This window comes from Hydrogenophaga sp., assembly GCF_050182545.1.
Taxonomy (GTDB): Bacteria; Pseudomonadota; Gammaproteobacteria; order Burkholderiales; family Burkholderiaceae_C; genus Hydrogenophaga.
Genome location: NZ_JBFXCD010000008.1, coordinates 1 through 112,757 on the forward strand (window position 1 = coordinate 1; position 112,757 = coordinate 112,757).

General features: G+C 66.0%; 107 protein-coding genes (1 of these 107 running past the window's edge). 40 read left to right on the top strand and 67 right to left on the bottom strand.

The genetic code is table 11. From position 1 onward, the window contains the following. The first annotated feature begins 35 nt into the window (after positions 1-35). Genes AB7P10_RS10245 through AB7P10_RS10255 form a run of 3 tightly spaced genes read left to right on the top strand, consistent with a single transcriptional unit; the run spans position 36 to position 4,243 of the window. On the top strand, positions 36-2,282 hold the full coding sequence (locus AB7P10_RS10245; protein WP_428293748.1) for a MupA/Atu3671 family FMN-dependent luciferase-like monooxygenase: 2,247 nt from the start codon (positions 36-38) through the stop codon (positions 2,280-2,282). Then, entirely contained in the window at positions 2,282-2,977 is a 696-nt protein-coding gene (locus AB7P10_RS10250) for a 4'-phosphopantetheinyl transferase family protein (protein ID WP_428293749.1), read from the top strand. Before AB7P10_RS10245 ends, AB7P10_RS10250 begins: the two co-directional genes overlap by 1 nt. A gap of 42 nt (positions 2,978-3,019) precedes the next feature. Continuing rightward, a complete protein-coding gene (locus tag AB7P10_RS10255; RefSeq protein WP_428293750.1) occupies positions 3,020-4,243 on the top strand; it encodes a glycosyltransferase in 1,224 nt (407 codons plus the stop codon). Positions 4,244-4,353: 110 nt separating this feature from the next. Here AB7P10_RS10255 and AB7P10_RS10260 read toward each other — a convergent pair whose 3' ends face one another. Both AB7P10_RS10260 and AB7P10_RS10265 read right to left on the bottom strand, forming a co-directional pair. Then, complete coding sequence (locus AB7P10_RS10260; RefSeq protein WP_428293751.1) at positions 4,354-5,235, bottom strand: rhamnan synthesis F family protein; 882 nt, start codon at positions 5,233-5,235, stop codon at positions 4,354-4,356. Further along, positions 5,225-6,679, bottom strand: coding sequence for an undecaprenyl-phosphate glucose phosphotransferase (locus AB7P10_RS10265; RefSeq protein ID WP_428293752.1), 1,455 nt, complete (start codon positions 6,677-6,679; stop codon positions 5,225-5,227). Before AB7P10_RS10265 ends, AB7P10_RS10260 begins: the two co-directional genes overlap by 11 nt. Before the next feature lie 203 nt (positions 6,680-6,882). On the opposite strand from AB7P10_RS10265, the gene AB7P10_RS10270 reads away from it, so the two are divergent. Further along, positions 6,883-7,689 (top strand): 2OG-Fe(II) oxygenase, encoded by an 807-nt coding sequence (locus tag AB7P10_RS10270; protein ID WP_428293753.1) that lies wholly within the window; start codon positions 6,883-6,885, stop codon positions 7,687-7,689. Between the two features lie 29 nt (positions 7,690-7,718). Here AB7P10_RS10270 and AB7P10_RS10275 read toward each other — a convergent pair whose 3' ends face one another. Both AB7P10_RS10275 and AB7P10_RS10280 read right to left on the bottom strand, forming a co-directional pair. Beyond that, complete coding sequence (locus AB7P10_RS10275) at positions 7,719-8,684, bottom strand: hypothetical protein (protein WP_428293754.1); 966 nt, start codon at positions 8,682-8,684, stop codon at positions 7,719-7,721. 92 nt (positions 8,685-8,776) lie between these two features. Continuing rightward, a complete protein-coding gene (locus tag AB7P10_RS10280; RefSeq protein WP_428293755.1) occupies positions 8,777-10,099 on the bottom strand; it encodes a UDP-glucose dehydrogenase family protein in 1,323 nt (440 codons plus the stop codon). Positions 10,100-10,319: 220 nt separating this feature from the next. Here AB7P10_RS10280 and AB7P10_RS10285 point away from each other — a divergent pair, with 220 nt between their 5' ends. Then, the gene (locus tag AB7P10_RS10285; RefSeq protein ID WP_428293756.1) at positions 10,320-11,516 is read left to right on the top strand and encodes an amino acid aminotransferase; all 1,197 of its coding nucleotides are present in this window, start codon (positions 10,320-10,322) and stop codon (positions 11,514-11,516) included. A gap of 55 nt (positions 11,517-11,571) precedes the next feature. Here the strand turns inward: AB7P10_RS10285 and ygiD are convergent, their stop codons facing one another. Continuing rightward, positions 11,572-12,456 carry a 4,5-DOPA dioxygenase extradiol gene (gene ygiD / locus AB7P10_RS10290; RefSeq protein ID WP_428293757.1) on the bottom strand — a complete coding sequence of 295 codons (885 nt, stop codon included), beginning with the start codon at positions 12,454-12,456 and terminating at the stop codon, positions 11,572-11,574. A 229-nt stretch (positions 12,457-12,685) separates the two neighbouring features. On the opposite strand from ygiD, the gene AB7P10_RS10295 reads away from it, so the two are divergent. Then, positions 12,686-14,062 (top strand): polyhydroxyalkanoate depolymerase, encoded by a 1,377-nt coding sequence (locus AB7P10_RS10295; RefSeq protein ID WP_428293758.1) that lies wholly within the window; start codon positions 12,686-12,688, stop codon positions 14,060-14,062. 44 nt (positions 14,063-14,106) lie between these two features. Next, the gene (gene rsxB / locus AB7P10_RS10300) at positions 14,107-14,769 is read left to right on the top strand and encodes an electron transport complex subunit RsxB (RefSeq protein ID WP_428293759.1); all 663 of its coding nucleotides are present in this window, start codon (positions 14,107-14,109) and stop codon (positions 14,767-14,769) included. Between the two features lie 9 nt (positions 14,770-14,778). On the opposite strand, the gene AB7P10_RS10305 is transcribed toward rsxB, so the two are convergent. The 8 genes from AB7P10_RS10305 to scpA all read right to left on the bottom strand — a co-directional run bounded on the left by AB7P10_RS10305 (position 14,779) and on the right by scpA (position 24,800). Beyond that, a complete protein-coding gene (locus tag AB7P10_RS10305) occupies positions 14,779-16,299 on the bottom strand; it encodes a methyl-accepting chemotaxis protein (protein ID WP_428293760.1) in 1,521 nt (506 codons plus the stop codon). 75 nt (positions 16,300-16,374) lie between these two features. After that, entirely contained in the window at positions 16,375-16,662 is a 288-nt protein-coding gene (locus AB7P10_RS10310) for a hypothetical protein (RefSeq protein WP_428293761.1), read from the bottom strand. Positions 16,663-16,811: 149 nt separating this feature from the next. Next, positions 16,812-17,303, bottom strand: coding sequence for a VOC family protein (locus AB7P10_RS10315; protein ID WP_428293762.1), 492 nt, complete (start codon positions 17,301-17,303; stop codon positions 16,812-16,814). Positions 17,304-17,305: 2 nt separating this feature from the next. Next, positions 17,306-17,914: a class I SAM-dependent methyltransferase gene (locus AB7P10_RS10320; RefSeq protein WP_428293763.1), complete on the bottom strand. Its 609-nt coding sequence runs from the start codon at positions 17,912-17,914 to the stop codon at positions 17,306-17,308. Between the two features lie 98 nt (positions 17,915-18,012). Further along, the gene (locus tag AB7P10_RS10325) at positions 18,013-20,061 is read right to left on the bottom strand and encodes an acetyl-CoA carboxylase biotin carboxylase subunit (RefSeq protein WP_428293764.1); all 2,049 of its coding nucleotides are present in this window, start codon (positions 20,059-20,061) and stop codon (positions 18,013-18,015) included. A 20-nt stretch (positions 20,062-20,081) separates the two neighbouring features. Next, positions 20,082-21,614 (bottom strand): acyl-CoA carboxylase subunit beta, encoded by a 1,533-nt coding sequence (locus tag AB7P10_RS10330; RefSeq protein WP_428293765.1) that lies wholly within the window; start codon positions 21,612-21,614, stop codon positions 20,082-20,084. A 28-nt stretch (positions 21,615-21,642) separates the two neighbouring features. Next, positions 21,643-22,647 carry a methylmalonyl Co-A mutase-associated GTPase MeaB gene (meaB, locus tag AB7P10_RS10335; RefSeq protein WP_428293766.1) on the bottom strand — a complete coding sequence of 335 codons (1,005 nt, stop codon included), beginning with the start codon at positions 22,645-22,647 and terminating at the stop codon, positions 21,643-21,645. Continuing rightward, a complete protein-coding gene (gene scpA, locus AB7P10_RS10340; RefSeq protein ID WP_428293767.1) occupies positions 22,644-24,800 on the bottom strand; it encodes a methylmalonyl-CoA mutase in 2,157 nt (718 codons plus the stop codon). Before scpA ends, meaB begins: the two co-directional genes overlap by 4 nt. 130 nt (positions 24,801-24,930) lie before the next feature. Between scpA and AB7P10_RS10345 the strand changes: the two genes are divergently transcribed. Continuing rightward, positions 24,931-25,566 (top strand): GntR family transcriptional regulator, encoded by a 636-nt coding sequence (locus tag AB7P10_RS10345; RefSeq protein WP_428293768.1) that lies wholly within the window; start codon positions 24,931-24,933, stop codon positions 25,564-25,566. Positions 25,567-25,684: 118 nt separating this feature from the next. Here the strand turns inward: AB7P10_RS10345 and dusA are convergent, their stop codons facing one another. The 4 genes from dusA to AB7P10_RS10365 form a co-directional block, all read right to left on the bottom strand. Beyond that, positions 25,685-26,689, bottom strand: a complete 1,005-nt coding sequence (gene dusA, locus AB7P10_RS10350; protein ID WP_428293769.1) for a tRNA dihydrouridine(20/20a) synthase DusA — start codon at positions 26,687-26,689, stop codon at positions 25,685-25,687. Between the two features lie 81 nt (positions 26,690-26,770). Continuing rightward, entirely contained in the window at positions 26,771-27,508 is a 738-nt protein-coding gene (phbB, locus tag AB7P10_RS10355) for an acetoacetyl-CoA reductase (protein WP_428293770.1), read from the bottom strand. A gap of 84 nt (positions 27,509-27,592) precedes the next feature. After that, positions 27,593-28,771: an acetyl-CoA C-acetyltransferase gene (locus AB7P10_RS10360; RefSeq protein WP_428293771.1), complete on the bottom strand. Its 1,179-nt coding sequence runs from the start codon at positions 28,769-28,771 to the stop codon at positions 27,593-27,595. Positions 28,772-28,802: 31 nt separating this feature from the next. Further along, entirely contained in the window at positions 28,803-30,644 is a 1,842-nt protein-coding gene (locus AB7P10_RS10365) for a PHA/PHB synthase family protein (protein ID WP_428293772.1), read from the bottom strand. A 128-nt stretch (positions 30,645-30,772) separates the two neighbouring features. Here AB7P10_RS10365 and AB7P10_RS10370 point away from each other — a divergent pair, with 128 nt between their 5' ends. Then, positions 30,773-31,075 carry a hypothetical protein gene (locus AB7P10_RS10370; RefSeq protein ID WP_428293773.1) on the top strand — a complete coding sequence of 101 codons (303 nt, stop codon included), beginning with the start codon at positions 30,773-30,775 and terminating at the stop codon, positions 31,073-31,075. Here the strand turns inward: AB7P10_RS10370 and pgeF are convergent. The 6 genes from pgeF to AB7P10_RS10400 all read right to left on the bottom strand — a co-directional run bounded on the left by pgeF (position 30,995) and on the right by AB7P10_RS10400 (position 36,787). After that, entirely contained in the window at positions 30,995-31,765 is a 771-nt protein-coding gene (gene pgeF, locus AB7P10_RS10375; RefSeq protein ID WP_428293774.1) for a peptidoglycan editing factor PgeF, read from the bottom strand. The genes AB7P10_RS10370 and pgeF overlap by 81 nt on opposite strands. Next, positions 31,765-32,406 carry a maleylacetoacetate isomerase gene (gene maiA, locus AB7P10_RS10380; RefSeq protein WP_428293775.1) on the bottom strand — a complete coding sequence of 214 codons (642 nt, stop codon included), beginning with the start codon at positions 32,404-32,406 and terminating at the stop codon, positions 31,765-31,767. The genes pgeF and maiA overlap by 1 nt, the downstream gene beginning before the upstream one ends. Before the next feature lie 48 nt (positions 32,407-32,454). After that, the gene (locus AB7P10_RS10385) at positions 32,455-33,231 is read right to left on the bottom strand and encodes a slipin family protein (protein WP_428293923.1); all 777 of its coding nucleotides are present in this window, start codon (positions 33,229-33,231) and stop codon (positions 32,455-32,457) included. Next, positions 33,224-34,720 carry an NfeD family protein gene (locus AB7P10_RS10390; RefSeq protein WP_428293776.1) on the bottom strand — a complete coding sequence of 499 codons (1,497 nt, stop codon included), beginning with the start codon at positions 34,718-34,720 and terminating at the stop codon, positions 33,224-33,226. Before AB7P10_RS10390 ends, AB7P10_RS10385 begins: the two co-directional genes overlap by 8 nt. 96 nt (positions 34,721-34,816) lie before the next feature. Then, positions 34,817-35,920, bottom strand: a complete 1,104-nt coding sequence (locus AB7P10_RS10395; protein ID WP_428293924.1) for an alkene reductase — start codon at positions 35,918-35,920, stop codon at positions 34,817-34,819. Positions 35,921-36,067: 147 nt separating this feature from the next. After that, entirely contained in the window at positions 36,068-36,787 is a 720-nt protein-coding gene (locus AB7P10_RS10400; protein ID WP_428293777.1) for a GntR family transcriptional regulator, read from the bottom strand. A gap of 78 nt (positions 36,788-36,865) precedes the next feature. Between AB7P10_RS10400 and AB7P10_RS10405 the strand changes: the two genes are divergently transcribed. From AB7P10_RS10405 to AB7P10_RS10435, 7 genes are all read left to right on the top strand, one after another. After that, positions 36,866-38,248, top strand: a complete 1,383-nt coding sequence (locus AB7P10_RS10405; protein ID WP_428293778.1) for a Rieske 2Fe-2S domain-containing protein — start codon at positions 36,866-36,868, stop codon at positions 38,246-38,248. After that, on the top strand, positions 38,245-39,723 hold the full coding sequence (locus AB7P10_RS10410) for a glutamine synthetase family protein (protein WP_428293779.1): 1,479 nt from the start codon (positions 38,245-38,247) through the stop codon (positions 39,721-39,723). Before AB7P10_RS10405 ends, AB7P10_RS10410 begins: the two co-directional genes overlap by 4 nt. Positions 39,724-39,737: 14 nt before the next feature. Then, complete coding sequence (locus AB7P10_RS10415; protein ID WP_428293780.1) at positions 39,738-40,061, top strand: 2Fe-2S iron-sulfur cluster-binding protein; 324 nt, start codon at positions 39,738-39,740, stop codon at positions 40,059-40,061. 79 nt (positions 40,062-40,140) lie between these two features. Next, a complete protein-coding gene (locus AB7P10_RS10420) occupies positions 40,141-40,845 on the top strand; it encodes a fumarylacetoacetate hydrolase family protein (RefSeq protein WP_428293781.1) in 705 nt (234 codons plus the stop codon). A 107-nt stretch (positions 40,846-40,952) separates the two neighbouring features. Further along, positions 40,953-41,999 (top strand): TRAP transporter substrate-binding protein, encoded by a 1,047-nt coding sequence (locus AB7P10_RS10425; protein ID WP_428293782.1) that lies wholly within the window; start codon positions 40,953-40,955, stop codon positions 41,997-41,999. Positions 42,000-42,167: 168 nt separating this feature from the next. Further along, positions 42,168-42,722: an NUDIX hydrolase gene (locus AB7P10_RS10430; protein WP_428293783.1), complete on the top strand. Its 555-nt coding sequence runs from the start codon at positions 42,168-42,170 to the stop codon at positions 42,720-42,722. Positions 42,723-42,730: 8 nt separating this feature from the next. Further along, entirely contained in the window at positions 42,731-43,912 is a 1,182-nt protein-coding gene (locus AB7P10_RS10435; RefSeq protein ID WP_428293784.1) for an MFS transporter, read from the top strand. Positions 43,913-43,916: 4 nt separating this feature from the next. Here AB7P10_RS10435 and AB7P10_RS10440 read toward each other — a convergent pair whose 3' ends face one another. Together AB7P10_RS10440 and AB7P10_RS10445 are read right to left on the bottom strand one after the other, a co-directional pair. After that, positions 43,917-44,234, bottom strand: coding sequence for an ATPase with chaperone activity (locus AB7P10_RS10440; protein WP_428293785.1), 318 nt, complete (start codon positions 44,232-44,234; stop codon positions 43,917-43,919). Positions 44,235-44,390: 156 nt separating this feature from the next. Continuing rightward, positions 44,391-44,735 carry a TA system antitoxin ParD family protein gene (locus tag AB7P10_RS10445; protein ID WP_428293786.1) on the bottom strand — a complete coding sequence of 115 codons (345 nt, stop codon included), beginning with the start codon at positions 44,733-44,735 and terminating at the stop codon, positions 44,391-44,393. Positions 44,736-44,825: 90 nt separating this feature from the next. On the opposite strand from AB7P10_RS10445, the gene AB7P10_RS10450 reads away from it, so the two are divergent. Next, a complete protein-coding gene (locus tag AB7P10_RS10450; RefSeq protein WP_428293787.1) occupies positions 44,826-45,500 on the top strand; it encodes a DUF1294 domain-containing protein in 675 nt (224 codons plus the stop codon). 30 nt (positions 45,501-45,530) lie between these two features. On the opposite strand, the gene AB7P10_RS10455 is transcribed toward AB7P10_RS10450, so the two are convergent. The 5 genes from AB7P10_RS10455 to AB7P10_RS10475 form a co-directional block, all read right to left on the bottom strand. Further along, the gene (locus AB7P10_RS10455) at positions 45,531-47,864 is read right to left on the bottom strand and encodes a YgiQ family radical SAM protein (protein ID WP_428293788.1); all 2,334 of its coding nucleotides are present in this window, start codon (positions 47,862-47,864) and stop codon (positions 45,531-45,533) included. A gap of 103 nt (positions 47,865-47,967) precedes the next feature. Next, complete coding sequence (locus AB7P10_RS10460; protein WP_428293789.1) at positions 47,968-48,546, bottom strand: GAF domain-containing protein; 579 nt, start codon at positions 48,544-48,546, stop codon at positions 47,968-47,970. A 24-nt stretch (positions 48,547-48,570) separates the two neighbouring features. Continuing rightward, positions 48,571-49,014 carry a MarR family winged helix-turn-helix transcriptional regulator gene (locus AB7P10_RS10465; RefSeq protein ID WP_428293925.1) on the bottom strand — a complete coding sequence of 148 codons (444 nt, stop codon included), beginning with the start codon at positions 49,012-49,014 and terminating at the stop codon, positions 48,571-48,573. 1 nt (position 49,015) lies between these two features. Beyond that, on the bottom strand, positions 49,016-49,213 hold the full coding sequence (locus tag AB7P10_RS10470) for a hypothetical protein (protein ID WP_428293790.1): 198 nt from the start codon (positions 49,211-49,213) through the stop codon (positions 49,016-49,018). After that, complete coding sequence (locus AB7P10_RS10475; RefSeq protein ID WP_428293791.1) at positions 49,210-50,778, bottom strand: FAD-dependent monooxygenase; 1,569 nt, start codon at positions 50,776-50,778, stop codon at positions 49,210-49,212. The genes AB7P10_RS10470 and AB7P10_RS10475 overlap by 4 nt, the downstream gene beginning before the upstream one ends. 144 nt (positions 50,779-50,922) lie before the next feature. On the opposite strand from AB7P10_RS10475, the gene AB7P10_RS10480 reads away from it, so the two are divergent. From AB7P10_RS10480 to AB7P10_RS10505, 6 genes are all read left to right on the top strand, one after another. Further along, a complete protein-coding gene (locus AB7P10_RS10480) occupies positions 50,923-51,840 on the top strand; it encodes a crotonase/enoyl-CoA hydratase family protein (protein WP_428293792.1) in 918 nt (305 codons plus the stop codon). Between the two features lie 102 nt (positions 51,841-51,942). After that, positions 51,943-52,503 (top strand): bactofilin family protein, encoded by a 561-nt coding sequence (locus AB7P10_RS10485; protein ID WP_428293793.1) that lies wholly within the window; start codon positions 51,943-51,945, stop codon positions 52,501-52,503. 85 nt (positions 52,504-52,588) lie between these two features. Beyond that, positions 52,589-54,313 (top strand): ExeA family protein, encoded by a 1,725-nt coding sequence (locus AB7P10_RS10490; protein ID WP_428293794.1) that lies wholly within the window; start codon positions 52,589-52,591, stop codon positions 54,311-54,313. A 14-nt stretch (positions 54,314-54,327) separates the two neighbouring features. Then, the gene (locus tag AB7P10_RS10495) at positions 54,328-55,017 is read left to right on the top strand and encodes a general secretion pathway protein GspB (RefSeq protein ID WP_428293795.1); all 690 of its coding nucleotides are present in this window, start codon (positions 54,328-54,330) and stop codon (positions 55,015-55,017) included. Positions 55,018-55,025: 8 nt separating this feature from the next. Continuing rightward, a complete protein-coding gene (locus AB7P10_RS10500; RefSeq protein WP_428293796.1) occupies positions 55,026-55,655 on the top strand; it encodes an ABC transporter ATP-binding protein in 630 nt (209 codons plus the stop codon). Between the two features lie 107 nt (positions 55,656-55,762). Then, the gene (locus tag AB7P10_RS10505; protein ID WP_428293797.1) at positions 55,763-56,137 is read left to right on the top strand and encodes a hypothetical protein; all 375 of its coding nucleotides are present in this window, start codon (positions 55,763-55,765) and stop codon (positions 56,135-56,137) included. A gap of 16 nt (positions 56,138-56,153) precedes the next feature. Here the strand turns inward: AB7P10_RS10505 and AB7P10_RS10510 are convergent, their stop codons facing one another. Both AB7P10_RS10510 and AB7P10_RS10515 read right to left on the bottom strand, forming a co-directional pair. Then, positions 56,154-57,107, bottom strand: a complete 954-nt coding sequence (locus AB7P10_RS10510; RefSeq protein ID WP_428293798.1) for a LysR family transcriptional regulator — start codon at positions 57,105-57,107, stop codon at positions 56,154-56,156. 151 nt (positions 57,108-57,258) lie between these two features. After that, the gene (locus AB7P10_RS10515; protein WP_428293799.1) at positions 57,259-58,413 is read right to left on the bottom strand and encodes an acyl-CoA dehydrogenase family protein; all 1,155 of its coding nucleotides are present in this window, start codon (positions 58,411-58,413) and stop codon (positions 57,259-57,261) included. A gap of 98 nt (positions 58,414-58,511) precedes the next feature. Between AB7P10_RS10515 and AB7P10_RS10520 the strand changes: the two genes are divergently transcribed. The 9 genes from AB7P10_RS10520 to AB7P10_RS10560 all read left to right on the top strand — a co-directional run bounded on the left by AB7P10_RS10520 (position 58,512) and on the right by AB7P10_RS10560 (position 67,519). After that, entirely contained in the window at positions 58,512-59,717 is a 1,206-nt protein-coding gene (locus AB7P10_RS10520; RefSeq protein WP_428293800.1) for an acetyl-CoA C-acetyltransferase, read from the top strand. 7 nt (positions 59,718-59,724) lie between these two features. Beyond that, positions 59,725-61,878, top strand: coding sequence for a 3-hydroxyacyl-CoA dehydrogenase NAD-binding domain-containing protein (locus tag AB7P10_RS10525; RefSeq protein ID WP_428293801.1), 2,154 nt, complete (start codon positions 59,725-59,727; stop codon positions 61,876-61,878). A 4-nt stretch (positions 61,879-61,882) separates the two neighbouring features. Beyond that, positions 61,883-62,626, top strand: coding sequence for a 3-oxoacyl-ACP reductase FabG (fabG, locus tag AB7P10_RS10530; RefSeq protein ID WP_428293802.1), 744 nt, complete (start codon positions 61,883-61,885; stop codon positions 62,624-62,626). Between the two features lie 127 nt (positions 62,627-62,753). After that, the gene (locus AB7P10_RS10535; protein ID WP_428293803.1) at positions 62,754-64,376 is read left to right on the top strand and encodes a GAF domain-containing sensor histidine kinase; all 1,623 of its coding nucleotides are present in this window, start codon (positions 62,754-62,756) and stop codon (positions 64,374-64,376) included. 19 nt (positions 64,377-64,395) lie between these two features. After that, positions 64,396-64,782: a response regulator gene (locus AB7P10_RS10540; RefSeq protein ID WP_428293804.1), complete on the top strand. Its 387-nt coding sequence runs from the start codon at positions 64,396-64,398 to the stop codon at positions 64,780-64,782. A 60-nt stretch (positions 64,783-64,842) separates the two neighbouring features. Continuing rightward, positions 64,843-65,784: a bifunctional helix-turn-helix transcriptional regulator/GNAT family N-acetyltransferase gene (locus AB7P10_RS10545; RefSeq protein WP_428293805.1), complete on the top strand. Its 942-nt coding sequence runs from the start codon at positions 64,843-64,845 to the stop codon at positions 65,782-65,784. Between the two features lie 34 nt (positions 65,785-65,818). Continuing rightward, entirely contained in the window at positions 65,819-66,442 is a 624-nt protein-coding gene (locus AB7P10_RS10550; RefSeq protein WP_428293806.1) for a chromate transporter, read from the top strand. Then, positions 66,439-67,038: a chromate transporter gene (locus AB7P10_RS10555; protein ID WP_428293807.1), complete on the top strand. Its 600-nt coding sequence runs from the start codon at positions 66,439-66,441 to the stop codon at positions 67,036-67,038. The genes AB7P10_RS10550 and AB7P10_RS10555 overlap by 4 nt, the downstream gene beginning before the upstream one ends. A gap of 76 nt (positions 67,039-67,114) precedes the next feature. Next, positions 67,115-67,519: a hypothetical protein gene (locus AB7P10_RS10560; RefSeq protein ID WP_428293808.1), complete on the top strand. Its 405-nt coding sequence runs from the start codon at positions 67,115-67,117 to the stop codon at positions 67,517-67,519. Positions 67,520-67,529: 10 nt separating this feature from the next. Here the strand turns inward: AB7P10_RS10560 and rlmB are convergent, their stop codons facing one another. Continuing rightward, positions 67,530-68,273, bottom strand: coding sequence for a 23S rRNA (guanosine(2251)-2'-O)-methyltransferase RlmB (gene rlmB, locus AB7P10_RS10565; protein WP_428293809.1), 744 nt, complete (start codon positions 68,271-68,273; stop codon positions 67,530-67,532). Between the two features lie 26 nt (positions 68,274-68,299). Beyond that, positions 68,300-69,724, bottom strand: a complete 1,425-nt coding sequence (locus tag AB7P10_RS10570; protein ID WP_428293810.1) for a PLP-dependent aminotransferase family protein — start codon at positions 69,722-69,724, stop codon at positions 68,300-68,302. 96 nt (positions 69,725-69,820) lie between these two features. Here AB7P10_RS10570 and AB7P10_RS10575 point away from each other — a divergent pair, with 96 nt between their 5' ends. Together AB7P10_RS10575 and AB7P10_RS10580 are read left to right on the top strand one after the other, a co-directional pair. Beyond that, complete coding sequence (locus tag AB7P10_RS10575; RefSeq protein ID WP_428293811.1) at positions 69,821-70,546, top strand: c-type cytochrome; 726 nt, start codon at positions 69,821-69,823, stop codon at positions 70,544-70,546. Continuing rightward, complete coding sequence (locus tag AB7P10_RS10580) at positions 70,543-71,832, top strand: c-type cytochrome (protein WP_428293812.1); 1,290 nt, start codon at positions 70,543-70,545, stop codon at positions 71,830-71,832. Before AB7P10_RS10575 ends, AB7P10_RS10580 begins: the two co-directional genes overlap by 4 nt. 15 nt (positions 71,833-71,847) lie before the next feature. On the opposite strand, the gene AB7P10_RS10585 is transcribed toward AB7P10_RS10580, so the two are convergent. Beyond that, complete coding sequence (locus tag AB7P10_RS10585; protein WP_428293813.1) at positions 71,848-72,534, bottom strand: ABC transporter ATP-binding protein; 687 nt, start codon at positions 72,532-72,534, stop codon at positions 71,848-71,850. On the opposite strand from AB7P10_RS10585, the gene AB7P10_RS10590 reads away from it, so the two are divergent. After that, the gene (locus AB7P10_RS10590) at positions 72,533-73,198 is read left to right on the top strand and encodes an arylesterase (RefSeq protein ID WP_428293814.1); all 666 of its coding nucleotides are present in this window, start codon (positions 72,533-72,535) and stop codon (positions 73,196-73,198) included. The genes AB7P10_RS10585 and AB7P10_RS10590 overlap by 2 nt on opposite strands. A gap of 6 nt (positions 73,199-73,204) precedes the next feature. Further along, positions 73,205-74,284 carry a tRNA 2-selenouridine(34) synthase MnmH gene (gene mnmH / locus AB7P10_RS10595; RefSeq protein WP_428293815.1) on the top strand — a complete coding sequence of 360 codons (1,080 nt, stop codon included), beginning with the start codon at positions 73,205-73,207 and terminating at the stop codon, positions 74,282-74,284. A 36-nt stretch (positions 74,285-74,320) separates the two neighbouring features. On the opposite strand, the gene AB7P10_RS10600 is transcribed toward mnmH, so the two are convergent. The 22 genes from AB7P10_RS10600 to AB7P10_RS10705 form a co-directional block, all read right to left on the bottom strand. Beyond that, on the bottom strand, positions 74,321-74,509 hold the full coding sequence (locus AB7P10_RS10600) for a hypothetical protein (protein WP_428293816.1): 189 nt from the start codon (positions 74,507-74,509) through the stop codon (positions 74,321-74,323). 9 nt (positions 74,510-74,518) lie between these two features. Then, a complete protein-coding gene (locus AB7P10_RS10605; RefSeq protein WP_428293817.1) occupies positions 74,519-75,751 on the bottom strand; it encodes a PLP-dependent transferase in 1,233 nt (410 codons plus the stop codon). Between the two features lie 5 nt (positions 75,752-75,756). Then, positions 75,757-76,281, bottom strand: coding sequence for a phosphoribosyltransferase (locus tag AB7P10_RS10610; protein ID WP_428293818.1), 525 nt, complete (start codon positions 76,279-76,281; stop codon positions 75,757-75,759). A gap of 66 nt (positions 76,282-76,347) precedes the next feature. Further along, positions 76,348-77,736: an adenylosuccinate synthase gene (locus AB7P10_RS10615; RefSeq protein WP_428293819.1), complete on the bottom strand. Its 1,389-nt coding sequence runs from the start codon at positions 77,734-77,736 to the stop codon at positions 76,348-76,350. Then, positions 77,733-78,926, bottom strand: a complete 1,194-nt coding sequence (locus AB7P10_RS10620; protein ID WP_428293820.1) for an ATP phosphoribosyltransferase regulatory subunit — start codon at positions 78,924-78,926, stop codon at positions 77,733-77,735. The genes AB7P10_RS10615 and AB7P10_RS10620 overlap by 4 nt, the downstream gene beginning before the upstream one ends. Before the next feature lie 65 nt (positions 78,927-78,991). After that, the gene (locus AB7P10_RS10625) at positions 78,992-79,180 is read right to left on the bottom strand and encodes a DUF2065 domain-containing protein (RefSeq protein WP_428293821.1); all 189 of its coding nucleotides are present in this window, start codon (positions 79,178-79,180) and stop codon (positions 78,992-78,994) included. A gap of 30 nt (positions 79,181-79,210) precedes the next feature. Further along, entirely contained in the window at positions 79,211-80,104 is an 894-nt protein-coding gene (gene hflC, locus AB7P10_RS10630) for a protease modulator HflC (protein WP_428293822.1), read from the bottom strand. Positions 80,105-80,133: 29 nt separating this feature from the next. Then, entirely contained in the window at positions 80,134-81,441 is a 1,308-nt protein-coding gene (hflK, locus tag AB7P10_RS10635) for an FtsH protease activity modulator HflK (RefSeq protein ID WP_428293823.1), read from the bottom strand. Positions 81,442-81,579: 138 nt separating this feature from the next. Further along, entirely contained in the window at positions 81,580-82,764 is a 1,185-nt protein-coding gene (gene hflX, locus AB7P10_RS10640) for a GTPase HflX (RefSeq protein WP_428293824.1), read from the bottom strand. A gap of 79 nt (positions 82,765-82,843) precedes the next feature. Then, complete coding sequence (gene hfq / locus AB7P10_RS10645; RefSeq protein ID WP_428293825.1) at positions 82,844-83,113, bottom strand: RNA chaperone Hfq; 270 nt, start codon at positions 83,111-83,113, stop codon at positions 82,844-82,846. A 65-nt stretch (positions 83,114-83,178) separates the two neighbouring features. Next, the gene (gene der, locus AB7P10_RS10650) at positions 83,179-84,513 is read right to left on the bottom strand and encodes a ribosome biogenesis GTPase Der (RefSeq protein ID WP_428293826.1); all 1,335 of its coding nucleotides are present in this window, start codon (positions 84,511-84,513) and stop codon (positions 83,179-83,181) included. A gap of 50 nt (positions 84,514-84,563) precedes the next feature. Then, positions 84,564-85,718: an outer membrane protein assembly factor BamB gene (gene bamB, locus AB7P10_RS10655; RefSeq protein WP_428293827.1), complete on the bottom strand. Its 1,155-nt coding sequence runs from the start codon at positions 85,716-85,718 to the stop codon at positions 84,564-84,566. A 5-nt stretch (positions 85,719-85,723) separates the two neighbouring features. Then, positions 85,724-86,389 (bottom strand): YfgM family protein, encoded by a 666-nt coding sequence (locus tag AB7P10_RS10660; RefSeq protein ID WP_428293828.1) that lies wholly within the window; start codon positions 86,387-86,389, stop codon positions 85,724-85,726. A 92-nt stretch (positions 86,390-86,481) separates the two neighbouring features. Further along, on the bottom strand, positions 86,482-87,786 hold the full coding sequence (gene hisS, locus AB7P10_RS10665; RefSeq protein ID WP_428293829.1) for a histidine--tRNA ligase: 1,305 nt from the start codon (positions 87,784-87,786) through the stop codon (positions 86,482-86,484). A gap of 69 nt (positions 87,787-87,855) precedes the next feature. Then, the gene (gene ispG, locus AB7P10_RS10670) at positions 87,856-89,145 is read right to left on the bottom strand and encodes a flavodoxin-dependent (E)-4-hydroxy-3-methylbut-2-enyl-diphosphate synthase (protein WP_428293830.1); all 1,290 of its coding nucleotides are present in this window, start codon (positions 89,143-89,145) and stop codon (positions 87,856-87,858) included. Positions 89,146-89,147: 2 nt separating this feature from the next. Continuing rightward, positions 89,148-90,092 carry a helix-turn-helix domain-containing protein gene (locus tag AB7P10_RS10675; protein WP_428293831.1) on the bottom strand — a complete coding sequence of 315 codons (945 nt, stop codon included), beginning with the start codon at positions 90,090-90,092 and terminating at the stop codon, positions 89,148-89,150. Beyond that, positions 90,085-90,921: a type IV pilus biogenesis/stability protein PilW gene (pilW, locus tag AB7P10_RS10680; protein ID WP_428293832.1), complete on the bottom strand. Its 837-nt coding sequence runs from the start codon at positions 90,919-90,921 to the stop codon at positions 90,085-90,087. The genes AB7P10_RS10675 and pilW overlap by 8 nt, the downstream gene beginning before the upstream one ends. Further along, entirely contained in the window at positions 90,918-92,063 is a 1,146-nt protein-coding gene (gene rlmN, locus AB7P10_RS10685; protein ID WP_428293833.1) for a 23S rRNA (adenine(2503)-C(2))-methyltransferase RlmN, read from the bottom strand. The genes pilW and rlmN overlap by 4 nt, the downstream gene beginning before the upstream one ends. Before the next feature lie 7 nt (positions 92,064-92,070). Next, complete coding sequence (gene ndk / locus AB7P10_RS10690) at positions 92,071-92,496, bottom strand: nucleoside-diphosphate kinase (RefSeq protein WP_297657631.1); 426 nt, start codon at positions 92,494-92,496, stop codon at positions 92,071-92,073. 117 nt (positions 92,497-92,613) lie between these two features. Beyond that, positions 92,614-94,020: a pseudouridine synthase gene (locus AB7P10_RS10695; protein ID WP_428293834.1), complete on the bottom strand. Its 1,407-nt coding sequence runs from the start codon at positions 94,018-94,020 to the stop codon at positions 92,614-92,616. Continuing rightward, positions 93,929-94,693, bottom strand: coding sequence for an SMC-Scp complex subunit ScpB (gene scpB, locus AB7P10_RS10700; protein ID WP_428293835.1), 765 nt, complete (start codon positions 94,691-94,693; stop codon positions 93,929-93,931). Before scpB ends, AB7P10_RS10695 begins: the two co-directional genes overlap by 92 nt. Positions 94,694-94,892: 199 nt before the next feature. Next, the gene (locus AB7P10_RS10705; RefSeq protein WP_428293836.1) at positions 94,893-95,957 is read right to left on the bottom strand and encodes an RluA family pseudouridine synthase; all 1,065 of its coding nucleotides are present in this window, start codon (positions 95,955-95,957) and stop codon (positions 94,893-94,895) included. Between the two features lie 26 nt (positions 95,958-95,983). On the opposite strand from AB7P10_RS10705, the gene AB7P10_RS10710 reads away from it, so the two are divergent. Continuing rightward, on the top strand, positions 95,984-96,787 hold the full coding sequence (locus AB7P10_RS10710; RefSeq protein ID WP_428293837.1) for an outer membrane protein assembly factor BamD: 804 nt from the start codon (positions 95,984-95,986) through the stop codon (positions 96,785-96,787). On the opposite strand, the gene AB7P10_RS10715 is transcribed toward AB7P10_RS10710, so the two are convergent. Further along, positions 96,750-98,804: an ATP-dependent DNA helicase gene (locus AB7P10_RS10715; protein ID WP_428293838.1), complete on the bottom strand. Its 2,055-nt coding sequence runs from the start codon at positions 98,802-98,804 to the stop codon at positions 96,750-96,752. The genes AB7P10_RS10710 and AB7P10_RS10715 overlap by 38 nt on opposite strands. Positions 98,805-98,980: 176 nt before the next feature. Between AB7P10_RS10715 and AB7P10_RS10720 the strand changes: the two genes are divergently transcribed. Continuing rightward, positions 98,981-99,739 carry a PP2C family protein-serine/threonine phosphatase gene (locus AB7P10_RS10720; protein WP_428293839.1) on the top strand — a complete coding sequence of 253 codons (759 nt, stop codon included), beginning with the start codon at positions 98,981-98,983 and terminating at the stop codon, positions 99,737-99,739. Between the two features lie 8 nt (positions 99,740-99,747). On the opposite strand, the gene zapE is transcribed toward AB7P10_RS10720, so the two are convergent. From zapE to AB7P10_RS10755, 7 genes are all read right to left on the bottom strand, one after another. Further along, positions 99,748-100,845, bottom strand: a complete 1,098-nt coding sequence (gene zapE / locus AB7P10_RS10725; protein WP_428293840.1) for a cell division protein ZapE — start codon at positions 100,843-100,845, stop codon at positions 99,748-99,750. Between the two features lie 13 nt (positions 100,846-100,858). Continuing rightward, a complete protein-coding gene (gene lpdA, locus AB7P10_RS10730) occupies positions 100,859-102,286 on the bottom strand; it encodes a dihydrolipoyl dehydrogenase (protein WP_428293841.1) in 1,428 nt (475 codons plus the stop codon). Positions 102,287-102,349: 63 nt separating this feature from the next. Then, on the bottom strand, positions 102,350-103,609 hold the full coding sequence (odhB, locus tag AB7P10_RS10735; RefSeq protein WP_428293842.1) for a 2-oxoglutarate dehydrogenase complex dihydrolipoyllysine-residue succinyltransferase: 1,260 nt from the start codon (positions 103,607-103,609) through the stop codon (positions 102,350-102,352). Between the two features lie 89 nt (positions 103,610-103,698). Beyond that, a complete protein-coding gene (locus AB7P10_RS10740) occupies positions 103,699-106,590 on the bottom strand; it encodes a 2-oxoglutarate dehydrogenase E1 component (RefSeq protein WP_428293843.1) in 2,892 nt (963 codons plus the stop codon). 180 nt (positions 106,591-106,770) lie between these two features. Continuing rightward, positions 106,771-107,145 carry an ArsR/SmtB family transcription factor gene (locus tag AB7P10_RS10745; RefSeq protein ID WP_428293844.1) on the bottom strand — a complete coding sequence of 125 codons (375 nt, stop codon included), beginning with the start codon at positions 107,143-107,145 and terminating at the stop codon, positions 106,771-106,773. Positions 107,146-107,243: 98 nt separating this feature from the next. Beyond that, entirely contained in the window at positions 107,244-109,178 is a 1,935-nt protein-coding gene (locus tag AB7P10_RS10750) for a propionate--CoA ligase (protein ID WP_428293926.1), read from the bottom strand. Between the two features lie 81 nt (positions 109,179-109,259). Next, a complete protein-coding gene (locus AB7P10_RS10755) occupies positions 109,260-109,865 on the bottom strand; it encodes an isochorismatase family protein (protein ID WP_428293845.1) in 606 nt (201 codons plus the stop codon). A 179-nt stretch (positions 109,866-110,044) separates the two neighbouring features. On the opposite strand from AB7P10_RS10755, the gene AB7P10_RS10760 reads away from it, so the two are divergent. After that, entirely contained in the window at positions 110,045-110,590 is a 546-nt protein-coding gene (locus tag AB7P10_RS10760; RefSeq protein ID WP_428293927.1) for a C40 family peptidase, read from the top strand. 10 nt (positions 110,591-110,600) lie between these two features. On the opposite strand, the gene AB7P10_RS10765 is transcribed toward AB7P10_RS10760, so the two are convergent. After that, on the bottom strand, positions 110,601-111,587 hold the full coding sequence (locus tag AB7P10_RS10765; RefSeq protein ID WP_428293846.1) for a Bug family tripartite tricarboxylate transporter substrate binding protein: 987 nt from the start codon (positions 111,585-111,587) through the stop codon (positions 110,601-110,603). After that, positions 111,584-112,513, bottom strand: coding sequence for a LysR family transcriptional regulator (locus tag AB7P10_RS10770; protein WP_428293847.1), 930 nt, complete (start codon positions 112,511-112,513; stop codon positions 111,584-111,586). The genes AB7P10_RS10765 and AB7P10_RS10770 overlap by 4 nt, the downstream gene beginning before the upstream one ends. 98 nt (positions 112,514-112,611) lie before the next feature. Here AB7P10_RS10770 and AB7P10_RS10775 point away from each other — a divergent pair, with 98 nt between their 5' ends. Further along, on the top strand, positions 112,612-112,757 hold the start of the coding sequence (locus AB7P10_RS10775; RefSeq protein ID WP_428293848.1) for a hypothetical protein. Its footprint extends 1,207 nt past the window's final position; only the first 146 of its 1,353 coding nucleotides appear in the window; it begins with the start codon at positions 112,612-112,614; the stop codon falls past the right edge of the window.

Below are 112,757 nucleotides of genomic sequence, written 5' to 3' on the forward strand. Positions count from 1 at the left end.
GCTACGAAGTTGGCGGGGGGACCTAGTAATTCGATTTGCTCCTGGTTGGCGCTTTGTTCGCGGACCAGCACGGGTTCTGCGCTGTGTGGACGCCCGAACGTCACTTCCACGCGTTCGGGGGCCCGTACCCCAATCCCTCGGTCACCGGTGCGGCGGTGGCCGCCGTCACCCAGAGCATTGGCGTGCGCGCGGGCAGCTGCGTGGGGCCATTGCATCATCCGGCGCGCATCGCCGAAGAATGGGCTGTCATCGACAACCTCACCAATGGCCGCGCCGCACTGGCCATTGCTTCGGGCTGGCAGCCCGACGATTTCGTGCTGCGCCCGCAGAACACGCCGCCGCACAACAAGAAGGCGATGCTCGAGACCATCGAGCACCTACGCAAACTCTGGCGCGGCGAGGCGGTGCCCTTCCCCACCGCCAACGGCGAACCCTTCAACGTCGTCACCCAGCCGCGCCCCGTCTCCAAAGAGCTGCCAATCTGGGTCACCACGGCCGGCAATCCCGAAACCTGGAAAGAAGCCGGCGCCATCGGCGCCAACGTGCTCACCCACCTGCTGGGGCAGACCGTGGACGAGGTCGGCGGCAAGATCAAGATCTACCATCAGGCACTGCGCGACGCTGGCCACGACCCGGCACAGTTCACCGTCACGCTCATGCTGCACACCTACCTCGCCAGCGACCGCGAGCAGGCGCGAGCGGTGGCGCGCGGCCCCATGAAGGACTACCTTCGCAGTGCTGCCGGCCTCATCAAGCAATACGCTTGGGCCTTTCCGGCCTTCAAAAAGCCAGCAGGGGTGAACAACCCGTTCGATCTCGACCTGCGCTCGCTCAACGAAGAGGAGATGGACGCCATCCTTGACTTCGCCTTCCTGCGCTACTTCGAGGACTCCGGCTTGTTCGGCACCGTGGACGATGGCCTCGCTCGTGTCGAAGAACTCAAGCGCATTGGGGTGAGCGAGGTGGCCTGCCTGATCGACTACGGCATTCCCACCGAGCAGGTCTTGCAGAGTCTGGTGCCGCTGGCCGAGGTGCTGCGCCGCACCAACCAGCCCACCACGGTCGCCGAAGACGACTTCTCCATCGCCGCGCAAATCCAGCGCCATGGCGTGACGCACCTGCAGTGCACCCCCAGCATGGCGCGCATGATCGCCATGAACGACGAGGCCCGGGCAGCGCTGTCCCAAGTGCAACACCTCATGATCGGTGGCGAAGCGCTGCCCGGCACGCTGGTGGCCGAATTGGGGCAGGTCACGAAGGCCTCCATTGAAAACATGTATGGCCCGACGGAGACCACCATCTGGTCGTCCACCGAAACCGCCAGCGCCACCGAGCCCGTGGTCAACATTGGCCGGCCGATTGCCAATACGCAGATGTACGTCCTCGATGAACACCAGCAGCCCGTCCCCGTGGGCGTGCCCGGCGAGCTCTACATCGGTGGCGACGGCGTCACACGAGGCTACTGGCAACGCGCGGACCTGACCGCCGAACGCTTCCCTGCCGATCCCTTCGTCAAACCCGAACACACCGCCCCCGCCGGCGCCCGCATGTACCGCACTGGCGACCTCGCACGCTGGCGCCCGGACGGTCGCATCGACTTCCTGGGCCGAGCAGACTTCCAGGTCAAGATCCGCGGCTACCGCATCGAGCTGGGTGAAATCGAGGCGGTGCTGGAGTCGGCCGGCGGCGTGCGCCAGGCCGTGGTGGTGGCCCGCGAGGACCAGCCCGGTGACGTGCGCCTTGTAGCCTACCTGCGGGCCGACCCAGGCCTCTCGGTGGAGCGACTGCGCGACTGGACCACCGAGCGCCTGCCCGAGCACATGATTCCCGCACATTTCATGACCGTGGACGAGTTTCCGCTCACGCCCAATCGCAAGGTCGACCGCAAGGCCCTGCCCGCTCCATCACAGTCCACCCTGCGCGAACGCACCGAAGTCTTCGTGGCGCCCGAGAACGAGATCGAGAGCAAGATTGCGGAAATCTGGTCGCGCGTGCTTGGCGTGCCAAAGATCGGCGCCAAGGACAACTTCTTCGCCCTGGGTGGCCATTCGCTGCTGGCGGTACAGGCGCACCGCGAAATCAAGCAGGCGCTGAACTCCACACGCCTCAGCATTACCGACATCTTCCGCTTCCCCACGCTGTCCGCCCTGGCCACCCACCTGGATGACAGGCCACGCGACGCACCGGAAGGGGTTGCAGAGTCCACCGAACGCGCGCAGATGCGCGCCGACGCCATGTCGCGCCGGCGAGCCATGCGGGCGGGCAAGCAGCCGCAGGAATAATGGAAGCCGCCGCCTGCGCCAAGCCCTCCCTGAATTTCCACCACCTGCGCCAGCGCCTGGCAGCGCGGCTTGGACCGGGTATGGGTGTCGCCTGCGTCAGCGTCGAAGGTGAACCTCAGCGCCTGTATCCCGAGGAATTCGTGTCCGTCAGCCGCGCCGTACCCCGTCGCCAGCGTGAATTCGCGGCCGGACGTGAAGCAGCCCGCCAAGCCATGACGCAGATCGGTTGGCCACCCCTGGCCATTCCCAGCGCCCTGGACAGGTCGCCGGTCTGGCCTGTCGGTCTGGTCGGCTCGATCACTCACTCGGCCCGGGCTTGCGTCGCAGTCGTGTGTCCTCGATCGCTTTGGCAGGCAGTCGGCATCGACCTGGAAGAGGACCACTCTATGGATCCGGCGCTATGGGACACGATCTGTACTCCCGAAGAAGCGGCGTTTGTGAACAAGCACCCCCCCGCAGTGCGAGGCCGCTGGGTTACGCGGCTCTTTTCCGCCAAGGAAGCGTTCTACAAGTGGCAATATCCACAAACCCGCCGCTCGCTCGAATTTCAGGACGTGCACGTCGTGTTGCCGCAGAGCGACCCGCAGGCACGATTTCGCATCATCCCGGGGAAACACTGCGCCACGTCGGGCATCGATGGACACAGCCTGACATGCGAAGGACACCTGTTCACCTGGGTGATCGGCAACACATGACCTCCGCGAACACCATCGACTTCGTCCGAAAGACCTCTTGAAATGATCGAGGAGAACGACACTTTGCTGCTATACGCGCCCGTACCCCTCTACAGCAGCGACAACGGCTACCTTCTTGAAGATCAGGCCTGCAATGGCTTGCGACTGTGGGCCGAGAACTTCAAACATGTGATTGTCATGTTTCCAGTTCAGCATGGAGTGGCGCCGCCGAGCTGGATTCCCCTTCGTTCGGCGCAGGTGGACTTTGAACATGTGGAAGTGGTTGCACTGCCAACTGCCTACCGGATTGACCAGTTTTTGCGGCACCAGGCCGCAATCCGGCGCCAAATCAGGGAACTCATCGACCGGGCACGCTACCTGTCTTTCTCCATTGGCGGATTGATCGGCGATTGGGGCGCAATCGCCGCCATGGAGGCACACAGGAAGAAGCGGCGCTTCGCCGTCTGGACGGATCGGGTTGAGTCCGAAGTGGTTCGGGAACAGGTGCACTCGGGCAAGACGTTCAAAAAAAGGCGTATGGCGGCACTGACGCATTGGCCCATGGCGATGCTCGAGCGCGCATTGATCCGCAGGGCAACCGTGGGGCTCTTCCATGGCGCGGAGACCTATGCGGCCTACGAACCTTACGCCAATGCGGCGGAGATCGTGCACGACATCCATTTGAGCGAAAAGGACCGCATTCCGCCGATGGAGCTCGCGAAAAAAAAATCCGCAGCAACGCAGGGCCCATTGCGCATCTGCTACGTCGGACGCGCAGACGCCATGAAGGGGCCCACTGACTGGGTTCAAGTCATGGTGGAACTGAACAAGAAAGGCGTGGAGTTCCAGGCCACCTGGCTCGGAGATGGAGAAGCGCTTCCCGCCATGCGGGCTGAGGTGACACGCCAGGGAATGGAGGATCGAGTCAAGCTGCCTGGGTTCGTGAAAGACCGTACTGTGTTGCTAGAAACGCTCCGCCGCTCACACATCTTGGTCTTTTGCCACAAAACCCCGGAGTCTCCACGCAACCTCATTGAAGCCTTGGTATCAGGTACACCCATCGTAGGCTACGACAGCCACTTTCCGAGGGACCTCATTGCAAGTCATGGCGGGGGCGTGCTCACCACTCCGAACGATATTGGTGCCCTTGTTGCGACGCTGGAAGCGTTGGCTCATGATCGCGTTCGACTGTGCACCTTAATTGACAGAGCAACCCTGGATGGAGAGCCGTTCAACGACGTCGCGGTCTTCAAACACCGCAGTGAGGTCATCCGGGCCCACCTATGACCGCCAACGCGACGGCGTCTCAGTGTTTGACCCATCGTCATGCCTGAACGCGCTGGAGACAACTTGAACGCCCACCCACAGTTGCCAGCCCGAAGGCCAGAGCGCACCATTCAAGGCAACGGATGTCCCAGCGAGGTCAGCAAGACCTTCATTTCCTCCACTGGTTGGAAACGCATGGCGAACTTTCCGAGCAAGGAGCGTTTCAGGAATGGGAAACCGGCGTCGATCAGCTCCTTGGGGCGGAACAGGCACAGGTCGGCCTTGTCCCGCTGGACGCCACACCAATACGCGCCCACGTCGACATGACGGGCCAGCATGCGCGTGAAACGTGTTTCTTGCTGCAGGATCACTGAGTCGATGTCGTTGTAGGCCCAAGTCGTCGACATGGATGGCTCTGCCGCCTGCAATACGTCCCACTGAAGATTCTTGACGATGAATGCATAGGACTGAACGTGGTTTTCTTCGGTTGCCCGCGTAGCGTTGGCGGTGAATCCGGTGACACGCCAAGGGGCCCCCTCGATAAAAGGGTTCAAGGGCGCGAAGGGCCCGAAGATCGAATCGTTCATGAACAACACATCCGCACCTGGCGACAATCGGGCCAGCTCACTCAGACCAAGCGCATAAGCCGAAAAGTCAAAACCCGGCATGCCCTTCCAGTACAAGGCATCGCAGCGCGCGCGCAGTTCCTCAAGAACTGAATGGCCATGTGGACAGGCGCAGACCACCATCAGGCGGGCAGGCTCGGCGGAAAGGCGGTCGAGCGTAAAGCGGTGCCCAGCCGTCAGTTGCCCGTCGGGCAAGTAGACGAAATATCCAATCCATCGCGCATGGGGCGATGCGGGCACCAGCGTCTTCCAGCCGGGAAAGGCGCCCCGAAAGAGGCGTGCGATCAAGCGGCGCAAGACAATGCTCGCGCGAGCCTGGCTGGGCCTGTAGGTCCACAGGGTTTGTGCCCCATCGACAGGCTTGATCAACAACTCATCAGTAGGCATTGCGCCCAGTCAGCGCACCCAGCGTGCGCAAAAGAACGGTGAAGTCAAGCCATAGGGACCAGTTGTTGATGTATTCGATGTCAGCCTCCACGCGCTGCTGCATCTGCTCGATATCGGTGGTCTCACCCCTCAAGCCACGCACTTGAGCCAGCCCGGTGATGCCTGGCTTGATGTTGTGGCGAGCGAAATAGCTGTTGATGCGCTGGGAATACTCCATGTCGTGTTGCACGGCATGCGGCCTCGGTCCGACGAGCGACATTTCTCCACGGAGAACATTGATCAGTTGCGGCAGCTCGTCCAGACTTGTCCTGCGCAAAATGGACCCCACTCGGGTGACGCGCGGATCGTTGCGGGAAGCCTGTTTGACCACGCCGCCGTCGGTTGTATGGACGTACATGCTGCGAAACTTCCAGATGCTGAACGTCTTGCCGCTCCAGCCGTTGCGCGCCTGCTTGAAGAATACGGGTCCTGGGCTGTCAAGCTTGATTGCCACCGCGATGATCAGCAGCAAGGGCGAAACCGCAAGAAGTATGAGCGCGGAGAGCAGGAAGTCCTCGCATGCTTTGAACAACCGCCGAGTCCCTGTCAATGGAGTTTCAGACAGCGTCAGCACCGGCAGGCCGGCGATTTCGCGCACGCTGTGGTTGACCAGCAGCATCGAATAGATGTCGGGAACCCAATGAACCGCCACGTGCTTGTCCAGCAAGTTGAAGTACATACCCTCAATCAGATCGGACGCATCCAGTGGAATTGCGAAGTACACCGTGTCGATGTCGTATTGATCGATGATCTCGAGCATTTCTTCGAAGGGGCCGATCACACTCGATTCCTGGAGACTACCGAAATCCGAGGGCTCCTGCATTCTGTTCATGGCATCGTCACGAAGCCTTGGCTCGCCTTGCGGCAGAGCCAGACAACCCATCACCCGCTGGCCCAGCCAGGGATTGTTGGATATCTTGTTCTGCAGGTAGCGGGCCAGACGGCCGGTGCCTACGATCAGCACGTTGTCCGGCTCGACAGCACGACGCATGAAACGAACCTGCAGTTCCCGAAAGCCCATGTGCAGGACGATCTGGGCGAAGAAGCCCAACACATATAGCTTGCCCACCATGAGGCGGGAGTAGACATCGGTCTGTTTGGTGGCAAAACCCACCAGCAGAAGAAATGCAAACACCAAGGTCCAGGCCTTGAACAAGTTGATGGCTTTGCGCGTTCGATTGCTATTGCTGCGGTACAGGCCAAACTGGTCGTATGCGACCGCCATGCCCCCCAGCAGCAGCAGTAACAGTACCATGTAGTCGGCGTTGAGCGCCCCCACATGCAGTCGGATCAGGTAATACGCCAGGCCCATGACGGCTGCCGCATCAAATAAGCCCTGTGCGGCAGTCGAGATGCTGCTGCGGCGCTTGAGGATGGAACGGGGCGGCCGGGAAGGTAAAGCCATGGCAGTCAGTATAGAGGCGCTGATCGGGTCATTTTGGGCAATCCCATATGTCCAATCCCATGGCCAGGCAGTCGTTCGCCCGTTCCGTGAAGTTTTACTGGTGCTACCATGATGCACCGTGTTTGTTGCTAGCAACCCAATCTGTCTGCGAGAACAGAATCTGGACCATTGCCGAAATGGTTCCCACATCCGGGAGTTTCATCATGATCAACCCCATTGACCGCGAAGCGCTTCGTGCCCAGGTTCGAATTGCAAAGCCTTTCCCCTTCTTTGCCATTGACAATTTTCTCCAACCCGAGTTCGCGGAGGACGTGCATGCGGCATTTCCAAGCTTCGAGGAGGTGTCGCAGCTTGGACACAAGTTCACCGCAGTGAACGAAAAAAACAAGGTTCAGGTTACGGACTCAAGCCTTTTCCCGGCACCCATACACGCTCTGCACACGCAGTTGGCCGCGCCTGAGTTTCTTGACCTTGTGTCCTACGTAATGGATATTCCCCGCCTCATCGCCGACCCCAAACTCGCAGGCGGTGGCATTCATGAAACAGGCCCCAGGGGACACCTCGATGTCCATGTGGATTTCAACTACATCCCAGAGCGGCAACTCCATAGGCGCTTGAACATTCTCGTGTATTTCAACAAAGACTGGCAAAGCAAATGGGGAGGAGAAATCGAGCTTTGGGACAAGGATGTGAAGATCTGCCATCACGCATTCATGCCGATCTTCAACCGTTGCGTGGTATTCGAGACTTCAGACATCAGTTTTCACGGCGTGGCGGCGGTGCGTTGTCCCGAGGGTTCCGTGCGCAAGAGCTTTGCAGCCTACTACTACACGAAGGAAGCCCCACCCCACTGGACTGGTGATGTGCATTCGACCATTTTTAAAGCACGTCCCGACGAGTACTTCAAAGGCAAGATCGCCATGCCCGTCGAGCAAGCCGCTCGCAGCCTCCAGGACGGCTGGCGCGGTGTCAAGCAGAGCATCAAGGGCGTGCTCGGCAAGAACGGCTGAGCTGTACTCCTCTCCTGACGCTCAAGAATTCAGCGCGCCTGCTTCACGCCGGTCTTGGGATATCGGGTCACCACCTCCCACACCACTTCCTGCATCACTCGTGCCGTTGCTTCGGAGGGGGCATCGGCTTGGGAGCCGTCGGCCCGCAACAATTGGTGCGGCAACCCCAAGGGGCTTCGGTGGTAAAGCACAGCGTAATGGGTCAGAGCAACGAGGTAGCTTCCCAGGTCGCTGGCGTGGATCATGTCCTGCGTGCCATCCGGTGTTCGGTGGAAAAGATCCTCACGTGAACGCAGACCAGGCAATCCTCCAGATTGCTCCACGCGTCTGACAAAAGCAGCCATTACCTGACCGGCAGGAATGACGTACACAGGCCCTCCGGTATCGCCATGGGCCAAGCCCTGGGCCAGCAGCACGCCCTCCCAATAGGCACCCAGATCGCGATCCAGGCGATGCAGCCAGCCTTCGGGGTCATTCAGCGGGTGCCACGTCTCGTACAGATAGACGCGCATGGCCGGATTGGCATTCCGGGCATCGCGTGCCCAGCGGCGGATGTATTCCGGGCTGTCGAAATACTTGATGGCGTCCTTGATCTCGACCGACTCAGTCAAGACGAGAACGTCGAAACTGCCGCTGGCGATGGCAAGCTTTGCGTCCTGGTATCTATCGTGCGCATTCTCCACCTCGGCGCCTTTCACCGGTATGTCAGGCTCCCAATGGGACTGCAAGCTGGCACCCCAGCCGAGTTGGGATCGATGGTCGTGCCCAGCCCCAGCAAGTTGCTCCAGCATGGCCGGTATGTTCTTGCCAACCAGGCTGTGGCCGATATGAAAGACACGCAATGGCTTCTCGGGGGCTGGAAGTGGCTCGGCATAGAGTTGTTCAAGCGCGGCGGGCTCCAGCGTCTTCTGCCATCCGCAGGCGCTCAGAAGCAGCAGCAGGGCGCATTTCAGGACTCGACTCATCGCTTCCTTCCAATACTTCAAATGGATCAATGATTGTTCAGTCAGAGCTGGATATCTTCCCCCAACCTCCTTGACCGTGCATTCACGACGGAGATATCTCCTGGTTTCCCCTTCGGGCTGGCTCAGCGTCCAATGGCCAGATAGTCGATCCCCATGCCGCGGACCAGGGCCGGGTCGTAGAGGTTGCGGCCATCGATGATCAGAGGCTGCTTCAGGCGCTGTTTGATCAGGTCGAAGTCCGGGCTGCGGAACTCCTTCCACTCGGTGACGATGACCAGGGCGTCCGCGTTCTCCAGGGCTTCGTTGGGAGACTTGGCGTAGCGGATGCGCGGCTCGTCGCCGAGCACACGCCGGGCCTCGTGCATGGCCACGGGGTCGTACACCGTGGCTGTGGCGCCGGTGGCCAGCAGATCGGCCAGCAGTTCCAGGCTGGGGGCTTCGCGCATGTCGTCCGTATTGGGTTTGAAGGCAAGGCCCCACACCGCGAAGTGCCGGCCTTCGAGTTCTTCACCGAAGCGCTGCTTGACCTTGCGTCCGAGCACATGCTTTTGCGCATCGTTGGCAGCCTCCACGGCGGTCAACACCTTCAGGTCGAGCCCTCCCTGGTCGGCTGCGGTCTTGATGAGGGCCTTTACGTCCTTCGGAAAACACGAACCGCCGTAGCCTGCGCCCGGGTACAGGAAGTGGTGACCAATGCGGGGGTCGGAGCCCATGCCCTGGCGCACCATTTCAATATCGGCACCCAGTGCCTCCGCCAGGTTGGCCAGCTCGTTCATGAAGCTGATGCGCGTGGCCAGCATCGCGTTGGCCGCGTACTTGGTGAGTTCGGCACTGCGCACATCGGTGACGATGAGGCGTTCCCGGTTGCGCTGGAACGGCGCGTAGATGGCGCGCATGAGGTGGACGGCCTGTTCGTCACTGGCGCCGACGATGATGCGGTCCGGACGCATGAAATCCTCGACCGCGGCGCCCTCTTTCAGGAACTCGGGGTTGGACACCACGGCATACGGTGTCTGCACACCGCGCTGGCGCAGTTCGTCCGCGATCGCTTCCCGCACCCGGTCGGCCGTGCCCACCGGCACCGTGCTTTTGTCGACCACCACCTTGTAGTCGGTCATGAGGCGGCCAATGTTGCGCGCGGCCGCCAGCACGTATTGCATGTCGGCGGAGCCATCTTCATCGGGTGGGGTGCCCACGGCGATGAACTGGATGGTGCCGTGGTGCACCGCGCGCGCCACATCGGTGGTGAAGTGCAGGCGCCCCGCGGCCACGTTGCGCTGGACCATCTCCTTCAAACCCGGTTCGAAGATGGGGATACCGCCCTCCTCGAGGATGCGGATCTTGTCGGGGTTCACGTCGAGACACAACACGTCGTTACCCACCTCTGACAGACAGGCCCCGCTGACCAAACCCACATACCCCGTTCCCACCACTGTGATTTTCATGATGTCGCGTCCGATGGCTGCCTGAGCCTGCTGTGTAAAGCTCGAATCATAGCGGCGGGCCATGCGATTCCAGGGCGCGGACACGAAGCTGGTTCCGCCCCCTCACTGTGTGGCCAACGGCTCCGCATGGCTTCACGGCGGCGCGCTGTCCGTTCCAGCCAGCCCGGAGCGGTCGCTAAAATGCGCCTTGCTCCAGCCCCTCAACCCAGGAACCCCAGCAATGTCCCTCTTCTCCGCCGTCGAAATGGCACCGCGCGACCCAATTCTGGGTTTGAACGAGCAGTTTGCCGCCGACTCCAACCCCAACAAGGTCAACCTCGGCGTCGGCGTCTACTTCGACGACAACGGCAAGCTGCCCCTGCTGCAGTGCGTGCAGGCCGCTGAGAAAACCATGATGGACAAACCCTCGGCCCGCGGCTACTTGCCCATCGACGGCATTGCGGCCTACGACGCCGCCGTCAAGGGGCTTGTCTTTGGCAGCGACAGCGAGCCGGTCAAAAGCAACCGCGTGGCCACGGTACAGGCCATTGGTGGCACCGGTGGTCTGAAGATCGGTGCCGATTTCCTCAAACGCCTCAACCCTGGCGCCACCGTGCTGATCAGCGACCCAAGCTGGGAAAACCACCGCGCGCTGTTCACGAATGCCGGCTTCAAGGTCGACACTTACGCCTACTACGACGCCGGCAAACGCGGCGTCAACTTCGACGGCATGCTGGCCAGCCTGAACGCGGCTTCACCCGGCACCATCGCGGTGCTGCATGCCTGCTGCCACAACCCCACCGGCTACGACATCACCGCCACGCAGTGGGACGAAGTGATCGCCACCGTCAAGGCCCGCGGGCTGACGCCCTTCCTCGACATGGCCTACCAGGGCTTTGGTCACGGCATCTCCGAAGACGGCGCCGTCATCGCCAAGTTCGTCGCAGCCGGCCTCACCTTCTTTGTCTCCACCTCGTTTTCCAAGAGCTTCAGCCTGTACGGCGAGCGCGTGGGTGCGCTGTCGGTGCTGTGCGAGAACGCCGAAGAGGCCTCGCGCGTGCTGTCCCAGCTCAAGATCGTGATCCGCACCAACTACTCCAACCCGCCGATCCACGGCGGCGCGGTGGTCGCTGCTGTGCTGAACAACCCGGAACTGCGTGCCCTGTGGGAAAAGGAGCTGAGCGAAATGCGCGTGCGCATCAAGGCCATGCGCCAGAAGCTCGTGGACGGTCTGAAGGCAGCCGGCGTGAAGCAGGACATGAGCTTCATCACCAGTCAGATTGGTATGTTCAGCTATTCGGGCCTGAGCAAGGACCAGATGGTCCGCCTGCGCACCGAGTTCGGCGTGTACGGCACCGACACCGGCCGCATGTGCGTGGCCGCGCTCAACAGCAAAAACATCGACTACGTCTGCCAAGCCATCGCCAAGGTGGTCTGAGTCGGCCGAGTTCCCTTGCGACAAGCCGGCCCGCGTGGCCGGCTTTTTCATGAGGTCATCCCCACATGACCGAGCGCATGGAAATCGACGCACCCTGAAAGCCCTCGTTGAAGAAGCGAGGTTCTTCGCCGGCATCTGCGGCACCCGCTGCATACAACAGCGGGAGGTAGTGCTCCCAAGTCGGATGGGCCATCTGCGCGACAGCACCGAGTTGCCGGAACGCGTGCAGCGCCTCAAGGTGTCCCTGAGCGATGTGGTTGGCGGTGGTCTCATCGAACTCGATCGCCCAGTCGTAGGCCTGGTTGTCGGCAGCGTCGCGGCGCATGGCTCGCAGGTTGTGGACGATGTTGCCACTGCCCACGATCAGCACGCCGCGCTCGCGCAACCGCGCAAGCTGGCGACCGATGTCGAAGTGCTCCTCGGCCGGCCGGCGGTAGTCCATGCCGAGCTGGATCACTGGAATGTCGGCTTCAGGAAACATCGGTTTGAGCACCGACCAGGCGCCGTGGTCCAGACCCCAGTCACCGGTGTCCAGCTCCAGCGCATCGCCCGAACCAGGCTGCCGCACCGCCACGCTGATGGCGCGTGCCATCTCCGGCGAACCCGGCGCCGGGTACTGCTGGTCGAACAGCGCTTGCGGAAACCCGCCGAAGTCATGGATGGTGCGGGGATGGTGCATGGCAGTCAGTTGCCAGCCGTCGGTCAGCCAGTGCGCCGACACGCAAAGAATCAGGTGCGGTTGCGTACCGCGCGAGCGCAGCTCCTGCCCCAGCGCCTGCCAGCTGCGCCGCCACGGGTTGTCTTCGATGGCGTTCATGGGGCTGCCGTGCCCCAGGAACAGCACCGGCAGTCGCTCCGTGGCTGGCAGCACCCTGACCAGCTCGGCAAGCTGGGGGGCCGTGGCGCTCGACGAGCTTGCAGCGTTGACGATGGCGTTCATGCAGGTTCCTGCCGGAAGTGACGTTGAGGACCCGACGCACCAGCAACAGCGGGCAGGCGACACGGGTGTGGGATGGATGGAAGGTCGGCTGTACCCGACAACCGCGAAAGGCAGTCGACCGATTCTTTCACGAAGGCGACAGATGCGCTGGAATGTTAGGTGTTTTCACCCTGACAACGCCAGGCGCATGCTGCTATATTGCACCGCAACATAACGAAATCGGACGCCCATGCTTTACCAGATTTACGAGACCCAGCGCTCCATCATGGAACCGTTTGCGGACCTGGCCGAAGTGGCTGCCAAGCTCTACAACAACCCCATGCTGCCGCTGGCGCAGTTGCCCGGGGCTCAGCGCATCGCTGCTGGCTACGACCTGATGCACCGCCTGGGCAAGGACTACGAAAAACCCGAGTTCGGCATTCACACCGTCAACGTGGACGGTGTCAACGTGGCCATCCACGAGCGCGTCGAAGTCGACAAACCCTTTTGCGAACTGCGGCGGTTCAAGCGCTTCTCGGACGACACCGACACCCTGGCAAAACTCAAGGGGCAGCCCGTGGTGCTGATCGTGGCGCCACTCTCCGGCCACTACGCCACACTGCTGCGCGACACCGTGCGCACCATGCTCAAGGACCACAAGGTCTACATCACCGACTGGAGAAACGCCCGCCTCGTGCCCTTGTCCGACGGCGAGTTCCACCTGGACGACTACGTCAACTACGTGCAGGAATTCATCCGCTACCTGCAGCAGGGTTATGGCAACTGCCATGTGATCAGCGTGTGCCAGCCCACCGTGCCGGTGCTCGCTGCTGTCTCGCTCATGGCCAGCCGGGGTGAGACCACGCCGCTGTCCATGACCATGATGGGTGGTCCGATCGACGCGCGCAAGTCGCCCACTGCGGTGAACAACCTGGCCACGCAGCGCAGCCACGAGTGGTTCGAAAACAATGTGATCTACCGCGTGCCCGACAACTTCCCCGGCGCGGGCCGGCGCGTTTACCCGGGCTTTCTGCAGCACACAGGCTTCGTGGCCATGAACCCGGACCGCCACGCGTCGAGCCACTACGATTACTTCAAGGACCTGATCAAGGGCGACAACGAAAGCGCCGAGAGCCACCGCAAGTTCTACGACGAGTACAACGCCGTGCTCGACATGGACGCCGACTACTACCTCGAGACCATCGAGACCGTGTTCCAGGCGTTCAAACTGGTCCACGGCGTCTGGCATGTGAAGAACGAAGCCGGCGAACTCGAACTCGTGCGTCCCCAGGACATCAAGCGCACCGCACTGCTCACGATCGAGGGTGAGCTCGACGACATCTCCGGCTCGGGCCAGACCGCCGCCGCGCACGAACTGTGCACCGGTGTGCCCCGAACACACCAGATGCACTACGAGGCGCAGGGAGCCGGCCACTATGGCATCTTCAGCGGCCGGCGCTGGCGCGAGCTGGTGCACCCCGTGGTCAAGTCCTTCATCCGGGCCCATCAGACGGAAGTCAAATCCCCGACAACGGCCAGAAAGGCTGCGGCCAAGGTTTCCCGGACTGCGGCAAAGAGCCCGCGTGCGGCCAGCAAGACGGCGCCCCGCAAACCGGCCCGCAGCTGAGACAGGCGCGCGCCAGCGCGCGCGGCGCCGGTATATTCAGCGGCATGAACGAACTCGCCCGGCGCATCGATGCCGCCTTGCCGCAGACACAGTGCACGCGCTGCGGCTACCCGGATTGCGCAAGCTATGCGCAGGCCGTTGCGGAGGGCGAGGCCGGCATCAACCAATGCCCACCAGGTGGCGCCGAGGGCGTGGCCCGCCTGGCCGCCATCACAGGCCTGCCCCGGCAGCCCCTGGACCCTTCTTGTGGCATCGAAGGCCCTCTGACGGTGGCCGTCATCGACGAAGACTGGTGCATTGGTTGCACGCTTTGCATCAAGGTCTGCCCCACCGACGCCATCGTCGGCATCTCCCGGCGCATGCACACGGTGATCGAACCTTATTGCACCGGCTGTGAACTCTGCCTGCCGGTGTGCCCGGTGGACTGCATCTCGCTGGACATCGTCAGCGGCGAACGCACCGGCTGGCAGGCCTGGAGCGAAGACCAGGCGCGGCAGGGCCGCGAGCGATATGCCGGCCGGCAGCAGCGACTGGCGCGCGAGCAGCTGGAAAATCAGAAACGGCTGGAAGCCAGGGCCAGCGAAAAACTGGCCGATCTGGCCGGGCATTCGCGCATCACCGACGAAGCAGCGCTGGAGAAGAAGCGTGTCGTGATCGAAGCCGCCCTCGCCCGCTCACGGGCCCGGCGCGCCAATTCGGGCGACTGACCCCTACGCTCAGGCGGGCTGGCGCGCCGCCACGGTCTTGTAAACGCCGCAGCCAACGTACAGGTCGTCGACCTTCGCCACGTAGGACATCTTGGCCTGGATCGCGCCGCTGACGGGATTGGCAATGTCGTATTCGACCCAGCCGTCACCCTGCTCAGCCTGCGCGACGATCGCGTCAAGCAGTGCCTGCCCATCCACGCCGGGAATGTCCTGCACCCGGCTGCCGACTTTTTCGGGCTTGCCTCCGAACGCGCGATAGACCCCCGAAGCGTCGAGCGCGAACACGTACATGTCGCGGTCATGAAAGCCGTTCGACGGGTGGGTGATGTCCCGCACGAAGGCGTCGCGACCCCGCTGGCCGCGCATCGCCCGCGCCCGACCCACCAATTCCATGGCCTCTTCGGCCGTGCCTTGCTGCAGTGCGAAAGACGACACCGCCCGCGAAAGATGGGCCGCGCGCTGTTCGAGCTGCTCGGCCTGCGTGACCGCGCGCTCCACCATCTGCGCGTTGCGCTGGGTGATCTGGTCGAGTTGGGTCACAGCCGAGGAAATCTCGCTCAAACCGGTGCTCTGCTCGGCGCTGGAGGCGGAGATGAGGGACATGTTGGCCGCCACGCTGCGCACACCGGAGACGATCTGGCCGATGCTGTTGCCTGCGGTGCGGATCTGGCCCACGCTGGCCTCCACCTGGCTGCGGGATGCCTCGATGAGTTCGCGAATCTCCCGGGCCGAGGCGGCCGAACGTTGCGCCAGCGTGCGGACCTCATTGGCCACCACGGCGAAGCCTCGCCCCTGCTCGCCGGCGCGCGCCGCCTCCACTGCCGCGTTGAGCGCCAGGATGTTGGTCTGGAACGCAATGCTGTCGATCACGCCGATGATGTCGTTCATCTGCTGGGCGCTCTTCTGGATACCCTCGACCGACTCCACGGCGCGCCCCATGGACTGCGCACCCGATTCCGCCACGTCGCGCACCTGCGCGGCCTGCTGGTCCGATTCGCCGGCCGTGTGAGCGTTCTGTCGCACCGTGCCCGAGAGCTCGTGCACGCTGGCCGCCGTCTGCTCGAGGTTGGCCGCCTGCTGCTCGGTGCGATCAGCCAGATCCCGGTTGCCCGCCGCCAGGCTCTTGCCTGCGTGCGCCACCAGCGCCGAGTTGCTGCGCACCTCGGCCACCATGGCCGAAAGCTGGCCGTTGGTGCGGTCCAGCAAGCGCGCCAGGTCGGCCAGTTCGTCGCTCCCCTGAGTCTGCACCATGGACCGCAGATTGCCCGAGGCGGTCTGCTCCATCGCGCCCAGCACCTGGCGGAAATCGCGCTGGAAGCTGGCATAGAAGCACAGCAAGAGGTACGTGAGACAGCCCAGCCCAGCCAGGGTCACCCAGACGGTGCCATTGGCATTGGCCTGCCGCTCAAGAAAACCCCAGGTGATCAGCGGCGGGAGCACGGCAGCGGCCCCCAGAACGCCCAGCTTGGCGCGCAGCCGCAGACGCCGCATCAGCCAGATGCCGGCCGTCAAAGGATGAAATGCGGACATGGCTGAATCGCTCCTGTGAATGGACAACTGCCTATCGGCCTTGCGGCAGGCGCCTTGAGCCGGGAGAACCCTGCCTCAGTGCATGCCGGCGATGCCGGACTGGCTGGCCTCGAAATGCCGGAACAATTGCACGGCCATCAGACGCAAGGTGTCGTCGGCCATGTTGTGGGCATGGGACAGCTGCTCCAGCGCGTAACGCCGGTCGCAAATCATCAGCGCGCGGCTCACGCACATGCCCTGGCTCGACATGCGCAGACAGAAGGGCTCCAGGAGTTCGACAGGCCAGGCGGGTGCCACACGGCGCTCGCGCCAGTCGGTCGCGCTGGGGCGTTCATTCGATGGTTGGCCGGAAAACGGGTTCATGGTGAACTCCTGCAACAAGGGGGCGGGAGCGGTGCCGGCGGGCACAGCCCTCACATGTCACAAGATTAAGTTCACCGCCTTGGCGGCAGTGGGCCGAACAAGGCCGGAAAAAGCGCCCTCCTCCGGTCTTCTGCCCCGGAAGGCGCGGTTCAGGCAGGCGCGCCGGCCAGACGGGAAAAAGCCGAGACCACTTCGGGCGGCGCCTGCACCAGCTCGATCAACACGCCCTCGCCCGCGATCGGGAATTCGTCGTTCGCCTTGGGATGCAGAAAGGTGATATCGAAACCCGCCGCGCCCTGGCGGATGCCACCGGGCGCGAAACGCACGCCACGGGCCGCGAGCCAGTCCACGGCAGCGGGCAGATCATCGATCCACAGTCCGACATGGTTCAGTGGCGTGGCGTGCACCGCGGGTTTTTTCTGCGGGTCCAGCGGCTGCATCAGGTCGACTTCGACCTTGAACGGCCCACTGCCGATGGCACAGATGTCTTCATCCACGTTCTCACGCTCGCTGCGGAAGGTGCCCATCAATTCGAGGCCGAGCATGTCGACCCACAACTTCTGCAGGCGCAGCTTGTCGGAGCCACCAATGGCGATCTGCTGCACGCCGAGCACGCGGAAAGGACGGGAGGAAACGCTCATGTTCAGTGAATGCCCTGGGTGAAGTGGGCCGCCGGCTCGAGCGACCAGACGGTGGCTGGCGGCAGGTTGGCCCAGACGGTGGAGACGCGCCGCCAGCGCCAGCCGGTCGGCAATTGATCAAAGGGCCGCATGTGGCGCGCGGCATAGGTGTACTGCAGCAAACGGGCGTTGGGCATGCGCTCCAGCAGGGTCAGCATGGCCCTGACGCAGTGACGGCCCTCTTCGCGCGGCATGGACATCAGCGGCAGCGAGGACACCAGCATCACCGAGGCCGCCGGCGGCAGTGGCAACTGGTCAAGCCGGCTGGCGCAGGCGTGCAGCACCTCGGCGCTGGAAAAGCGCTCGCGCAGGTGGCGCACCAGCCCCAAGTCGCGTTCGACCACGAAGAAGCGATCAGGAGGCGGCCCTACCTCCGCCAGTGCCTGGGTGATGGCACCCGTGCCCGCACCGACCTCCACCAGCAACTCGGGCCCGACGCGGGCCACTTCGCCGGCAATCGCCTGTGCAAGGGCCCTCGATGCGGGCGCAATGGCCCCCATTCGCCTGGGGTTTCGCACCCAGGCCAGGGCAAATGCCAGACCACTGGGACCCTGACCGCGTTCATCTGCCATGTGCGCCGCTCCGTGAAGCCGTGGAGCCCGCAGGGTAACCGAGTACGGCCACCTTGTCGCGTGAGCGGATGCAACGGCCGGAGCGCCCGGCAACACCTTCATTCGAACTCGACAATGGGCTGGTCGACCACCAGCGATTCGCCCTTGCCGGCGAGCACCTTGGCCACCACACCATCAGCCGCCGCGAACAGCACGTTCTCCATTTTCATGGCTTCGATCACCGCCACGCGCTCGCCCGCCTGCACCTTCTGGCCCACCTGCACCGCCACGTCCACCAGCAAGCCCGGCATGGGCGAGAGCACGTACCGGCTCATGTCCGCCGGCGGCTTGAATGGCATGAGCGCATGCAACTCGGCCATGCGGGGCGACACCACCATGGCCTCGATGCGCGTGCCGTTGTGCTGCACCACGAGCGCCAGCGGGTTGCGCGGCGTGCTGCGCTCGAGCTGGGCGGTGAAGGGCTTCTCGTTGCACAGGCCGGTGATCACCACGTCATTCAGGCGCGAGGGGCTCTGGATGGCATAGCGCTTGCCGCCCACCGTCACCACCGCAGCGCCGAGCTGACCCACGATCTCGTCCACGTGCACCGGCGCCTGGCGGTGCTCTCCGGCCTTGTCAAGCACGATCACGGTGTAGTCGTGGCCCACCTTCACGCCATAGCCGGGCAACTGCCCGGAAAGACCGGCCGCACGCTCGCGGCTCTTGCGGCGCACGAAGGCGGCGAGCGCCACCAGAAAATCGGGGTCGTCGTGAGGCACGTCCTCGGCGCGAAAGCCCTGGCCATAGTGTTCGGCGATGAAGCCGGTATTGAAGTCACCGGAGACAAACTTCGGATGCGCGAGCAGCGCAGCCTGAAAAGGGATGTTGCTCTGCACGCCACGGATCACGAAGCCGTTGAGAGCTTCGCGCATCTTGGCGATGGCGTCGTTGCGATCGGTGCCGTGCACGATGAGCTTGGCGATCATCGAGTCATAGAACATCGGAATCTCGCCGCCATCCTGCACGCCGGTGTCCACACGCACGCCATGGCGGTTGTCGGAGTCAGCCTGCCACATGGTCTGCGACGGCGCGGTGAAGCGCACCAGCCGCCCGGTGCTGGGCAGGAAGCTGCGGAACGGGTCCTCGGCATTGATGCGGCACTCGATGGCCCAGCCCTCGCGCTTCACGTCGGCCTGCTTCAGGGGCAACTTCTCGCCGGCCGCCACGCGGATCATCAGCTCCACCAAGTCCAGCCCGGTGATGCATTCGGTGACCGGATGCTCCACCTGCAAGCGGGTGTTCATCTCAAGGAAGTAGAAGTCCTGGTCCTTGCCGACCACGAACTCCACCGTGCCCGCGCTCTGGTACTTCACGGCTTTGGCCAGGGCCACGGCCTGCTCGCCCATGGCCTTGCGGGTGGCTTCGCTGATGAAAGGGCTCGGCGCTTCCTCAATCACCTTCTGATGCCGGCGCTGGATGGAGCACTCGCGCTCGTTGAGGTAGATCACGTTGCCGTGCGCGTCGCCCAGCACCTGGATCTCGATGTGGCGCGGCTCCTGGACAAACTTCTCCATGAAGACACGGTCGTCGCCGAAGCTGTTGCGTGCCTCGTTGCGGCAACTCGTGAAGCCCTCATGGCACTCCTTGTCGCTGAAGGCCACGCGCAAGCCTTTGCCGCCGCCGCCTGCGCTGGCCTTGATCATCACGGGATAGCCGATCTTCTGCGCGATGGCCACCGCCTCATCGGCGGACTGGATGGGCTCGTTGTGGCCCGGAATGGTGCTGACCTTCGCCTCGTTGGCGAGCTTCTTGGAGGCGATCTTGTCGCCCATGGCAGCGATTGAGTAGTGCTTGGGGCCGATGAACACCAGCCCGGCCTCTTCGACCTTGCGCGCGAAGTCCTCGTTCTCGGACAGGAAGCCGTAACCCGGGTGGATGGCCTGCGCCCCCCTGTCTTTGGCGGCCGCAATGATGGCATCGCCCAGCAGGTAACTTTCGCGCGAGGGCGGTGGACCCAGGCGCACCGCCTCGTCGGCCAGCTGCACGTGGCGCGCTTCCTTGTCGGCATCGGAATACACCGCCACGGTGGCGATGCCCAGCTTCTTCGCGGTGGCGATCACGCGGCAGGCAATCTCGCCGCGGTTGGCAATCAGGATCTTCTTGAACATGTTCTTTTCTCCTCGGCGCGTCACAGCGGAATGTTCCCGTGCTTGCGCCACGGGTTCTCCAGCTTCTTGTCTTTCAGCATCACCAGCGAACGGCAGATGCGCTTGCGCGTCTCGTGCGGCAGGATCACGTCGTCAATGAAGCCGCGCGCGCCAGCCACGAAGGGGTTGGCGAAGCGGGCCTTGTACTCGGCCTCGCGCTGCGCGAGCTTGGCCGGGTCCTTCTTCTCCTCGCGGAAGATGATTTCCACCGCGCCCTTGGCGCCCATCACGGCGATCTCGGCGTTGGGCCAGGCAAAGTTCACGTCGCCGCGCAGGTGCTTGGAGCTCATCACGTCGTAGGCGCCGCCGTAGGCCTTGCGCGTGATCACGGTGATCTTGGGTACGGTGCACTCCGCATAGGCGTAAAGCAGCTTGGCGCCGTGCTTGATGATCCCGCCGTACTCCTGGCTGGTGCCGGGCATGAAGCCGGGCACATCGACAAAGGTGACCACCGGGATGTTGAAGGCATCGCAGAAGCGCACGAAACGCGCGGCCTTGATGCTGCTCTTGATGTCCAGGCAGCCCGCCAGCACCAGCGGCTGGTTGGCCACGATGCCAACCGTTTGGCCGTCCATGCGGGCAAAACCGATCAGGATGTTCTTCGCGTACTCGGGTTGCAGCTCGAAGAAGTCGCCGTCGTCCACGGTCTTGACGATCAGCTCCTTCATGTCGTAAGGCTTGTTCGGGTTCTCGGGCACGAGCGTGTCCAGGCTGAGCTCCATGCGGTCGATCGGGTCGCCGCTGGGCCGCACCGGCGCTTTTTCCCGGTTGCTCAGGGGCAGGTAGTTGTAGAGCCGGCGCAACATCAGCAGTGCTTCGACGTCGTTATCGAACGCGAGGTCGGCCACGCCGCTGCGGGTGGTGTGGGTGATGGCGCCGCCCAGCTCCTCGGACGTCACCTCCTCGTGCGTCACGGTTTTCACCACCTCGGGGCCGGTGACGAACATGTAGCTCGAATCCTTGACCATGAAGATGAAGTCCGTCATCGCAGGCGAGTAGACCGCCCCGCCAGCGCTGGGGCCCATGATCATGCTGATCTGCGGCACCACGCCGCTGGCCATGACGTTGCGCTGGAACACGTCGGCATAGCCGCCGAGCGAGGCCACGCCTTCCTGGATGCGCGCGCCGCCCGAGTCGTTCAAGCCGATCACCGGCGCACCGACCTTCATGGCCTGGTCCATCACCTTGCAGATCTTTTCGGCATGCGCTTCCGAAAGCGCCCCACCGAAGACGGTGAAGTCCTGGCTGAAGACGAACACCAGGCGGCCGTTGATCATGCCGTAGCCGGTGACCACGCCGTCGCCCGGAATCTTGTTGTCCTGCATGCCGAAGTCGGTGCAGCGGTGCTCGACAAACATGTCCCATTCCTCGAAGGTGCCTTCGTCCAGCAGCACCTCCAGCCGTTCGCGCGCGCTCAGCTTGCCCTTGCCATGCTGCGCGGCAATGCGCTTCTCGCCCCCACCCAGGCGGGCAGCGGCGCGCTTCTTCTCCAGTTGTTCCAGGATGTCCTGCATGGTTGTGTGCTCCAGAAAGGAAGTGAATTCAGTCGAAAAGGTCGAGCAGGCGGCGCGCTGCGGTGGAAGCGGGCAACGCACCCGCAAGCACCTGCTGCGTGATGCCGTCGAGGTGGCCGCGCACCTGGGGATGTGATCGGAATCGTTGCTTCAGGCCCGCGTCGATACGCTCCCACATCCAGGCGCGCGCCTGCTGCTGGCGGCGCGCGCCGAGCCGGCCGTTGTCGGTCTGCAGTCGCCGGAACCGTGAAACTTCGGCCCAGAATGCATCCACGCCACGGCCCTGCAGCGCACTGAGCTGGATCACCTGCGGGTGCCATATGGCTTCGTTGTGGTGGGCGTGTTCGGGATGGCCCTGCAAGCCGAGCAGGCGCAATGACGACGTGATCTGCGCGCGCGCGCGGGTGGCGGCGTCGGGGTCGAGATCGGCCTTGTTGATCACCACCAGATCGGCCAGCTCCATCACGCCCTTCTTGATCGCCTGCAGATCGTCGCCCGCATTGGGCAACTGCATCAGCACGAACATGTCGGTCATGCCGCTGACCGCGGTTTCGCTCTGGCCCACGCCCACGGTCTCGACGATCACGACGTCGTAGCCGGCCGCCTCGCACACCAGCATGGCCTCGCGCGTCTTCTCGGCCACGCCGCCCAGCGTGCCGCTGCTCGGGCTGGGCCGGATATAAGCCTGCTCATGCACCGAGAGCTTTTCCATGCGCGTCTTGTCACCCAGGATGGAGCCACCCGAGACCGTGCTGGATGGATCGACCGTGAGCACCGCGACGCGATGGCCCTTGCCGATCAGGTACAGGCCCAGCGCCTCGATGAAGGTGCTCTTGCCCACGCCCGGCACGCCGCTGATGCCCAGGCGGAACGCCTTGCCGGTGTGGGGCAGCAAGGCGGTGAGCAGTTCGTCGCCTTGCGCCCGGTGGTCATCGCGCGTGGATTCGAGCAGCGTGATGGCCTTGGCCATGGCACGGCGCTGCCCGGCGGCATCGCCCTGCAGGATGCTCTCCAGCAGCACCGGAGGCTTCACCCCAGCGCCTTCCTGATCTGCTCCAGCACATCCTTGGCGCTGGCGGGGATCGGCGTCCCCGGGCCATAGATGCCCTTGACACCTGCCTCGTACAGCATCTCGTAGTCCTGCCGCGGAATCACACCACCCACGAACACGATGATGTCGTCGGCGCCCTGCTTCTTCAGCTCGGCAATGATGGCGGGCACCAGGGTCTTGTGGCCAGCAGCCAGGGTGGAAACGCCCACGGCGTGCACATCGTTCTCGATCGCCTGGCGCGCGCACTCCTCCGGCGTCTGGAACAGCGGACCCATGTCGACGTCGAAGCCGAGGTCGGCGAAGGCCGTGGCCACCACCTTCGCGCCGCGGTCGTGGCCGTCCTGGCCGAGCTTGCTGATCATCACCCGCGGGCGGCGGCCCTGCTGTTCGGCGAAGGCGTTGATTTCGGACTTGAGGGCTTCCCAGCCCTCGGCGGAATCGTAGGCAGCAGCGTACACACCGGTCACCTTTTGCGTATCGGCGCGGTGGCGCCCGTAAACCTTTTCCAGCGCATCGCTCACCTCGCCCACCGTGGCGCGCAGCCGGATGGCCTGGATCGACAGATCGAGCAGGTTGCCCTCGCCGCTGTCGGCGGCGTCGGTGAGCGCCTGCAGCGCCGCGGCCACTTTCGCCGCATCGCGCCTGGCGCGAATCTGCTTGAGGCGCGTGATCTGCCCTTCGCGCACGGCCACATTGTCGATGTCGCGCGCTTCGATGGGGTCCTCGCTCGCGAGCCTGTACTTGTTAACAGCGACGATCACGTCCTTGCCCGAATCGATGCGCGCCTGCTTCTCGGCTGCGGCGGCCTCGATCTTGAGCTTGGCCCAGCCGCTGTCCACGGCCTTGGTCATGCCGCCCATGGCTTCGACCTCTTCAATGATCGCCCAGGCCTTGTCGGCCATTTCCTGCGTGAGACTCTCCATCATGTAACTGCCCGCCCAGGGGTCCACCACATTCGTGATGTGGGTCTCTTCCTGGATGATCAGTTGCGTGTTGCGCGCGATGCGGGCGCTGAACTCGGTGGGCAGCGCAATGGCTTCGTCGAAGCTGTTGGTGTGCAGCGACTGCGTGCCACCGAACACCGCCGCCATGGCCTCGATGGCGGTGCGCACCACATTGTTGTAGGGGTCCTGCTCGGTGAGCGACCAGCCCGACGTCTGGCAGTGCGTGCGCAGCATCAGGCTCTTGGGTTTCTTCGCGTCGAAGCCCTTCATGATGCGGCACCACAAGGCGCGAGCGGCCCGCATCTTGGCGATCTCCAGGTAGAAGTTCATGCCGATCGCCCAGAAGAAGCTCAGGCGGCCAGCGAAGTCGTCCACGTCCATGCCCTTGGCAATCGCCGTCTTCACGTACTCCTTGCCGTCGGCCAGGGTGAAGGCGAGTTCCAGCGCCTGATTGGCCCCAGCCTCCTGCATGTGATAGCCGCTGATGCTGATCGAGTTGAACTTCGGCATGTGCTTCGCCGTGTACTCGATGATGTCGCCAATGATCTTCATCGACGGCTCGGGCGGGTAGATGTAGGTGTTGCGGACCATGAACTCCTTGAGGATGTCGTTCTGGATCGTTCCACTGAGCTGGTCTTGCGCCACGCCCTGCTCTTCGGCCGCCACCACATAGCCCGCCAGCACCGGCAACACCGCGCCGTTCATGGTCATGGACACACTCACCTTGTCCAGCGGGATCTGGTCGAAGAGGATCTTCATGTCCTCCACGCTGTCGATGGCCACGCCGGCCTTGCCCACGTCACCCGTGACGCGCGGGTGGTCGCTGTCGTAGCCGCGGTGGGTGGCCAGGTCGAAGGCCACGCTCACGCCCTGCCCGCCCGCGGCCAGGGCCTTGCGGTAGAAGGCGTTGCTTTCCTCGGCGGTGGAGAAGCCCGCGTACTGCCGGATCGTCCACGGCCGCACGGCGTACATGGTGGCCTGCGGGCCCCGGATGAAGGGCTCGAAGCCGGGCAAGGTGTTGGCGTGTGGCAGCGCGGCCGTGTCTTCGGCGGTGTAAAGCGGCTTGACCCGGATGCCGTCGGGGGTGATCCAGTCCAGCGCAGACACATCGCCGCCGGGCGCGGATTTCCTGGCGGCGCGGGCCCAGTCTTCCAGGGTGGCAGGGGCGAATTCGGGCTGTTTCTGGCTCATGGCAGTGAATCGGTTGACGGGTTCTGAAACCCTTGGCATCTTACATCATTCATAATTATTGATGCAAAATATTCCTCCTGCATTACAATCGACCGCGTCCCCGTTCCCTTGGATTGTCCCCATACCGACCATGTCTGCCCAGTCGCTTGCGCCCCGCGCCCTCTACGAAGAAGTGGCCGAACTCCTGCGCCAGCGCATTTTCCGGCGCGAGCTGGAGCCGGGCAGCTGGATCGACGAGCTCAAGATCGCCGAGGAATACGGCATCAGCCGCACGCCCCTGCGCGAGGCGCTCAAGGTGCTGGCCGCCGAGGGGCTGGTGACGATGAAGATGCGCCGCGGCGCCTACGTCACCGAGGTGTCCGAGAAGGACCTGGCCGACGTCTACCACCTGCTCGCCCTGCTCGAAGCCGACGCCGCCGGTGTGGTGGCCGAGCGCGCCACGGCCGATGAAATCGCCGCGCTGCAGGCCTTGCATCAAGAACTGGAGGCCGCCGTCAACGACCGCGACCGGTTCTTCTCGTTGAACGAACAGTTCCACATGCGCGTGCTTGAACTCGCGCGCAATCGCTGGCGCGAGCAGATGGTGGCCGACCTGCGCAAGGTCATGAAGCTCAACCGCCACAACTCGCTGCTCAAGACCGGGCGCATCGAAGAATCGCTGGCCGAACACCGCGCCATCGTGGCCGCGCTGGCGCAGCGCGACCCCGCACTCACGGTGCAACGCATGCGGGAACACTTCCAGAACGGCCTGGAAGCGGCGGCTTGAGGTAGGGGCTCCCCCCTGCGCCGCTTTGCGGCTTCCCCCTCTCTGGCACGCCTGTGGCGCTGGGAGGGGGGACGGCATCTCGGGCCGGCGGAGCCGGACCCTTGATGCCCCTGGATTTTCAGGCGGCTTCTGCTTCCAGACCCACGTGCGCCTGCGCCATGGCCCACACCTCTCGCGGGGGCAGTGGCTTGAGGCGGTGGTCGCTCCAGATCTGGCGCCAGCGCCGCGCACCGCGCAAGCCATGGCGCAGGCCCAGCATGTGGCGGGCAATGGCGTACCAGGGGCAACCGTCTTCTGCGTGGGCGCGTTCCATGTAACGCACCATCTGATCTTCCACCTCTTCGCGCGCGACCTCCGACTGCAGGGCGCCGAAGAACGCCTCGTCCCACGTGGTCAGCAGCCAGGGGTTGTGGTAGGCCTCGCGACCCACCATCACGCCATCGACGTGTTGCAACTGCTCGGCGATCTGCGCGTTGGTGGTGAAGCCGCCGTTGATGGCGAAAGTGAGCGTGGGAAAGTCCTGCTTGAGGCGGTGCGCCAGCTCATAGCGCAGCGGCGGCACCTCGCGGTTCTCCTTCGGGCTCAGGCCGTCCAGCCAGGCATTGCGCGCGTGCACCATGAACACCTTGCAACCGGCCTCGCTCACCGTACCGACGAAGTCGCGCACGAAGTCGTAGCTCTCCACCCGGTCAATGCCGATGCGGTGCTTGACGGTCACTGGAATCGACACCGCGTCCACCATGGCCTTCACGCCATCGGCCACGGTCTGCGGCTCGGCCATCAGGCAGGCGCCAAAGGCACCGCGCTGCACGCGGTCGCTCGGGCAGCCGCAATTCAGGTTGATCTCGTCGTAGCCCCATTGCTCGCCCATGCGCGCGGCCTGTGCAAGTTCGGCGGCATCGCTGCCACCGAGCTGCAGCGCCACGGGATGCTCCTCGGCGTTGAAGCGCAGGTGGCGCTGCACGCTGCCGTGCATGAGCGCGCCGGTGGTCACCATCTCGGTGTACAGCAGCGTGTGTTTCGACAGGAGGCGGTGCAGGTAGCGGCAGTGCCGGTCGGTCCAGTCCATCATCGGCGCGACGGACAGGCGCCAGGGGGACAGGCTGTGTGAAGTCTGGGACATGCCGCGATTATCCCAGCGGCCAACAAAAAACCCGCCGCAGCGGGTTTCCGGAAGGCACAGTGCCCAGGGGCACCCGAGCGCTCACCCCATGTGCAGGCCGCCGTTGACGGAGAAGTCCGCGCCGGTGGCGTAGCCACCCTCCTCGCTGGCGAGCCAGGCGATGATGGAGGCGATTTCGCTGGGCTCGCCCAGGCGCTTGACCGGCACCGTGGCGACGATCTTCTCCAGCACGTCGGGGCGGATCGCCTTGACCATGTCGGTGCCGATGTAGCCGGGGCTCACGGTGTTGACCGTCACGCCCTTGGTGGCCAGTTCCTGCGCCAGCGCCATCGAGAAGCCGTGCATGCCCGCCTTGGCGGCCGAGTAGTTGGTCTGGCCGGCCTGGCCCTTCTCGCCGTTGACCGACGAGATGTTGATGATGCGGCCCCAGCCCTTTTCCACCATGTCGGCCACGACCTGCTTGGTCACGTTGAACATGGAGTTCAGGTTGGTCTCGATGACCGCGTCCCAGTCTTCGCGCGACATCTTCAGGAACATGCGGTCGCGCGTGATGCCGGCGTTGTTCACCAGCACGTCGATCGTGCCGTGCTCGGCCTTGGTCTTGGTGAAGGCCTCCACGGTGGAGTCCCAGTCACCGACATTGCCGACTGAAGCGTGAAAGGTGTAGCCCTGCGCCTTCTGCTCGTCCAGCCACTTCTTGAAGTCCCGCGTGGGGCCGCAGCCCGCGATGACGGTGAAACCTTCCTTGTGCAGCCGCTGGCAGATGGCCGTGCCGATGCCACCCATGCCGCCGGTGACGTAAGCGACTTTCTTGCTCATTTCTTGTGCTCCTTGTGCCTCTTGGGCGATGTGGCGGCCGGAAGGCCCTCCCCTCCGGCAATCCGTTTTGATTTAACCGTGAATTCAGCGTTCGACCGCGAGGGAAACCCCCATGCCGCCGCCGATGCACAGGGCCGCCAGGCCCTTCTTCGCGCCGCTGCGCTGCATCTCGTGCAGCAACGTGACCAGAATGCGGCATCCGGATGCACCGATCGGGTGCCCGATGGCGATCGCGCCGCCATTGACGTTGACCTTGGCCGGGTCGATGTCCAGCGCCTTGTTGACCGCGCAGGCCTGGGCCGCGAAGGCTTCGTTGAGTTCGAACAGGTCCACGTCGCTGGCCTTCCAGCCCGCGCGCGCCAGCGCCTTCCTGGACGCGGGCACCGGGCCCATGCCCATGGTGGCCGGGTCCAGGCCACTGGTGCCGAAGGCGGCGATGCGCGCCAGCGGCGTGAGCCCGAGCGAGGCGGCCTTCTTCGCGGTCATCACGACCACACCGGCGGCGCCATCGTTGATGCCCGAGGCGTTGCCGGCCGTGACCGAACCGGCCTTGTCGAAGGCCGGGCGCAGGCCGGCCAGTGCTTCGGCACTGGTCTTCTTGTTGATGAATTCGTCGGCATCGAACACCACGGGGTCACCCTTGCGCTGCGGGATGCTCACGCCCACGATCTCGTCCTTGAACTTGCCCGCGTCCTGGGCGGCACTGGCCTTCTGCTGGCTGCCCAGGGCGAGCGCGTCCTGCGCGTCGCGGCTGATGCCATGCTCCTTGGCCACGTTTTCGGCGGTGATGCCCATGTGGTACTGGTTGTAGACGTCCCACAGGCCGTCGACGATCATGGTGTCGGTCATCTTCCAGTCGCCCATGCGCTGGCCATCGCGGCTGCCGTTGAGCACGTGCGGTGCAGCGCTCATGTTCTCCTGCCCACCAGCGATCACGATCTCGCTGTCGCCCCAGGCAATCGCCTGCGCGGCCAGCATCACAGCCTTGAGGCCCGAGCCACACACGGCGTTGATGGTGAGCGCCGGCGTTTCCTTGGCCAGGCCGGCCTTCATCATGGCCTGGCGCGCCGGGTTCTGGCCCACGCCCGCGGCCAGCACCTGGCCCATGATCACCTCGCCGATGGCGTCGGCCGGCAGGCCGCTGCGCGCCAGCAGCTCCTTGATGACGATGCTGCCCAGCTCGGTGGCGGGCGTCTTGGCGAGCGAGCCGCCGAACTTGCCCACAGCGGTACGGGCGGCTGCAACGATGACGATGTCTTCCATCTCGGGTCTCCTTGGGTTCAAAAAAATGCGTTCAGGCCTTGGCCTTGACGTAGCGACCGGGTGCTGGCTCGATCGCGCCATAGGTCTTGCCCCTGCCATACGTCTTGGGCGCGGCAATCTGCTTGCCCGCCAGCGGCTTGAGCCAGGCGGACCAGTCGGTCCACCAGCTGCCGGGGTGTTCGGTGGCGCTGGCGATCCAGTCCTTCACGTCGGCAGGGAACTTGCCGGCCGGGCCGATCCAGTGGCTGCGCTTGCCCTTGCTCGCGGGGTTGATCACGCCGGCGATGTGGCCCGAAGCGCCCATGACGAAGCGTTTCTTGCCGGGGAAGATCTGCGTGCTGCCGTAGGCACCGCCAATGGGGACGATGTGATCCTCGCGCGATCCGTAGATGTAGACCGGCAGCTTCACCTTGCGGAAGTCGATCTTCTCGCCGCATACAGTCACCTTGCCTGGTTTGATCAGGTTGTTCTCCAGGTACATCTGGCGCAGGTACCAGGCGTAGTAGGGGCCTGGCAGGTTGGTGCTGTCGGAATTCCAGTACAGCAGGTCGAACGGCGGCGGGGTCTCGCCCTTGAGGTAGTTGCCCACCACGTAGTTCCACACCAGGTCGTTCGGGCGCAGGAAGCTGAAGGTGGTTGCCAGATCGCGCCCGGGCATCAGCCCCCCCCGGGCAAACTGCATCTCGCGGTACTTGACGAAGTTCTCGTCGATGAACACATCCAGGATACCGGTGTCGCTGAAGTCGAGCAGCGTGGTCAGCAGCGTGGCGCTGTGCACAGGCTCCTCGCCGCGCGCGGCCAGCACCGCCAGCGCGGTGCCCAGCATGGTGCCACCGACGCAGAAGCCCAGCGCGTTGATGGTTTCGGCGCCCGTGATGTCCTGCGTGACCGCGATCGCCTTGATCACCGCGTCCTCGATGTACTCGTCCCAGGTCTTGTTCGCCAGCGATTCATCGGGGTTGCGCCAGCTCACCACGAAGGTGCGGTGGCCCTGCTCCAAGCAGTAGCGGATCAGCGAGTTCTCGGGCTGCAGGTCAAGGATGTAGAACTTGTTGATGCAGGGCGGCACCAGCAGAAAGGGGCGCTCGTACACCTTGGCGGTGAGCGGCTTGTACTCGATCAGCTGGAACAGCTCGTTCTCGAACACCACAGCACCTTCGGTCGTGGCCACGTTCCTGCCCACCTCGAACACGCTCTCGTCGGTCATCGACACATGACCCTGCTTGATGTCGTGCAACAGGTTGGCCACGCCCTTGGCGATGCTCTCGCCCTGGGTGTCGATGGCCTTTTGCTGCGCTTCGGCATTGAAGGCCAGGAAGTTGCTCGGGGAGCTCGCGTCGATCCACTGCTGCACCGCGAAGCGCACGCGCGAACGGGTCTTGGCGTCGCCCTGTACCGCGTCCGCCAGCGACATGAGGGTGCGCGCGTTGAGCAAGTAGGCCGCGGCCGCAAAGGCCGCCACGGGGTTGCTGGCCCAGGCGTCCGAGGAAAAACGGCGGTCGCCCCCGGGTTTCACATTCGGCCCCTGGTTCCACAGGCCTGCGATCTCCTTCAGGTAGTTGTTCTGGATTTCCAGCAACTGCGCCGGATCGAAGTTCACCGGCTGGCCGTTGCCGGACTGGTTGAACAATTCCCCCACGGCAGGCAGGCCGGGAAAGGCCGCGGTGCCACCGGGCATGGGCATGCCGAACGGATTCGCGGCGCCGGACTGCGGCATGAAGGCTTTGAAGGCAGCGAAGGGGTCGCTCGCCGCGGGCTGTGCCGCCGCGCCGGGAAAGGCCTGGGCCATCCGGGTCCATTGCTCGATGAGGTTCTGCTGGAGCTGTTGCGCGGTGTCCAGCCATTCGTTTGGGGGGGTCTTTCCCGATGTCATGCTGGTCTCCTGAGGTGCGGCCTGCGCCTTAAACTGGGTATCTCAGGGGAGGGAATCCGGCCCTCCCCGTCTTGGCAGCGCGGTCTCCTGGGCGCGCGCATGCGTTTTCCCGGGTTGCAAGGAATGTCGTGTATCTGGTGGTGATTGGTTGGATGTACGTGGTGCTCATGATGTCGGTGGCCGAAGCAACCAACACCACAGGCTCGGTGCTTGGAGCCATTGTGACCTTTTTTCTTTACGGATTGCTGCCGGTGGCACTGGTGGTTTACCTGATGCGCACGCCGCAACGGCGCAAAGCCATCCAGGCGCGTGAAGCCGCCGAACTGCAGGCGCAGAAGGCCGCCCAGGCCTCAGCCGATCCAGGCGCAAGCGGCCATGCGGCCGGTGCTGCCGAGGATGAGCGCATCGCGCCGGTGCGAAAAGAACCGTAAGCGCTGTGTGACAGTGCACCACGCGGCACTGCCGTCGTTGCCGTGCACGTCGTCGATGCCCGCAGCCCGAAGCCGGCGCCGTGCCAGCGCGGGCAGATCGGCCAGAAATTTGCCTTTGCCCAGCGGCCAGAAATGCGGTGCGGCGCCGTGGTCGTCCGCGACGAATGCCTCGCACACCTCGGCCCCGACCTCGAAGGCGCGTGGCCCGATGCAGGGACCTAGCCAGGCCATGACCTCGCCTTCACCCGCTGCATCGCGCAAGGCGCTGGCGGTGGCTTCGATCACGCCAGCGGCCAGGCCCCGCCAGCCGGCATGGGCCGCCGCCACCGCCGTACCGGATGCATGCGCGAACAGCACCGGCAGGCAGTCGGCCACCATGATGGTCGCGGCCAGGCCAGGCCCCTGCACCACGCAGCCGTCGGCCTCGGTGCCATCGGGGGTGTCGGGCGCCAGCCGCACGACCTGCGTGCCATGCACCTGCCGCAGGAACACCGGGCGCGCGGGCGCCGTGAAGGCGGCCAGGCGCTCGCGGTTGCCCGCCACGGCCAGCGGCTCGTCGCGCACATGGTCACCCAGGTTGAAGCTGTCGAAGGGCGCCACCGACACACCGCCAGTGCGGGTGGTGAACACCGCGCGCACGCCCGGCGGCGCGGGCCAGTCCGGGACGATGCCGTCGGCGGCCAGCAGCATCAGGCTTCCGCGTCGGGGCAGGCCGAGGGTTGCGCCTGCTGGAACGCCGGCAAGGCCATGCAGGCCTCGAAGGCGGCCATGGTGCGCGGCAGGCCGCTGAAATCGGTGTTGAAGCGCTGACCATTGAAGATCTGTGGCACCAGGCAACAGTCGGCCATGGTGGGCGTTTCGCCACAACAGTAGGTCGACGCGGGCTGTTGCGCGAGCTGGCGCTCGAACGCCTCCAGGCCGATGCGCACCCAGTGGCGGTACCAGGTGTTCTTGGCCTCCTCCTCAACCTTGAGTTCGCGCACCAGGTACTTGAGCACGCGCAGGTTGTTGATGGGGTGGATCTCGCAGGACACGATCTGCGACAGGGCGCGAACGCGCGCACGCGCCAGCGCGCCGCCGGGCAGCAGCGCGGGCGCGGGCTGCACCTCGTCGAGGTACTCGATGATCGCCATCGACTGGGTCAGGCGCGTGCCGTCGTCGAGTTCGAGCAGCGGCACCAGGCCCTCGACGGCCATGTCGGTGAAGGCCGGCAGCTTGTGATCACCACGCGCAATGTGCACAGGCACGTAGTCGTAGGCCATGCCTTTGAGCGCCAGCGCAATGCGCACGCGGAACGAGGCCGAGGAGCGGAAATAGTTGTGGAGCTTCATGGGGTCAAGCATAAACCGGCACAGTGCCGGCCAAGGCCCGGCTCGCGCTCAGGTGCGCTCTTTGCCCGCGTCGCCATGCCCCAGCACGCGCCCGAGCAGATCCATGGGCAGGGGAAACACGATGGTCGAGGCGCGGTCGCCGGCCACCTGCGTCAGTGTCTGCAGGTATCGCAACTGCATCGCCTCCGACTGCCGGGCCAGCATCTGCGCGGCTTCCAGCAGCGCGACCGCCGCCTGCTTCTCGCCTTCGGCATGGATCACCTTGGCGCGCCGCTCGCGCTCGGCCTCGGCCTGGCGGGCGATGGCCCTGATCATGGACTCGTTGAGGTCGATGTGCTTGATCTCCACGTTGGTCACCTTCACACCCCATGCGCCGGTTTGCGCATCCAGGATCTGCTGCACGTCCATGTTGAGCCGCTCGCGCTCGGCCAGCATCTCGTCGAGTTCGTGCTTGCCCAGCACCACGCGCAAGGTGGTCTGCGCCAGCTGGCTGGTCGCCATGAGGAAGTTCTCCACCTGAATGATGGCCTTGTCGGGCTCCACGACGCGGAAGAAGATCACCGCGTTGACCTTGACCGAGACGTTGTCGCGCGATATCACGTCCTGCGGCTGCACGTCCATCGTGACCACCCTCAGGTCGACCCGCACCATCTGCTGCAGGCCGGGAATGACGATCACCAGGCCCGGACCCTTGACCTTCCAGAAACGCCCGAGCTGGAACACCACGCCGCGTTCGTACTCGCGCAGGATGCGAAAAGACGCGACGAGAAGAATCAGGATGACCGGCACGATGATGGTGCCGATACCCAGGTTGAAATCAAACATCATGTTGTTCTCCTTCTGAAGGTGCCGTCGGGCGGCCGGGTGGGTCCGCGGTATCCGGCTCCACTTCCAACACCAGGTTGTGCATGACCCGCACGCGCACGCGCTGGCCGGGTTGCAGGGGAGTGGCGCAGCGCACCTGCCAGCGCTCGCCCTGGACCTGAGCCCAGGCCTGCGCGCCCACCACGTGCAGCACCTCGCCGCGCGCGCCCACCAGCATCTCCTGCCCGCTGACCACGGGTGCGCGCCGGGCGCGCAACGCCATGCCGCCACCCAGCAGCACGCCGGCGCCGGCCACGATCGACAACCCGAAGATCAGCGGCAGCGGCACGCCCATGCCGGGCACATCGCGGTCGAACAGCAGCAGGCCGCCGGCCATGAAGGCCACGATGCCGCCCACGCCGAGCACACCAAACGACGGCGACAACAGCTCCGCGGCGAGCAGCGCGAAGCCAAGAAGGATCAGGCCCAGCGCGGCGTAGTTCACGGGCAGGAGCTGCAGCGAGAACAGCGCCATCAGCAGGCAGATCGCTCCGACCGTGCCGGGAATGCCGAAACCCGGCGATGAAAACTCGAACAACAGACCGTAGACACCGATCATGAGCAGGATCAACGCCAGGCTGGGGTTGGCGATCACGCCGAGCAGGCGGTAGCGCCAGTCGGGCGGATGCGATTCGATGGACATGCCCTGGGTGGCCAGCAGCAGCTCACCACTGGCCATGCGCACGCTGCGGCCATGGATCTGCCGCAGCAGGTCGGGAATGTCCGTCGCGACCACGTCCACCACCTTCTGCTTCAAGGCTTCGGCGGCCGTCAGGCTCACCGCCTCGCGCACCGCCAGTTCGGCCCACTGCGCATTGCGCCCGCGTTGCTCGGCCAGGCCCCGGATGAACGCGGCAGCGTCGTTCACCCGCTTGGCGGTCATGGCATCCATGGGCGCGGGCTCGTCCTTGTCGGCCGTGGGCGCCTCCTTGCGCGGCCCGTTCCGCGGTGCTTCGGCCGGCGGGCTCGGCGCGCCCGGCATGCCGATGGCCACCGGCGTGGCCGCCCCCAGTGTCGTGGCGGGCGCCATGGCGGCGATGTGGCTGGCGTAGAGGATGTAGGTACCGGCACTGGCCGCGCGCGCGCCTTGAGGACTGACATAGGTGGCCACGGGCACCGGCGAGGCCAGGATCGCCTGGATGATCTGGCGCATGGCACTGTCCAGACCGCCCGGCGTGTCCAGCACCAGCACCAGCAGGGTGGCGCCGCTGTCCCGCGCCTGGTCGATGCCGCGCACGACGTAGTCGGCGCTGGCCGGGCCGATGGCGCCTTCCACATTGAGCACCCGGGCGGACGGCGCCGCGTGCCCCGGCATCACAAGACCGGCCCAGCCAAGCAGCAGGCACAGCAGCCAGCGTGACCACGGGCGCGGCGGCACACGCAGACCTGTGACGTTGAAGGGCGATCCTCCAGACGCCAGGGCGCACACCGTTGCGCGGCTCGTCCGCATGGCACCTCCGCAGGAGACAGGGAAGGGTCAGTTTAGGCCGATGCACCGGCCCGCACAAACCCTGCACATGCGGCCCTGCCCGCGCCGTGGATGCCCTCAGGTGCTCAGCGCGGGGTAGTCGGTGTAGCCCTTCTCTCCACCGCCATAGAAGGTGGCGCGGTCGGGCGGATTGAAGGGCCCGCCCCGCTTCAGGCGCGCGACCAGATCGGGATTGGCGATGTAGGTCTTTCCGAAGGCCACAAGGTCGGCACCGTCGGCCAGGGCATGCTGGGCCAGCGCCAGGTCGTAGCCGTTGTTGACCATCCAGGCGCCCTGGCCACCGGCAGCCCGGTAGGCTGCGCGCAGGGCCGCGTAGTCGAACGGTCGGTCGTCGATTTCGCGCGGGCCGCCGGTGGCGCCTTCAATGAAATGCACGTAGGCCAACCCCAGCGGAGCCAGCTCGCGCATCACGTGCGCGAACAGCGGCTGCGGGTCGGCGTCGACCACGTCGTTGGCCGGCGTCACCGGTGAGAGGCGAATACCGGTGCGCCCCCCTCCGATGGCGCCGGTCACGGCGCGCACCACCTCCAGCAGCAGGCGCGCGCGGTTCTCGATCGGGCCGCCATAGGCATCGGTGCGCTGGTTGCTGCCGGTCTTGAGGAACTGGTCGATCAGGTAACCATTGGCGGCATGGATTTCCACGCCGTCGAAGCCGGCCTCGATCGCCGCGAGCGCAGCACGGCGGTAGTCGTCCACGATGCCGGGCAGCTCGGTGATGTCCAGCGCGCGCGGCTCCGAGGTCTCGACGAAGGTGGGTACGCCGTCCTTGATGAGCACCGTCTTGGTCTTGGCGCGGATCGCCGATGGCGCCACTGGCGCACCGCCACCGGGTTGCAGCTCGGTGTGCGAGACACGGCCCACATGCCACAACTGAGTGACGATCTTGCCGCCGGCCTGGTGCACGGCCGCGGTCACGCGCTTCCAGCCCTCGATCTGATCAGGCGCGTAGAGTCCGGGCACATCGGCATACCCCTGGCCCTGGTGGCTGATGGCCGTGGCCTCCGTGATCAGCAGCCCGGCGCTGGCACGCTGGGCATAGTAGGTCGCCATGAGCGGCGTGGGCACGGCGTTCGGCGCGCGGTTGCGCGTGAGCGGCGCCATGACGACGCGGTTGGCCAGCGCGATGTCGCCAGCGGTGAAAGGGTCGAACAGGCGGGTCATGTCAGGGCGTGAAGGGGGGTTCAAGGAGCGGACGATTGTGCGCAACCGATCCAGCCAGGCTGCAGGCGGCCGGAAAAAGGCCGCGCCAGCGCAGGGATGTTCGCGGGTCTCGCGCGGCAAGCGCCGTGTTGTGCTGGGCCGCTGCGCTCAGCCGACCACCAGCCGGATGGCGGGCAGCACACGCTCGGATTCGGCGCGGCGCTCCAGCGCCAGGCGCATGTTCATCTGCGCGACTTCGGTGTGCTCGGTGGCCAGCGCCTGCGCACGCGCGCCCTCGCCGCGCCGCAACGCGTCGAACAGCATGTGGTGCTGGCGGTGCGCGTACAGCATCCAGTCGCGGTCCAGCGCCACCGTGCCCTGCATCGGCAGCATGGCCGAGGCGGGTGCGAACGGCAGCTTGTCGTTGAGTTCCACGGCGCGCTGCAGGGCGCGGTTGCCGCTGGCCTCCAGGATCAGCGCGTGGAAACGGTCGTTCATCACCGCGTAGGCGGCGTAGCTCTCGATGGTCAGCGGGTTGTCGGCCAGCAGGCGGTCGCCCTCGTCGAGCACGTTCTGCAACTGGCCCTGCAACTGGCGCGAGACACCGTGCTCGGCCACCAAGCGCGCGGCCATGCCTTCGAGGTGCCCGCGCACCGCGATGGCATCCGTCACCTCCTGCGCGGTGAACTGACGCACCAGGTATTTGCCGGTGTCGTTGGCCTCCACCAGACCTTCCTGCTCCAGGGTCACGAGGGCGGCACGAACGGGTGTGCGCGAGGCCCCCAGGCGTTCGGCCAGTTGCTGCTCGGCCAGCCGCTGCCCGGGCTCGAACTGCCCGCTCAGGATCAGGTCGCGCAGTTGCATCAACACGGTGTCTTGCAGGTTCATGGCGCAAACTGTACACGGAAATGAAAAAACGGGATACCATTTGCACCACACACCCCCTACCCGTATCCGGAGCCCGACATGAAAGCCGAACTCAACCAACGTCTCACCCAGGTCGGCCCCGGCACGCCCGGCGGAGAGCTGCTGCGCCGCTACTGGCAGCCCGTGGCCCTGCTGGACGAGTTCGATCCCGCACTGGACCCGCAGATGGCCGTGCGCCCGGTCAAGGCGGTGCGCGTGCTGGGCCAGAACTTCGTGCTGTTCCGCGACGCGCAGGGTGCGTTCGGACTGCTTGACCGCGACTGCCCGCACCGGGGCGCCGACCTGGCCTACGGCCGCAATGAGGGCGACGGCTTGCGCTGCCCCTTTCACGGCTGGAAGTTCGACACCACCGGCCAGTGCATCGAAACCCCGGCCGAGCCCGCTGGCAGCACGATGTGCACCCGCATCCGCCAGCGCAGCTACCCGCTGCTGCAGAAGAGCGGCGTGCTGTTCGGCTGGTTCGGCCCCGAAGACCAGACGCCGCCGCCCTTTCCCGCGCTCGACTGCTTCAGCGCGCCCGAGAGCCACACCTTTGCCTTCAAGGGCCTGTGGCATTGCAACTGGCTGCAGTCGCTCGAAGTCGGCATCGACCCGGCGCACGCCTCTTACCTGCACCGCTTCTTCAACGACGGTTCACTGGAAGACAGTTACGGCAAGCAGTTCCGCGGCGCCAGCGCCGGCGATGTGGGCGGCGAGCGCTGGCCCATGACGCGCGTGATGCGCGAATTCGGCCAGCCCGTCATCTCGTTCGAGAACAAGCCCTATGGCCTGCAGCTCACCGCGCTGCGGCCCATGACGGACGAACTCACCCATGTGCGCGTGACCAACGCGGTGTTCCCGCAGACCTTCGTGATCCCGCTCTCGGAGACCATGACCATCACCCAGATGCACGTGCCGGTGGACGACACGCACAACTACTGGTACGCCTTCTTCACCAGCTTCACCACCCCGGTCGACAAAGACGCCATGCGCACACCGCGCCTGCAGGCCGTGACGCTGCCCGACTACATCCCCAAGTCCGGTCGGCACAACAACTGGGGCTTCAACGCCGAGGAACAGCAGACCCGCACTTACCTGGGCATGGGCGAGGACGACATCAACGTGCACGACCAGTGGGCCTGCGAGAGCATGGGCGCGATCCAGGACCGCACGCGCGAACACCTGGGCACGACCGACAAGGTCATCGTGACACACCGGCGCATGCTCGCGCAGGCGATCGACACCGTGGAGCAAGGCGGCACGCCGCCCGGCATCGCAGACCCGGCGCTGCACGCCAGCATTGCCGGGCCCGACACGGTCGACGGCATCGCACCGGCCCTGGGCTGGGAAACCTGGTGGCAGGACGCGGTGCGCGAGAAGCGCGAAGGCGCGCCCTGGCACACACACAACGCACCCGTCGCCGAAACGGCGGGCGCGAAATGACCTCGTTCGCCCAGACCTGCGCCATCCACACCGCCCAGCGCGAAGCCGCGTGCGAGCGCGTGGCTCGACTGATCGAATCCAGCGGCATCGAGCTGGTGCGCTTTGGCTGGTGCGACGCTCACGGCATGCTGCGTGGCAAGACCCTCGCCGCCCGCGCGGCGGTGCGCGCGCTGCGCGATGGTGTGGGCATGGTCGGCACGCTGATGCTCAAGGACACAGCCGACCGCACCGCCTGGAAGGTGTTCGAACCCGGCGGCGCGGCCGAACTGCCTGGCTTCGCCGGTGCGGCCAACCTGTTGTTGCTGCCCGACCCGGACAGCTTCACCACCCTGCCCTGGCTGGAACGCACCGGCTGGCTGCGTTGCCAGCCCTGGTTTGCCGATGGCACGCCCGTGCCGCTGGACACGCGGCGCCTGTTGCAGGCCGCGCTTGCACGACTCGGCGAGAAGGGCTACGGGCTCAAGACCGGACTGGAGGTCGAGTTCCACATTTACCGCATCACCGATGCGAGGCCGCAGCTCGACCCCGAACGCGCGGCCTGGCCTGGCCTGCCGCCCGCGGTGGAGATGATCCACCCTGGCTACAACCTCCAGTCCGAGGCCATGGTGGACCTGGCCGACGAGCCGCTGCGCATCGTGCAGCGCACCGCGCAGGCGCTCGGGCTGCCGCTGCAGTCGCTGGAGATCGAACTCGGGCCCAGCCAGGTGGAAGCGGTGTTCGATGCGACCGACGCGCTCACCGCCGCCGACCAGATGGTGCTGTTCCGCAACGGCGTGCGCCAGGCGCTGCGCCGCGCCGGCTTCCACGCCACCTTCATGTGCCGCCCGCCGTTCCCGAACATCATGTCCAGCGGCTGGCACCTGCACCAGTCGCTGGCGGAGCTGAAGACCGGCCGCAACGCCTGCGTGCGTGAGGCGCCCGCGACGGGCACCTCGCGCACGGACGCCACACACACGCTGTCGGACGCGGGCGCGCACTGGCTCGCGGGCCTGCTGGCACACGCGCGCGGCATGACCGTACTGTGCACGCCCACCATCAACGGCTTCGCGCGCTTCCGGCCGAACGCGCTGGCGCCGCAGGCCGTGCTGTGGGGACAGGACAACCGCGGCGCCATGCTGCGCGTGGTGGGCGCGGCCGGCGACGGCGCCACGCGCATCGAGAACCGCGTGGGCGAACCGGCGGCCAACCCTTATCTCTACATGGCCGCGCAGATCCATGCCGGGCTCGACGGCCTGGCGCGCGCCGACCTGCCTCCGCCGGCCAGTGAGTCGCCCTACGCGACGGACCACCAGCAGCTGCCCACCTCGCTCGGCGAAGGCCTGGATGCGCTGCGCGCGGACGAAGCGCTGTGCCAGTCGCTGGGCCAGGACTTCGTGCGCTACTTCTGCCGCATCAAGCAAAGCGAGATCGACCGCCACGCCCAGGCCGAGGACAAGACCGACTTCGAACGCCGCGAGTACTTCGCCAGAACCTGAGCCACGGCTTCCCCATGATCCATATCCGACTCATCCACGCCGACCAGACGGTGCATGACATCCAGGCCGAGCCCGGCCACAGCCTCATGAAGGCCGCTGTGGACGCCAACGTCAAGGGCATCGAGGGCGACTGCGGCGGCAGCCTGACCTGTGCCACCTGCCACGTGATGATCGACCCGCCGTGGCTGGATCGGCTGCCGGCGCCGGTGGCCGATGAAACCGACATGCTCGATTTCGCCGCCAGCCCAGTGGTGCCCCAAAGCCGCCTGAGCTGCCAGGTGCGGCTGACGCCGGAGCTCGACGGCATGGTGGTGCGGCTGCCCGCATCCCAGTATTGAGTTGACCGCCTGCCCCGAACGGACAGACCACGCGCATGGCACACTGATGCCCTTGCCTGCATCCCTAGCTCCCACCACCATGCCAGACACCCGATTCACCTTCGCCCCACCGGCCACCGTCAGCGTGCCGGTGCTGGGCCGGCCCGAGCGCTTTCCGGTTCACCGCATCTACTGCGTGGGTCGCAACTACGAGGAACATGCGAAGGAAATGGGCTTCACCGGCCGCGAGCCGCCGTTCTTCTTTCTCAAGCCGGCCGACGCCATCGTCGTCGCCGAAGCGGGCCAGACGGCCACCATTCCCTACCCCAGCCTCACGGGCAACCTGCACCACGAGATCGAGCTGGTGGTGGCCATCGGCACAGGCGGCCGCAACATCAAGGCCACCGACGCGGCCAGGCACATCTATGGCTACGCAGTGGGCCTGGACATGACGCGGCGCGACCTGCAGAACGACATGAAAAAGCAGGGCCGCCCCTGGTGCATCGGCAAGGGCTTCGACCACTCGGCGCCCATCGGCCCCATCACACCGGCCGCGCAGGCGGGCGAGGTGAATGAAGCCCCGATCTGGCTGCAGGTCAATGGCGCTGATCGCCAGCGCAGCACGGTCGCCAAGCTGATCTGGAATGTGAACGAGACCATCGAACACCTGTCGCAGGCATGGGAACTGCAGGCGGGTGACCTGATCTACACCGGCACGCCCGAGGGTGTGAACGCGGTGGTTCGTGGCGATCTCATGCACGGCGGCGTGGACGGCCTCACGCCCATTTCGGTGCGCGTGGCCTGACATGCCCGTGCAATGGCACAACCGAGGGTAAGACCCCTGCCAGCACCACGATGTGCTGTCGTAAGCTCTTGTCCACTTTTTTTCATCGACCTCAGGAGAACCTTCACATGATCCAACGCAGAACCCTGCTCCAGTCCGGTGCCGCCGTGGCGCTCGGCGCGCCCGCTCTCGCAGGCTTTGCCCAGCAAAGCGTCACGCTCAAGTTCCACACCTTCATGTCGCCGCAATCCAACGTGTGGCTGAACATGCACAAGGCCTGGATGGACAAGGTCGAGAAGGAGTCGGGCGGGCGCATCAAGTTCGAGGCCTATCCCGCGATGCAGCTCGGGGGCTCGCCGGTGCAGCTGTACGACCAGGTGCGCGACGGAGTCGTCGACGTGGTGTGGACGCTGCCGGGCAACACCCCGGGCCGCTTCCCGCGCATCGAGGTGTTCGAGCTTCCGTTCATGATGAACAACGCCGAAGCCACGTCCAAGGCGTACTGGGAGTACGTGCAGACCATGGCGGCGGACGAGTTCAAGGAAGTGCAGCCGATCGCGCTGCAGGTGCACGGCCCCGGCATGTTCCACATGCGCAGCAAGCAGATCAAGACCGCGGAAGACCTGCGCGGCTCCAAGGTGCGCGGCCCGACCCGTCAGATCACCAAGATGCTCGGCTACCTCGGCGCCACGCCCGTGGGCATGCCGCTGCCGCAGATTCCGGACGCCCTCTCCAAGGGCGTGATCGACGGCTGCGTGATTCCCTGGGAAGTGGTGCCCTCGGTGAAGGTGCATGAACTCACCAAGTTCCACAGCGAGTTCGACCCCGCTGGCGGCGCGCTCTACACCACCACCTTCGTGATGGCGATGAACCGCAACAAGTACGCGTCCCTGGCGCCTGACCTCAAGGCCGTCATCGACAAGAATTCCGGCCTGGCCACGTCGGGCTGGCTGGGCAAGACGCAGCAGGCCGGCGACGGCCCTGGCCGCGAGCAGGCGGTCAAGCAGGGCAACAGCATCTACACCATTCCCGCGGCCGAGGCGCAGGAGTTCAAGCGCAAGGCGCGCCTGGTGGAAATCGAGTGGGTGCAGGACATGGACAAGCGCGGCTTCAAGGGCCAGGAACTGCTCGACACCGCGAAGGCATTGATCGCCAAGCACGGCAAGAAGGCCTGAACCAGGCTCCCTCGCTGAATACCGGGCCCAGGCCCGGTATTTTTTTGCGCGCCGGAAACCCGCATCCTCCAGAAGCACCACGGAACCGGCTTTGCCGGGCCGCGGGTGCTGCCCCCTTGAAGGGGGTGGCGCGAAGCGACGCGGGGGGTGAGCCTTTAAACTGCCGCGATGCTGCGCCCACCCGCCAAACACTGCCGCAACTGCGGCACCGCCGTCGAACAACGTCTGCCCGATGACGGCGACACCCGCGTCCGCGCCGTCTGCCCCGCTTGCCACACGGTGCACTACGACAACCCGCTCGTCGTCGTCGGCACGGTGCCAGTGTGGGGTGATGCGGGCCAGTACGTGCTGCTGTGCAAGCGCAACATCGAGCCGCGCTGGGGCAAGTGGACGCTGCCGGCGGGTTTCATGGAGCTCGGTGAAACCACCGCCGAAGGTGCGGCCCGCGAGACCGACGAGGAAGCCGGTGCGAAATACGAGATCGGCGACATCTTCACGCTGATGAACGTGGCGCGCGTGGGCCAGCTGCACATCTACTACCGCGCGCGCCTGCTCAGCGAGCATTTCAACCCGGGCCACGAAACCATCGAGGCGCGCCTGTTCACCGAAGACCAGATTCCCTGGGACGAGATCGCTTTTCGCACCGTCAAGGAAACACTGGAACACTACTTCGCCGACCGGCGCGCCGGCCACTTCGGCTTTCACGCCTTCGACATCGCCTGAGCCCGCGCATGAACACCGCGCGCGCCTGGCCTCTCGTGCTGCGCCTGGGGACCGCGCAGACGCTGGCCTGGGGTTCCACCTATTACCTGCCCGCCATGCTCGCCAAACCCATGGCGCAAGGCCTGGGCTTGCCGGAAATCCACGTGTGGACGGCCTTCAGCGCCGCGATGCTGCTGTCGGCCGCGCTGGGCCCGTTCGCGGGTCGCGCCATCGACCGCTGGGGCGGGCGACCGGTGCTCATGGGCACCAGCCTGCTGCTCGCCGCCGGCCTTGCAACGCTGTCGCAGACCCAGGGCACCGTGGGCCTCGCGCTGGCCTGGCTGCTGATCGGCCTGGCCATGGGTGGCGGACTTTATGAGGCCGCCTTCGCCACGCTGGTGCGTCTGCAGGGCACCGGGGCGCGTGCCTCGATCACCGGCATCACGCTCATCGCGGGCTTTGCCAGCACGGTGAGCTGGCCGCTGAGCGCCTGGCTGGAAGCTGAATTCGGCTGGCGCGGTGCCTGCCTGGGCTGGGCCGGCCTGCACCTGCTGCTGGGCCTGCCGCTCAATGCCAGCATCCCGCGTGCCGCGGCGGTCCTCGCACCGTCGCGCGTCGCGCAGGTCGATCCGGCGCCAGCGAGTGGCGAGGGCACGCCTGCGCCACCGCGCTACACCGCCTGGATCCTGTCCTACGTGTTCGCCTCCACATGGTTCGTCTCCACCGCCATGGCCTCGCACCTGCCGCAACTGCTGGTGGCCAGCGGCGCGACGCTGGCGGGCGCGGTGGCCATCGGGGCGCTGGTCGGGCCGGCGCAGGTGGCCGGGCGGCTGCTGGAATTCGGCTTCCTGCGGCGCCTGCACCCCTTGCTGGCCGCGCGCGCCGCCACACTGGGCCATCCGCTGGGTGTCGCCTGCTGGATGCTTCTGGGCCCGGTGGCGGGGCCGGTGTTCGCGGTGCTGCATGGCGCGGGCAACGGCATCCTGACGATTGCCAAGGGCACGCTGCCGCTGGTGTATTTCGGCCCGAACGGCTATGGGCAGCGCCAGGGCCTGATCATGGCGCCCTCGCGCGTGGCGCAGGCCTTTGCCCCGCTGGTGTTCGGTGCCTGCATCGAACGCTGGGGCGCGAACGCGCTGTGGATCTCCAGCGCACTGGGCCTGAGCGCGCTGGCCTGCCTGCTGTGGCTGCGAACCGGGCCGCGTCGCTAGGGCCTTACAGGGCCGCGGTGTCTGGCGCTGGCCAGTCCAGCAGCTCGGCCAGGCGCCGCACCACCCAGACCGACTCGGCCTCGCTCACCACCACGGGCTCCATCCGAAGGCCCTGCAGGCAACGCTCGAGCACATCGGACTCGGTGATGCCCAGGCTGAACTCCATCTGGCGCGCGGTATCCGTGAGCATCTGCGCCATGTCCTCGCACAGCTCGTAGCGCGCGGTCAGATCGTCGCGCGGCAAGCCGGGTTTCTGGCGTCCGGGCGCGAGGTACAGCGCAATAAACGACGGGGGAATTTCAATCTGAGGTTCGTCGGACATGGCGCATTGTCGTCAGATGGCGCACGACGCCTCGGGCAGGCCATCCAGCGCGCGCTGGCACGCGCACGAGCAGGTGCCGGGGCCCGTCCACGCAGACCACCATCAACACCAGCGCTAAACCAGCGGCCTTCGCGGCACCCAGCGGCACCGGTCGGGTCACGCGGCGCGGCGGGCCGCCGGCGCCTTGCCTCGGTTGTCGAGCACGGTCTGGCGCACCGCCTGGGCCAGGCGGCCGCTGGACTCAGCGGCCAGAAAGCGGGCTTCGATCGCGTCCACCGGGTCCGCCGATTCCGCCTGGCGGGCAACGGCGTCGTAGCGGGCAATGGCCTCGCGCGCTTCCTGTACCGTCAGGCCGGTTTCCTCGGCAATGCGCCCCAGCGTGGCCCAGTATTCGATCTGGCCCGCCACCGAACGGCGCTGTGGCTGCGCCGCCTCACGCGCCTGCCGCACCAGGCCCGCGGGCAACTTGACGGATGAAAATGCGCTGCTGGTGGTTGACATGGCAGTTCTCCTGTATGGCGCATTTTGCGCCATATGGGATAACATGGCAACCGCGCGGCTCTTTCACACGCAGCTTCCTCCCAAGAGATCATGAAAAAACAGGGCACCGTGGTGCGCTGGGACAGCACGAAAGCCTTCGGCTTCATCCGCTGCCCGCAGATCACCGCCGACGTCTTCTTCCACCAGCGCGACTTCAGCGGCCCGGGCATGCCTGCCGAAGGGCTTCAGGTGACGTTCGAGGACATCCACGTCGGCGGCAAGGGGCCACGCGCGCTCTCCGTGGAGCCGGCGCGCAATGCGATCGTCGCTGCCCCCCCCGCGCCGCCGCCGACACCCGTCGCCGCCGAGCTGCTGCCACGCAGCCAGCCAGCGGTGCGTTCGCGCTCGCAGTGGCAGAAGCGGCGCGAAGAACGGCCCCTGTGGATCGGCCTGGGCCTGATCGCCTTCTGGCTGCTGCTGTGGCTGATCGGCATCGGCATGGGGCGCTTCCCCTGGGTCATCCTGACCGCCGTGGTGCTTGTCAACCTGGCCACGTTCTACATGTACTGGCGCGACAAGGACGCCGCCATCCATGAAGTCCAGCGCGTGCCCGAGGACTGGCTGCATGCGCTGGCGGTGGCGGGCGGCTGGCCAGGCGCGTGGTTCGCGCAACAGATCCTGCGCCACAAGACCAGAAAGCAGCCGTTCCGCCTGATTTACTGGGGCACGGTGGCGGTCAACATGCTGGCCCTGCTGGCCTGGATCGTGTGGCCCAGTATTCGGTGACACCCCCGCGCCGACATCGGCGTCTGAATTTCAGCGCGGCTTGCGCTTGCCCGTGCCCACCGGCGAGCCGGGGCGCCCGGCGCCGGTCACGCGCGGCGGCAGGCCGGTGTGCTGCGTGAGCAGGCGGCCCTTGCCCGGTTGCGCGGCCTTGCCCACCGGCGTGCTGTTCTTGCGGCGCGCGCTCTGGTAGCTGCCATCCGTCATCGGCTGGAACGTGGGAATGAGGTGGTGTTTGCCATTGCCGATCAGGTCGGCGCGGCCCAGGGTCTTGAGCGCCTCGCGCAGGAGCGGCCAGTTGTTCGGGTCGTGGTAGCGCAAGAAGGCCTTGTGCAGGCGCCGGCGCTTGTCGCCACGCACGATGTCCACGCGCTCGCCGCGCTCGTCGCGGTGGATGCCCTTGAGCGGGTTCAGGCTGGTGTGGTACATGGCCGTGGCCGTGGCCATGGGGCTGGGGTAGAAGGTCTGCACCTGGTCGGCGCGGAATCCGTTCTTCTTCAACCACACCGCCAGGTTCATCATGTCTTCGTCGCTGGTGCCCGGGTGGGCCGCGATGAAGTACGGGATGAGGTACTGCTTCTTGCCCGCTTCCTCGCTGAACTTCTCGAACAGCTGCTTGAAGCGGTCGTAGCTGCCGATGCCCGGCTTCATCATTTTCGACAGCGGCCCGCCTTCCGTGTGCTCGGGCGCGATCTTCAGGTACCCGCCCACGTGGTGCTGCACCAGCTCCTTCACGTACTCCGGGCTCTGGATGGCGAGGTCGTAGCGCAGGCCGGAGCCGATCAGCACCTTCTTGATGCCGCGCAGTTCTCGCGCGCGGCGGTAAATCTTGATCAGCGGGCCGTGGTCGGTGGTGAGGTTCGAGCAGATGCCGGGGTAGACGCAGCTCGGCTTGCGGCAGGCGGCCTCGATCTCGGGCGTGCGGCAGCCCAGGCGGTACATGTTGGCGGTGGGGCCACCGAGGTCGGACACCACGCCGGTGAATCCTTCGACCTTGTCGCGAATGTCCTCCACCTCCTTGATGATGGATTCTTCCGAGCGGCTCTGGATGATGCGGCCCTCGTGCTCGGTGATCGAGCAGAAGGTGCAGCCGCCGAAGCAGCCGCGCATGATGTTCACGCTGAAGCGGATCATTTCCCAGGCCGGAATCTTGGTCGCGCCGTCGTGCCTGCCGTGCTCGTCGGCGTAGGCCGGGTGCGGGCTGCGCGCGTACGGCAGGTCGAAGACAAAGTCCATCTCGGCCGTGGTCAGCGGGATCGGCGGCGGGTTGATCCACACGTCGCGCGCGGTCGCACCTTCACCATGCGCCTGCACCAGCGCACGGGCGTTGCCGGGGTTGGCCTCGACGTGCAGCACGCGGTTGGCGTGGGCATAGAGCACGGGGTCGCTCCTGACCTGTTCGTAGCTGGGCAGGCGGATCACCGAGCGGTCTCGCGCCGGCGGCTTGCGCTTGCCTGGCAGGTTGGGGTTGGGCACGAACTTCAGTGTCTGGATCGCGGGGTTGGCTTCCGCCGGCGGGGCATCGCCCTCTTCCTTCGCGCAACTCTGCCCCTGGGCCTGCGCCTGCTCGCTGGTGGTCAGGTAGGGGTTGATGTGATCGTCCACCCGGCCCGGCAGGTCCACCTCGCTCGAATCGATCTCGATCCAGCCGGCGGCGGTGGGGTCGCCGGGGCGGCGCACGAACGCGGTGCCGCGCACGTCGGTGATCTGCTCGATGGGTTCACGCGCGGCAATGCGGTGCGCCACTTCCACCAGCGCGCGCTCGGCGTTGCCGTACAGCAGCAGGTCGCATTTGCTGTCGACCACCACGCTGCGACGTACCTTGTCGCTCCAGTAGTCGTAATGCGCGATGCGGCGCAGGCTGCCCTCGATGCCGCCGAGCACGATGGGCACGTCCTTGAAGGCCTCGCGGCAGCGCTGGCTGTAGACGATGGCCGCGCGGTCGGGGCGCTTGCCGCCCACGTCGCCTGGCGTGTAGGCGTCGTCGCTGCGGATCTTGCGGTCCGCCGTGTAGCGGTTGATCATGGAATCCATGTTCCCGGCGGTCACGCCCCAGAACAGGTTGGGCTTGCCCAGGGCCTTGAAGGCCTCGGCGCTGGTCCAGTCGGGCTGGGCGATGATGCCCACGCGAAAGCCCTGCGCCTCCAGCACGCGACCCACCACGGCCATGCCGAAGCTGGGGTGGTCCACATAGGCGTCGCCGGTCACCAGAACGATGTCGCAGCTGTCCCAGCCGAGCTGCTCCATCTCGACGCGGCTCATCGGCAGGAAGGGCGCGACCCCGAACCGCCGGGCCCAGTACGGGCGGTAGCTGGTGATCGGCTTGGCGGCGCGCGCGAAGAAAGAGACGTCGAGGGGAGCGTTCATGGGGCTGGCACAGACCCGGAGCGCGGGTGGGTGGGAAACCCGTGATTTTACGGGGCCACCCTCTTTTCGGGGGACTGCAGGGCTTCTTGGCCGCCCAGCCCCCTCACCTGGGCTTGAGTTGCCAGTCGGGCACCGCCTGGGGTGCCTTGCGCACCACGCGCCGCTGATCGAGTTTCTGGGCAGCGAGCCGGGCCGTGAACTCGAGGTTCTTCAGGTCTTCGATGTTGGGTTGATCCTGCGGGTGAAAGCTGAAGCAGCACAGCGTGCCATAGATGTCGCCGTTCTCCAGCACGATGGGCACGCTGATGTGCGTACCGATGGGAAAAGGCAGTCCCTTGAGCAGGGGCGCGGACGCGGGATGGGCCGTGGCGTCGGCAATGAACCGGGGCAGGCGGCCATCGACCACGCGCTGACACCAGGAGCGCTCCAGTGGCTCCGAGTCTCCTTTGCTGATCACGGGCGAGTCCGGCGCCTGGGACACGTGACGGAACACGCGCTGGCCTTCCGTGAACTCGGAGACGAACACCACATCCATCTTCATGCGCTCGCGCAACAGGCGCAGCACATCGAAGACGGATTGGTCGACGAGTTCGTCAGAGGCATCGGAGGTGGCCACCAGCAACTCGGTGACCTGGACGGTGAGATCGTCGGCCTTGTAGCCGAGGTCGTTCAGGGGGTTCATGGCGTTTTTATAAACCGTGCCCGCTCAATCGGCGAGATCCGATCCGAGGGAATGGGCAATGAGACGGTCAAAAAATGTTTCCAGTTGTCGCTGTTCGTTGGCGGACAGACAGCCAAATATCTCGGCGTTACGCCGTGCGATCAGCCGCATCACGCGCTTCCACAAGGGCCTTCCACTGCGTGTGAGCGTGAGCACCACCGCGCGCGCGTCGGTCTCGCTGGCCGACTTGAGCACCAGGCCGCGGTCCACCAGCATCTGCGCCGCACGGCTGGCCTGTGCCTTGTCCAGGTTGGCACGCGCCGCAAGGTCGTTGATGGACAAGGGCGCGAACTGGCCGATCGCCGCAAGGCAGCGCCCCTCGCCCACCCCGAGCCCGAGTTCCGCGGCATAGGCCTCGCTGCTGTGGCGGTCGCTGAGCTTGTGCAACCGGTGCAGGCGGTACGTCAGGAAGTCCTGCAGCAGCGGCATGTCAGCGTCCACGTGCCGCCTCCTGGTCGCACCGGTCCCTGGCGTTGGCAATCAGTGGCAGCACCTGTTGCGCATGCTCGAAGCGGCTCATGAGGGAGAGACACAGCATCGACAGGAACAGCGGTGCCTGTGCTTCACCCACCTGCGACATCGCCTCGCACACGGCGCTGTAGCTCTGGTCCAGATCGGCATCGGTCATGCGCACACTCCTGTGTCTTTCAGGGCCGCTCGCAGCGGCGAAGGGTCCAGGCCGTGCCAACGGCCCATCACGTAGCCGTCGGGACGCACCAGCACCAGCGCGGGCTCATCCGGCCCTCGAAGCCCATAGCGCTGCCAGGCCTGGCTCTGCGCATCGGTTCCTGGCTGGATGTCGAACGTGGCCACACCGAGCTCGGCCAGATCAGGGCCGACACCGCCAAAAGCCAGGCACACGAAACCCTGCCCGAAGTGGCTGCTGAGGTGGAACGTGCCGTGCCTGCCATGCAGCTGGGCTTCGGGAGCGGGCGCGCCCGGCGCGGCCATGGCGTTCGTCCAGCGGTCGTCCTGCACCGCGTTCAGCGGCGACCCGGTGTAAGTGATGGGAGCGGACTGGCGCGGGTTGATCAGGGAGCGCACCTGCGCGTCGCTCACGGCCAGCCGCAGCGTGGCCTCGCGCATCAGGCGGTAGGCGAAGTCGGGCGGGGCCATGAACTCGGTGCTCTTGGCTCCGTAGGCGATGTTCTCGCGCGTGGCGTGCACGCGCTCGGTGGAGTACGAATCGAGCAGGGCATCGGGCGATTCACCGCGCAGCACCCGGGCCAGCTTCCAGGCCAGGTTGCCCGCGTCGTCCAGGCCCGAGTTGAGGCCCCGCACGCCGAAGATGGGCACCAGGTGGGCGGCATCGCCCGCGAACAGCACACGGCCATGCCGGTAGCTCGGCAAGGTCAGGCACTTGGCGTTGTAGATCGAGATCCACAGCGGCTCCCAGGGCTCGTTCTCGCCGATCATGGCCAGGTGGCTCTGCACGCGGGGCAGCACGTTCTCGGGCTTGACCGCTTCCTCCGGATCTTCGTCATCGCGGATCTGGTAGTCGATGCGCCACACGTCGTCGGGCTGGCGGTGCATGAGGATGGTGGAACCTGGGTTGGACGGCGGGTCGAACCAGGCCAGGCGCTCGACCGCGCGGCGCGTCTTCTGCACGATGTCAACGATCACGTACTTGCCGTCGTACTGCGTGCCTTCGAGCTGCAGGCCGAGCTGTTCGCGCACTGTGCTGCGCCCGCCGTCGCAGGCCACGAGAAATTCCGCATGCACCGTCTGTGCACCCTCAGGCGTCTGTATGCCCACCCGCACGCCGTCCCGCTGGGGATGCACCGCCTCAATGCGGCTTCCCCAATGGACACCGGACACGTTGCCCGCCGCCTGCGCGGCGCGGTGAGCGAACTCTTCCACGTAGAACTGCTGGATGTTGACCATGGGCGCGAAGCGCTGCGTCGGCTCACTCGGCATCTCGAAATGCAGGACCTCGGCATCTCGCCAGTGGCTGCGCCCACCCACCCAGCTCAGGCCCTTGTCCACCAGCGGCGCATCGGCGCCCACCCAGCCCAGGATTTCCTGCGATCGGCGCGAGATGCAGATCGCGCGGCTGCCGCTGCAATAGCCCTCGTCGGCCTCGATCACCACGTTGTGAATGCCCTGCTTCGTCAGCAGTGCCGACAGCGTGAGGCCGACCGGACCGCCACCAGCGATCAGCACTGGAACTGTGGAATTGTTTGTTTGATTCATGGCATCTATTTAGTTGCGTGCGCAACTTTACATCAAACAAGTTGCAAGCACAACTATATGCGCGAGCTTCAAGACCTGTCACTCAGGCAACTGGTGCAAGACCATCCGCTGCCTAAGATGAACGCTCCATACGAGGAGACATCCATGCCCGAATTCACCACCCTGCGCATCGACAAGAACCCGGCACAGCCGCGCGTCGCCCGCCTGCTGCTCAACCGACCGGAGCGCCTCAATGCCATCAACGACCTGATGCCGCGGGAGATCCGCGCCGCTGTGGACTGGGCCAACGCCGACGAGGAGGTGCACGTGATCGTGGTCGAAGGCGCGGGCAAGGGCTTCTGCGGTGGCTACGACCTGTCCCTGTTCGGAGAGGGCGAAATCGACCACCCCTGCCAGCAGGAACGCCACCCCTGGGACCCGATGGACGACTACGCCTTCATGAAGCGCAACACGGAGGACTTCATGGCGCTGTGGCGCAGCCCCAAGCCCACCATTGCGAAAGTGCATGGCGCGGCGGTGGCTGGCGGCAGCGACATTGCCCTGTGCTGCGACCTGCTGGTCATGGCCGAGGACGCGCGCATTGGCTACATGCCCACACGCGTCTGGGGCTGCCCCACCACCGCCATGTGGACCTACCGTCTCGGCGCCACCCGCGCCAAGCAGATGATGTTCACAGGCAACGTGATCGACGGCCGTACCGCGGCTGCCTGGGGGCTGGCCAATGAAGCCGTGCCAGCGGATCGGCTTGATGCGGCAACGATGCAACTGGCTGAGCGCATCGCGGGTGTGCCGCGCTCGCACCTGGCGATGCACAAGATGGTGGTCAACCAGGTCATGCTCACCATGGGCCTGGAACAGACGCAAACGATGGCCACCTTGTTCGACGGCATCACGCGCCACAACCCCGAGGGCCTGTGGTTTCGCCGGCATGCTCAGGCGGCGGGCTTCAAGGACGCCGTGCAGTGGCGCGACAGCGGCCGGGCGATTCCCGAAGGCGATGAAGCCCGCGCGCTCGTGAGCGAAATGGAGAACCGGAAACGGTCGGCGCTGAAAGAAAAATGAAACCGCATGTACGGTTCATCTCGTTACCCCTCTTACGGAACGTCCAGGAATGTAAGGTGCATGGCGCTTAGCATGACCGCTTCACTTTTTGAAGGAGATGGCATGGCACTGCACTTTGGCAAACGCGAAACCGAACAACCCAAGACCCTGAACTCCGGCATGGCGACTCCCCGGTATGGCCAGCCCGCGAGCAGCGCGGCTGCCTCGCAGGCCCAGGCACAGTCCCCCACCACGCCCAGTGCCGCCGCGGATGTGGAAGCCCCATCCCCGGCCAAAGCCACAGGCGCCACGCCCGAGGGCGGCAGCAAGCTCACTGTCGGCCCCAACATCAAGCTCAAGGGTGTCGAAATCACCGATTGCGACACCCTGGTGGTCGAGGGTCTGGTGGAAGCCACGATGGACTCTCGCGTGATCCAGATCGCGCAGCAGGGCGAGTTCAAGGGTTCGGCCGAGATCGACATCGCCGAAATCCGCGGCGTGTTCGACGGCAACCTCACGGTGCGCCAGAAGCTGGTGATCTATGCCACCGGCAAGGTCACGGGCAAGATCAACTACGGCAAGGTCGTGATCGAGGAAGGCGGCCAGCTCTCGGGCGAAATCCAGTGCTCGTCTTCGGCGAGCGCGAAGTACCCGACCCAGCGCACCATGGCCCTGGCGGCCTGATCCCGGCTTGGGCGCACGCCCGGCACGCAGTGGCGGCCGGGCGCCGCCGTTGCCCGCCCCCGGCGGCCCCGTTATGCTCGGGGACATGTACGCCGACTTCTTCGGGTTGAAGCAGGACCCGTTCTCCATCGCGCCCGATCCGCGCTACCTCTTCATGAGCGAGCGCCACAGGGAGGCGCTGGCGCACCTTCTCTACGGCATCCGGGGTGGCGGTGGTTTCGTGCTGCTCAGCGGCGAGATCGGTGCCGGCAAGACCACCATCTGCCGCTGTTTCCTGGAGCAGATTCCCGAACGCTGCCGGGTCGCCTACATCTTCAATCCCAAACTCACGGTCGGTGACCTGCTAAAGACCATCTGCCGCGAGTTCCACGTCGAAGTCCGGCACGAGGGCATCGGCCCGGCCACGATCAAGGACTATCTCGACCCATTCAACGAGTACCTGCTGCGCAGCCATGCCCAGGGCGAGCGCAACGTGCTCATCATCGACGAAGCGCAGAACCTCACGCCCCACGTGCTCGAACAGCTGCGCCTGCTCACCAATCTGGAAACCAGCGAACGCAAGCTGCTGCAGATCATCCTGATCGGTCAGCCCGAGCTGCGCACGGTGCTGGCGCGGCCCGAACTGGAACAGCTCGCGCAGCGCGTGATCGCGCGCTTCCACCTGGGCGCACTCAACGAAGCCGAGACCCGCCAGTACATTCAGCACCGCATGCAGGTGGCCGGCCTGCGCGGGCCCCTGCCGTTCTCGAACCAGGCGATCCAGCGCATCCACGAGATCGCGCGCGGCGTGCCCCGGCGCATCAACTTGCTCTGTGACCGCGCCCTGCTCGGCGCCTACGCCACCAACCAGGCGCGCGTCGAGCGCGCGGTGGTGGAGAAGGCCGCGGGCGAGGTGTTCGAGGCCGACGCGCCAGTGGCCAAGTCGCGGTCGCGGCAGGCGGTCGCCCCCGCCTCGGCATGGACGTCGTCTCTGGGCACCCTGGGGGTGGGCCTGGTGGTGGGCGCGCTCGTGGCGGGCGTGCTGTTCTGGCTCTGGAACCAGGGCGCCAGCCGCCCTGGTGCTGCGGCCCCGCAGAACGACGCGCTGGCCGCAGCGGCCCCCTCCTCCGGTACTGCTGCGGTCGGCGCACCGCCCCCCGCGGCCGAGCTGGCCGCCTCCACGCCCGCGGACGCACCGATCGCAGCCTCCGCGGCCGAACCCGAACCGCTGCCCGGCCCGCCCGAGGTCTCGGCCCTGCTCGGGAGCGAAGATCAGGCCTGGCGCGAACTTGCGCCACTCTGGGGCCTGGCACTGGATGCCGGCGGCGACCCCTGCACGGCGGCGCAACGGGAACAACTTCAGTGCTACCGCACGGACCGCATGACCCTCAACGGGCTGCGCCAGCTCGACCGACCCGGCATCGTCACGCTGCGCCAGGCGCGCGGCGCCGGTCGCGCACTGGTGACGGCGCTCTCCGGCGACACGGCCACGCTGCAGGCCGGTGACCTGCGCTGGCGCATGCCACTGACCGAGCTTGCCGACATGTGGCGCGGTGACTTTGCCACCCTCTGGCGCACCCCGCCAGGCCAGAGCGGCCGACTGGTGGATGGGCGCACCGGCCCCGCGGCCGACTGGCTGGGCGAACGCATCGCGGGGCTGCAGGCCGCCGGCAAGGTGCCGCCGTCGACCACCGGCCTCACGGCGCGCGTTCAGGCGTTTCAACGTTCCCAGGGCATCGACGCGGCAGGCATTGCCGGGCCCATCACCTTCATGCAGGTGAACCTGGCCAGCGGTGTGGAAGAGCCCCGGCTCTCCGCGCCAGGATCCTGAGGGCCTCGACGCCAATGTCCTACATCCTTGACGCCCTGCAGCGAGCCGACGCCGAGCGCGAACGCGGCCATGTGCCTGGCCTGCGCAGCCAGATCGTGCCACCGGCGGGCCGCGCGAAGTCAGCATCCCGGCGTCGCTGGCGGCCTTGGCACGGCGTGGCGCTGATGGTGGCGGTGCTCGCGGCCATCGGTATCTGGTGGTGGTCTGTCCAGGCGCCGCCGGACCTCGCGCCGGCGCCCGTCGCGGCACCGGCATCGACGGCGCCCACGCCCCCGGCGCCCCCTGCCCCGGTAAGCGAAGCCAGCCAGGTTGCAGCGGTGCCCGAACCGGTTCAGCCCATCCTGGCGCCCCCCAGACCAGAGCCGCCCAAACCGGCACCGGTGGCCCAGACCAAGCCTTCGACTGAGAGCGCCGCGCCCACCGCGCCGCCTTCCCCTTCTCCGGCAACAACGACGGCCGCCGACACGGCGACCGTCCCGGTGCCGACTTTCGCCGAACTCTCACCCGAGGCCCGAGCACGCCTGCCCGCAGTCAGCGTCAGCGGCTCCACCTATTCCCGCAACCCGGCGCTGCGCATGCTGATCGTCAACGGCAAGGTGCTGCAGGAGGGCCAGGAGATCGCCCCCGGACTCAAGCTGGAAACCATCGGCCAGCGCAATGCGGTGCTCAACCACCAGGGCCTGCGCTACTCGATAGGCTACTGATTCATCCCATGAATGCCGATCCCGCCGATCCCGTGCTGCACGTCAAGGGCCTGGGTTTCGCGTGGGGCGGGCGCGCCTTGTTCAACGCCCTGAGTTTCGATATCCCACCTGGTGTGAGCCTGGTGCGGGGAGGCGACGGCAGCGGCAAGAGCACGCTGCTGAGCCTGCTCGCGGGCGCTCAGCGGGCCAGCTCCGGCACGCTGGCCATCCATGGCATCGGGCTCGACCAGCAGCACGACGCGTACCGCCACCAGGTGTTCTGGATCGACCCGCAAACCGAGGCGCACGATGCGCTGGCCGCAGGCAGCTACCTCGACAGCCTGAGCCACCACTATCCCCGGTTCAATGGGGAGATGCTGGCCGAACTGGTTCGCGGCTTCGACCTCGGGCCGCACCTGTCCAAGCCCATGTACATGCTGTCGACCGGCAGCCGGCGCAAGGTCTGGCTCGCGGCCGCGTTTGCCGCTGGCACGCCGCTCACCCTCATCGATCAACCCTTTGCCGCACTCGACGGGCCTTCCCGGCGCTTGCTGCGCGAACTGCTGCAAGAGGCCGCCGAGCACCCTGCCCGCGCCTGGCTGCTGGCCGACCACGAGGCACCCGAAGGCGTCCCATTGAAAATAACAATCGAGCTTTAGACCTCATTTAGTCAAGCTGAACTTCCTTCTCCGATTGCGAAATGGACGCACCGCAGCGCCGCTCCTAGAGTCACGCCATCGACAACGTGACATCCAGGAGAAGCACCGTGCACACCAACAACCCCGGCAAAGCCCACGACGCACCCAAACCCTCCGCAGAAAGGGCGCAGGCTCCGGTCCAGAGGATCTGCTTTTCCGGCTGGCTGCACCGGCTGCTGCGCACCGAGGGTGCCGCGCATCGCGAGGTGATGGAAGAAGCGCGGCTCGAGCAGCTCAAGCGCCAGATGGTCAGCGTGCTGGAGCCCTACATGCTGCACATGTCGCGCCGCGACATGCAGCTCTACCTGCGCGTACTGGCCGCCGAACAGCGCGAGGCATTGCGCGAGCTGCGATTCGCGTATTTCGACTTGCTCTGTCGCATGGCCAGCGAGGTGGAAGCCATGGAGCACCTGATCGACCTCGATACGCGGCTGGATCCATGAGCAGCCAGGCTCGCATTCACACGCTGTCTCGAGCCAGGCGCCGCGTAAGGTGTTCTCGAAGTTGCAGTCTCAACCAGCGATGCGGGCGGCTGTTGTGGGTGCGCGGGTGCCACATCATGTTGACCGGAATCTCCGGCCAGGTCAGGCCGGGGGGCAGCGCGATGCTGCGGATCTTCGGATTGCTTTGCCGCAGCATTTCCGCCTGCGGGCGGCTGATGGTGACCAGGCGGTCCGTGCTGGCCAGCAACTCGGCGCAGAGGGCCCAGGAATTGATCACCGTAGCGCGGCGGGCGCCGAAGCCCAGTCGCTCGAGCTCCAGATCGATCGGGCTGCGCTGGCCGCTCTGGCTTTGACGTCGGAGAAAGGTGATCAGCAGGTGTTGCTCCGCGCAGTACTGCTCCAGCGTCAGGCTGTCACCGATGCGCGGGTGATCCACATTCAGGCAGCAGTCGGTGAGCTCGAAGCACTTGACTGTCTCCACGTGCAGGTCGCGAGCGTCTGCCGGAGGTTCGTAATGGCTGCAGACCACGTCCACGCCGCCTTCGCGCAAGTCCTTCACATCGTGCGGCCCGTTGGCGGGTGACAGGATGTCCAGGTTCAGCAGGGGTGCGGCGGACATCACGCTGCGGTACAGATCCGTCAGCCCTCCCTCGCCAAAGGAGTCGTAACACGACAGAACGATGTGGGCTTCGCACCGCTTCGGGTCGAAGTCGCGTTCACTGGAACTCGCGTCGTTCCACAGCTCCAGCATTTCGCGAAAGCTGGCCATGGTGTGTTCGGCGTAGGGCGTGAGCTGGTAGCGCTGGTTCTCACGCACATAGAGAGCGTCGTTGAGCACGCCGCGCAAGCGCGTCAGCGCCTGGCTCGCCGCGGAGGGCGTGACGTTCATGCGCGCGGCCGCTTCGGTCAGGCTCTGGCATTCGATGAGCTCGCAAAACAGCGCAAGCTGCTTGATGTCGACATTCTTCACAGGCAACCCTTGATATATAAAACCAAGATGTTACTAAAGTGAAGTTATTTCCAGACAAACCCAATCAATATAGATACCAATAACTCAATATGGCGTCTCGCAGGGGCTGCGGATTGGCGCAGCGCCTGCTGCATGCCGGGGCATGCGAGCTTCACCGCCCCCCAAGCCCCATGCCACGCGAAATCACCTCCTTCATGATCTCGTTGGTGCCGCCGTAGATGCGTTGCACACGGGCGTCGGCGTAGGCGCGGGTGATCGGGTACTCCCACATGTAGCCGTACCCGCCGTGCAGTTGCAGGCACTCGTCCATCACCTTGCACTGCAGGTCCGAGCACCAGTACTTGGCCATGCTGGCAGTGGCGGTGTCGAGCTTGCCGTCCACGATCAGCTCGCAGCATTTGTCGACGAACACGCGCGCCACCTGCACCTCGGTCTGCAGTTCGGCCAGCGTGTAGCGCGTGTTCTGGAAGGCGGCCACACTCTGGCCGAAGACCTTGCGGTCCTTCGTGTACTGCACCGTCCAGTCGATCGCGGCCTGGGCTGCCGCCACCGCGCCGATGGCGATCTGCAGCCGCTCCCAGGGCAGCTGCTCCATCAGGCAGATGAAGCCCCTGCCCTCGCCTCCCAGCAGGTTCTCCGCCGGTACCGACACGTTGTTGAAGAACAGCTCGGACGTGTCCTGCGCCTTCATGCCCAGCTTCTTCAGGCGCTTGCCTTTCTCGAAACCCGGCATGCCACGCTCCACCAGCAGCAGGCTGGTGCCCTTGGCGCCCGCGCTCGGGTCGGTCTTGGCGACCACGATCACCAGGTCCGCGTGCCAGCCGTTGGTGATGAAGGTCTTGCTGCCATTGAGCAGGTAGCTGCCGTCGGCCTGCCGGATCGCCGTGGACTTCACCCCCTGCAGGTCGCTGCCGGCGGCGGGTTCGCTCATGGCAATCGCGCCCACCATCTCGCCGCTGGCCAGTCTGGGCAGGTACCTCTGCTTCTGCGCCTCGGTGCCGTAGTGCAGGATGTAGGGCGCCACGATCTCGCTGTGCAGTCCGTAGCCGATGCCGGTGAAGCCCGTGCGCGCAATCTCCTCCATCTGCACCACCGAATAAAGCTTGTCGGCCCCGGAGCCACCATAGGCCTCGGGCAAGGTCATGCACAGAAAGCCGTTCTCGCCGGCCTTGCTCCACACCGCGCGGTCCACGCAGCCCTGCTCTTCCCAGGCCTCGTGGTGCGGCGCGATCTCCTTCTCGACAAACCTGCGAAAACTGTCGCGGAATGCTTCGTGGTCGGCATTGAACAGGGTGCGATCGATCATGGTGTCACCTATCAGACTGGGGGCGGGAATTTGACAAAGCAAATGCTTGGCAAAAGTCTATACTGATCCGCGGCACCCGCCTTCCCCGAGGAGACACCATGAGCGAAGCATTCGTATTCGATGCCGTGCGCACGCCGCGCGGCAAGGGCAAGAAAGACGGCAGCCTGCACGAGGTCAAACCCATCGACCTGCTGGCCGGTGTGCTGACCCAACTCCAGCAGCGCAACGGTTTCGATACCGCGGCGGTGGACGACGTGGTGATGGGCGTGGTCTCGCCGATCGGCGAGCAGGGCTCGGTGATTGCCAAGGTCGCCGCGCTCAAGGCCGGCTGGGACTGGCGCTGCTCCGGCGTGCAGCTCAACCGCTTTTGCGCGTCGGGCCTGGAGGCGGTGAACATGGCGGCGATGAAGGTCAAGAGCGGCTGGGAAGACCTGGTCGTGGCCGGCGGCGTGGAGAGCATGAGCCGCGTGCCCATCGGTTCCGACGGAGGCGCCTGGGCACAGGACCCGCAGACCAACAGCGACACGCTGTTCGTCCCGCAGGGCATCGGCGCCGACCTGATCGCCACGCTCGAAGGGTTCAGCCGCGAGGACGTGGACGCCTTTGCCCTCGAATCGCAGAAACGAGCGGCCGCCGCACGCGCTGCGGGTCACTTCAAGGGCTCGGTGGTACCGGTCACCGACTTCCTCGGCCAGACCATCCTGGACGAAGACGAGTTCATCAAACCGCAAACGACGATGGACGGCCTGGCCTCGCTCAAACCGGCGTTCGAGCAGCTCGGTGGCATGGGGTTTGACGCGGTGGCCCTGCAACGCTACCCGCAGGTCGAACGCATCCACCACGTGCACCACGCGGGCAACTCCTCGGGCATCGTCGATGGCGCAACTGCCGTGCTGATCGGCAGCGAAGCCGCCGGCAAGACGCATGGCCTCACGCCGCGCGCGCGCATTGTCTCGGTGGCGCTCTCGGGCGCCGACCCCACCATCATGCTCACCGGCCCGATGCCGGCGGCGCGCAAGGCGCTGGAAAAGGCGGGGCTCACGATCGACCAGATCGACCTGTTCGAGGTGAACGAGGCCTTTGCCGCCGTGCCCATGAAGTTCATGAAAGAAATGGGCGTGCCCCACGAAAAGGTGAACGTGAACGGCGGCGCCATCGCCATGGGCCACCCGCTGGGTGCCACCGGCGCCATGATCCTGGGCACGCTGGTGGACGAGTTGCACCGCCGCCAGCTGCGCTATGGGCTGGCCACGCTGTGCGTGGGCGGCGGCATGGGCATCGCCACCATCGTTGAACGCATCTGAACCTGGTATGAAAACCATCCGCTACGAACTCGCCGACGGCATCGCCACCATCACCTTCGACGAGCAAGGCTCGCCCGTCAACACCATGTGCGCCGACTGGCAGGCGGACCTCACCGAGGTCACCGCGCAGGTCATGCGCGACTGCGCCGACATCAAGGGCATCATCCTGGCCTCGGCCAAGAACACCTTCTTTGCTGGTGCCGATCTCAAGGGCACGATGCGCCTCACGGCGGCCGACGCGCCGCGCGTGTTCGCCGAGATCGAACAGACCAAGAAGAACTTCCGAACACTGGAGACACTGGGCGTGCCGGTGGTGAGCTGCATCAACGGTGCCGCGCTCGGTGGAGGCTGGGAGGTGGCGCTGGTCGGTCACCACCGCATCGTGGTGAACGACGCGAAGATCCAGCTCGGCCTGCCCGAAATCACACTGGGGCTCATCCCGGGCGCCAGTGGCATCACCAAGATGGTCCGCCTGCTCGGCCTGGTGGGCGCGCAGCCCTACATCCTGGAGAGCAAGCTGTTCAACCCGCGCGAGGCACTGGACCTGGGGCTGGTGCATGAGCTGGTGTCGGCCGAAGGCGACGTGGCTGGCGCCCTGCGCACCGCGGCGCTGGCCTGGATAGCGGCCCACCCGCAGTCGCGCCAGCCCTGGGACCTGAAGGACCACAAGATCCCCGGCGGCACGCCGGCCAACCCGAAGGTCGCCGGCATGCTGACCGTGGCGCCGGCCATGCTCAAGCAAAAGACGCGCGGCCTCTACCCCGCGCCCGAAGCCGCTCTGGCGGCCATGGCGGAAGGCGCGCTGGTGGACTTCGACACCGCGCTGCGCATCGAGAGCCGCTACCTTGCCCGGCTGATCGTGAGCCCGGTGGCGAAGAACATGATCAACACCTTCTTCTTCAACCTCAACGCGATCAAGAGCGGGCAATCGCGCCCGAAGGACATCTCGCGCTTCAAGCCGAAGAAGGTCGGCATCCTGGGCGCCGGCATGATGGGCGCGGGCATCGCCTACGCGCAGGCCAGCCGCGGCATCCAGACCGTGCTGGAAGACGTGAGCAAGGACAACGCGGAGCGCGGCAAGTCCTACAGCTACCGGCTCACCCAGGCGCGCGTGGACAAGGGCCGCATGAGCCCGTACGACCAGCGCGCGCTGCTCGACCGCATCCTGCCCACCGACCATCCGGGTGACCTCAAGGGCTGCGAGCTGATCATCGAAGCCGTGTTCGAGAATCGCGAGCTCAAGGCCGCGGTCACCAAGGAAGCCGAGCCCATGCTGGCCGCTGGCGGTTTCTTCGCCAGCAACACCTCCACCCTGCCCATCTCAGGTCTGGCGCAGGCCAGCATCCGGCCGCAGCGCTTCGTGGGCATCCACTTCTTCAGCCCGGTGGACAAGATGAAGCTGGTGGAGATCATCCGCGGCAAGGACACCGACGACGAAACCATCGCCCGCGCCTACGACTACGTGCAGGCGCTGGGCAAGCTGCCCATCGTGGTGAACGATTCGCGCGGTTTCTACACCAGCCGCACCTTCGGCACCTTCGTGATGGAAGGCGCGGCCATGCTGGGCGAAGGCGTTCCGGCGCCGGTGATCGAGAACGCTGCCATGCAGGCCGGCATGCCGGTGGGGCCGCTGGCCGTGCTTGACGAAACCGCGCTCTCGCTCTCGGTGCACGTGCTGGACCAGACCCGCGCCGACTTCGAGAAAGAAGGCAGGCGCTACGCGCCCACGCCCGGCGAGCTGTTGGTCGAACGCATGGTCAAGGAGCTCAAGCGCCCCGGGCGCGCGGCTGGCGGTGGCTTCTACGACTACCGCACGGGGCAGAAAAAACAGCTCTGGCCTGAACTCAAACCGCTGTTCGAGAAAGCCGGCACCACCTGGGACCTGCAGGACATCAAGGACCGCCTGCTCTACCGCCAGTCGGTGGAGACCGCGCGCTGTCTGGCCGAGGGCGTGCTCACCACGGTGCACGACGGCAACATCGGCTCGATCTTCGGCATCGGCTTCCCGGCCTGGACCGGCGGCGCCCTGCAGTTCATCTATGGCATGGGCATCGAGGCCTTCGAGCAGCGCTGTGCCGAACTGGCCGCCCGCCACGGTGCGGGCTTCGCACTCAACGACGCCGCGAAGGCCGCGATCCGCCAGCACCAACCGAGTTACTGAACCCATGAACCGACTCGAAGGAAAGATCAGCCTCATCACCGGCGCCGCACAAGGCATCGGCCTGGCGACCGCGCTCAAGTTCGCGCGCGAAGGCGCCACCGTGATCGTCTGCGACGTGAAACAGGCAGCGGTGGACGACGCCGTGCGCCAGTGCGAGGCGCTGGGCGCAAAGGCCATCGGCTTCATGATGGACGTGACGCAGCGCGAAATGGTCGACGCGGTTGTCGCTCAGGCAAAGGCGCGCTTTGGCCGCATCGATGCACTGGTGAACAACGCGGGCATCACGCAGGACGCGCGGCTGCAGAAGATGACGCTGGAGCAGTTCGACCGCGTGATCGACGTCAACCTGCGCGGCGTGTTCCATTGCGCGCAGGCCGTGGCCGACACCATGGTCGCCCAGGGCAGCGGCGTGATCCTCAACGCTTCCTCGGTCGTGGGCATCTATGGCAACTTCGGCCAGACCAACTACGCCGCGAGCAAGTTCGGCGTGATCGGATTCACCAAGACCTGGAGCCGCGAACTCGGCCCCAAGGGCGTGCGGGTGAACGCGGTGGCGCCCGGCTTCATCGCCACGCCCATCCTGGACACGATCCCGGCCAAGGTCATTGCCGAGATGGAGCACCGCGTGCCGCTGCACCGCCTGGGCCGTCCCGAGGAAATCGCCAATGTCTACGCCTTCCTGGCCAGCGACGAGGCCAGCTACATCAACGGTGCCGTGATCGAAGTCTCGGGCGGCATGTCCGTTTGACGCAATCTCCGCGCACGTGACGGAGTGGCGTGCGGTACTTCCCGGTACCAGCGGACCACCGACCATCGCCACTGCCGCAAACGGGCCCTGTGTGCAATGATGAAAGACTCCGAATTGCCCCGCCCGCATGCAGATCGCCCCCCCACCCGCCAACGAGGAACAGCGCCTGGCCAGGCTGCATGGCCTGGGCATTCTCGACACCCTGCCCCAGAAGGCCTTTGACGACATCTCGGCGCTGGCCCAGCTGATCTGCGGCACGCCGGTGGCGCTGATCACCCTGGTCGACCGTGATCGGCAGTGGTTCAAGTCGCGCATCGGGGTGGATGCGTCGGAGACGCCGCGCGAGGTGGCGTTCTGCTCCCACGCCATCCTCGATGCCGAGCACGTGATGGTGGTGGAAGACATGCACCAGGATCCCCGCTTCCAGGACAACCCCCTGGTGATCGGCGACACCCAGGTGCGCTTCTACGCGGGTGCGCCCATCGTCACCGCCGACGGCTATGCGCTGGGCACGGTGTGCGTGGTCGATCAGCAGGCCCGCCAGTTGCACCCCGTGCAGCTCGACGCCCTGAGCAAGCTCTCTGGCCTGGTGGCCGACCTTCTGGAGCACGAGAAAACGCGTCAGGCGCAGGCCGACAGCACCCGCGTCGCCGAGCAACAGCGGCACCAGGAACTGACCGCCATGGCGTTGCTGAGCGTCGATCTGCAATCCTTCGTCGATGCCTCCGGCGTGTACCGCCACGTCAACGACACCTACCTGGCCTATCACGGCTGCAGGCGCGAGGACGTCGTCGGGCGCCATGTCACCGAGCAGTTGGGGGAAGGCATCTTTCGCGACAAAGTGGAATCCCGCCTGCAACGGGCCCTGGCCGGCGAGACCGTCACCTACCAGCGGGAGGCTCACTTCAAGGCCAGAGGCACACGGCACATGGAAGTGGCCCTGCTGCCCGTGCGCGATGCCCATGGCAAGGTGACCGGCGTGGTCACGCGGGGCCACGACATCCAAGCGCTCAAGGACCGGGAAGCCGAACTCCACCGCACGGTCAAGCTGCTGGAGCAGAAGACGCTGGAACAGGAGCGCTTCATCCACATTCTTTCGCACGACCTGCGCGAGCCCATCAATTCGATCAACAACTTCAGCGCCCTGCTGACCACCGATCACGCGCAGGACCTGCCTCCCATGGCTCAGCGCTACCTGGGCTTCGTGCGCGGCGGCGGGCAGCGCATGAGCGCGCTGCTCGACGATCTCGCCGAGTACGTCCGGCTGGACCGGCGAGCCCCCTCCAGCGGCCCGGTGGACGTGGCGAGCCTGCTGGAGCAGGTGCGCGATGACCTGGCCTCCGCGCTCCAGCTGGCCAATGGCCGGCTTGAATGCGGGCCACTGCCCACGGTGCGGGGCGACGCCTCGCTACTCCGCATCGCGCTGCAGAACCTGGTGGCCAACGGCCTGAAGTTCGCGCAACCGGACACGCCGCCGCTGGTGCGCGTGAGCGCCACGCGCGAAGACGGCTTCGATCTGATCCACGTGGACGACAACGGCATCGGCATCGCGCCCGAGCACCAGCCGGGCATCTTCGACATGTTCACGCGGCTGCATTCGCGCAAGCGCTACGACGGCTCCGGCCTGGGTCTGTCCATCTGTCGACGGATCGTGGAACAGCACGGCGGCCAGATCTCGGTGCGTTCCACGCCCGGCACCGGCAGTTGCTTCACCCTGCACCTGCCTTCTTCGCCGGCACAACGCGCCTGACATTCCCCGAGGAAACACCATGGTTGTCCCGCAACGCTTCATCCTCGTCGACGACAACGAGGCCGACAACGTCTACCACGAAATCATGATCCGCCGCGCGGGCTTCACGGGCGACGTGCTGGTCTTCGAGGGCGGCGCCGAGGCACTGGCCTTCCTGCGCACAGACCCCCTCGACCTGCCCACCTGCCTCTTCCTGGACATCAACATGCCATTGATGGACGGGTTCGAGTTCGCATTGAAAGCCACACCACTGCTGAGCGACAAGCCCACGGTCGTGGTGATGATGCTGACCTCGTCCGACGCGGCCCACGACCGCGAACGGGCCGGCGAAATTCCCCTGATCCAGGACTTCGTCACCAAGCCGCTGACGGTGGAGCGCGTGCGAGAGCTGCTGGGTGCCGGTTGATACATGACTACGTCCACCATTTATTTGACTTAGTCAAATAAATGGTGGACATTCTGGCGCATGAACGACAACGCACCGAAAGAAGTCGACCCCGCCCAGGTCCGCGCCCTGCGCGCCTTCAACCGCTTCTACACGCAGCGCACCGGCCTGCTCGACCCCTACCTGGGCAGCGCGTTCTCGCTCACCGAGGTGCGGGTGCTCTACGAACTGGCGCACCACGCGCCCTGCACCGCGACCGAACTCGGGCGCCGGTTGCTGCTCGATGCCGGTTATCTCAGCCGCATCGTGCGCCGGTTCAGCGACGCGGGCTGGATCACGCGCACCCCGTCGCCCGAGGACGCCCGGCAACTGTCGCTGAGCCTCACGCCCGAGGGCCGTGCCGCCTTCGAGCCGCTGCAACAACGCTCGCGCGAGGCGGCCGCCCGCCTGCTGGAACCACTGGCGCCGGCCCGGCGCGACGCCCTGATCGCGGCACTGGGCAAGGCACGGGCCCTGCTCGACCCCGAGGCCGCCACACCCGCCCGCACCGCCGTGCTGCGCGACGTGCGTCCCGGCGACATGGGCTGGGTGGTGCAGCAGCACGGCGAGATCTACGCGCGCGAGTACGGCTGGAACAGCGATTTCGAGGCCCTGGTGGCCGACATCGTGGCCGGCATGATCCGCCAGCACGACCCGCAGCGGGAACGCGGCTGGATCGCCGAACTGGACGGCGAGCGCGTCGGCTCGGTGTTCGTGGTGCGCAAGAGCGAAACCGAGGCCCAGCTGCGCCTGCTCATCCTCAGTCCCTCCGCGCGCGGCCTGGGCCTGGGCGCGCGCCTCACGGACGAATGCCTGGCCTTCGCGCGCGCCAGGGGCTACCGCAAGATGGTGCTGTGGACCAACAGCATCCTCAGCGCCGCGCGCGCCATTTACGCACAGCGCGGTTTCGCGCTGGTGCACAGCGAACCCCACCACAGCTACGGCCAGGACCTCGTGGGCGAAACCTGGGAACTCGCGCTCTGAGCAAGGCCATGGGCGCGACACGATAATCGCCGCCATGCCCGCCGCCCCCGCCTCCTCAACGTCCGACGACGCGCTCAACCACCCCACGTCGAAAACCGATCTCTTCCTCTCATTCACCTGGCTGGCCCTGCAGGGCTTCGGTGGCGTGCTCGCGGTGGTGCAGCGCGAGCTGGTGGAAAAGAAGCGCTGGATGACACGCGAACAGTTCGTCGAGGACTGGGCGGTGGCGCAGATCATGCCCGGCCCCAACGTGGTCAACCTGTCCATGATGATCGGCGGGCGCTACTTCGGCTTGCCGGGCGCAATGGCCGCGCTGGCCGGCATGCTGGCCGCGCCCATGGTCGTCGTGCTGCTGCTCGCCGTGCTGTACGGCAGTGTGGCCGACAGCGCCGTGGCGCAGAACGCGCTGCGCGGCATGGGCGCTGTCGCCGCCGGCCTGATCACCGCCACCGGCATCAAGCTCATTGCCGCGCTGGATCGCAACGCGATGGGCATGGGCGTGTGCATTGGCCTGGCCACCCTCACCTTCGTGGCCATTGCGCTGCTGCGCTGGCCACTGCTGTGGGTGCTGCTGGGCATCGGTGGCGGCGCCTGCCTGTGGGCCTACCGCGTGCTGTCGGATGTCGACGCCGACCGCCAGAAGGCCGGCGAGGCATGAACACCATGCTGCCCACCGCCGCCAACTGGCTCGACCTCTTCACGCACTTCGCCTCGCTTTCGCTGCTGGGTGTGGGCGGCGCCATCACCACCGCACCCGACATGCACCGCTACCTCGTCTACCAGAACGGCTGGTTGAACGACGCGCAGTTCACATCGTCGATCGCGCTGTCGCAGGCCGCGCCCGGCCCCAACGTGCTGTTTGTCGCGCTGCTCGGCTGGAACGTGGGTCTCAACGCGGGCGGCGGGCCGTCGGCGGGCTGGCTGGCCTGGGCGCTGGCGTTCTTCGGCGTGCTGGTGACCATGGTCGCGATCATGCTGCCCTCATCGGTGCTGACCTACACCGCCACGCGCTGGGCGCACCAGAACCGCGAACTGCGCGCGGTGCGCGCCTTCAAGACGGGCATGGCCCCCATCGTCATCGCGCTGCTGATCGCCACCGGCTGGCTGCTCACCGGCTCGCACGACCACCCCGCGCGCGACTGGCCGCTGTGGCTGCTGACAGCGGCGGCCACGCTGCTGGTGTGGCGCACGAAGATTCACCTTCTCTGGATGATCGGCGCGGGCGCGGTGCTGGGGGCGCTGGGCTGGGTTTGAAGCCCGGAGGCCCGGGGCCGGGGGGCATGCGCTACCCTTGCGCCTTCCACCCGCCCCAACAGAACAGGAGTTCCCGATGGCCCTTGCCACGCTTTCCGGTACCGCTTCGCACATCAAAGGCAGCGTCGTCATCCACGGCAGCAACGCCAATATCGCGCAGGAATCCAGCACACACTTCCGCCTGGGCAACCGCCAGGTGGTGATGAAGAGCGCGATTCAGCTGGCCGAAGGCGACCAGGTCACCGTGGCGGGGGACGACAAGGCCGAGTTCCAGGCGCTGGCGTTGCGCAACGACACCACCAACCTGGTCTACAGCCTGAAGGCCAACGTCGGCGTCATCGGAGCCTGGTTGATCGTTATCGTCTCCGTGCCCATGCTCCCCATCCTCGTGGGCTTCATCACGATGGCGGTCGGCATCTACTTCCTGCGCGCCAACAAGCGCATTGCCAGCGCCGTGCGCATGCTGGGCGGCAAAGGCTGAGGCCTTTCAGTCAGCTGCGCTGGCGCAGCGCCTCGTACAGGCACACACCGCTGGCCACCGACACGTTCAGGCTCTCCACGGCGCCGGCCATGGGAATGCTCACCAGCTCGTCGCAGGTCTTGCGCGTGAGATGGCGCATGCCGGCACCTTCAGCGCCCAGCACCAGGGCCACAGGACCTTTGAGGTCGACCTGGTAGAGCGTCTTCGGCGCGTCGTCGCTGGTGCCGATGACCCAGATATTGCGTTCCTTGAGCTCACCCAGGGTGCGCGCGAGGTTGGTGACCATGAAGTACGGCATGGTCTCGGCCGCGCCGCTGGCGACCTTGGCCACCGTGGCGTTGATGCCGGCGGCGTGGTCCTTGGGAGCTATGACGGCGTGCGCGCCGGCGCCGTCGGCCACCCGAAGGCAGGCGCCCAGGTTGTGCGGGTCGGTGATGCCGTCGAGCACGAGCAGCAGCGGTGGCACGCCGGTGGGTTCGAGCTGTTCCAGCAGGTCGTCGAGCGAGCGCGCCTGTGCGACGGCTTCCACGCGCGCGGCCACGCCCTGGTGGCCATGGCTGCCTGCGAGTTTGGCGATGCGCAGGCCGTCGGCTTCGATCAGGCGCGCATTGGCCTCGCGCGCCCGGTCCAGGAACTGGCGCATGCGCGCATCGCGCCGCGTGGGCTCGTAGTAGATCTCGATGATGGATTGCGGTGCGGTTTTCAGGCGCACGCCCACGGCGTGGAAGCCGAACAGCACTTTGGGGGAAGACATGCGGCAATTATCGGCGCTGCGCGCTTTCAGGCCGCGTGCGCGAGCTCGCCCAGGCGCCGCAACGCGGCGTCGATGCGGGCATCGCCCGGGTGGCCCACGTTCAACCGCAGGTGGTGGGTGAAGCGCCGATCGGCCGAAAACAGGACGCCCGGCGCGGTGCTGATGGACTCGGCCATGGCGCGGTGGTGCAGGTCGAGCGCATCCACCGGCGGGGGCAGTTCCAGCCAGAGAAAATAGCCGCCGAGCGGTCGCGTCACACGCGTGCCGGCCGGAAAGTGCCGTTCCACCAGGCGCAGCGCGCGTTGCTGCTGCACTGCCAGCGCCTCGCGCAGGCGACGCAGGTGGCGATCGTAGCCACCGTGTGCGAGGTAGTCCGCCAGCGCCAGTTGCGAGGGGATCGCCGTGGCCAGCGAGTTCGACATCTTCAGGCGCTCCACCGCAGGCGCATGGCGCCCCGCGGCCGCCCAGCCCACGCGGTAACCCGGCGCCAGACATTTCGAGAACGAGGCGCAGTGCAGCACGCCGCCCTCGCGGTCAAACGCCTTGGCCGGCGGCGGTCGTCGGACTCCCGCGTACAACTCGCCATACACGTCGTCCTCGATCAGCGGCACGCGGTGACGCGCCAGCATTTCCACCAGCGCCTGCTTGCGCGCGGGCGGCATCAGCGCGCCCAACGGGTTCTGGAAGCTCGGCATGAACCAGCAGGCGGCCACCTTCTGGCGCTGGAGCAGCTCGGCCAGCGCGGGCAGATCCACGCCTTCGGCCGGATCGGTCGCCACCTCCACCGCCCGCAGGTGCAGGCGCTCGAGGGCCTGCAGGGCGGCATAGAACGTGGGCGACTCCACCACCACCACATCGCCGGGCTGGGTCACCGCCTGCAGGCAGAGGTTGAGCGCTTCCATGGCACCGTTGGTGATGACGAGTTCGCCTTCGTCCAGCGCAATGCCGTGCATGGCATAGCGCCGCCGAAGGGCCTGGCGCAGCCCCTCGTCACCGGCGGTGAGTGCGCCGGTGATGCGCTGGGCGGGCAGCCGGCGCATGGCGCGCGCACCGCTGCGCGCGAGCGCCTCGAACGGGAACAGGTGCGCCGCGGGAAACGCCGAGCCCAGCGGCACCACGTCGGCTTCGCGCGTGGTGCCGAGCAGCTCGAACACCAGCTCGCTGACTTCGACGGGCGTGGCTGCGCCGCGCGGCACGGCCACCTGCGGCACGGCGCGCGGCGCCCGGCGTGCCGCGCGCACAAAAAACCCTGATCGCGCGCGCGCCTCCACCAGACCACGCGACTCCAGCAGCCCGTAAGCCTGGAACACGGTGGACGCGCTGACGCCACGCTCGGCGCAGGTCTGGCGCACCGAGGGCAGGCGGTCCCCCGGCCTGAGCACGCCCGCGCCGATGCCATCGGCCAGGTCTTCGGCCAGCTGCTGGTAGCGCCTGAGGCGTGGATCGTTCATGGCATTGCGGGGAGAAACGGCGTCATCTGATACGGTAGAAATCCAATATATCTGAACATTGCGCATCAGATGCCGCTTTGCGATGATCCGGACAGCATGAAACCGATTTCCCGATCCCGCAGCTGGCGAAGGCTGCTTGTTGCCGTGGCCTGCGCGCTGCTGCAGGGCGCTGCGGCGGCGCCGTTCGAGGACACCATGGCGCAGCGCATGCTGGCCTGCACCGCCTGCCACGGCCCGCAGGGCCGCGCGGCGGCCGATGGTTACTACCCGCGCCTGGCCGGCAAGCCGGCCGATTACCTCTACAACCAGTTGCTGAACTTCCGCGACGGCCGGCGCACGTACCGCCTGATGACCGGGATGGTCGATCCACTGAGCGATGCCTACCTGCTGGAGATCGCGCGCCACTTCGCGGCGCTGGAAGTGCCCTACCCTGCGCCGGCACCGGCGAAAGCGACCGTGCAGGAATTTCAGCGCGGCGAGCAGCTGGCCCTGCGCGGCGATGCCTCGCGCGGCCTGCCTGCCTGCGTGGCCTGCCACGGGAGCGCGCTCACCGGCGTGTTGCCTGCCACGCCCGGCCTGCTCGGCCTGCCACGCGACTACCTCAACGCCCAGCTGGGTGCCTGGCGCACCGGCCTGCGCAAGGCCCACACGCCGGACTGCATGGCCGACGTGGCCCAGCGTCTGGCGCCCGCCGACATCGCCGCCGTGAGCGCCTGGCTCTCGACCCGACCCCTGCCCGCCCACACCCGGGCGGTGGCACCCGGCTCTGTGCCGCTGCCCTTGCGCTGTGGCACGGCGCTGCCACCCGGGGGCCAGCCATGAACCGCCGCAACCTCATCCGGGCGCTCACAGGCATCGCAGCGCTGCTGCTGGCGGCCGCGCTGGTCTGGCTGGGCGCCCCCGCGGCGCCGATCGTGATCGACCCCGCGTCCCGGCCAGCCGTGCACGAAGGCAGCACCATCGAGCGCGGGCGCTACCTGGCCGTGCAGGGCAACTGCATGGGTTGCCACACCGCGCGCGGCGGAACGCCTTTCGCGGGCGGCCGCGCCGTGCCCACGCCCTTTGGCACCGTCTACGGCAGCAACCTCACGCCCGGCACCAGTGGACTGGCGAACTGGAATGCCGACGACTTCTGGCGCGCCCTGCACCACGGGCAGTCGCGCGATGGTCGCTGGCTCAATCCAGCCTTTCCGATCAACAACACCACGCAGATCGCGCGCGAGGACAGTGATGCGCTGTTCGCCTACTTCCGCAGTCTGCCTCCGGTGGATGCGCCGGTGCCGCCGCACGAATTGCGCTGGCCGTACAACACGCAATTCGCACTGCGGGTGTGGCGCATCCTGTACTTCGACGAGGCCGACCCGGTGGCGGCGGGGCGCGATGCCACGGCGTCCGGCGATTTGCGCCGTGGTGCGTACCTGGTGAACGGTCTGGGCCACTGCAGCGCCTGCCACGTGCCGCGCAACGCGCTCGGCGGCAACGGTGACATGCTCGACCTCTCGGGCGGGCCCATTCCCCTGCAGAACTGGTATGCACCGTCCCTGCTGGACCCCGCGCAAGGTGGCGTGCAGGACTGGGACCTCGAAGACATCGTCGCGCTGCTGCAGACCGGCAAGGCGCCGGGCGCCATCACCACCGGGCCCATGGCCGACGTGGTGCAGCACAGCACGCAACACTGGACAGCGGCCGACTTGCGTGCCGTGGCGACCTACCTGAAGCAGTTGCCCCGCTCCGCAACGCCGCGCCGCCCCACCCACAAGGCGCCCGAGACGCGCGCGCTGAGCGCGGGTGCCCGGCACTACGAGCAGCACTGCGCCCAATGCCATGGCGCGCAGGGCGAAGGTGTGGGGCTGTACCCGTCGCTGGCAGGCAACCGCACGGTGTTGATGGGCTCACCCGCCAATCTGCTGCAGACCACGCTCAACGGCGGCTTCGGCCCATCCACTGCGGGGCACCCTCGCCCCTTCGGCATGCCGCCCTTCGTGCTCGAACTGAACGACCAGGATCTGGCCGACCTGCTGACCTTCGTGCGCACGCAGTGGGGTCACCAGGCATCACCGGTGAGCGCCCTGGACGTTCAGCAATTGCGCGGCTCGGCAGCGCGCTGAAGGCGCTTGCGCCTGTCAGGCTGGCAAGGCCTCGGCCGCCACCTGCCCCGCCTCGATCGTGATGCGGCGCTCGCAGCGCTCTGCGATTGCGCGGTCGTGCGTCACCAGCACCAGGGTGGTGCCCTGCTCCCGGTTGAGCTCGAACATCAGCTCCATGATCTTGCCGCCCGTGGCGAAATCCAGGCTGCCGGTGGGTTCGTCGGCCAGCAGCACCGAGGGCTGCACCACAAAGGCACGCGCCAGCGCCACGCGTTGCTGCTCCCCACCCGAGAGCACCTTGGGGTAGGCCGCCAGCCGTTCGCCCAGGCCCACGCGCTGCAGCATCCGGGTGGCGGTCGCGCGCGCCTCGCGCTGCCCGGCGAGCTCCAGCGGCAGCATCACGTTCTCGAGCGCGGTCAGGTTGCCCAGCAACTGAAAGCTCTGGAACACGAACCCCACCTTCTGCGCGCGCAGCGCCGCCCGCTGGTCTTCGTCCATCGCGAACAAATCGTCACCGTCGATGTGAACTGTGCCACTGGTCGGGGTGTCCAAACCGGCGACGATGGACAACAGCGTGCTCTTGCCCGAGCCGGATGCGCCCACGATCGCGGCAGTCTCGCCCTTGCGCAGGGTGAAATCGATGTCGCGCAGAATGGTCAGTGACCCGGTGGAGTCGGTCACCGTCTTGAACACATGCTGAACCGCAATCATCACATCGGACATGGAAGGACTTCTCAAGTTGAAACGACGTCACTTTAACGCCCTGGCCCTGGCTGGCTGCACATCCGCCCTCTGGGGCCGTGCGCTGGCGCAGGATGGCAAGGACCCGGTGATCCTCGTGGTGGGCGATTCGCTGAGCGCCGAATACGGCCTCCAGCGCGGCAGCGGCTGGGTGGCCTTGCTGGAAGAGCGTCTGGAGCGGGAGAAAGTTCAGGCCCGTGTGGTCAATGCGAGCATCAGCGGCGACACCACCTCGGGTGGACGCTCGCGCCTGCCGGCCCTGCTGCGCCAGCACCGCCCCACGCTGGTGGTGATCGAGCTGGGCGGCAATGACGCACTGCGCGGCCTGCCGCTGAAGATGACGCGCGAGAACCTGGCCACCATGGCCCGCCTGGCGCGCGAAGCGGGCGCCAGGGTCCTGCTGCTGGGCATGGAAATGCCCCCCAACTACGGCGCGAAGTACGGCCAGGAGTTCCGCGAGGTGTTCACCGCCGTGGCAGAGACCGAAAAAACGGCGCTGGTGCCCTTCTTCCTCAAGGGCGTGGCCGACACGCCCGACCCCACGGCCCTGTTCCAGGCCGATCGCATCCACCCCAATGAAGCGGCCCAGCCCACGATGCGCGACAACGTCTGGCCCGCCCTGCGCAAACTGCTGGCAGCTCGATAATCGGGCATGTCCGTACACACCCTGAGCGCCCCGCAGGCGCTGGCCCGCCTCGCGGAGTTCGACACCGTCATCGACGCCCGCACCGAGGACGAGTACGCGCTCGATCACGTACCGGGCGCCACCAACTGGCCGACGCTGGACAACCAGCAGCGCATCGAGATCGGCACGATGTACAAGCTGGTCAACCCGTTCGAGGCCAAGAAGCGCGGCGCGGCCATTGCGGCGCGCAACATTGCGATCCACATCGAACGCCACGTGATCGACAAGCCCCGCGACTGGAAGCCCCTGGCGTACTGCTGGCGCGGCGGCAACCGAAGCGGCGCGCTGGCCACCATCCTGGGGGCGATCGGCTTTCACGTGACGCTGATCGAAGGCGGCTACAAGGCCTGGCGCGCGGCGCTGGTGGATGCGCTCCCGGCCCTGGCCAGGGGACTCACCTACCGCGTGGTGTGTGGCCCCACGGGCAGCGGCAAGACAAGGCTGCTGCAGGCCCTCGCGGCCCAGGGCGCGCAGGTGCTGGACCTGGAAGCCCTGGCCAGCCACCGCAGTTCGGTGCTGGGTCACATCCCAGGGCGGCCGCAGCCCAGCCAGAAGCGCTTCGATTCGCTGGTGTGGGACGCCTTGCGTGGCTTTGACCCGGCGCGCGTGGTCTACGTGGAGAGCGAAAGCAAAAAGGTGGGCAATGTGCGCGTGCCCGACGCGCTGATCGATGCCATGCGAGCCAGCTCCTGCATCGACCTGCGGCTCGATGACGATGAGCGCGTGGCGCTGCTGCTGGAGGATTACGACTTTTTCGTCAGGGACCCGGCGTCCTTTTGCTCACGGCTGGAGGCGCTGACCGAACTCCGTGGCAAGGAGGTGGTGGCCGGCTGGATCGACAAGGTGCGCCAGGGGCACACGCCGGACGTGGTGCTCGAGTTGCTGACCCGCCACTACGACCCGATGTACGCCCAGTCGATCGCGAGAAACTTCAGCCAGTTTCCACAGGCGCTGCCCCTTGCGCTGCCGGACCGGTCGCCACAGGCCCTGGCCGATGCGGCACGGGCGCTGATGGCCCGTGAAGCGGCATCGCTGCACCCGGCCTGAGCAGCAGGCCTGCATGCAGCCACGTGGCCGGCGCTGTCAGTCCGCCGCGCTGTCGCCGCTGGGCGCGTCGCCTGGCACCTCGGGCTGCCCGGCACCCTGCCCCTCGGGCGCATCACCCTCGGTGTGCTGACGACCGGCCGCCTTGGCCCTGAGCTTCTCCTCTTTCTTCTTCTTTTTGGCAAGCTCGCGCTGGCGTTTTTCGTATCCGTAATTGGGAGTGGCCAAAACTGTCTTTCAGGTCTGTGGTGAAGGAAAAGGGTCAGGCTTGCAGTGCAGTGCAGTCCAGGCCTGCGCCAAGTCGGCACGCAGGTCGTCCACCGCCTCCAGGCCCACGGCAAAGCGTACCAGACCCCCGGCGTCTTGCCAGCCCTGGGTGCGGATCGAGGCCAGGTGGTACGGCGCACACAGGCTGGTCGGCCCGGCCCAGCTCCAGCCGAGCCGGAACAGGCGCAGGCCATTGCAGAACGCATCGATGCGGGCTTGTGCAATGGCCGGGTCGAACACCACGCTGAACAGGCAGGCGGCCGCAGTGGCGTCGCGCTTCCAGGTGTCATGGCCCGGCGAGCTCGGCAGTGCGGGATGCAACACCCGGGCCACGCCGGGCTGCTGCTGCGCCCATGTGGCCAGCGCGCGCGTGGTGGCATCCTGCGCGTGGTAGCGCAGCGCCACGCTGGGCAGGCCGCGCAGCACCAGCTCGGCATCGTTTGCCCCCACGCCCAGGCCCAGGCGCATACGGGTGAGCAGGATCTTGCGGTGCAGCGCAAGGTCGCGCGTGACGACCGATCCCATGAGCACGTCGGCGCCACCGCTCGGGTATTTGGTAAGCGCCTGCACGGACACGTCCACACCTTGATCAAAGGCATTGAAGGCGATGCCCGCTCCCCAGGTGTTGTCGAGCGCAGTGACGACAGGGCGGTCGCCGCTGCGCTGCGCGTTGGCCTGGCGCACGCGCTCGACCAACGCCGGAATGTCCGGGTACTCCAGCGTGATCGAGCCAGCCGCTTCCAGCCACACCAGGCGCGTGGCGGGGCCGATCCGACGTGCCAGGTCGTCCGGGTCCATCGCGTTATAGAAGCGGTGGGTGATGCCCCATGCCGCAAGCTCCACTTCGGCAAACACCTTGCCAGGGCCATAGGCGTTGTCGGGCAGCAGCACCTCGTCGCCCTGGCGCAGCAGCGCCATGTCGACCAGCGAAATCACCGACAGGCCACTGGGCGCGAGCATGCAGTGTTCGCCGCCTTCGAGGGTGGCGATGCGCTCCTCCAGCGTGAAGGTGGTCGGGGTGCCATGCAGGCCGTAGGTGTAGCCGCTCTTGTCTTTCCAGTCGTAGGTGCGCAGCGCCTCGACGTCGGGGAACATCACCGTCGACGCCTTGTGCACGCCCGGCGCCACCGCCTCGAAACCCGCCGGAGGCTTGTAGGGATGGTGGATCAGCCGGGTGGACAGGTCGTCGTCGTGCTTGTTCATTCAGTTCAGAGTTTCCACTTTTCGAGCAGTTGCGCCGGGCGCATGCTGTCGTAGCCCTCGAAAGGCTGGTGAATCCAGGGGTTGGTCGGCAGGAATTCCACCGAGTAGTCGGGGGTGAAGGTGGAGAGCTGCTTGGTCCAGATCACAGCACTGCGCATCTCGCTGATCGGCTTGTAGTTGTTCTTCAGCAGGTCGATCACCGCCTTGAGCGTGTGACCGGAGTCGGCCAGATCGTCCACCAGCAACACCTTGCCCGCAATCTCGCCCTTGGGCGTGGTGATGTAGCGCGCGATGTCCAGGTTGCCTTGCTCGGTGCCGGCATTGGCGCGGTAGGAGCTGGTCGACATGATGGCCAGCGGCTTGTCGAAGATGCGCGAGAGGATGTCGCCCGGGCGCATGCCGCCGCGCGCAAGGCACAGGATGGTGTCGAACTCCCAGCCCGACTGGTAGACCTTGAGCGCGAGCTTCTCGATCAGGTTGTGGTACTCGTCGTAGGAGACGTAGAGGTGTTTGCCGTCTTCGGTGAGCATGCGGGCTCCGGGTGGGGGTGTCGGGAAGAATTTTGCACGAAGGGCAGCACACCGCCCCCGGCGGTTTCACCCATGGTAGGGGTGGTGCAGCAGGATGGTGTGGTCACGATCCGGGCTGGTCGAGACGATGTGGATCGGCACGCCCGTGGCCTCGGCGATGCGGCTCAGGTAGCGCTGGGCATTGCCCGGCAGGTCCTCATAGCGTGTCGCGCCCACCGAGGAGTCGCTCCAGCCGGGCAGCGTCTCATAGATCGGCTTGCAGCGCGCGATGTCCTCCGCCCCCATGGGCAGGATGTCGATGACCTCGCCGTCGAGCTCGTAGCCCGTGCACAGCTGCAGCTCTTTCAGCCCGTCGAGCACATCGAGCTTGGTGATGCACAGGCCGGTGAGGCCATTGACCTGGGCCGAGCGCTTGAGCAATGCGGCATCGAACCAGCCGCAGCGGCGGCTGCGGCCGGTGGTCACGCCCTTTTCGGCGCCCACGGTGGCCATGTGCCAGCCCGGCGTGCCTTCCTGCTCCCAGTCCAGCTCGGTGGGGAACGGGCCTCCGCCCACGCGCGTGCAATAGGCCTTGGTGATGCCCAGCACATAGTGCAGCAGGCCCGGGCCCACGCCGGAGCCGGCGGCGGCGTTGCCGGCCACGCAGTTGCTGGAAGTGACGAAGGGATAGGTGCCGTGGTCGATGTCGAGCAGCGTGCCCTGCGCGCCTTCGAACAGCAAGTTGGCGCCAGCCCTGTGGGCTTCGTTGAGCTCGCGCGAGACGTCGGCAATCATGGGCTTGAGGAGTTCCGCCTGCTGCAGGGCCTCGGCATAGACCGGCTCGAACTGGATCTCGCCGCTCTCCATGTAGGCCGCGAGCTTCTCGTCCCAGACCATGTCAGCCGAATGCAGCCAGCTCGTCAACAGGTGGTTGTGCAGCGCCAGCAATTCGCGCAGCTTGGCGGCAAAACGATCGGGGTACTTCAGGTCCTGCACGCGCAGCGCGCGGCGGGCAATCTTGTCCTCGTAGGCCGGGCCGATGCCCCGACCTGTGGTGCCGATCTTCTCGCTGCCGGCCTTCACCTTGGCGGCCTCGCGCGCAATGTCGATGGCGGCATGGAACGGCAGGATCAGCGGGCAGCCCTCGCTCACGCGCAGGCGCGAACGCACCTCCACGCCGGCTTTCTCCAGGCCTGCGATTTCCTCGAACAGCTTGCCTACGGAGAGCACCACGCCATTGCCGATGTAGCACTTCACACCGGCGCGCATGATGCCGCTGGGAATGAGGTGCAGAGCCGTCTTCACACCGTTGATGACCAGCGTGTGGCCCGCGTTGTGGCCACCCTGGAAGCGCACCACACCATTGGCGGTTTCGGTGAGCCAGTCGACCAGCTTGCCCTTGCCTTCGTCTCCCCACTGCGTGCCCACCACCACCACGTTGCGCCCAGGGGTCACGGCGCTGCTGCTGTTCGTCATTTGCTGGTATCCGATTGAAGGGTTTGTACAGTCCAGGCGCCGCGGCGGGCCGCATCGGGCACCAGTTCGCGGTCGCAATGAAATTCGTCGACCTCGTGTTCGTGGCCAGGCAGGACACAGACCACGGTGTGGCCCTGCGCACGCAGATCGGCCACCGCCTCCCGCAATCCGGCGTCCATGCCCCAGGGCGCGCGGATCGCGGCCACCAGTGGCCGAGGCGCGACGGCGGCCACCAGTTCCTTGAGGTCCAGGCTGAAGCCCACGGCGGGCCTGTTGCGGCCAAACACCGCGCCGACCTCGTCGTAGCGCCCTCCGCGCGCGAGCTCGAGCGATGCGGTGGCGCGGCCCAGTGGCGCCTGGGCGAACAGGGCAAAACGCATGCCGGTGTAGTAGGCATAACCGCGCAGGTCGGCCAGGTCAATGGACACCTCGACCCCTTCCACCTGCGACGCAAGCCAGCGCAGGCTGTCGAGCGCGGCGTGCAAGGCCGGCGACGCCTGCAGCACGCGCCCCGCCTCGGCGAGCACGGTCACGTCGCCGAACAGGCGCGGCAGCGCGAGCAGGTCGCGCCGCACGGCCGCAGGGAGATCGCGGGCCAGCACCTGCAGCTCGGCGACGTCCTTGGCGTTGAGCGCCGCATGGATGCGGGCTTCCTGCGCGGGCGTAAGCGATACCGGCCCGAGCACGGCGTCGATCACGCGCACGTCGGCCATGTCGAGCTGCAGACCGCTGACGCCTGCGCCGCGCAGGCAGGCCTGCGCGAGTTCGATCACCTCGAGGTCCGCCTCCTGCCCCGCATGGCCGTAGATCTCGGCGCCGAACTGCAAGGGTTCGCGGCTGGCCAGAGGGCGGTCGATGCGCGTGTGCACCACCGGGCCGCAATAGCTCAGGCGGGCCACCCCATGGCGGTTGAGCAGGTGGGCATCGATGCGGGCAACCTGGGGCGTGCTGTCGGCGCGCAGCCCGAGCGTGCGACCGGAGAGCTGGTCGACCAGTTTGAAGGTCTGCAGATCCAGGGCTTCACCAGTGCCGGTGAGCAGCGACTCCAGGTGCTCCAGCAGCGGCGGCATGACCAGTTCGTACCCGTAGCCCCGGGCCGTGTCCAGCAAGCTCCTGCGAAGTTCTTCGATGTGCCGGGCCTCGGATGGCAGGACATCGGCAATGTGATCCGGGAGGACCCAGGCGGACATGTTGTTTTTCAGGCGCTGTTAAAAACGTGATTTTACCGGCCCGCGTCCGGGGCGCCGCGGCGCGTTCAGGCCAGCAACCACCAGAGCAGCAGACCGCTGCCCACGCTGACCAGACCGAAGAAGCGCAACTGGCCGTCGCGCAGGCGCATCAGATCGGTGAAGACGCGGCGCCACAGCGTGGGCGCCAACAGGGGCAGCAGTCCCTCGAAAATGAGCACCAGCGCCAGCGCGGACCAGAACAACTCGGATGACATCCGCGTATCCGCGCGCTCAGCGCCCGTGGCTCATCGGGCCGGCGCCAGGTTGCTGCTGCGCAAGCCCTTGAAGAAGTCGGACGAGGGGTCGACCACCAGCACGTCCGACTTGCTGGAGAAGCTCGCCTTGTAGGCGTCCAGGCTGCGGTAGAACTGCGCGAAGGCCGGGTCGCGACCGAATGCGTCGGCGAACGAGGCTGCCGCCTTGGCGTCGCCCTCACCTTTGATGCGCTGTGCATCCCGGTAGGCCTCGGACACGATCACCTCGCGCTGGCGATCTGCGTCAGCACGGATCTTTTCGCCTTCGGCAAAACCGGTGGAGCGCAGTTCGTTGGCCACGCGCTTGCGCTCGGCCTCCATGCGCTGGTACACCGAGGCGGTGATGCTCTCCGCATAGTCCACGCGCGTGATGCGCACGTCGACCACATCCATGCCCCAGGGTTTGTCCGCGCCACGCACGGCGGCCAGTACCTGGCGTTTGACATCTTCCATGAGTTCCTCGCGGCGTGTCGACAGAAGCTCGTTGACCGTGCGTTTGTTGACTTCCTGCTGGAACGAGTTGCGCACCACGCGGTTGAGCTGCAGGGCGCCAGCGCGCTCGTTGATGCCGACGTTGCGGATGTACTCCTGCGGCTCAGCGATGCGCCAGCGCACGTACCAGTCGATCACCACGCGCTGCTTTTCCGCCGTCAGCGTGGGCTCGGTGTCAGTGCTCTCCAGCGTGAGCAGTCGCTTGTCGATGTACGACACGTTCTGAAACGGCGGCGGCAGCTTGAAGTTCAGGCCAGGCTCCGTGACGACCTGCTTGATCTGGCCGAGCTGGAAGACCACGCCGAACTGGCGCTGGTCCACTACGAACAGCATGGAACTGGCGATGGCCAGGACCACGATGAAGGATGTGATGATGAAACCGAGTTTGTTCATGGCTTGTTCTCTGGTCGCTGGCGCCGCGCTCAGCGGCTCTCGCGTTCGCGCGAGCGCGCGGCGCTGTCAAGGCTGCGGTTGGCGGTCGTCGGGCTCGGAGCGGAACTCGGTGCCGGCGAGCTCGACGTCGCAGCGGTGGAGGAGCCGCCCTGACCGGTCATCTGCATGATCTTGTCCAGTGGCAGGTAAAGCAGGTTCGAGCCAGACTTCGAGTCCACCAGCACCTTGGTCACGTTGCTGTAGATCTCCTGCATGGCATCGGTGTACATGCGTTCGCGCGTCACCTGCGGTGCCTTCTGGTATTCGGAGAGCACCGAGCGGAAGCGCTGCGAATCACCTTCGGCCTGCGCCACGATGCGGGCGCGGTAGCCTTCGGCTTCTTCGGTCAGGCGAGAGGCTGCACCTCGGGCACGGGGCACCACGTCGTTGGCGTAGGCCTGAGCTTCGTTCTTGGCGCGTTCGCGCTCCTGGCCGGCCTTGAGAACATCGTCGAAAGCCGCCTGCACCTGCTCGGGCGGACGCACACCACCTTGCTGCATGTTGATGCCCACAACTTCGATACCGACCTTGTAGCGGTCCAGGATGTTCTGCATCAGTGCGCGCACGCGTGGAGCGATCTGATCGCGCTCCTCGGCCAGGGCCGCATCCATCTTCATCTTGCCCACCACCTCGCGAACTGCGGTTTCGGCCACCTTGACGACCGCGGCATCCGGGTCGCGGCTCTCGAACAGGAAGGCGCGCGCATCGTTCAGGCGGTACTGCACCGCGAACTTGATTTCGACGATGTTCTCGTCTTCCGTGAGCATGGCCGACTCGCGCAGACCGGTGGCAGGCACCACGTTGTCACGCCCGACGTCGACCGAGCGGATCTGCGTGACGAACACCGTCTCGTGGCGCTGGATCGGGTACGGCAGGCGCCAGTTGAAACCGGCACCCACCGAGCTGTGGTACTTGCCGAATTGCGTGATCACGGCCTGCTGGCCTTCCTGCACGATGAAGAAACCGGTGCCCAGCCAGATCAGCAGCGCCACGGCACCGATCAGACCCGCGCCGATGCCGGTGGCCTTGGGGTTCGGGTTGAAACCGGGCACGCCGCCACCGCTGCCCGAACCGTTGCCGCCGCCACGTCCCTTGTTGCCCAGCAGGCCACCGAGCTTGCGGTTGAAATCGCGCCAGAGTTCGTCCAGGTCGGGCGGGCCCTGGTTCGGCCCCTGGCCGCGCGGCGGACGCTGCGAGCCCCGCGAGTCGTCGTCGCGACCGGGCTCCTGGCCGTTCGAGCCTTCGTTGCGGTTGCCATCGTCACCCCGGCCCCAGCGCGGATCGTTCAGGTTGAACATGCCCCACACCCCACGCCAGCCTCGCCGGCGCTCGGAGCGGGACGCCGGTTCAGCGTCTCGGGAAGGGGATTGCAGATTCACGTCCATGTGTTGCCAACTCGTTGTCGATTCAAAACAAAACCACCACATTGTGCCCAATCAGGACACCGGCTCGCCGATTTCCGGCAGCGGACCCGCCGACGAAGGGTCGAGACCTGCCCTTTGCGCCTTGACCTGCTCGGCGAGCAGGGCGCGCAATTCGGGCAATCCGGCACCGGTGTGCGCGCTCAGGAAGATTCGAGGAATGGACTGGCCCTCCAGTTCCATCGCGTCGCAGCTTGCATGGGGAACGGTGGCCGGATCCATGGCGTCGAGCTTGTTGAACAGCAGGATTTGCGGCACGTGCTCGGCACCGATGTCCCTGAGCACCTCCATGACGGAGGCAATCTGCTCGGGATGCGCTGGATTGGAGGCATCGACCACATGCAGCAGGAGATCCGCATCGGCAGCCTCCTGCAGGGTGGCCGCAAAGGCGTCGACCAGCCCGTGCGGGAGATCGCGAATGAAGCCCACGGTATCGGACAGCGAGACCGATCGCCCTGCCTCACCCAGGTACAGCTGTCGGGTGGTGGTATCCAGCGTGGCGAACAGCTGGTCGGCCGCGTAGGCGCGGGCCTTGACGAGACCGTTGAACAAAGACGACTTGCCAGCGTTGGTGTAGCCCACCAGCGAGATCGAGAAAGTGTCGCGCCGCTCGCGCTGGCGGCGCTGGGTGGAGCGCTGCTTCTTGACCTTTTCAAGACGCTCCCTGGTGCGCTTGATGGCCTCGCCGATCATGCGGCGATCCAGCTCAATCTGGGTTTCGCCCGGCCCCCCGCGCATGCCGATACCACCGCTTTGCCGCTCCAGGTGCGACCAGCGGCGCACCAGGCGGGTGGAGAGGTATTGCAGCCGCGCCAGCTCGACCTGCAGCTTGCCTTCGTGGCTGCGCGCCCGCTGCGCGAAGATTTCCAGAATCAGCAGGGTGCGGTCGTTGACAGGCAGCCCGAGGTGTCGCTCCAGATTGCGCTGCTGTGCCGGGCTGAGTGACTGATCAAACAGCACCTCGGATGCGCCGGTGGACTGGGCCAGCATCTTGATTTCATCCGCTTTGCCCGATCCCACGAATAGGGCCGGATCCGGCGCACGGCGCTTGCAGCTCAAGCGCTCGGCCACGCTGTAGCCCGCAGTCTGTGCCAGCAAGCCCAGTTCTTCGAGCCCGGCATCAAAATGGGGTGTACCGAAATCCACGCCCACCAGAATGACGGATGGCGTGGAGGATGAGGCAGGGGTGGGAGAACTCAAATCGTTTTGACAGCAACGCTTGCGACGCTGCTGGCCCGGCAGCGCGGCTGCACAGGCCGGATGCGGTTCAGAAATGGACTCAGGAGGCGGTCGGCTCGTCCGTGCCGACGGCCGAGAACTGCACCGGGCGGCCCGGCACGATGGTGGAAATCGCGTGCTTGTAGACCATTTGTGTCACGGTGTTGCGCAGCAGCACGACGTACTGGTCGAAAGATTCGATCTGACCCTGCAGCTTGATGCCGTTGACCAGGTAAATCGACACAGGGACATGTTCCCGGCGAAGCTGGTTCAGGAAAGGGTCTTGCAAGAGCTGGCCTTTGTTATTGCTCACGATATGCTCCGTGTTCAACGTAAGTTAATGAGGAATGGACCATACCACAGCACCGGCGCGGCACCGCTGACAGACCGAAATTCCTATTCCTTGAAGGGATTGGCCGAGGTCTTGAATTCAATGCGCAGCGGCGTGCCAACCAGGTCGAACGCCTTGCGAAAGCGCCCTTCGAGAAAGCGCTTGTAGGCATCGGGCACGTTTTCCAGCGAATTGCCATGGATGACGATCACGGGCGGGTTCATGCCTCCCTGGTGGGCGTACCGCATCTTGGGCCGGAACATGCCGCTGCGGGTGGGCGCCTGGAAGGCCACCGCTTCCATCAACAGGCGGGTGAGCACCGGGGTGGACATCTTGCGCATGGCTGAGGCATGTGCCTGGGTGATGGACTTCCAGACCGGTCCCAGGCCCTGGCGTTTCTGCGCCGAAATCAAGTGCAGCGAGGCAAACTTCAGAAACGCCAGACGGGTTTCCACCTGGCGCTCGATCTGCTGGCGCTGGTAGGCGTCGACCGCGTCCCACTTGTTGATGGCCAGCACCACGGCGCGACCGCTCTCCAGGATGTAACCGGCGATGTGCGCATCCTGATCGGTGACGCCCTGCGTGGCATCCAGCAGCAACAGGACCACGTGTGCGTTCGCTATCGCCTGCAGGGTCTTGACCACCGAGAACTTCTCGATCGCCTCGAATACGCGCCCCTTCTTGCGAATACCGGCGGTGTCGATCAGCTCGAACTTCTGGCCCGCGCGCTCGAACGGCACGGCAATCGCGTCGCGCGTGGTGCCAGGCAGATCGAACGCCACCAGGCGCTCCTCTCCCAACCAGGCGTTGATCAGCGTCGATTTGCCGACGTTGGGCCGCCCAGCCACGGCCAGGCGGATCACGCCGGTCTCGGCCTCGACCTCTTCCTCATCCTCGGGCGGCAGGCCGGGAATGCGTTCGAGCGCCGTATCGAGCAATGTGCGAACACCCTGTCCGTGTGCACCGGACACCGGCAACACCTCACCCAGTCCAAGCTCAAAGAACTCCACCAGCTGCAGGCCCTGGGTCATTCCCTCCGCCTTGTTGGCCACGAGCACGGTCGGCTTGCCCAGGCGACGCAGGTAGCCAGCGATTTCGTGGTCCTGGGCACTGATGCCGGCGCGGGCATCGACGACGAAAACCACGACATCCGACTCAGCCACGGCCTGCCGTGTCTGCTTGGCCATTTCCTTGTAGATGCCCTCCCCGGCATCCGGCTCGAAGCCACCGGTGTCGATCACGATGTACTCGCGACGGCCCTGGCGGCCGTTCCCATAGTGGCGATCACGCGTGAGGCCGGCAAAGTCGGCCACGATGGCATCGCGTGAACTCGTCAGGCGGTTGAACAGGGTGGACTTGCCCACATTGGGCCGGCCCACCAGGGCGATGACGGGTTTCACGGGGACTGCTTTCGTTCAGGTGGTCACGAACGCGTTGTTCGCGGCAGCCATTACTGGGGGCGCCAGGCGAATACGCCACCGCTGCGCGTCTGCACCACCAGTGCGTCGCCCGCGAGCACGGGTGCGGCTTCGATGGCCGACCCATCGGTGGTGAGGCGGGTCATTTCGCTGCCATCGTCACGCGACACGAGGTGAACCAGTCCACTGGCATCGCCCACCGCCACCACGCGGCCCAGGGCCAGCGGCGCGCTCAGGCCACGGTGCTTCAGCCGGTCGATGCTCCACGCGGGCTCACCTGTGGCGCGCTGCCAAGCCTGAAAGCGACCATCAACTTCGCTGCCGAAGACCAGCCGGTCGTCGCCGTGAACGCCGGTGGTGCCCTGGGCCGCGCGGGTCCAGACCACGGTGCCGCGGCTGGCGTCCACGCAACCGACGGCCGCCGAGTAGGCCCGCACGCACACGCTGCCGCCAATGCGACTGACCGGACCAACGATGTCCACCAGTCGCTCGACCTCATTGGTTCCACGCGATGTCGCTACCGGGGCTTCCCAGCGCACAGCGCCGTTGTCGGGGTTGAGACCCGCGAGCCGCCCCGCCAGGCCTGCCACCAGCGTGTCGCCCACGGCCAGAAGTGCACCGGTCTGGCTCAGCACCAGCGGCTCGGCCGGGCGGTTCTGGGTCCAGAGCTTGGCGCCATTCTTGCCATCGAAGGCCGTGACCGTGCGGTCCGCGGTCAGTACGAACACCCGCTGACCAGCCACGAGCGGCGCAGTGAAAGAGCGCGCGGGCAGGCGCACACGCCAAAGCTCGCGGCCGTTGGCCATCGCGATCAACTGGTTGTTGGCGGATATCACCGCCGCCGTCTCACCATCGGAGCCCACGCCAGCCGCGATGGGGGAATCCAGACTGACGCGCCACACGTCCTTGCCGGTGATTGCATCAAGTGCTGCCACGGTGCCCGCCTTGCCTGCCACGAAAACACGCCCAGCCACCACCGCGGGCGCCAGTGATGCACCTCCCTCGCCCACCTGCGCCGACCAGGCGAGCCGCGTACCCATGAGTGCGGTCACGGGCGGCAGTTCGGCCGGTTGGGGCTTCTTGGCGCCCGACGAGCAGGCGGTCAGAAAGCCGACGGCCAGCAGCCCAAGCATGGGAAGCGCGAAGCGCCAGTGGGTCAGGTAACGGTGGGGAGTACGGAGGAGCATGAATTTCAACGCGCGGTGGGTGCCAGGCTGGAGACGTCCACGCCCAGCGAGGCCAGTTTCACTTCGACGAGACGGCGGTATTCCGTGCGCTCACCCAAGGCGAGCCACGCGTTCTGGTACTCGGCCCTGGCCTCGTCAGTCTTGCCCTGCGCCAGAAGCACATCGCCACGGCGATCAGCCACCAGGGGCTCGAAGGACTTGGGCATCGGGGCTTCCAGCGTCTTGAGGGCCTGGTCGTAGGCGCCCGCCTCCAGGTCGAGTGCGGCCAGACGCAAACGTGCAACGGCCTGGTAGGAGGCGTCATCCGACTCCTCCACCGCCCACGTCAGTGCGGCGCGCGCCTTGTCAATTTCGCCTGCGTCGAACAGTGTCTTGCCGGCCAGCAGCGCGGCCTGGCTGGCGAAAGTGGTTCCGCTGAAGTTGGCCTGCATGTCGGCCAATGCGCGCTCCATGCGCTGGGCATCGCGCGCCAGAGCCGCGCGGTCCACCTCGTCGTACAGCGCCGCCGCCTTGATGCCCTGCGAACGTTGCCAGTAGTTCCAGCCGTTCCAGGCAGCGAACGAGCCGAACACGACGATGAGCACCCAGCTGATGAGGTTGCCGTACTGCGCCCAGAAGTGTTTGATCTGGTCGAGCTGTTCCTGCTCTTCAAGGTCGAGGTGTTTGGCCATGGTAGGTAATCAACGGAGAGCGTGCGCGGCGTGCGCATCGGGAGATTGTAGGCGGGCGGCCCAGGGGCCAACGCGCCAGGATGCGAGGTCGCTCAGCTCGCGCGCAGGCGCGCGGCCCATTCGGCAACGCCGGCCAGTGGCAACAACTTCTGGACGGTCTCGGCAGACTCTTCGGTGCGTGGTCCGCGCAATGCCTTGAGCGCCACGGCGTCCTGCCGGACTTCCTGCTCGCCAAAAATCAGCGCGAAGCGCGCGCCGCTCGCATCCGCCTTCTTGAACTGCGACTTCATGCTGCCCATGCCGTCGGCGCCCGCGGCATGCATCTGCACGTTCACGCCCTCTTGCCGCAAGGTGCGCAACACGGGCATGACGCGGGGCACGTGCGCGGCATCGGGTACCACGACATAAACGTCGGGTGCCGGTTGGGCAGGCAGTCGGCCCTGCTCCTTCAACAACTCCAGGATGCGCTCCATGCCGAGCGCCCAGCCCACCGCGGGCGCGGCCTTGCCGCCGATCTGTTCGAACAGGCCGTCGTAGCGACCGCCGGCGCATACCGTGCCCTGCGAACCGAGCTGCGTGGTGACAAATTCAAACACCGAGAGGTTGTAGTAATCCATGCCACGCACCAGACGCGGATTGATGCGGTAGGCAATGCCGTGCGCGTCGAGCAGGCCGCGCAGGCGGTTGAAATGGTCCAGCGATTCGGTGCCCAGGTGGTCCATCAGGCGCGGCGCGGCATTGACCAGCGCCTGCATGGTGGGGTTCTTGGTGTCCAGAATGCGCAACGGATTGCTGTGCAGGCGCCGTTTCGCTTCGTCGTCGAGCTGGTCGGCGTGGGCCTCCAGATAGGCGATCAGCGCCTGCCGGTGCGCCAGACGCTCAGGCGGCTGGCCCAGACTGTTGATCTCAAGTTCGATGCCGGTGAGCCCAAGTTCCGACCACAAGTCGCAGGCGAGCACGATGAGCTCGGCATCGACATCGGGCCCGGCAAAACCCAGAGCCTCGGCACCGAACTGGTGGAACTGGCGATAGCGGCCTCGCTGCGGTCGCTCGTGGCGGAACATCGGACCCATGTAGTAGAGGCGCTTGGGCCCGTCGTACAGCAGCGAGTGCTCGAGCACGGCGCGCACCACGCCCGCCGTGTTTTCTGGCCGCAGCGTGAGCTGCTCGCCATTGAGCCGGTCTTCGAAGGAGTACATCTCCTTCTCGACGATGTCGGTCACCTCGCCCAGGCCGCGCACAAACAACGCCGTGGGCTCAACGATGGGGGTTCGCAGGTTGCGGTAGCCGTAGCGGCACATCAGGGCGCGCAGCCTGTCCTCGAGCCACTCCCAGTGCGCGGACGCCGGGGGGGCAATGTCGTTCATGCCTTTGACGGCGTTCAGTTTGTCTGCCATGGTGGTTGTGCGTTGTGCATCGGGCGTTGCGGCGAAAGTGAGAAGCCTGGCCTGATCCAGGCTCAATGCTCAACCCCCAACGCCGAACTTCTTGTCAATGTAGTTTTCGACGACCTGCTGGAATTCCTGCGCGATGGCGGGGCCGCGCAGCGTCATGGCCTTCTGCCCATCAATGAAGATCGGGGCGGCCGGTGCTTCGCCTGTGCCCGGCAGGCTGATGCCGATGTCGGCATGCTTGCTTTCACCCGGGCCATTGACGATGCAGCCCATCACCGCAACCTTGAGGTTTTCCACCCCAGGGTAGCGTGCGCGCCAGGCTGGCATGGAACTGCGCAGGTAGTCGTCAATCTGCTTGGCCAGTTCCTGGAAGGTGGTGCTGGTGGTGCGACCACAGCCCGGGCAGGCCGTGACCGAAGGGACGAAGGCGCGCATGCCCAGCGCCTGCAGGATCTCGGAGGCGATCACCACCTCCTGCGTGCGCGCCTCGCCGGGCTGCGGCGTGAGCGAGACGCGGATGGTGTCGCCAATGCCCTGCTGCAGCAACACCGACAGCGCCACCGCCGACGCCACCGCGCCCTTGGTGCCCATGCCGGCTTCCGTGAGACCCAGGTGCAGCGCGTAGTCGCAGCGCTGCGCCAGTGCCTGGTAGACGGCGATCAGATCCTGCACGCTGCTGACCTTGCACGAAAGCATGATGTTGTTGCCACTGAGACCGATCTCCTCGGCCTTGCGGGCGGACTCCAGCGCCGATGTGATCAACGCCTCATACATCACCTGTTTCGCTTCCCAGGGCTCGCTGCGAGCGGCGTTCTGGTCCATCAGGCGGGCAAGCAGGTCCTGGTCCAGACTGCCCCAGTTGACCCCGATGCGGATCGCCTTGTCGTGGCGCGCCGCAATCTCCACCATCTGCGCGAACTGGCGGTCGCCCTTGTCGCCACGACCCACGTTGCCTGGGTTGATGCGATATTTGGAAAGCGCTTCGGCGCAGGCTGGGTGGTCGTTGAGCAGGCGATGGCCGTTGTAATGGAAGTCGCCAATCAACGGCACCTGCACGCCCATGCGGTCAAGCTGCTCGCGGATATAAGGCACGGCCCGCGCCGCTTCATCGTTGTTGACGGTAATGCGCACCAGTTCGGAGCCCGCCAGCGCAAGTTCCTTGACCTGGATCGCAGTACCCACAGCATCCGCGGTGTCGGTGTTGGTCATGGACTGCACACGCACCGGCGCGTCGCCACCCACCGTCACGCGGTGTCCGCCCCAGGCCACCACACCCTGGCGCGTGCGGCGCGCCAGCGGCCGCGACAAGGGTATCGGCTCGCACGAGACGGCGGTGGGGATGGCCTGGGCATTCGCGTGCATGGTCATTTCACCCCGAACCTCGCGACATTGTTCCGGATGTGGGGCGTCACGTCGAACGGCTTGCCCCGCACCGTGACCTGCGCCACCTCGGCCCGACCCAGCACCACCGAGTACGGCGGCGAACTCGAGAAGTCGACCGTATCGCCCGCCTGCAGCACGCGCTGCATGACGACGTTGCCCGCGCCATTGACCACTTCGATCCAGGTTTCTCCCGTGGCGGCAATGCTCAGCAGGCTGTTGGTGGCTGGCGCGGCAGGTGCGGGCAACGCGGGTGGCGCCGTCTCCGGACTCGCCGGCGTGGCCGCAAGGGGTGACGCGGGTGCCGTGTCGGCGACGACGGGCGCTTCGGTCACCACCCCGCCGCCGGCCCCGGCGGTGGGGGTCTGTCCTTCCAGTATCTGCACTGCCGGCAGCGGAGGCTCTTGCGCAGGCACGGGTTCGGCGGGCTCCACGGGTTCCACCGGTGTGACGATCACGCTTGTGCCGCCGGCCTCTGCCTGCGCGGCTTCTTCCATGCGTGGCAGAAACACGATCACCAGCGCGCCCAGCAACAACACGATGGCCGCCAGCAGCGCGGGCCGCGAGAGCCAGCTCAGCGGGTTGATGGGTGCGGGGTCCTGCGCCGACTGAAAAGGCGCGTTGATGCCTTGGCGCGAGGCGCCTAGGTCAGGCACCACGCCCTGTGGAATCTGCTCGAGGATGGGAGCGGGGTCGACCTTGAGCTGTCGGCATGCACTGGAGGCCAGCGCGCGCGCAAACGTCATGTCGGGCAATTCACCGTAGTTGCCAGCCTCCAGTGCCTCGAGCTTGCGCACGGGCACCTTGAGCGCTGCAGCCAGAGCGGCTATGTGCAACCCCGCAGCCTCGCGCGCAGCGCGCAGCAGGATCGGGCGCGAAGCGCCCCCGCCCGTCGCGCGGGCTTCGTCACCGGCAAACGCCTCACTCATCAAATGCTCTCCGTTGATACGACGCCCATTCGCGCGATTCGGGGTAGCGTCGCTGCAGCTGTTGCGCGAGCTGCCCCATCGCTTCGGTGTTGCCCAGACGCTGTTCGACCTTGATGCCCAGCCACAGGGTTTCAGCGTTCGCCAGATCGGTGTTGTTCAGTCGCCGGATAACGAACTGCGCCCGGGCATACTCGCCGCGCCGGTACTGCAAGGCGGCCAGGTTGTAGGCGGTGATGGGGTTGCCAGGGTCCAGTTCGTAAGAGCGCGCCAGGCTGCCCTCGGCCTCGGGAAACTGCGCCGCACGCACCTCGCAGATGCCCTTGGCCATCAGGGTCTTGGCCTGCCCGCCGTAGACCGGACTGGCCAGTGCCTGCTGGAACAGTTCGATCGCCTGCGGATAGCGGCCGAGCTGACAGGCAAACAAACCGTAGTGATGCAGCACATCCGGATCGCGTGGACTGAGCTGCTGCGCACGCTTGAAACTGTCTTCGGCCAGAGGTATTTCGTTGAGCCGCGCATACACCAGGCCGCGCAGCGTGTACGCGGGCGCATAGGTTGGGTCCGCACTCAGGGCCAGCTTGATCTCGTCCAGCGCCACGGTGGTCTGGCCCTGCTCGAAATAGCCCGACGCCAATTCGATGCGGATGCGCGCTCGCTTGCGGATCTCTGGCTCGTCGGACGCAGTGATCGGTTCCCGACCGGTGGCCACGGCCGCTGCCGTGGTTGCCGGGGCAGAGGCGGGCTGCGCGCAGCCCGCCAGCATGGCCAGCAACACGAGGGCAAGCCCTGCCAGATGAGCCCGGATCCCTGTTCGGTTTGCGTCTGTCATGCCTGCCTTTCCTTTTGAACAATACGGATGGTGTGCTCGCTGGCCTGGCGCCGCCGCGCCAGCCGTTGCGACGCGCTCGTGCGGTCCAGCACATCGCCGGCCAGCTGGCCGCAGGCAGCATCGATGTCATCACCACGCGTCTTGCGCACCGTGGTCACCAGGCCGCCCTCGGTCAGCACCTGTGCAAAGCGCTGCACCGAGGCACGCGACGAACAGGTCAGCCCCGAGTCGGGGAAAGGGTTGAAAGGTATCAGGTTGATCTTGCACGGCACACCGCGCACGCCATGCAATCGGAGCAGGTCGAGCAGCTGGCGCGCGTGCTCTGGCTGGTCGTTCACGCCGTCGAGCATGCAGTACTCGAAGGTGATGAAATCGCGTGGTGCCGCCGGCAGGTAGCGCAGACAGGCGTCCAGCAATTCGGCGATCGGGTACTTCCGGTTCAGAGGCACGAGGTCGTCGCGCAGCGCATCGACGGGGGCGTGCAGCGACACCGCCAGCGCCACCGGACAGTCCTGCGCGAGCCGGTCGATCATCGGCACCACGCCCGAGGTGGACACCGTGACGCGGCGGCGCGAAAGACCGTAGCCGTGGTCGTCAAGCATGACGCGCAACGCCGGCACCAGCGCGTTGTAGTTCTGCAAGGGTTCACCCATGCCCATCATGACCACGTTGGTGATCACGCGTTCCCCGCGCTGGAGGTGGCGGCGCAGGAAATGCTCGGCATGCCAGAGTTGCGCCAGTATTTCGCCGGTGGTCAGGTTGCGCGAAAAGCCCTGGTGGCCGGTGGAGCAGAAACGGCAGCCCACCGCGCAACCGGCCTGGGACGAGATGCAGAGCGTGCCGCGATCTACTTCGGGGATGAACACGGTTTCCACCGCATTGCCGTCGCCCACGTCAAACAGCCACTTGATGGTGCCGTCGGCCGAGTCCTGGCGCGAGAGCACCGGAAGGTCGGCAATGGTACAGACGGCAGGGAGCTTGTCGCGCAGGCTGCGCGCCAGGTCGGTCATCTGCGCGAAGTCAGACGCTCCCTTCTGGTGAATCCAGCGAAACAGCTGGACCGCGCGGAAACGCTTTTCGCCCAGCTGTTCGCAAAAGGCGGCCAAACCCTCGAGATCGAAGTCGAGCAGATTGGCCGTCATACCATGATCAACGCGAGTAGACGTTGAGACCGGCGAAGAAGAAGGCCACTTCGGCGGCAGCGGTCTCGGGCGCGTCGGAGCCGTGCACGGCATTGGCGTCGATGCTGTCGGCGAAGTCGGCGCGGATGGTGCCGGCAGCCGCCTTCTTCGGGTCGGTCGCACCCATCAGGTCGCGGTTCTTGGCAATGGCGCCTTCGCCTTCCAGCACCTGGATCATCACCGGACCGGAGATCATGAATTTGACAAGGTCCCCGAAGAAGGGGCGCGCCTTGTGCACGGCGTAGAAGGCCTCTGCTTCACCCTGGGACAGGTGTGCCATGCGGGCCGCAACGACCTTCAGGCCAGCGGCTTCAAAGCGGGCGTAAATCTGGCCAATGACGTTCTTGGCAACGGCGTCGGGCTTGATGATCGAGAGGGTGCGTTCGATGGCCATGGAATTCCTGAAGTTTTTGGGTCAATCTGGCGAGGCCCGCATGGCCTCACAAAGCCCATGATTCTACATTGCCCGGGTGTCCGCGCGGTGTAGCCGCCACAGAGCAACCGGCATCAATCAGCGCCCGCCCGAACGACCGCCACCGCCTCGTCGGCGCGCGCCGCCAGGCGGCCCTCCTCGAGCACCATCCCGCTTGCGTTGCCGTTGAAGTGCATCCTGACCGATGTAGCCGAACGACGTCTTCATCGGATCGGGTTGCTGTGCACCCGATCCCGAGCCACCCTTGCCTGCGCCGCCCCGGCCACCCCGCGTCTTGGCCCCACCGGGCGCACCGCCCATGCCGTAGCCGCTGCTGCCGCCCCGATCGCCAGCACCGTCGGCACGGCTGCCCGGTGGCCTGACCTGGCCACGACCGCCCTTGCCCCCCTGTTTGCCACGCTGCGCGGGATGCCGCCCTCCGGGACGTGGCGCACCGCGCCCGTCCTCATCGCCACTGGACAGACCAGCGGCTGCAGTGAGTCGGCCAATGTCGCGTTCGTCGAGTTCGAGCCAGACGCCGCGCTTGAGCCCGCGCGGCAGCATCACCGCGCCGTAGCGAATGCGGATCAGCCGGCTGACCGCATGGCCCACGGCCTCGAACATGCGGCGCACCTCGCGGTTACGGCCCTCGCCAATCGTCACGCGGTACCAGCAATTGGCACCTTCGCCGCCGCCGTCTTCGATGGAGGCGAACTGCGCCTGCCCGTCTTCAAGCCGCACACCGTCGAGCAGGCGTTGCTTTTCCTCATTCGACAACGCGCCGAGCACTCGCACGGCATATTCTCGCTGCAGGCCAAAGCGGGGATGCATCAGCCGGTTGGCCAGCTCGCCCGAATTGGTCAGCAGCAGCAGGCCTTCGGTATTCAGGTCGAGCCGACCCACCGACTGCCACTTGCCCTGCATCAGTTTGGGCAGACGGCGAAACACCGTGGGGCGGTTCTGAGGATCGTCGTGTGAAACCACCTCGCCCGCCGGCTTGTGGTAAGCCAGCACGCGCGGCGGCGGCGGCGTCATACGCACACGCACCGGTTTTCCATTGACCTTGATCACGTCGCCAAACTGGATGCGCTGGCCAATGTGCGCCGGCTCGCCGTTCACCGAAATCCGGCCTTCCAGGATCAGTTGCTCCATCTCCAGCCGCGAGCCCATGCCAGCCTGCGCCAGCACCTTGTGCAGCTTGGGCGATTCGGCCTGCGGCGCCAGCACGCGCTTGGCGGGCAGCGGCAGATCCTGTTCCTGCACCGCGTCAAAGGCGCCACTGACCACGTCCTCGAAGCCCAGCGCATCGGCAACGGATTCGGGCCGGGTGGCTGGCGCCCCTTGCGGGGACGCCGTCTCCCCTGCGGGCGCGGACTCGCCCTCGGGCCGACGTGGTTCGGCGCCAGGGCTGGATTCAGGCATCAATGGAGGGTCGTGCGCCGGGTTCATGGTCTTCCTGGGTGGAGCGGGCCGAGCGCTGTGAGTCCGACTCGCTGAGTGAGACATCGGCCCGATCCCCTTCGATGCGGGTCGGCGCCTCGGCGCGGGTTGCGTCTGACTCTGAGAACGTCGCCTGACCGGTGGCGTCCGGCAGATCGGCTTCATCGGACAACACGCCAGACGAGAGGGATTCAAAATCCAGCCGGTCCAGCGCGGACTCCTGAATTTCGCTGCCTTCAAGCGGTGGCAGCTGATCAAGCGAGGACAGACCCAGGTCGTCGAGAAACTGGCGCGTGGTGGCGAACAGCGCGGGGCGGCCCACGGTCTCGCGGTGGCCAATCACCTCGATCCAGCCCCGGTCCTCGAGCTGCTTGATGATCAGCGAGTTGATGGTCACGCCCCGGATGTCTTCCATGTCACCGCGCGTCACCGGCTGACGGTAGGCAATGATGGCCAGCGTTTCCATGGTCGCGCGACTGTAACGGGGCGGCTTCTCGGGATGCAGGCGGTCCAGATAGGGACGCAGCTCAGGCCGGCTCTGGAAGCGCCAGCCGCTGGCCACCTGGACCAGCTCCACACCGCGCCCGGTCCACTCCATCTGCAGATCGGCCAGCAACGTCTTGAGCGTGTCCGCCGAGATCTCGGCATCGAACAACGCACCCAGCTCCCTCACGGACAGTGGCTGGGGCGCGCAGATCAGCGCCGTCTCGAGGACGCGCTTGGCATCCGTGGTGTTCATGGTGTCAGTCTGTCAAAGGCCGGTCAGGGCCGGGCGGTGCAGGGGGTGGGCATGGGCCCGTTGGACACGGGCCGGCGAGGGCGGCGCAGACCGTCGGCTCGGAACGCCGGGCAAAAACCTGTTGCCAGGTGGTGCAATAACAGGGGGCGGTGAGGTCAGGACCCCGACCCAGCCGGGGGGCGGTCGGTAGCGGGGGCATTCAATCGAGAAACCCGCTGTCCACACGCGCCTGATTGTAGCGGAGCCCGCATGCCGCGATGCTGTCGAGCATGTCCTGCGGTGGGGAGGAACGAAACCACAGCGCCTCGCCAGTGATGGGGTGGTTGAGCTTCAGGCGGGCCGCGTGCAACGCCTGACGGTTCATGCCCCACATCACCCGGCCACCGTACAGGGTGTCGCCCACCAGCGGGTGGCCGAGCCAGGCCATGTGCACGCGAATCTGATGCGTGCGCCCCGTGTGCAGCTTGCAGGTGACCAGACAGGCCTGCTCCGAGTTTTCGAGCAGCCGCACGGCGGTCTGGGCAGGCTTGCCCGCGCCGCCCTCGCCGGCACGTACGACGGCCATGCGCAGGCGGTTGTGCACATCGCGTCCGATGGGCTGGTCCACGCCCTGCTCCATGCATCCTCTCCAGGACCCATGAGCCAGCGCGATGTATTGGCGGTTGACTTCGCGCGCAGCGATGGCCCGCACGAGTGCGTCCACCGCCGCACGCGACTTGGCCACCAGCATCAACCCCGATGTGTCCTTGTCCAGGCGGTGCACGATGCCGGCACGCGGCAAACCGGCGGCGCCCACGTGGTGGGCCAGCAATCCGTTGAGCAGGGTGCCAGTCCAATGGCCGGCGGCCGGATGCACCACCAGGCCGGCCGGTTTGTGAACCACCAGCAGATCGGCGTCCTCGAACACGATGTCCAACGCCATCGCCTGCGGCACGAAGGCTTGCGCCTGCTGCGTCGGCCGCAGCTCCACCAGAAGGTGCTCTCCTGCAGCGACGCGGGCCGCGGGTTTGGTCTGCACGATGCCACGCAACGCGACCGCGCCGTCGGCCATGAGCTGCTGCAGGTACGAACGCGAAAACTCCGGAATCAGCCGGGCCAGCGCCCGGTCGATGCGCCAGCCGTGCATGGCCGCGGGCACCTCGCACGCGCGCGTTTCGACGTCCTGCGCAATATCGTCGCCCAGCGCGACGCCATCGGCTTCGCCACCCGGCGCGCCAGCGGGCGTGGCGACCCCCGTCGATATAATTTGAGAAGCCAATCCCATTGATCCGTTGTAAAGGTGCGCCCGCGATGTTGACGTTCAGATTATCGGTTGCGCCTTGGTGCGTGCTGGCGTCCATGCTCGCGCTGGGTGCGTGCAGCACCAAGCCACTGGACGAAACAGCGGGCTGGAGCCCGAACCGACTCTACAGCGAAGCCACCGACGAGCGTGCCGCCGGCAACTACGAGAAGGCGGTCACGCTGCTGGAAAAACTCGAGGGCCGCGCCGCTGGCACGCCGCTGGCGCAACAGGCCCAGCTCGACAAGGCCTACACCCACTACAAGGCGGATGAGCCCGCCCAGGCCCTGGCGGCCATCGACCGTTTCCAGAAGCTGCACCCCGCCAGCCCGGCCATGGACTATGCGCTGTACCTCAAGGGGCTGGTGAACTTCAACGACCGACTCGGACTTTTCGGCTCCCTGGCCCGCCAGGACCTGTCGGAGCGAGACCAGAAGGCCGCGAAGGAATCGTTTGAGGCCTTCCGCGAACTTGTCACGCGCTTCCCCGATTCGCGCTACAGCCCGGACGCTCGCAGCCGCATGACCTACATCGTCAATTCGCTGGCGCAGTACGAGGTGCACGTGGCGCGCTACTACCACAGCCGCGGCGCCTATCTCGCTGCCATCAACCGCGCGCAGACCGCCCTCTCCGACTACACCGACGCTCCTGCCCTCGAAGAGGCGCTCTACATCATGCTCCGTTCCTACGACGCGCTGGGCATGACTCAGCTGCGCGACGACACGCTGCGCGTGATGCGTGCCAACTATCCGCAGAGCGAGTACCTGAGCAAGGGGTTCAAGTCGGCGGATGATCCGTGGTGGAAGATCTGGTAGCCACCAGTTCGTCAAGCGCGGCTTCCATTTCCGCCTCGTCCTGTAGCCGACGCATGGCCGGCAAGGCCGCCAGCAAGCGGTTGCCATAGGAACGGGTCAGCAGGCGCCGGTCTCCAATCACCAGCACACCGCGGTCATTCTCCGAGCGAATCAACCGCCCCGCACCTTGCTTCAACGCCATCGCGGCTTCCGGCAGCCACACGTCGTTGAAAGCGCGCAGGCCCTGCGCCTCGGCGCGCTCGCCGCGCGCCCGCATCAGAGGATCGTCGGGCGGCGCGAACGGCAGCTTGTCGATCACCAGCAGTTGCAGTGCATCGCCCGCGAGGTCAAGTCCCTCCCAGAACGTGCCTGACGCGACGAGAACGGCGGCGCCCGACCTCGCGTCACGAAACTGCGCCAACAGCGCGCGCCTGGACGCACGCCCCTGTTCCAGCACCTGCAACGGCGCGCAATGACCGCGCTTCACCAAGCCGCGCAGGTGCTCGGCAATTCGCGCACGGGCCCGCAGCGTCGTGGTCATCAGCAGAGTTCGGCCACCCAGGCGCGACGCCCAGCGTGCCACCGCATCGGCCAGGGCGACGGCGTGCGCTTCATCACCTGTCTCGGGCAAATGGCCCGGCACGTACAGCGCCGCCTGTCTCGCATGGTCAAACGGGCTCGGCACGCGCAAGGTGCGCAGTCGCGGCGAATCATCGATGCCAAGGCCACGAGTGAACCAGCTCAGCGCATCGTCGCCGCCCAGTGTGGCGGACGAGAAAATCCAGCTGCGCGGACGGGACTCGGCTTCGCCCAGCCAGACACGGAATGCGGCCGAACTGTCGGGTGGTGCGCTGACCAGACGCCATTGCCCACGAGGGCCCCACTCAGCCCAACGCACATGGCCGGACGGCGGTTCCAATGCGACAGCGTACGCAATGCCCCGCCACGACCCGTGCAGCTCATGCGCGAGGGCCGCCAGATTGCGCAGATCGACCGAAGCCTCGGCCGTGACCGACAAGGCCGCCTGCACCTGAGACAGCGCCTGATCGAGCGCCGCCACAACCCGCAACCAGGACGCCATGTCCACCCCATGCGGCGCAGCGCCGGACCACCGGCGGCGCGCCCCGGCCAACTCGTCGCGGCGGCTCAGGGAGCCGACAAGCCGCGTCGCCTGTTCCAGGGCCAGTGACAGATGCGCCCAGGGTTGTTGTCCCCGAGCCCACAGCGGTCCGAGTCGAGCCAGGTCGCGCGCCAGGTCGAGCAGCTGTGCGTCTCCGATCACGCGGCCCAGAAACGCGATACCGGTGTCGTTCAGTTGGTGCGCCTCGTCAAACACCAACACCTCGGCCCTGGGCAACACTGCGGGAACATCCGATTCCTGCAGCAACTGATCGGAGAAGAAAAGATGGTGGTTGATCACCACCCAGTCCGCCGAGAGCGCCTCGCGGCGAGCCCGGTTGACATGGCATTCGGCGTGGCGCGGACAGGCTGCGCCCAGGCAGTTCTGCCGCGTGGAAGTGATCAGGGGGCGCAGCGGCGAGCCTTCGTCCAGCGTCGACAACTCCATCAGATCGCCGGTACGCGACCTTTCCGCCCAGTGCATCACCTGCCCCAGTGCCACGGCAATGACCGGGTCGCGCAGCCAGGAGGGCGCACGCCCCTGAAGCGCCTGCTCGACACGGTGCAGGCACACATAGTTGGATCGCCCCTTGAGCAAGGCCACGCGCACCGGCAGGCCCAAGGCATGAGCCACGACAGGGATGTCGCGAATGAACAGCTGCTCCTGCAACGCCTGGGTGGACATCGACAGCACGCCGCGTCTGCCACTGAGCAACAAGGGCACTAGGTAGGCAAAAGTCTTTCCCACACCGGTACCGGCTTCGACCGCCAGGCCTTCACCCGCTTCGATGGCCCGCGCCACCGCCGTCGCCATCTCCTGTTGCCCTGGCCGCTCGCGCAGAAGTCCGGCGCCGCACGAGCGTGCCAGTGGCCCACCAGAGGCCAGCGCTGCTCGCACCTTGCTTTCGAGATCGCTCAAACAGTCTCCCGACGGAATGTGGTGCGGCCCAAGATCGCTTCGACCCTCTCGACGCGCGTGTTGTGGCGCCACACGCACGGGTTCACGGTTTTGCGCTCGACGTGGGCGTGCACCGCAGATAAATGGATACCATTGCAGGCACTTCCCCGCCAGCATCGAACGCGCACATCAAACCCATGTCCAAAGGCTACCGCATTCAGGCGTCCACCGGCATCCACCGGGGCGACCGCGACTACCAGCAAGACCAGGTCTGCCTGCTACACCATCCGCGTCAGAACAGTTGCATGCTGGCGGTGCTGGCCGACGGCATGGGTGGGCGCAGCGGCGGGCGCAAGGCGTCCGATCAGGTCATGCTCACGGCGCGCCAGTTGTTCGAGCGCTACGATCCCGACACCGACGATGCTGCCTCGCTGCTGCGCCAGATCGTCGAAGAGTCGCATCTGGTGATCAAGCTCACTGCGGTGTCGGCCGAACAGGAGCCCCACAGCACCATCGCCGCCTTTCTCATCAACCCCGGCGGCGACAGCCACTGGGTGCACGCGGGCGATTCCCGCATCTACCACTTCCGCAACGGCAGGATGGTCTTTCGCACCATGGACCACTCGTACGTGCAGACGCTGGTCAACCAGGGCGAAATCAGCGAAGAGGAAGCCCTCGACCACCCGCACGCGAACATCCTCATGGGCTGCCTGGGCACGGAGAACGATCCCCCCGTGGACATCCACGTGGTGCCACAGTTGCACGCGGGCGATGCCATCATGGCCTGCAGCGACGGCATCTGGCACTACTTCACCCCGGAGGAGCTCTCCAGCACCATCGCCATGCTCTCGCCGCGCGAGGCGTGCGAGTTCCTGATCCAGAAGGCGCGCTCACGCGCCAAAGGTATGGGCGACAACCTGTCGCTGACGATCGTCAAGCTCGATCCGCTGGGCTGACGCGGGTCTCAAGTCAACCCGGTATCCACCAGCCGGTGCTCCAGCGACAGAAACTCCTGTGACTGCATTTCGGTCAGGCGGGACACCGTGCGCGGGAATTCATGCGACATCGGTCCTTCGACGTAGAGTTCCTCCGGCGGCACCGCGGCCGACATCACCAGCTTGACGCGACGGTCGTACAGCACATCGATCAGCCAGGTGAAGCGGCGTGCTTCCGACGCCTGGCGCACCGACATCTGCGGCACGTCAGAGAGCATCAGGGTGTGGAACTGCGTCGCGATCTCCAGGTAGTCGTTCTGCGAGCGCGGCCCCCCGCACAGCGTGCGAAAGTCAAACCAGATAACGCCGCCAGCGCGGCGCAGCGCCTGGATGTTGCGCGCCTCGATGTGCATCACGGCATCCTGATCCCCCACCTCGGCCAGTTCGCTGAACGTGGCCGCCATCGCTTCGTCGGTCTTCGCTCCCAACGGACAGTGGTAGAGCTGGATGTGGTTGAGGGTGCGCTGACGGTAGTCGGTTCCGTTGTCCACGCTGAGCACCTCCAGCCGCTGCTTGAGCAGTTCGATGGCGGGCAGGATGCGATCCCGATGCAGCCCATCGGGATAAAGCTGGTCCGGATGGAAATTTGACGTAGTGACAAAGCCCACGCCCGCCTTGAACAAGGCGTCCAGCAGACGGTGCAGAATCATCGCGTCCGTCACGTCGGCCACGTGGAATTCGTCGAAGCAGATCAGCTTGTAGCGTCGGGCAATGCGCGCACCGAGTTCATCCAGCGGATTGACGGTGCCTTGCAGATCACGCAGCTCGCGGTGCACTTCGCGCATGAATTCGTGAAAATGCAGTCGCGTCTTGCGGCGCAGCGGCACCGCATTGAAAAAGCACTCCATCAGAAAGCTCTTGCCGCGACCCACGCCGCCGTGCATGTACACACCACGCGGAATGTCCGGATTGACGAACAGCTTCTTCAGTGAATTGGAGCGCTTCTGCTTGTACACCGCCCATTCGGACGCGCATCGTTCCAGCGCATCGACGGCGCGCTCCTGCGCCGGATCCGACGTGTAGCCGCGCTCCCTGAGCGCGGCTTCGTAGTTGCTGCGAACGCTCAAGACCGGCGCCGCGTCAGAAGTTCAGCGTGCGCTTGTCCACGGCCAGGGCGGCTTCCTTCGTCGCCTCCGACAACGAGGGATGGGCATGGCAGATGCGTGCGATGTCTTCCGCGCTCGCCTTGAACTCCATCGCCACCACCGCTTCGGAGATCAGCTCGGAGGCCATCGGGCCCACGATGTGGACGCCCAGGATCTCGTCGGTGGCGGCGTCGGCGAGGAACTTCACCATGCCAGTGGTGTCTCCAAGCGCGCGCGCACGACCGTTGGCCAGGAACGGGAAGGTGCCGGCCTTGTACGCCGCGCCGCGCGCCTTGAGCTGCTGCTCGGTCTCACCCACCCAGGCGATCTCAGGGCTGGTATAGATCACCCAGGGAATGGTGTTGAAGTTGACGTGGCCATGCTGGCCGGCAATGCGCTCTGCCACCGCCACCCCCTCTTCCTCCGCCTTGTGGGCCAGCATGGGGCCGCGCACCACGTCGCCCACGGCCCACACACCCCTGAGGTTGGTGCGGCACTCGGCATCGACCACGATGGCACCGCGCTCGTCGAGCTGCAGGCCCACGGCCTCGGCGTTGAGACCGGTGGTGTTGGGCACCCGGCCGATAGAGACGATGAGCTTGTCGGCGTCCAGCGACTGCGCTTCGCCCTTGGCGTTGGTGTAGGCGACGCTCACACCCTTCTTCGAGGTCTTGACCTCGCCGACCTTCACGCCCAGTTCGATCTTCAGACCCTGTTTGTCGAAGGCCTTCCTGGCTTCCTTGGCGATCTGCTCGTCCACCGCCCCCAGGAAGGTGGGCAAGGCTTCCAGCACCGTCACCTCGGCACCGAGACGGCGCCAGACCGAGCCCATTTCCAGACCGATCACGCCGGAGCCAATGAGCACCAGCTTCTTCGGCACAGTGCCGATGCGCAGTGCGCCGTCGTTGGACAGCACCGTCTCTTCATCGAATGCCACGCCGGCCAACGCACGCGCGTTGGAACCCGTGGCCAGGATGACCTGCTGGCCGGTAATGAGCTCTTCCTTCGCACCCGAGACCTGGACCTCGTAGCCGGCTTCGACGGCCTTCACGAACGAGCCGCGGCCATGGAAGAAGGTGACCTTGTTCTTCTTGAACAGGTAAAGGATGCCGTCGTTGTTCTGCTTCACCACCGCGTCCTTGCGGCCGATCATCTTGGCAATGTCGATCTTCACATTGGTCGCGCTGATGCCGTGGTCGGCGAAGTGCTTGTTCGCATGCTCGAAGTGCTCGGACGACTGCAGCAACGCCTTGCTGGGAATGCAGCCGACGTTGGTGCAGGTGCCACCCGGCGCCGGGCCACCCGAGGCGTTCTTCCATTCGTCGATGCAGGCGACCTTGAAACCGAGCTGGGCCGCGCGGATGGCGGCAATGTAGCCACCGGGACCGCCGCCGATCACGACGACGTCAAATGCTTGGGACATGTTGTTTCCTGAGTTCAAAGGGTCAACGCCCCTGTGTGGGGCGTTGACAAGGGAGAGGCTCGATCAGATGTCGAACAGAATGCGGGCCGGGTCTTCCAGCGCTTCCTTCATCGCCACCAGCCCCAGCACAGCCTCGCGGCCGTCGATGATGCGGTGGTCGTAGGACATGGCGAGATAGTTGATCGGACGAATCACGATCTGGCCGTTCTCCACCACCGGGCGGTCCTTGGTCGCGTGCACGCCCAGGATGGCCGACTGCGGCGGGTTGATGATGGGCGTGGACAGCATGGAGCCGAAGGTCCCACCGTTGGAGATGGAGAACGTGCCGCCGGTGAGGTCATCCAGCCCCAGCTTGCCATCGCGGGCCTTCTGGCCGAATTCAGCGATCTTCTTCTCGATGTCGGCAAAGCTCATCTGGTCGGCGTTGCGCAGAATGGGCACCACCAGACCGCGCGGCGAGCCCACCGCGATGCCGATGTCGAAATAGCCGTGGTAGACGATGTCGTTGCCGTCCACCGACGCGTTGATGATCGGGTATTTCTTGAGCGCGTGCACCGCGGCCTTCACGAAGAAGCTCATGAAGCCCAGCTTCACGCCGTGTTCCTTTTCGAACTTCTCCTGGAACTTCTTGCGCATCTCCATCACAGGCGCCATGTTCACTTCGTTGAACGTGGTCAGGATGGCATTGGTGGATTGCGATTGCAGCAGACGCTCGGCAACGCGCGCCCGCAAGCGGGTCATGGCCACGCGCTCCTCGGGGCGGTCGCCCAGGTCGGGCGCCACCACGGGCACCTGCGGCAGCACCTTGGTGGGTGCGCCCGTCGGGATAGCCACGGGCGCGGCCACGGCGGCCTTGGGTGCGGCAACGGCCGAGAGCACGTCGCCCTTGGTCACGCGGCCGTCCTTGCCCGTGCCGGCCACCGAGCCTGCGGCCAGGTTGTTGTCGGCCATCAACTTGGCGGCGGCCGGCATGGCCACGCCCGCCTTGGACGCAGCCGAAGACGAGGCGGCCGCAGCGGGCGCGGCTGGCGCGGAGGCCGGAGATGGGGCCGCTGCGGCAGGTGCGGCAACCCCCGCCACGGCAGCGGTATCGATCCGCGCGATCAATTGCTCGGCCGCGACCGTGGCCCCGTCGGCCTGCACCAGCTCGACCAGCACACCCGAGGCCGGTGCCGGCACTTCGAGCACCACCTTGTCGGTTTCGATTTCAATGAGGATCTCGTCTGCCGCGACAGCCTCGCCGGCCTTCTTCTTCCAGTTCAACAGCGTGGCCTCGGCCACCGATTCGGACAGTTGGGGAACTTTGACTTCTACGATTGCCATAACAATTTCCGGTTGAGCGATCAGGGTTGGGCGTTAGGTGGTCGTCGGCGCGCAATACGCTCGAAGCCGGGCACACAACGCACAACGGATTACTTGGTGAGGATGTAGCCCTTGAGCTTGCCGAAGGCGGCCTCGATAAGGGTCTTCTGCTGTTCCTGGTGCAGGTGGGCATAACCGACCGCGGGCGACGCCGAGGCGGTACGGCCCGCGTAGCCTAGCTTCTGACCATCCAGCATGTTCTCGTGAATGTAGTGCTGCACGAAGAACCAGGCGCCCTGGTTCTGCGGCTCGTCCTGGCACCACACGATGTCGGTCGCGTTGGGGTACTTGCGGATCTCGGCGCCGAACACCTTGTGCGGGAACGGGTAGAGCTGCTCCACCCGCAGGATCGCCACATCGTCCGAGCCACGCTCTTCGCGCTTCTTGACGAGGTCGTAGTACACCTTGCCCGAGCAGCAGATGATGCGCTTGACCTTTTCGGCCTTCTTCGCCACGTCGGCGCTCTGCTCCGGGATCACCGTCTGGAAGCCACCCTTGGTGAACTCGGACAGTGGCGAAGTCGCGTCCTTGTTGCGCAGCAGCGACTTGGGCGTGAAGATGATCAGCGGTTTGCGCAGCCCGCGGATCATCTGGCGGCGCAACACGTGGAAGATCTGGCTGGCCGTGGTGGGCTGCACGATCTGCATGTTGGTGTCGGCCGCCATCTGCATGAATCGCTCCAGGCGGGCCGAGCTGTGCTCGGGACCCTGGCCTTCATAGCCGTGCGGCAGCATCAGGGTGATGCCGTTGACACGACCCCACTTGACCTCGCCCGAAGCAATGAACTGGTCGAGCACCACCTGCGCACCGTTGACGAAATCGCCGAACTGGGCCTCCCAGATCACCAGCGTGTTCGGGTCGTTCGAGGCATAGCCGTACTCGAAGCCCAGCACCGCCTCTTCAGAGAGGATGGAGTCGATCACCACGAACGGCGCCTGGTTGTCGGCCACGTTCTGCAGCGGCACATAGAAGCCTTCGTCGTACTTCTCGCGATTCTGGTCGTGGATCACGGCATGGCGGTGCGTGAAGGTGCCGCGGCCACAGTCTTCGCCCGAGAGGCGCACCGGGAAGCCGCTGGCCACCAGCGAGGCAAACGCCATGTGCTCACCCATGCCCCAGTCCACCGGGATGTCGCCACGGCCCATGGCCGCGCGGTCGGCGTAGACCTTCTTCACCAGTTGGTGCGGCGTCACGCTCTCGGGGATGGTGGTCAGCCGCTCCGACAGGCGCTTCCACTCGGCCAGGGGAATGGCCGAATCGGCACTGTCGGTCCACTTCTTGCCGAGGAACGGGCTCCAGTCGACCGCGAACTTGCTCTTGAAGTTGGTCAGCACCGGATCCACGGTGTGGCGCCCTTCGTCGAGCGCCGCGCGGTAGGCCTTGACCATGTCGTCACCCAGGGTTTCGCCCAGGCCCTGCGCAGCCAGTTTGTCGGCGTAGAGCTTGCGCGTGCCGGGATGGGCCGCGATCTTCTTGTACATCAGCGGCTGGGTGAGACTGGGCGTGTCCTGCTCGTTATGGCCGAGCTTGCGGAAACACACGATGTCCACCACCACATCCTTCTGGAACGCCATGCGGAACTCCAGTGCCAGCTGGGTCGCGAACACCACCGCCTCGGGGTCGTCGCCGTTCACGTGCAGCACGGGCGACTCGATCATCTTGACGACGTCGGAGCAATACAGCGTGGAGCGGCTGTCGCGCGGGTCCGAGGTGGTGAAGCCGATCTGGTTGTTGATCACCAGGTGCACCGTGCCGCCCGTGGAATAGCCACGCGTCTCGGCCAGCGCCAGGGTCTCCATCACCACGCCCTGGCCGGCAAAGGCGGCATCACCGTGCACCAGCACGGGCAGCACCTGCTTGCCCAGCGGGTCGCCACGGCGGTCCATGCGGGCGCGCACCGAACCTTCGACCACAGGGTTGACGATTTCCAGGTGAGACGGGTTGAAGGCCAGCGAGAGGTGCACCGGGCCACCGGGGGTGGTCACATCGGAGCTGAAGCCCTGGTGGTACTTGACGTCACCGGCGGGCAGGTCTTCGGGCGCCGTGTGATCGAACTCGGCAAAAAGGTCCTTGGGCATCTTGCCCAGTGTGTTGACCAGCACGTTGAGGCGGCCGCGATGGGCCATGCCGATGACGATCTCCTGGATGCCGACCTGGCCGGCCTGGCGGATCAGTTCGTCCATCGAGGCGATGAAGCTCTCGCCACCTTCGAGCGAGAAGCGCTTTTGCCCGACGTACTTGGTGTGAAGGAAGCGCTCCAGCCCCTCCGCCGCCGTCAGGCGGTCGAGAATGTGCTTCTTTTTCTCGGCGTTGAACACCGGCTTGGCACGGCTACCCTCCAGGCGCTCCTGCCACCAGCGCTTCTGGCTCTGGTCGGTGATGTACATGTACTCGGCACCGATGGAGCCGCAGTAGGTCTCGCGCAGGGCATTGAGCAACTCGCGCAAGGACATGGTCTCCTTGCCGAAGAAGGTGTTGCTGGTGTTGAAAATGGTCTCGAGGTCCGCGTCGGCAAAGCCGTAGAAGGACAGTTCGAGCTCGGGAATATGGTCGCGCTCGGCGCGCTTGAGCGGATCCAGGTCGGCCCAGCGGGCGCCCACGTTGCGATAGGCCGCAATGAGCTGCTGCACGGCCACGCGCTTGCGGCCCAGGTCGGAGTCGGCGCCGGCTGCAATGACGACCTTGGTGCCGCCCTGCTTGGCGCGCTCGGCAAAGGCGTTGATGACGGGCTGGTGGGGAACGTCGCGGGCGTCGGTGCCATCACCGGCCGGAACGTGCTGCAGCGCGTCGAAGTAGCCGCGCCAGTTGTCGGGAACGCTGCCTGGATTGTCCAGGTAGTTCTCGTACATCTCTTCCACATACGGCGCATTGCCGCCGAAGAGGTAGGAGTTGCCCTTGTAGGCAACATAGACGTTGCCCCCGTTCGATTGGGAATCGCTCATAAATCCGCTGACCTCCGTTTCCCTTCAGGAAACATAAGCTGGTTAAGACAACCTTCCGCGGCACGGCTGAACCGTTAGGCGGATGCGACAGTGACTGTGGAAGGACCTGACTGCAGCCCGCGATTGTGCCACCTGAGCGATGACCTTGGGCAAAAGAATGTCGGGCGAAACCGGTTCAGATCATGAAACCACGCGCGGTGACAGGCGCTGGGACGTGGGCACGGCGCTCGGCTCGTCCATTTCGATGGCGATCTGGGTGCACACCGTGCGGCACAGCATGACAGCCTTCTCGCTCTGCACGCGGTAGATGACCTGCGTGCCTTCCTTGCGCTTGGCCAGCACGCCCGCGCGATAGAGCAGGTTCAGGTGCTGGGACAGGTTCGGCTGGGTCGTGTCGATTTCCTGCAACAGCTGCGAAACGGACTTTTCCTTGTCACACAGCGCGCTGAGGATGCGCAGCCGCATGGGGGTCGCGAGCACACCGAAGAGTTCGGCCGCCAGTTCGAACACGCGGACCTTCTCCACCTGACCTTGGGACCCGATCATCTGTTCCATGGCAGTCTTCGCTCGTGTGAATATAAGCATGGATCATACGCTCGCACCCGCCCGGTGTCGGCCGTGCGGTTTCACCAGCAGACCGCCCCCTGCGGCACTCAGCCCAGCAGGTCCTTGATCTGTTGCAGCGCCGCGGGGTCGTCCATGGTCGTGAGGTCTCCCGGATCGCGGCCCTCGCACACGGCCTGGATGGCGCGGCGCAGCAGCTTGCCGCTGCGCGTCTTGGGCAGCAGGGCCACGAAATGCACGCGCGACGGTCGCGCCACGGCGCCCAGCTGCGCATCCACCTGCTTCATGATCTCGCCCTCGAGCTTGAGCTTCGCCGTGCCGTCGCCCAGCGCCGACGTGTCCTTTGCGACCACGAAGGCCATGGCCACCTGTCCCTTGAGCGCATCGGCCACACCCACGACAGCCACTTCAGCCACGTTGGGGTGGCTGGAGATGCTCTCCTCGATCTCGCGCGTGCCCAGGCGGTGACCCGCGACGTTGATCACGTCGTCGGTGCGCCCCAGGATGTAGAAGTAGCCTTCGTCGTCGCGAATGCCCCAGTCGAAGGTGCTGTAGACCAGCTTGCCGGGGATGCTTTTCCAGTAGGTGTTGACGAATCGGGCATCGTCCTTCCAAACCGTCTGCATGAAACCGGGCGGCGTCGGCCCCTCGATCACCACCACACCTTTTTCATTGGCGCCGGTCAGTTCCTCCCCAGTCGACTCGTGCAGCAACTTCACGCGGTAGCCGTACATGGGCACACCGGGGCTGCCAAACTTGCTGGCCTTCTTCTCGACGCCATTGGCGATGGTCAGGATCGGCCAGCCGCTCTCGGTCTGCCAGTAGTTGTCAATGATGGGCACCCCCAGGCCGTCGCTGATCCAGCGCGCCGTGGGTTCGTCCAGCGGCTCGCCTGCAAGGAACAGCGCCTTGAGGCTGGAGAGGTCGTACTGCTTGAGGTAGGCCGGGTCCTGCTTCTTGAGCACGCGCACCGCGGTAGGCGCACTGAACATCACCGTGACCTTGTACTTCTCGACCAGGCGCCACCAGATGCCACCATCAGGCCGGATCGGCAGGCCTTCGTACAGGATGGTGGCCATGCCGGCGATCAGCGGTCCATAGACGATGTAGCTGTGGCCCACCACCCAGCCGATGTCGCTGGTGGAGAAATAGGTCTCTCCTGGCTCGCCCATGAAGATGTGCTTCATGCTCGCGGCCAGCGCCACGAGATATCCACCGGTGTCACGCTGAACACCTTTCGGTCTGCCGGTGGTGCCGCTGGTGTAGATGGTGTAGCTGATGGCCGTCGAATCCAGCCACTCGCAGGACACCTGCGCGTCCAGATGGCGCTCACGCAGCGCGGCGTAGTCGTGGTCGCGCCCCGGCACGAGACTCATGGGGGCAAGACCCCGATTGACCAGGACCACCGAAGCCGGCTTGTGGCTGGAAAGGCGGATCGCCTCGTCCAGCAGCGGCTTGTACTCGACCACCTTGCCGCCGCGCGAACCCGCGTCGGCGCTGACGATCGCGACCGGGGTGGCGTCGTCGATGCGGTTGGCCAGCGAATGGCTGGCGAAACCGCCAAACACCACCGAATGAATGGCGCCGATGCGTGCGCAGGCCAGCATGGCAAAGGTGGCCTCGGGAATCATCGGCATGTAGATCAGCACCCGGTCACCCTTCTTCACGCCCTGCCCCAGCAGCACCGCCGCCATGCGCTGCACCTCAGCGTGCAGCTCCCGGAAGCTGTAGGTGCGCTCGGTATCGGTCTCGGTGGACACAAAGATCAGCGCGTTCTGGTCGGCCCGGTCCTTCAGGTGGCGGTCCACCGCGTTGTGACACAGGTTGGTCAGGCCGCCTTCGAACCAGTGCACGAAGGGCGGTCGATCGGGATTGCACACCCGGTCGAAGGGCCGCTTCCAGTCCACCAGCGCGGCCTGTTCGGCCCAGAACGCTTCGGCGTCGTCAACCGAGCGGCGGTAGAACGCGGCGTAACTCTGGGGGGTGCTCATGGATGTCTCCTGCGGGTGGTGGGTGTGGGGAATGCTCAAACTGAATTCATAATTATGAGCAGCCGGCTTGCACCACACTGACGCGGCGCCCGCATGCGCCGCGCCTCCAAGCCTTCATTTGATCAGGGCCTGCACGTCACGAAAAGCCGGGTGTGCGGCCGTGCGAAGCCACTCGAAAGCCACCATCTCCGTGGTCACCAGTTCGGCCCCCGCAGCGGCCAGCCGGTCGAAGGCCGCGTCGCGGTTGCGCTCGGTGCGAGAGCCACAGGCGTCCGTGACCACCCAGACGTCGAATTCCTGCTCGATCAGCCCGAGCGCCGTCTGCAGCAGACAGACGTGCGCCTCGCAACCTGCCACCAGCACGGTCTGGCGCTCGGTGGGGGGTGCCGCTGGCGGCTTCTGGAGGTGCCGGGGCAGGCTGCGCGCATTCCCGGGTGTCGGTCGTGCGGGTGGACGCAGCCAGTCGACCAGGCCATCGGTCGCCGCGCCGAACTGCATCTTCGACAAGGTCTTCTGGCAGAGCTCGCGCAATTCGGGCGGGTTGGTGCCGAGCTTGTCGGGGTTCTGCTCGGTGCCCCAGACCGGCACCTTCATCAAGCGGGCCATGCGCGCCAGACGCATGGCATTGCCCAGGACCTGCGGACCTTCGTGGATGACAGGCATCAGGCGGGCCTGGTAATCCACCAGCACAAGTTGGGAATCGGAGGCTTCCAGCAGCATGGGGTTCTTTCGTGGCGAAGGGTTCGGGTTGGGCGCTGGCATTTTCGCAGGCGACGTCCTGCACAGGCAGCCAGGGGCACGGCGACGCGGGAGGCGCACCCTCAAACTTGTTGTGAATCAATGACTTGGAGCCCATTTCTCGCTTGACTTCCCATCCAGGTGCCGATACCCTGCCGGGCATGATCCGCTGGCTGTCCGCCCTCTTGCTCACCTGTTCGGCTGCGGCACACGCTGCGCCCGGTGGCGTTGCCTACGAGGACATGGATGCCTTGTTGAGCGACAAGGGCGTGATTGCGCGCCTGGGACAGCAGGTTCAGCAAGCGCGCAGCACGGTGAGCGACCAGGCTTCGAGCCTGGTGATCAATGCCCTGGCGTTCCTGGATGTGCCCTACCAGTACGGTGGCAACAGCGCCGCCAGCGGCTTCGACTGCAGCGGCTTCGTGCGTGCCGTCTACGAGCAGTCGCTGGGCAAGATCCTGCCGCGCCGCTCCGACGAGCAGGCCGCGGCCACGCAAGCCATCGACCGCAGCGAACTCAAGCCGGGCGACCTGGTGTTCTTCAACACCATGCGCCGGGCCTTCAGCCACGTCGGCATCTACGTCGGCGACGGCAAGTTCATCCACGCACCACGCACCGGCGCGCAGGTGCGTGTGGAGGACATGCGTCTGGCCTACTGGAACAAGCGCTTCAACGGCGCGCGGCGCGTGAACACGGCCGAGCAATAAACCCGATCCTTCATGGCTTGATGCTGGTGCGGTCGAGCCGCCGGTTGCTGACCCACTCCTGCGCAATGCGGCGCGAGAACGTTGCACGGTCGCCGATCACGGGCAGATTGTCCGAAGCCACGAGCCGGTCGCGGATCGCCGGTACCTCCAGTGCGCGGTTGATCTCCAGGTTCAGCCGGTCGAGCAGCGCTGGCGAAGTGCCTCCTGGCGCAAACAGGCCGAAGAGCGACGCGACGTTGGCATGCGGCAGGCCAAGTTCCTCGAAGGTGGGCACCCGGGGCAGCACGTCCAGGCGCTGGGGAGCCCCCACCGCCAGCGGCGTGAGACGCCCGGCCTCGATGTAGCGCAGCTGCGCCGGCGCCACGTTCGTGGACAGCAGTTCGAACTGACCACCCAGCGCGTCCGTGAGTTGTTGTCCCCCGCCCTTGTAGGGCACATGGGTGACGGCAATGCCGCTGCCCAGTTGCACCTGCTCCAGCACCAGATGGCCCGCCGTGGCCATGCCGGAGGTTGCCCAGCGCAAGGCCCGGGGCCGCGCGCGCGCCAACTGCACCAGCGCGTCAAATGTGCGGCCAGCGAATGCTGGCGTTGCCACCAGCAGCACCGGCGTGTACATCACGCTGGCCACGGGTTCGATGTCGCGCAGCGGATCATGCAGCTGCTCACCCCGATGAGGCCTGAGCGTGAGCGGGCTGATCGCCGAAAACGCCAGCGTGTGGCCATCCGGTTGGGCGCGCGCCAGCGCTTGCAGGCCCACGCTGCCACCACCTCCGGCGCGGTTCTCCACGCGAACGGGCACCCCCAGTTGCAAAGAAAGCTGCTCCGCCAGCGCGCGCGCCATGCCGTCACTGAGCCCGCCAGGCGGGTAGACCACGATGATGCGCATGGATTGCGACGGCCACGGACCGGTCTGCGCCCAGCCGGTCTGTGGCCGCACCATCGCCTGCGACGCGGCAACGAGCACCGGCAGGACGGATCGGCGGGACAGCACCATCATGTTGCACGCCTGCGCGGTGCGCGCGGACGAAACTTGCGCGCTGTCTCGCGAGCGATGTTGAGGAAGTGCGCGGCAGGTCCCACGGCATCGGCCGCGCGGTAGACCAGGGTGAGCGGCGCGTCCAGTGGTGTGCCGTCGGCCAATGGCAGGTACACCACGGCATGCGGATGCAGCCCCTGCATGGATGCGGGCACCACCGCAATGCCGGCACCCGCCGCAACAAGATTCAGGCTCGTCACCATGCGCTCTACCTCGGCTGCAATGCGCGGGCGAAAACCCTGCGCCTCGCACAGCGACAGCAAGTTGGCATAGAGCCCCGGCGCGCCCGGCTGCCGCACAAGAATGAAACCGTCGCCCTGCAGATCCGCCAGCTTCAGCGCCCGACGCGCACTGACCAGCCTGTGGTCCCCCGGCAGTGCCACCAGCACGGGCTCGCGCAACAAGGTCTCGAACGTGAGGCTGTCGGGCTGGGACACCGGTACGCGAATCAACCCGCAGTGCAGGCGCCCTGCCTCCACCGCCTCCGTAATGCCCGCGGCATGGTCCTCGCGGATAGACAGCGCAATGCCAGGCCAGGCGCGGCGGCAGGCCCGCAGCGCTTCCGGCGTGAAACTGTGCGCGGCAGCCGAGCTGGTGAACCCAACGTTGAGCACACCGAGTTCCCCCCGCGCCACGCGCGCCATGCGCTGCCGCATCGCAGCCATGTCGTCCACCAGCCGACGCGCCTCCAGTTCAAACAGCCGGCCAGCATCAGACAGGGACACGCCTTTGGGGTGGCGGTGGAACAGGGTCACCCCGAGCTCCTTCTCCAGCGACTTGATCTGCAGACTCAGCGGTGGCTGCTGGATGCCAAGACGCTCGGCCGCGCGCGTCATGTGACCAGCATCAGCGACGGCGAGAAAGTAGCGCAGGTGACGAATCTCCATATCTCAGAGGTATCAAAAATGGTGTTTCAGTATATTTGACGCAGGGTTGTCTCACCCCTATCGTGCCGTAGACCCGCACAAATACAAGGAGACAGACCGTGCACATCCGCCACTTCGCGCTCTCTGCGCTGGCCGTCCTGGCGCTTCAGCCCCTGACCTCGTCCGCCCAGCTCCCGCCTCCACCGGTTCCCGGTACCTGCCCGGCCGAAGTGCCGGCCGCAGCGACCTGCTACACCGGCGAGGA

Excerpts from the sequence above, each read along its gene's own strand:
- AB7P10_RS10660 (WP_428293828.1), bottom strand. The coding sequence starts at position 86,389 with ATGGCCAAACACCTCGACCTTGAAGAGCAGGAACAGCTCGACCAGATC.
- bamB (WP_428293827.1), bottom strand. The coding sequence starts at position 85,718 with ATGCTCCTCCGTACTCCCCACCGTTACCTGACCCACTGGCGCTTCGCG.
- AB7P10_RS10525 (WP_428293801.1), top strand. The coding sequence starts at position 59,725 with ATGAAAACCATCCGCTACGAACTCGCCGACGGCATCGCCACCATCACC.
- AB7P10_RS10620 (WP_428293820.1), bottom strand. The coding sequence starts at position 78,926 with ATGTCCGCCTGGGTCCTCCCGGATCACATTGCCGATGTCCTGCCATCC.
- AB7P10_RS10420 (WP_428293781.1), top strand. The coding sequence starts at position 40,141 with ATGCCAGACACCCGATTCACCTTCGCCCCACCGGCCACCGTCAGCGTG.
- AB7P10_RS10360 (WP_428293771.1), bottom strand. The coding sequence starts at position 28,771 with ATGGAAGACATCGTCATCGTTGCAGCCGCCCGTACCGCTGTGGGCAAG.
- AB7P10_RS10485 (WP_428293793.1), top strand. The coding sequence starts at position 51,943 with ATGGCACTGCACTTTGGCAAACGCGAAACCGAACAACCCAAGACCCTG.
- hflC (WP_428293822.1), bottom strand. The coding sequence starts at position 80,104 with ATGAACAAACTCGGTTTCATCATCACATCCTTCATCGTGGTCCTGGCC.
- AB7P10_RS10365 (WP_428293772.1), bottom strand. The coding sequence starts at position 30,644 with ATGACATCGGGAAAGACCCCCCCAAACGAATGGCTGGACACCGCGCAA.
- ygiD (WP_428293757.1), bottom strand. The coding sequence starts at position 12,456 with ATGAACGCCATCGTCAACGCTGCAAGCTCGTCGAGCGCCACGGCCCCC.
- AB7P10_RS10390 (WP_428293776.1), bottom strand. The coding sequence starts at position 34,720 with ATGCGGACGAGCCGCGCAACGGTGTGCGCCCTGGCGTCTGGAGGATCG.
- phbB (WP_428293770.1), bottom strand. The coding sequence starts at position 27,508 with ATGAGCAAGAAAGTCGCTTACGTCACCGGCGGCATGGGTGGCATCGGC.
- AB7P10_RS10490 (WP_428293794.1), top strand. The coding sequence starts at position 52,589 with ATGTACGCCGACTTCTTCGGGTTGAAGCAGGACCCGTTCTCCATCGCG.
- AB7P10_RS10440 (WP_428293785.1), bottom strand. The coding sequence starts at position 44,234 with ATGTCCGACGAACCTCAGATTGAAATTCCCCCGTCGTTTATTGCGCTG.
- AB7P10_RS10450 (WP_428293787.1), top strand. The coding sequence starts at position 44,826 with ATGAAAAAACAGGGCACCGTGGTGCGCTGGGACAGCACGAAAGCCTTC.
- AB7P10_RS10705 (WP_428293836.1), bottom strand. The coding sequence starts at position 95,957 with ATGGGATTGGCTTCTCAAATTATATCGACGGGGGTCGCCACGCCCGCT.
- AB7P10_RS10720 (WP_428293839.1), top strand. The coding sequence starts at position 98,981 with ATGTCCAAAGGCTACCGCATTCAGGCGTCCACCGGCATCCACCGGGGC.
- AB7P10_RS10535 (WP_428293803.1), top strand. The coding sequence starts at position 62,754 with ATGCAGATCGCCCCCCCACCCGCCAACGAGGAACAGCGCCTGGCCAGG.
- AB7P10_RS10470 (WP_428293790.1), bottom strand. The coding sequence starts at position 49,213 with ATGACCGATGCCGATCTGGACCAGAGCTACAGCGCCGTGTGCGAGGCG.
- AB7P10_RS10430 (WP_428293783.1), top strand. The coding sequence starts at position 42,168 with ATGCTGCGCCCACCCGCCAAACACTGCCGCAACTGCGGCACCGCCGTC.
- AB7P10_RS10515 (WP_428293799.1), bottom strand. The coding sequence starts at position 58,413 with ATGATCGATCGCACCCTGTTCAATGCCGACCACGAAGCATTCCGCGAC.
- rlmN (WP_428293833.1), bottom strand. The coding sequence starts at position 92,063 with ATGACGGCCAATCTGCTCGACTTCGATCTCGAGGGTTTGGCCGCCTTT.
- AB7P10_RS10255 (WP_428293750.1), top strand. The coding sequence starts at position 3,020 with ATGATCGAGGAGAACGACACTTTGCTGCTATACGCGCCCGTACCCCTC.
- AB7P10_RS10495 (WP_428293795.1), top strand. The coding sequence starts at position 54,328 with ATGTCCTACATCCTTGACGCCCTGCAGCGAGCCGACGCCGAGCGCGAA.
- AB7P10_RS10610 (WP_428293818.1), bottom strand. The coding sequence starts at position 76,281 with ATGCTCACCGAAGACGGCAAACACCTCTACGTCTCCTACGACGAGTAC.
- AB7P10_RS10410 (WP_428293779.1), top strand. The coding sequence starts at position 38,245 with ATGACCTCGTTCGCCCAGACCTGCGCCATCCACACCGCCCAGCGCGAA.
- AB7P10_RS10710 (WP_428293837.1), top strand. The coding sequence starts at position 95,984 with ATGTTGACGTTCAGATTATCGGTTGCGCCTTGGTGCGTGCTGGCGTCC.
- AB7P10_RS10480 (WP_428293792.1), top strand. The coding sequence starts at position 50,923 with ATGCCCGAATTCACCACCCTGCGCATCGACAAGAACCCGGCACAGCCG.
- pilW (WP_428293832.1), bottom strand. The coding sequence starts at position 90,921 with ATGACAGACGCAAACCGAACAGGGATCCGGGCTCATCTGGCAGGGCTT.
- scpB (WP_428293835.1), bottom strand. The coding sequence starts at position 94,693 with ATGAACACCACGGATGCCAAGCGCGTCCTCGAGACGGCGCTGATCTGC.
- AB7P10_RS10445 (WP_428293786.1), bottom strand. The coding sequence starts at position 44,735 with ATGTCAACCACCAGCAGCGCATTTTCATCCGTCAAGTTGCCCGCGGGC.
- AB7P10_RS10455 (WP_428293788.1), bottom strand. The coding sequence starts at position 47,864 with ATGAACGCTCCCCTCGACGTCTCTTTCTTCGCGCGCGCCGCCAAGCCG.
- AB7P10_RS10400 (WP_428293777.1), bottom strand. The coding sequence starts at position 36,787 with ATGAACCTGCAAGACACCGTGTTGATGCAACTGCGCGACCTGATCCTG.
- AB7P10_RS10755 (WP_428293845.1), bottom strand. The coding sequence starts at position 109,865 with ATGCTGCTGGAAGCCTCCGATTCCCAACTTGTGCTGGTGGATTACCAG.
- AB7P10_RS10615 (WP_428293819.1), bottom strand. The coding sequence starts at position 77,736 with ATGACGAACAGCAGCAGCGCCGTGACCCCTGGGCGCAACGTGGTGGTG.
- AB7P10_RS10260 (WP_428293751.1), bottom strand. The coding sequence starts at position 5,235 with ATGCCTACTGATGAGTTGTTGATCAAGCCTGTCGATGGGGCACAAACC.
- odhB (WP_428293842.1), bottom strand. The coding sequence starts at position 103,609 with ATGGCAATCGTAGAAGTCAAAGTTCCCCAACTGTCCGAATCGGTGGCC.
- AB7P10_RS10500 (WP_428293796.1), top strand. The coding sequence starts at position 55,026 with ATGAATGCCGATCCCGCCGATCCCGTGCTGCACGTCAAGGGCCTGGGT.
- AB7P10_RS10560 (WP_428293808.1), top strand. The coding sequence starts at position 67,115 with ATGGCCCTTGCCACGCTTTCCGGTACCGCTTCGCACATCAAAGGCAGC.
- AB7P10_RS10765 (WP_428293846.1), bottom strand. The coding sequence starts at position 111,587 with ATGATGGTGCTGTCCCGCCGATCCGTCCTGCCGGTGCTCGTTGCCGCG.
- AB7P10_RS10325 (WP_428293764.1), bottom strand. The coding sequence starts at position 20,061 with ATGTTCAAGAAGATCCTGATTGCCAACCGCGGCGAGATTGCCTGCCGC.
- AB7P10_RS10605 (WP_428293817.1), bottom strand. The coding sequence starts at position 75,751 with ATGAACAAGCACGACGACGACCTGTCCACCCGGCTGATCCACCATCCC.
- pgeF (WP_428293774.1), bottom strand. The coding sequence starts at position 31,765 with ATGCTGCTGGCCGCCGACGGCATCGTCCCGGACTGGCCCGCGCCGCCG.
- AB7P10_RS10465 (WP_428293925.1), bottom strand. The coding sequence starts at position 49,014 with ATGCCGCTGCTGCAGGACTTCCTGACGTACCGCCTGCACCGGTTGCAC.
- AB7P10_RS10580 (WP_428293812.1), top strand. The coding sequence starts at position 70,543 with ATGAACCGCCGCAACCTCATCCGGGCGCTCACAGGCATCGCAGCGCTG.
- AB7P10_RS10545 (WP_428293805.1), top strand. The coding sequence starts at position 64,843 with ATGAACGACAACGCACCGAAAGAAGTCGACCCCGCCCAGGTCCGCGCC.
- AB7P10_RS10760 (WP_428293927.1), top strand. The coding sequence starts at position 110,045 with ATGATCCGCTGGCTGTCCGCCCTCTTGCTCACCTGTTCGGCTGCGGCA.
- hflK (WP_428293823.1), bottom strand. The coding sequence starts at position 81,441 with ATGTTCAACCTGAACGATCCGCGCTGGGGCCGGGGTGACGATGGCAAC.
- AB7P10_RS10295 (WP_428293758.1), top strand. The coding sequence starts at position 12,686 with ATGCTTTACCAGATTTACGAGACCCAGCGCTCCATCATGGAACCGTTT.
- AB7P10_RS10575 (WP_428293811.1), top strand. The coding sequence starts at position 69,821 with ATGAAACCGATTTCCCGATCCCGCAGCTGGCGAAGGCTGCTTGTTGCC.
- lpdA (WP_428293841.1), bottom strand. The coding sequence starts at position 102,286 with ATGTCCCAAGCATTTGACGTCGTCGTGATCGGCGGCGGTCCCGGTGGC.
- AB7P10_RS10590 (WP_428293814.1), top strand. The coding sequence starts at position 72,533 with ATGGAAGGACTTCTCAAGTTGAAACGACGTCACTTTAACGCCCTGGCC.
- AB7P10_RS10740 (WP_428293843.1), bottom strand. The coding sequence starts at position 106,590 with ATGAGCGATTCCCAATCGAACGGGGGCAACGTCTATGTTGCCTACAAG.
- ndk (WP_297657631.1), bottom strand. The coding sequence starts at position 92,496 with ATGGCCATCGAACGCACCCTCTCGATCATCAAGCCCGACGCCGTTGCC.
- AB7P10_RS10320 (WP_428293763.1), bottom strand. The coding sequence starts at position 17,914 with ATGGCAGATGAACGCGGTCAGGGTCCCAGTGGTCTGGCATTTGCCCTG.
- rsxB (WP_428293759.1), top strand. The coding sequence starts at position 14,107 with ATGAACGAACTCGCCCGGCGCATCGATGCCGCCTTGCCGCAGACACAG.
- rlmB (WP_428293809.1), bottom strand. The coding sequence starts at position 68,273 with ATGTCTTCCCCCAAAGTGCTGTTCGGCTTCCACGCCGTGGGCGTGCGC.
- scpA (WP_428293767.1), bottom strand. The coding sequence starts at position 24,800 with ATGAGCCAGAAACAGCCCGAATTCGCCCCTGCCACCCTGGAAGACTGG.
- AB7P10_RS10265 (WP_428293752.1), bottom strand. The coding sequence starts at position 6,679 with ATGGCTTTACCTTCCCGGCCGCCCCGTTCCATCCTCAAGCGCCGCAGC.
- AB7P10_RS10540 (WP_428293804.1), top strand. The coding sequence starts at position 64,396 with ATGGTTGTCCCGCAACGCTTCATCCTCGTCGACGACAACGAGGCCGAC.
- AB7P10_RS10270 (WP_428293753.1), top strand. The coding sequence starts at position 6,883 with ATGATCAACCCCATTGACCGCGAAGCGCTTCGTGCCCAGGTTCGAATT.
- AB7P10_RS10405 (WP_428293778.1), top strand. The coding sequence starts at position 36,866 with ATGAAAGCCGAACTCAACCAACGTCTCACCCAGGTCGGCCCCGGCACG.
- AB7P10_RS10435 (WP_428293784.1), top strand. The coding sequence starts at position 42,731 with ATGAACACCGCGCGCGCCTGGCCTCTCGTGCTGCGCCTGGGGACCGCG.
- AB7P10_RS10330 (WP_428293765.1), bottom strand. The coding sequence starts at position 21,614 with ATGCAGGACATCCTGGAACAACTGGAGAAGAAGCGCGCCGCTGCCCGC.
- AB7P10_RS10250 (WP_428293749.1), top strand. The coding sequence starts at position 2,282 with ATGGAAGCCGCCGCCTGCGCCAAGCCCTCCCTGAATTTCCACCACCTG.
- AB7P10_RS10315 (WP_428293762.1), bottom strand. The coding sequence starts at position 17,303 with ATGAGCGTTTCCTCCCGTCCTTTCCGCGTGCTCGGCGTGCAGCAGATC.
- AB7P10_RS10475 (WP_428293791.1), bottom strand. The coding sequence starts at position 50,778 with ATGAATCAAACAAACAATTCCACAGTTCCAGTGCTGATCGCTGGTGGC.
- AB7P10_RS10745 (WP_428293844.1), bottom strand. The coding sequence starts at position 107,145 with ATGGAACAGATGATCGGGTCCCAAGGTCAGGTGGAGAAGGTCCGCGTG.
- AB7P10_RS10310 (WP_428293761.1), bottom strand. The coding sequence starts at position 16,662 with ATGAACCCGTTTTCCGGCCAACCATCGAATGAACGCCCCAGCGCGACC.
- AB7P10_RS10285 (WP_428293756.1), top strand. The coding sequence starts at position 10,320 with ATGTCCCTCTTCTCCGCCGTCGAAATGGCACCGCGCGACCCAATTCTG.
- AB7P10_RS10520 (WP_428293800.1), top strand. The coding sequence starts at position 58,512 with ATGAGCGAAGCATTCGTATTCGATGCCGTGCGCACGCCGCGCGGCAAG.
- AB7P10_RS10585 (WP_428293813.1), bottom strand. The coding sequence starts at position 72,534 with ATGTCCGATGTGATGATTGCGGTTCAGCATGTGTTCAAGACGGTGACC.
- AB7P10_RS10770 (WP_428293847.1), bottom strand. The coding sequence starts at position 112,513 with ATGGAGATTCGTCACCTGCGCTACTTTCTCGCCGTCGCTGATGCTGGT.
- mnmH (WP_428293815.1), top strand. The coding sequence starts at position 73,205 with ATGTCCGTACACACCCTGAGCGCCCCGCAGGCGCTGGCCCGCCTCGCG.
- AB7P10_RS10395 (WP_428293924.1), bottom strand. The coding sequence starts at position 35,920 with ATGACCCGCCTGTTCGACCCTTTCACCGCTGGCGACATCGCGCTGGCC.
- AB7P10_RS10675 (WP_428293831.1), bottom strand. The coding sequence starts at position 90,092 with ATGAGTGAGGCGTTTGCCGGTGACGAAGCCCGCGCGACGGGCGGGGGC.
- AB7P10_RS10385 (WP_428293923.1), bottom strand. The coding sequence starts at position 33,231 with ATGTTTGATTTCAACCTGGGTATCGGCACCATCATCGTGCCGGTCATC.
- AB7P10_RS10280 (WP_428293755.1), bottom strand. The coding sequence starts at position 10,099 with ATGAAAATCACAGTGGTGGGAACGGGGTATGTGGGTTTGGTCAGCGGG.
- ispG (WP_428293830.1), bottom strand. The coding sequence starts at position 89,145 with ATGCACGCGAATGCCCAGGCCATCCCCACCGCCGTCTCGTGCGAGCCG.
- AB7P10_RS10415 (WP_428293780.1), top strand. The coding sequence starts at position 39,738 with ATGATCCATATCCGACTCATCCACGCCGACCAGACGGTGCATGACATC.
- AB7P10_RS10305 (WP_428293760.1), bottom strand. The coding sequence starts at position 16,299 with ATGTCCGCATTTCATCCTTTGACGGCCGGCATCTGGCTGATGCGGCGT.
- AB7P10_RS10550 (WP_428293806.1), top strand. The coding sequence starts at position 65,819 with ATGCCCGCCGCCCCCGCCTCCTCAACGTCCGACGACGCGCTCAACCAC.
- hisS (WP_428293829.1), bottom strand. The coding sequence starts at position 87,786 with ATGGCAGACAAACTGAACGCCGTCAAAGGCATGAACGACATTGCCCCC.
- AB7P10_RS10695 (WP_428293834.1), bottom strand. The coding sequence starts at position 94,020 with ATGTCTCACTCAGCGAGTCGGACTCACAGCGCTCGGCCCGCTCCACCC.
- AB7P10_RS10625 (WP_428293821.1), bottom strand. The coding sequence starts at position 79,180 with ATGTCATCCGAGTTGTTCTGGTCCGCGCTGGCGCTGGTGCTCATTTTC.
- fabG (WP_428293802.1), top strand. The coding sequence starts at position 61,883 with ATGAACCGACTCGAAGGAAAGATCAGCCTCATCACCGGCGCCGCACAA.
- maiA (WP_428293775.1), bottom strand. The coding sequence starts at position 32,406 with ATGAAGCTCCACAACTATTTCCGCTCCTCGGCCTCGTTCCGCGTGCGC.
- AB7P10_RS10345 (WP_428293768.1), top strand. The coding sequence starts at position 24,931 with ATGTCTGCCCAGTCGCTTGCGCCCCGCGCCCTCTACGAAGAAGTGGCC.
- dusA (WP_428293769.1), bottom strand. The coding sequence starts at position 26,689 with ATGTCCCAGACTTCACACAGCCTGTCCCCCTGGCGCCTGTCCGTCGCG.
- AB7P10_RS10460 (WP_428293789.1), bottom strand. The coding sequence starts at position 48,546 with ATGAACCCCCTGAACGACCTCGGCTACAAGGCCGACGATCTCACCGTC.
- AB7P10_RS10555 (WP_428293807.1), top strand. The coding sequence starts at position 66,439 with ATGAACACCATGCTGCCCACCGCCGCCAACTGGCTCGACCTCTTCACG.
- AB7P10_RS10570 (WP_428293810.1), bottom strand. The coding sequence starts at position 69,724 with ATGAACGATCCACGCCTCAGGCGCTACCAGCAGCTGGCCGAAGACCTG.
- AB7P10_RS10425 (WP_428293782.1), top strand. The coding sequence starts at position 40,953 with ATGATCCAACGCAGAACCCTGCTCCAGTCCGGTGCCGCCGTGGCGCTC.